At 62.5% G+C, this 93139-nt stretch carries 80 protein-coding genes and 1 pseudogene (1 of these 81 running past the window's edge); 50 read left to right on the top strand and 31 right to left on the bottom strand.

Going from position 1 to position 93139, the window contains the following annotated elements; all coding sequences use genetic code 11:
- Positions 1-229: 229 nt before the first annotated feature.
- The 3 genes from I6F38_RS01680 to I6F38_RS01670 are packed head-to-tail and all read right to left on the bottom strand — an operon-like array spanning position 230 to position 4041.
- Positions 230-2497, bottom strand: a complete 2268-nt coding sequence (locus I6F38_RS01680) for a xanthine dehydrogenase family protein molybdopterin-binding subunit (RefSeq protein WP_225158821.1) — start codon at positions 2495-2497, stop codon at positions 230-232.
- A 3-nt stretch (positions 2498-2500) separates the two neighbouring features.
- A complete protein-coding gene (locus I6F38_RS01675) occupies positions 2501-3547 on the bottom strand; it encodes a xanthine dehydrogenase family protein subunit M (protein WP_225158820.1) in 1047 nt (348 codons plus the stop codon).
- Positions 3544-4041 (bottom strand): (2Fe-2S)-binding protein, encoded by a 498-nt coding sequence (locus I6F38_RS01670; protein ID WP_225158819.1) that lies wholly within the window; start codon positions 4039-4041, stop codon positions 3544-3546. The genes I6F38_RS01675 and I6F38_RS01670 overlap by 4 nt, the downstream gene beginning before the upstream one ends.
- A 152-nt stretch (positions 4042-4193) precedes the next feature.
- Here I6F38_RS01670 and I6F38_RS01665 point away from each other — a divergent pair, with 152 nt between their 5' ends.
- On the top strand, positions 4194-4826 hold the full coding sequence (locus tag I6F38_RS01665) for a TetR/AcrR family transcriptional regulator (protein WP_225158818.1): 633 nt from the start codon (positions 4194-4196) through the stop codon (positions 4824-4826).
- Between the two features lie 228 nt (positions 4827-5054).
- On the opposite strand, the gene I6F38_RS01660 is transcribed toward I6F38_RS01665, so the two are convergent.
- From I6F38_RS01660 to I6F38_RS01620, 9 genes and pseudogenes are all read right to left on the bottom strand, one after another.
- Entirely contained in the window at positions 5055-5546 is a 492-nt protein-coding gene (locus I6F38_RS01660) for a hypothetical protein (protein ID WP_225158817.1), read from the bottom strand.
- Between the two features lie 52 nt (positions 5547-5598).
- A complete protein-coding gene (locus tag I6F38_RS01655; RefSeq protein ID WP_225158816.1) occupies positions 5599-5787 on the bottom strand; it encodes a hypothetical protein in 189 nt (62 codons plus the stop codon).
- A 35-nt stretch (positions 5788-5822) separates the two neighbouring features.
- Positions 5823-6266, bottom strand: coding sequence for a hypothetical protein (locus tag I6F38_RS01650; protein WP_225158815.1), 444 nt, complete (start codon positions 6264-6266; stop codon positions 5823-5825).
- Positions 6267-6639: 373 nt separating this feature from the next.
- Entirely contained in the window at positions 6640-6795 is a 156-nt protein-coding gene (locus I6F38_RS01645; RefSeq protein WP_225158814.1) for a hypothetical protein, read from the bottom strand.
- A 29-nt stretch (positions 6796-6824) separates the two neighbouring features.
- A pseudogene (locus I6F38_RS01640) lies at positions 6825-7373 on the bottom strand (type III glutamate--ammonia ligase); the annotation flags it as partial.
- 31 nt (positions 7374-7404) lie between these two features.
- Positions 7405-8730: an FMN-binding glutamate synthase family protein gene (locus I6F38_RS01635; protein ID WP_225158813.1), complete on the bottom strand. Its 1326-nt coding sequence runs from the start codon at positions 8728-8730 to the stop codon at positions 7405-7407.
- Positions 8731-8739: 9 nt separating this feature from the next.
- On the bottom strand, positions 8740-9426 hold the full coding sequence (locus tag I6F38_RS01630) for a protein glxC (RefSeq protein ID WP_225158812.1): 687 nt from the start codon (positions 9424-9426) through the stop codon (positions 8740-8742).
- Positions 9426-10322: a glutamine amidotransferase family protein gene (locus I6F38_RS01625; RefSeq protein WP_225158811.1), complete on the bottom strand. Its 897-nt coding sequence runs from the start codon at positions 10320-10322 to the stop codon at positions 9426-9428. Before I6F38_RS01625 ends, I6F38_RS01630 begins: the two co-directional genes overlap by 1 nt.
- 105 nt (positions 10323-10427) lie before the next feature.
- Positions 10428-11048 carry a cupin domain-containing protein gene (locus tag I6F38_RS01620; protein WP_225158810.1) on the bottom strand — a complete coding sequence of 207 codons (621 nt, stop codon included), beginning with the start codon at positions 11046-11048 and terminating at the stop codon, positions 10428-10430.
- Between the two features lie 320 nt (positions 11049-11368).
- Between I6F38_RS01620 and I6F38_RS01615 the strand changes: the two genes are divergently transcribed.
- From I6F38_RS01615 to I6F38_RS01565, 10 genes are all read left to right on the top strand, one after another.
- Positions 11369-12682 (top strand): transporter substrate-binding domain-containing protein, encoded by a 1314-nt coding sequence (locus I6F38_RS01615; protein WP_225158809.1) that lies wholly within the window; start codon positions 11369-11371, stop codon positions 12680-12682.
- An 83-nt stretch (positions 12683-12765) separates the two neighbouring features.
- Positions 12766-13668 carry an urea ABC transporter permease subunit UrtB gene (gene urtB, locus I6F38_RS01605; protein ID WP_225158808.1) on the top strand — a complete coding sequence of 301 codons (903 nt, stop codon included), beginning with the start codon at positions 12766-12768 and terminating at the stop codon, positions 13666-13668.
- A gap of 37 nt (positions 13669-13705) precedes the next feature.
- A complete protein-coding gene (urtC, locus tag I6F38_RS01600; RefSeq protein ID WP_225158807.1) occupies positions 13706-14821 on the top strand; it encodes an urea ABC transporter permease subunit UrtC in 1116 nt (371 codons plus the stop codon).
- Between the two features lie 10 nt (positions 14822-14831).
- Positions 14832-15575 carry an urea ABC transporter ATP-binding protein UrtD gene (gene urtD / locus I6F38_RS01595; RefSeq protein WP_139487316.1) on the top strand — a complete coding sequence of 248 codons (744 nt, stop codon included), beginning with the start codon at positions 14832-14834 and terminating at the stop codon, positions 15573-15575.
- Positions 15576-15577: 2 nt separating this feature from the next.
- A complete protein-coding gene (gene urtE, locus I6F38_RS01590) occupies positions 15578-16276 on the top strand; it encodes an urea ABC transporter ATP-binding subunit UrtE (protein WP_225158806.1) in 699 nt (232 codons plus the stop codon).
- 17 nt (positions 16277-16293) lie between these two features.
- Entirely contained in the window at positions 16294-16734 is a 441-nt protein-coding gene (locus I6F38_RS01585) for a N,N-dimethylformamidase, small subunit (RefSeq protein ID WP_225158805.1), read from the top strand.
- A 40-nt stretch (positions 16735-16774) separates the two neighbouring features.
- Entirely contained in the window at positions 16775-19174 is a 2400-nt protein-coding gene (locus tag I6F38_RS01580) for a LamG domain-containing protein (RefSeq protein WP_225158804.1), read from the top strand.
- A gap of 63 nt (positions 19175-19237) precedes the next feature.
- The gene (locus I6F38_RS01575) at positions 19238-20272 is read left to right on the top strand and encodes a ring-hydroxylating oxygenase subunit alpha (RefSeq protein ID WP_225158803.1); all 1035 of its coding nucleotides are present in this window, start codon (positions 19238-19240) and stop codon (positions 20270-20272) included.
- 12 nt (positions 20273-20284) lie between these two features.
- Positions 20285-20590 (top strand): hypothetical protein, encoded by a 306-nt coding sequence (locus I6F38_RS01570; RefSeq protein ID WP_225158802.1) that lies wholly within the window; start codon positions 20285-20287, stop codon positions 20588-20590.
- A gap of 10 nt (positions 20591-20600) precedes the next feature.
- A complete protein-coding gene (locus I6F38_RS01565; protein ID WP_225158801.1) occupies positions 20601-21245 on the top strand; it encodes a tetratricopeptide repeat protein in 645 nt (214 codons plus the stop codon).
- Between the two features lie 21 nt (positions 21246-21266).
- On the opposite strand, the gene folD is transcribed toward I6F38_RS01565, so the two are convergent.
- The 6 genes from folD to I6F38_RS01535 are packed head-to-tail and all read right to left on the bottom strand — an operon-like array spanning position 21267 to position 28146.
- On the bottom strand, positions 21267-22142 hold the full coding sequence (gene folD / locus I6F38_RS01560) for a bifunctional methylenetetrahydrofolate dehydrogenase/methenyltetrahydrofolate cyclohydrolase FolD (RefSeq protein ID WP_225158800.1): 876 nt from the start codon (positions 22140-22142) through the stop codon (positions 21267-21269).
- A gap of 2 nt (positions 22143-22144) precedes the next feature.
- On the bottom strand, positions 22145-23005 hold the full coding sequence (gene purU / locus I6F38_RS01555) for a formyltetrahydrofolate deformylase (protein WP_225158839.1): 861 nt from the start codon (positions 23003-23005) through the stop codon (positions 22145-22147).
- A 26-nt stretch (positions 23006-23031) separates the two neighbouring features.
- Entirely contained in the window at positions 23032-23640 is a 609-nt protein-coding gene (locus tag I6F38_RS01550; protein WP_225158799.1) for a sarcosine oxidase subunit gamma family protein, read from the bottom strand.
- Positions 23633-26617, bottom strand: a complete 2985-nt coding sequence (locus I6F38_RS01545; RefSeq protein ID WP_225158798.1) for a sarcosine oxidase subunit alpha family protein — start codon at positions 26615-26617, stop codon at positions 23633-23635. Before I6F38_RS01545 ends, I6F38_RS01550 begins: the two co-directional genes overlap by 8 nt.
- Before the next feature lie 2 nt (positions 26618-26619).
- A complete protein-coding gene (locus I6F38_RS01540; protein ID WP_225158797.1) occupies positions 26620-26874 on the bottom strand; it encodes a sarcosine oxidase subunit delta in 255 nt (84 codons plus the stop codon).
- A gap of 21 nt (positions 26875-26895) precedes the next feature.
- The gene (locus I6F38_RS01535) at positions 26896-28146 is read right to left on the bottom strand and encodes a sarcosine oxidase subunit beta family protein (RefSeq protein ID WP_225158796.1); all 1251 of its coding nucleotides are present in this window, start codon (positions 28144-28146) and stop codon (positions 26896-26898) included.
- 106 nt (positions 28147-28252) lie between these two features.
- Between I6F38_RS01535 and I6F38_RS01530 the strand changes: the two genes are divergently transcribed.
- The 7 genes from I6F38_RS01530 (at position 28253) to I6F38_RS01500 (ending at position 34666) form a co-directional block, all read left to right on the top strand.
- Positions 28253-29191 (top strand): GlxA family transcriptional regulator, encoded by a 939-nt coding sequence (locus tag I6F38_RS01530; RefSeq protein ID WP_225158795.1) that lies wholly within the window; start codon positions 28253-28255, stop codon positions 29189-29191.
- Positions 29192-29552: 361 nt separating this feature from the next.
- On the top strand, positions 29553-30071 hold the full coding sequence (ureE, locus tag I6F38_RS01525) for an urease accessory protein UreE (RefSeq protein ID WP_225158838.1): 519 nt from the start codon (positions 29553-29555) through the stop codon (positions 30069-30071).
- 2 nt (positions 30072-30073) lie between these two features.
- Positions 30074-30745, top strand: a complete 672-nt coding sequence (locus I6F38_RS01520) for an urease accessory UreF family protein (protein ID WP_225158794.1) — start codon at positions 30074-30076, stop codon at positions 30743-30745.
- 11 nt (positions 30746-30756) lie between these two features.
- Positions 30757-31452, top strand: coding sequence for an urease subunit gamma (locus tag I6F38_RS01515; RefSeq protein WP_225158793.1), 696 nt, complete (start codon positions 30757-30759; stop codon positions 31450-31452).
- Positions 31453-31484: 32 nt separating this feature from the next.
- Entirely contained in the window at positions 31485-33194 is a 1710-nt protein-coding gene (ureC, locus tag I6F38_RS01510; RefSeq protein WP_225158792.1) for an urease subunit alpha, read from the top strand.
- Between the two features lie 4 nt (positions 33195-33198).
- Positions 33199-33852: an urease accessory protein UreG gene (gene ureG / locus I6F38_RS01505; RefSeq protein WP_225158837.1), complete on the top strand. Its 654-nt coding sequence runs from the start codon at positions 33199-33201 to the stop codon at positions 33850-33852.
- Complete coding sequence (locus tag I6F38_RS01500) at positions 33782-34666, top strand: urease accessory protein UreD (protein ID WP_225158791.1); 885 nt, start codon at positions 33782-33784, stop codon at positions 34664-34666. Before ureG ends, I6F38_RS01500 begins: the two co-directional genes overlap by 71 nt.
- A 566-nt stretch (positions 34667-35232) precedes the next feature.
- On the opposite strand, the gene I6F38_RS01495 is transcribed toward I6F38_RS01500, so the two are convergent.
- From I6F38_RS01495 to I6F38_RS01485, 3 genes are read right to left on the bottom strand one after another with little or no spacing between them, the layout of a single operon-like run.
- The gene (locus tag I6F38_RS01495) at positions 35233-38292 is read right to left on the bottom strand and encodes an NAD(P)-binding protein (protein ID WP_225158790.1); all 3060 of its coding nucleotides are present in this window, start codon (positions 38290-38292) and stop codon (positions 35233-35235) included.
- A gap of 11 nt (positions 38293-38303) precedes the next feature.
- Positions 38304-40514 (bottom strand): FAD-dependent oxidoreductase, encoded by a 2211-nt coding sequence (locus I6F38_RS01490; protein ID WP_225158789.1) that lies wholly within the window; start codon positions 40512-40514, stop codon positions 38304-38306.
- Positions 40511-44398, bottom strand: coding sequence for an AAA family ATPase (locus tag I6F38_RS01485; protein ID WP_346657084.1), 3888 nt, complete (start codon positions 44396-44398; stop codon positions 40511-40513). Before I6F38_RS01485 ends, I6F38_RS01490 begins: the two co-directional genes overlap by 4 nt.
- 1672 nt (positions 44399-46070) lie before the next feature.
- On the opposite strand from I6F38_RS01485, the gene I6F38_RS01480 reads away from it, so the two are divergent.
- The 5 genes from I6F38_RS01480 (at position 46071) to I6F38_RS01460 (ending at position 51825) form a co-directional block, all read left to right on the top strand.
- The gene (locus I6F38_RS01480; RefSeq protein ID WP_310881525.1) at positions 46071-47057 is read left to right on the top strand and encodes a transporter substrate-binding domain-containing protein; all 987 of its coding nucleotides are present in this window, start codon (positions 46071-46073) and stop codon (positions 47055-47057) included.
- Between the two features lie 788 nt (positions 47058-47845).
- Entirely contained in the window at positions 47846-48784 is a 939-nt protein-coding gene (locus I6F38_RS01475) for a class I SAM-dependent methyltransferase (RefSeq protein ID WP_225158787.1), read from the top strand.
- A 123-nt stretch (positions 48785-48907) separates the two neighbouring features.
- Positions 48908-49735: an ATP-binding cassette domain-containing protein gene (locus I6F38_RS01470; RefSeq protein ID WP_225158786.1), complete on the top strand. Its 828-nt coding sequence runs from the start codon at positions 48908-48910 to the stop codon at positions 49733-49735.
- A 40-nt stretch (positions 49736-49775) separates the two neighbouring features.
- The gene (locus tag I6F38_RS01465; protein WP_225158835.1) at positions 49776-51320 is read left to right on the top strand and encodes an ABC transporter permease/substrate-binding protein; all 1545 of its coding nucleotides are present in this window, start codon (positions 49776-49778) and stop codon (positions 51318-51320) included.
- Between the two features lie 241 nt (positions 51321-51561).
- The gene (locus I6F38_RS01460) at positions 51562-51825 is read left to right on the top strand and encodes a hypothetical protein (RefSeq protein ID WP_225158785.1); all 264 of its coding nucleotides are present in this window, start codon (positions 51562-51564) and stop codon (positions 51823-51825) included.
- Between the two features lie 541 nt (positions 51826-52366).
- Here I6F38_RS01460 and I6F38_RS01455 read toward each other — a convergent pair.
- Positions 52367-52582 (bottom strand): hypothetical protein, encoded by a 216-nt coding sequence (locus tag I6F38_RS01455; protein WP_225158784.1) that lies wholly within the window; start codon positions 52580-52582, stop codon positions 52367-52369.
- A 480-nt stretch (positions 52583-53062) separates the two neighbouring features.
- On the opposite strand from I6F38_RS01455, the gene I6F38_RS01450 reads away from it, so the two are divergent.
- Entirely contained in the window at positions 53063-53278 is a 216-nt protein-coding gene (locus tag I6F38_RS01450) for a hypothetical protein (RefSeq protein ID WP_057017370.1), read from the top strand.
- Positions 53279-53593: 315 nt separating this feature from the next.
- On the opposite strand, the gene I6F38_RS01445 is transcribed toward I6F38_RS01450, so the two are convergent.
- The 5 genes from I6F38_RS01445 to dctP form a co-directional block, all read right to left on the bottom strand.
- The gene (locus tag I6F38_RS01445) at positions 53594-54262 is read right to left on the bottom strand and encodes an outer membrane beta-barrel protein (RefSeq protein WP_057017476.1); all 669 of its coding nucleotides are present in this window, start codon (positions 54260-54262) and stop codon (positions 53594-53596) included.
- A 748-nt stretch (positions 54263-55010) separates the two neighbouring features.
- On the bottom strand, positions 55011-56540 hold the full coding sequence (locus I6F38_RS01440; protein ID WP_225158783.1) for a class I adenylate-forming enzyme family protein: 1530 nt from the start codon (positions 56538-56540) through the stop codon (positions 55011-55013).
- A 32-nt stretch (positions 56541-56572) separates the two neighbouring features.
- A complete protein-coding gene (locus I6F38_RS01435; protein ID WP_225158782.1) occupies positions 56573-57856 on the bottom strand; it encodes a TRAP transporter large permease in 1284 nt (427 codons plus the stop codon).
- Between the two features lie 107 nt (positions 57857-57963).
- The gene (locus tag I6F38_RS01430; RefSeq protein WP_225158781.1) at positions 57964-58464 is read right to left on the bottom strand and encodes a TRAP transporter small permease; all 501 of its coding nucleotides are present in this window, start codon (positions 58462-58464) and stop codon (positions 57964-57966) included.
- A gap of 11 nt (positions 58465-58475) precedes the next feature.
- Positions 58476-59498, bottom strand: coding sequence for a TRAP transporter substrate-binding protein DctP (dctP, locus tag I6F38_RS01425; protein WP_225158780.1), 1023 nt, complete (start codon positions 59496-59498; stop codon positions 58476-58478).
- 377 nt (positions 59499-59875) lie between these two features.
- On the opposite strand from dctP, the gene I6F38_RS01420 reads away from it, so the two are divergent.
- The 18 genes from I6F38_RS01420 (at position 59876) to I6F38_RS01335 (ending at position 77305) form a co-directional block, all read left to right on the top strand.
- Positions 59876-61063: an ABC transporter substrate-binding protein gene (locus I6F38_RS01420; RefSeq protein WP_225158779.1), complete on the top strand. Its 1188-nt coding sequence runs from the start codon at positions 59876-59878 to the stop codon at positions 61061-61063.
- A 10-nt stretch (positions 61064-61073) separates the two neighbouring features.
- A complete protein-coding gene (locus I6F38_RS01415; RefSeq protein WP_225158778.1) occupies positions 61074-61940 on the top strand; it encodes a branched-chain amino acid ABC transporter permease in 867 nt (288 codons plus the stop codon).
- A gap of 4 nt (positions 61941-61944) precedes the next feature.
- Complete coding sequence (locus I6F38_RS01410; protein WP_225158777.1) at positions 61945-62982, top strand: branched-chain amino acid ABC transporter permease; 1038 nt, start codon at positions 61945-61947, stop codon at positions 62980-62982.
- The gene (locus I6F38_RS01405; protein WP_225158776.1) at positions 62979-63737 is read left to right on the top strand and encodes an ABC transporter ATP-binding protein; all 759 of its coding nucleotides are present in this window, start codon (positions 62979-62981) and stop codon (positions 63735-63737) included. Before I6F38_RS01410 ends, I6F38_RS01405 begins: the two co-directional genes overlap by 4 nt.
- Positions 63737-64429 (top strand): ABC transporter ATP-binding protein, encoded by a 693-nt coding sequence (locus I6F38_RS01400; protein ID WP_225158775.1) that lies wholly within the window; start codon positions 63737-63739, stop codon positions 64427-64429. Before I6F38_RS01405 ends, I6F38_RS01400 begins: the two co-directional genes overlap by 1 nt.
- Complete coding sequence (locus I6F38_RS01395; protein WP_225158774.1) at positions 64429-65823, top strand: MmgE/PrpD family protein; 1395 nt, start codon at positions 64429-64431, stop codon at positions 65821-65823. The genes I6F38_RS01400 and I6F38_RS01395 overlap by 1 nt, the downstream gene beginning before the upstream one ends.
- The gene (locus tag I6F38_RS01390; protein WP_225158773.1) at positions 65820-66629 is read left to right on the top strand and encodes an SDR family oxidoreductase; all 810 of its coding nucleotides are present in this window, start codon (positions 65820-65822) and stop codon (positions 66627-66629) included. Before I6F38_RS01395 ends, I6F38_RS01390 begins: the two co-directional genes overlap by 4 nt.
- A gap of 79 nt (positions 66630-66708) precedes the next feature.
- Positions 66709-67872 (top strand): CoA transferase, encoded by a 1164-nt coding sequence (locus I6F38_RS01385; protein WP_225158772.1) that lies wholly within the window; start codon positions 66709-66711, stop codon positions 67870-67872.
- Positions 67862-68656: an enoyl-CoA hydratase-related protein gene (locus tag I6F38_RS01380; protein ID WP_225158771.1), complete on the top strand. Its 795-nt coding sequence runs from the start codon at positions 67862-67864 to the stop codon at positions 68654-68656. The genes I6F38_RS01385 and I6F38_RS01380 overlap by 11 nt, the downstream gene beginning before the upstream one ends.
- Complete coding sequence (locus I6F38_RS01375) at positions 68622-69605, top strand: hydroxymethylglutaryl-CoA lyase (RefSeq protein ID WP_225158770.1); 984 nt, start codon at positions 68622-68624, stop codon at positions 69603-69605. Before I6F38_RS01380 ends, I6F38_RS01375 begins: the two co-directional genes overlap by 35 nt.
- Positions 69606-69616: 11 nt before the next feature.
- The gene (locus I6F38_RS01370; RefSeq protein WP_225158769.1) at positions 69617-70819 is read left to right on the top strand and encodes an acyl-CoA dehydrogenase family protein; all 1203 of its coding nucleotides are present in this window, start codon (positions 69617-69619) and stop codon (positions 70817-70819) included.
- An 11-nt stretch (positions 70820-70830) separates the two neighbouring features.
- Positions 70831-72204 (top strand): MmgE/PrpD family protein, encoded by a 1374-nt coding sequence (locus I6F38_RS01365; RefSeq protein WP_225158768.1) that lies wholly within the window; start codon positions 70831-70833, stop codon positions 72202-72204.
- Positions 72205-72212: 8 nt separating this feature from the next.
- The gene (locus I6F38_RS01360; protein ID WP_225158767.1) at positions 72213-73025 is read left to right on the top strand and encodes an aspartate/glutamate racemase family protein; all 813 of its coding nucleotides are present in this window, start codon (positions 72213-72215) and stop codon (positions 73023-73025) included.
- Complete coding sequence (locus tag I6F38_RS01355; RefSeq protein ID WP_225158766.1) at positions 73022-73909, top strand: MBL fold metallo-hydrolase; 888 nt, start codon at positions 73022-73024, stop codon at positions 73907-73909. Before I6F38_RS01360 ends, I6F38_RS01355 begins: the two co-directional genes overlap by 4 nt.
- A gap of 220 nt (positions 73910-74129) precedes the next feature.
- Positions 74130-75137: a substrate-binding domain-containing protein gene (locus tag I6F38_RS01350; RefSeq protein WP_225158765.1), complete on the top strand. Its 1008-nt coding sequence runs from the start codon at positions 74130-74132 to the stop codon at positions 75135-75137.
- A 55-nt stretch (positions 75138-75192) separates the two neighbouring features.
- Entirely contained in the window at positions 75193-76389 is a 1197-nt protein-coding gene (locus tag I6F38_RS01345; RefSeq protein ID WP_225158764.1) for an NADH:flavin oxidoreductase/NADH oxidase, read from the top strand.
- Between the two features lie 422 nt (positions 76390-76811).
- Positions 76812-77030 (top strand): hypothetical protein, encoded by a 219-nt coding sequence (locus I6F38_RS01340; protein ID WP_225158763.1) that lies wholly within the window; start codon positions 76812-76814, stop codon positions 77028-77030.
- Positions 77027-77305 (top strand): hypothetical protein, encoded by a 279-nt coding sequence (locus I6F38_RS01335; RefSeq protein ID WP_076826892.1) that lies wholly within the window; start codon positions 77027-77029, stop codon positions 77303-77305. Before I6F38_RS01340 ends, I6F38_RS01335 begins: the two co-directional genes overlap by 4 nt.
- 13 nt (positions 77306-77318) lie before the next feature.
- Here the strand turns inward: I6F38_RS01335 and asnB are convergent, their stop codons facing one another.
- Positions 77319-79259 carry an asparagine synthase (glutamine-hydrolyzing) gene (gene asnB, locus I6F38_RS01330; RefSeq protein ID WP_225158762.1) on the bottom strand — a complete coding sequence of 647 codons (1941 nt, stop codon included), beginning with the start codon at positions 79257-79259 and terminating at the stop codon, positions 77319-77321.
- A gap of 270 nt (positions 79260-79529) precedes the next feature.
- Between asnB and I6F38_RS01325 the strand changes: the two genes are divergently transcribed.
- Positions 79530-80825: a glycosyltransferase family 4 protein gene (locus tag I6F38_RS01325; protein ID WP_225158761.1), complete on the top strand. Its 1296-nt coding sequence runs from the start codon at positions 79530-79532 to the stop codon at positions 80823-80825.
- On the opposite strand, the gene I6F38_RS01320 is transcribed toward I6F38_RS01325, so the two are convergent.
- Positions 80761-82038 carry an acyltransferase gene (locus tag I6F38_RS01320; RefSeq protein ID WP_225158760.1) on the bottom strand — a complete coding sequence of 426 codons (1278 nt, stop codon included), beginning with the start codon at positions 82036-82038 and terminating at the stop codon, positions 80761-80763. The genes I6F38_RS01325 and I6F38_RS01320 overlap by 65 nt on opposite strands.
- Positions 82035-83183, bottom strand: coding sequence for a polysaccharide biosynthesis/export family protein (locus tag I6F38_RS01315; RefSeq protein ID WP_225158759.1), 1149 nt, complete (start codon positions 83181-83183; stop codon positions 82035-82037). The genes I6F38_RS01320 and I6F38_RS01315 overlap by 4 nt, the downstream gene beginning before the upstream one ends.
- 597 nt (positions 83184-83780) lie before the next feature.
- On the opposite strand from I6F38_RS01315, the gene I6F38_RS01310 reads away from it, so the two are divergent.
- The 5 genes from I6F38_RS01310 (at position 83781) to I6F38_RS01290 (ending at position 90922) form a co-directional block, all read left to right on the top strand.
- Positions 83781-85157, top strand: a complete 1377-nt coding sequence (locus I6F38_RS01310; protein ID WP_225158758.1) for an O-antigen ligase family protein — start codon at positions 83781-83783, stop codon at positions 85155-85157.
- Between the two features lie 44 nt (positions 85158-85201).
- Complete coding sequence (locus tag I6F38_RS01305) at positions 85202-87163, top strand: hypothetical protein (protein WP_225158757.1); 1962 nt, start codon at positions 85202-85204, stop codon at positions 87161-87163.
- Between the two features lie 247 nt (positions 87164-87410).
- Positions 87411-88394 carry a GNAT family N-acetyltransferase gene (locus I6F38_RS01300; RefSeq protein ID WP_225158756.1) on the top strand — a complete coding sequence of 328 codons (984 nt, stop codon included), beginning with the start codon at positions 87411-87413 and terminating at the stop codon, positions 88392-88394.
- A gap of 120 nt (positions 88395-88514) precedes the next feature.
- Positions 88515-89585: an NAD(P)-dependent oxidoreductase gene (locus tag I6F38_RS01295; RefSeq protein ID WP_225158755.1), complete on the top strand. Its 1071-nt coding sequence runs from the start codon at positions 88515-88517 to the stop codon at positions 89583-89585.
- A gap of 17 nt (positions 89586-89602) precedes the next feature.
- On the top strand, positions 89603-90922 hold the full coding sequence (locus tag I6F38_RS01290; RefSeq protein WP_225158754.1) for a DUF4910 domain-containing protein: 1320 nt from the start codon (positions 89603-89605) through the stop codon (positions 90920-90922).
- 4 nt (positions 90923-90926) lie between these two features.
- Here I6F38_RS01290 and rfbC read toward each other — a convergent pair whose 3' ends face one another.
- Positions 90927-91457 carry a dTDP-4-dehydrorhamnose 3,5-epimerase gene (rfbC, locus tag I6F38_RS01285; protein WP_225158753.1) on the bottom strand — a complete coding sequence of 177 codons (531 nt, stop codon included), beginning with the start codon at positions 91455-91457 and terminating at the stop codon, positions 90927-90929.
- A 208-nt stretch (positions 91458-91665) separates the two neighbouring features.
- On the opposite strand from rfbC, the gene I6F38_RS01280 reads away from it, so the two are divergent.
- Together I6F38_RS01280 and I6F38_RS01275 are read left to right on the top strand one after the other, a co-directional pair.
- Complete coding sequence (locus I6F38_RS01280; protein WP_225158752.1) at positions 91666-92955, top strand: class I SAM-dependent methyltransferase; 1290 nt, start codon at positions 91666-91668, stop codon at positions 92953-92955.
- On the top strand, positions 92952-93139 hold the 5' portion of the coding sequence (locus I6F38_RS01275; protein ID WP_225158751.1) for a glucose-1-phosphate cytidylyltransferase. Its footprint extends 607 nt past the window's final position; the window shows 188 of its 795 coding nt (coding positions 1-188); the start codon lies at positions 92952-92954; the stop codon falls past the right edge of the window. Before I6F38_RS01280 ends, I6F38_RS01275 begins: the two co-directional genes overlap by 4 nt.

Raw genomic sequence — 93139 nt, 5'->3', positions numbered from 1 at the left:
CCATCGGCAGGATGCGCCGCTTTATTCCCCGCAAGACGGATCTCGTAACCCTCTCGACCGCCAGATTCCGCCAGTTCATCGCCGCCTACAACAACACCCCGCGCAAATGCCTTGACTACCGCACGCCCGCCGAGTCCTTTGCTCAAGTGTTGCACTTCGAATGTGAATCCACCTCCCGGCTTTCGCCGGGACGACACCTGTTATTACGGAGCCCTCACGTCGAGCCGCATCACCTCAACCCCATCACCACCTCCTCGATCTTGATCGGGAAATTCCGCACGCGGATGCCGGTGGCGTGGAAGACGGCGTTGGCGACGGCGCCGGCGCTGCCGGTGATGCCGATCTCGCCGACGCCCTTGATGCCGAGCGGATTCACGTGGGGATCGTGCTCGTCGACCGTGATCACCTCCATCGGCCGCACGTCGGCATTCACGGGCACATGATACTCGGCAAGGTTCGCATTCAGGATGCGGCCGGACCGCTTGTCCATCACCGCCTCCTCGTGCAGCGCGAACGAGAGGCCCCAGATCATGCCGCCGCGCAGCTGGCTCTGCACCATCAACGGATTGATGATGCGCCCTGCGGCGAACGCGCCGACCAGCCGCGTGGCGCGGATCTGGCCGAGCTCCGGATCGACCTTCACCTCGGCAAAGACAGCGCCATGCGCGTGCATTGCATATTGCGATTGCGCCGCCGGATCGGCCGCACCCGTGCCAGAGGCCTCGACCTCGGCAACGCCGGCGCGCGCCAGGATCTCGGCGTAGCTTTCGCTGCGCGCATCATCGTCGCGGCGATGGAGCCGCCCGGCCCGCGCCACCACGCCGGCATTGCCGGCGCCGAACAGCGGCGAGCGCTCATCGGAGGTCGCAAGCTCGGCGAGTTTTGCGATCACTGCCGCACCGGCATTGTGGATCGCGGCACCGACCGTTGCGGTGTGCGCGGAGCCGCCGGCGATGCCGGCATCCGGCAGGTCCGACGTGCCCGACAGGAACGAGATCTGCTCGAGATCAAGCGCCAGCGCATCGGCCGAGATTTGCGTGAGCGCGGTCCAGGCGCCCTGCCCCATGTCATGCGCGCCGCTCTCCATCACGCCGCGTCCGTCGGCGCGGATCACGGCGCGCGCATTGCCCTGGAACATCAGCGCCGGGAACGTCGCGGTGCCCATGCCCCATCCGACCAGAAAGCCGTTCTCGTCGCGCATCTGCCTTGGCTGCAGCGGACGCCCCGCCCAGCCGAAACGCTCGGCGGCCCTGGCGTAGCACTGCCGCAGCGCCTTGGAGGAAAACGGCTTGCCGGTTGTTGGCTCGACCTCGGCGTAGTTCTTCAGCCGGAATTCCAGGGGATCGATGCCGCAGGCGAACGCCGCCTCGTCGATCGCGCTTTCCAGCACGATCGATCCGGTGGCCTCGCCCGGCGCGCGCATGAACAGCGGCGTGCCGGTGTCGACGCGCACGGCCTCATGCGCAGTGCGGATCGCCGGGCTCGCATAGAGCGTGTGCGAGGCGTCCGCCGCAGGCTCGTAGAAATCGTCGAAGCTCGACGTCGTGACGCGCGCCTCATGATCGAGTGCGGTCAGCAGGCCGTCGTCACCAGTGCCGATCCGGATGCGCTGGCGGGTCTGCGGACGATGGCCGACCGGGCCATACATCTGGCTCCGCCGCAGCACCAGCTTGACCGGACGCCCGACCAGCTTCGCCGCCATGATGCCAAGCACCTGCGGCCCGGAGACCAGGCCCTTGGAGCCGAAGCCGCCGCCGAGGAACGGGCTGTTGATGTGGATGTTGCCGGGCGGAACGCCGAACAGGCCGCCGATCCGCATCTGCGCCATCGCCATGCCCTGGCTCGGCGTGTCGAGGAACAGGCGGTCGCCGTCCCACACCGCGACGATCGCGTGCGGCTCCATCGCGTTGTGGTACTGCGCGGGCGTCTCGTAAGTTGCGTCGATCCGCTTCGATGCAGCGGCAAGGCCGGTATCGATATCGCCATGGCGGACTTCGGCGGGATTGCCGATGCCGACCACCGGCGGCGCATAGGCCTCGCCGGCGTCGAGGCCGACGCGCGCGATCTCGACCTGGTAGCGCGGCGACAGCAGCGCCGCGCCTTCGGTGGCGGCCTCCAGCGTCTCGGCGATCACGACCGCGATCGCCTGGTTGGCGTAGCGCACCTCGTCGCTCTGCAAGAGCTCCATGCGGAAGGCGAACGGATTGCCCTTGGCGTCCGGGTCCTCCGCGAGTTCCAGCTTGTGCGCCGGCGTCATCACGTCGATGACGCCGGGGTGGCGCTTGGCGGCAGCGACGTCGAGCGCGGTGACGCGGCCGCGCGCGATGCAGCTGGTCGCGATCACGGCATAGACCATGCCGGGCGGATGATTGTCGGCGGCATAGCGGGCCTTGCCGGTCACCTTCAGCGTGCCGTCGGTGCGGGTCAGCGGCTGGCCGATATTCGAGCCGTGCCTGAGATGGGCGGGGTCGCGGGTCAGATTGAGTTCAGCCGTCATGCGTTACGCTCCTGCAACGGATGAGAAGGGAGAGCCCGGCAGCGCGGGAATGCGGTCCGGCGTGCCTGCGGCAGCAAGGGTGAGCGCGCGCACGACGATGCGCTGCGCGAGCTCGATCTTGAAGGCGTTGTCGCCGGACGGTTTTGCGCCCGCGAGCGCGGCGCGCGCCGCCTCGCGATAGGTCGCCTCATCCGGTGCGGCGCCCGCGAGCACCTGCTCGGCCTCGCGCGCTCGCCACGGCTTTGCCGCGACGCCGCCGAGCGCCAGCCGCGCCTCGCGGATCTTTCCATCCTCGATGCGCAGGGCCGCCGCAGCCGAGACCACGGCGAACGCATAGGACGTGCGCTCGCGCACCTTGATGTAGCGGGTATGCCCGGAGAAGCCTTGCGCTTCGGCCGGCAGCCGCAGCGCGACGATCAGGTCGCCGCGCTCCAGCGCGGTCTCGCGCTCCGGCGTCTCGCCCGGCAGACGGTGCAGCGCTTCGAGCGGCAGCTCGCGCCGGCCGGTCTTGCCCTCGATCTCGACGACGGCGTCGAACGCGACGAGCGGCACGCAGAAATCCGACGGATGGGTGGCGATGCAGCCCTCGCTCCAGCCAAGCACCGCGTGCAGGCGGTTCTCGCCCTTCAGCGCGTCGCAGCCGGCGCCCGGCCAGCGCCGGTTGCAGGCGCTGCCGGCGTCGTAGAAATAGGCGCAGCGCGTTCGCTGCATCAGGTTGCCGCCGACGGTCGCGGCATTGCGCAGCTGGGCGGACGCGCCCGACAGCAACGCCTCGGCGACCGCCGGATGGTTGCGCGCGAACCCGGTGTCATGCGCGAGATCGGCATTGCGCACCAGCGCGCCGATCCGCAAGCCGCCGTCGGCCAGATGCTCGATGCGGTCGAGCCCCGGCAGACGCGTGACGTCGACGAGACGGCTCGGCCGGCTGACGCCGCCCTTCATCAGGTCGAGCAGATTGGTGCCGGAGGCGAGATAGCTCGCGCCCTTCTCGGATGCCGCCGCAATCGCGTCCGCGACGCTGGCCGGCCTGACATAATCGAAGTTCATCATGCGGAGCGCCTCTGCTTGGTCGCGTTGATGTCGGCCTGCGCCTCGAGCACGGCCTCGGTGATTCCTTGATAGGCCCCGCAGCGGCACAGATTGCCGCTCATGCATTCGCGCACGCGCTCCGGATCATCGCCGGCCTGGCCTTCCTGGATCAGGCCGATGCCGCTCATGATCTGGCCCGGCGTGCAGAAGCCGCACTGGAAGCCGTCATGGGCGATGAAGGCGGCCTGCACCGGATGCAGGTGGTCGCCGCGCGCGACGCCTTCGATGGTTGTGATCTCGGCGCCGTCATGGCTGACGGCAAGCGCGAGGCAGGAATTGATGCGGCGACCGTCGACCAGGACGGTGCACGCGCCGCACTGGCCGCGGTCGCATCCCTTCTTGGTACCGGTGAGGTCGAGGCGCTCGCGCAACAGGTCGAGCAGGGTAACGCGGGGGTCATCGAGGGCAATTTCCCGGCGGACACCGTTGATAGTGAGGCTGAGTGGGAGATTCATGCAGGGCTCCGATCCGTGTATGGTCGGGTTGAATCGAGGCAACGGAAGCCCGTGGCCGCCGATGCAGGATCGGCGCGCCTTGTCAGGCCCGGTGCTGGTCGCCATATACGGAGGCATCCTCCGTTTACAAGGGAGGGTGAAAAGAAAAAGCGATGGCCGGTCGATCACCAGAAATTGCACGCAAGCCCCGCGCCGACGCCGTGCGCAATCGCGAGCGCGTGCTGGAAGCGGCCAAGGCCGTGTTCTCGGCCGGCGGCAGCGAGGCGAGTCTCGAGGCGGTGGCGCGCCATGCCGGCGTCGGCATCGGCACGCTCTATCGCCACTTCCCAACCCGCGAAGCGCTCTATGAGGCGGTCTATCGCCGCGAGGTCGAGCAGCTCGGCGATCTGGCCGAGCAACTGCAATGCGCGCCCGAGCCGGTCGAGGCGCTGCGGCGCTGGCTGCGCGCCAATGTCGAATTCGTCGCCACCAAGAAGGGCATGGTCGCGGCACTGGCGCTGGTCGCGCACGGCTCGACCGAGCTGCACGCCTATTCGTTCGACCGCCTGACCAAGGCGATCGGCACCCTGCTCGCGCGCGCGGTCGCGGCCAGTGCGATCCGTGGCGACATCAGCGCCGAGGACGTGCTGCGGGCGCTGATCGGCATGTGCTACATGCACGACCAGCCCGGCTGGCAGACCACTGCGCTCCGGCTGTTGGACGTATTCGTGGACGGCCTGCGGGTGCAGCCGGTCGGCACAACGGCAAAGCCTGCGAAGAAAGCCAACCCAAAGCCGTCGCGCTGACCCTACCCATGGTAGCCCGCATGAGCGCAGCGACATGCGGGACCGACTGCCCCGGATATCGCGGAGCCTGTCATCGGCGGGCCATCGCGCGACCCGTTGGCTCAACGGGCTATGCTTGTTCAGGCCTCCATGTTGAAGAGGATGCCGAGCGGCAGCCGGGGTCCTGCCGGATTGACATGAAGCACCGCATCGATGGTGCGCGCGGCGGGGGATGACGGCTTCATCCAGTCAAGATGACCGGCGAGCCAGGATCGCGGCTCCGCAGCCAGCACGATCGCCGCCCCCCCAGTCATCCAGCGGATTGTCGCGGGCCAGCGCCTGCTCGCGGCCGGGAATGGTTGTGCCGGCGGCGCCCATCAGATGATGCAGCACCGCCTTGGCAAGCAGGTCGTCGAAACATCCGTCATCGACCCGTCCGCTTCCGACCGCATCGATCGCGAACAGCGCGTCGGCTTCGACGCGACTGACCGAATGTCCGGCGCGACCGGCGACACAGAGGATACGCGCACATAGCGCGGCGTCGGCGGCGTCGATCGTTCGCGAGAAATGCGCCCGGCCGGCCATCGTGGGTCCATCGCCCGCAATAATGTCGCAACACACCAGCGCGAGCGCCGCGGCGCTGCGCGCCGCAGCGTCGGACGTCGATCTCGCGATTTCAGCAACAAGATCGTCCGCGCCGCGAGGCGCATGCGGGGACAGCTCAAACTCATGGGCACGCATCGATTGCTCTGCTGTTGATTGCCGCCCGCCCCACGACGGCGGCGGCCACCGCTCAAGGACGTCCGGTGCGTGGCCGCAGCCACCGCATGATGATTTCGTGCGGTGTTCGCCGGCTGCTGCGCGGCATGTCGTGCCGCTGCAGCGCCGCCCTCGCAAATGCGGCCGCCTGCTCGCTGGATTGCCGTTTCTCGCGCGCCAGCAGCATCCATTCGCGGATCACGGCGCGTCGCACCTTGGACATGGCGATTTCCCTTCGCGATAGCCGCGTTCAGCGCGTCAGGCCGCAAGCTGCAGCGGATGGGCTTGCGACCTCCGCGCCGACAGCGCGCAGCCGTACTGATGCACGATGCCCTGCTCGACGACGAAGCCGCGCCGCTCCAGCGACGCCCGCAGGCTTTGGTTGGCCGAGGACTTCTGGGCATCGACCCACACCACCAGCACCGCACGGGCGCTAAGGACATTCGTCAACCAGTCCAGCGCCGGCTCGAGCGAGAGAAGCGTGCGCCGCCGCCAATCGACCAGCGCAACGTCGTACTGACCGGCGGGGCGGCCGCAATTGCCCGACGCCGCCGCGCGCGCGTAGCCGCGCCGCTGCAGCTCGAACATCAATTCCATGCTCCTCGTGCCGGCCACGACGATGCGCTGTTGCGTCGTGCAGCCGGCAAGCGCGATCATCGGCTCGATGATCCGGTCGCCGATAGCAATCTGAAGCGAAGACATGACATCACCTTTCGGTTCGCCGCCGCGCTCGCGGCCAAACCTCAACAGTCTGGCCTGCACGCGAGAGCGTCTGCGTCGGGCTCAATATCTTCAGGGCGGGATATGAATTCGAGAGCGCCGCGGGCTCTACGGCATATGAGCCGCATAGGCCCGCGCCGGATGCGATGGCTGCGGTCGCTGAGCACGGTGGCCGCGCAAGTGTGCTAAAGTGCACAGACGATCAGGTTGGCATCCGGTTAGATCGTCGCATTGCCAAGCAAGGTACATACATGTCTGTTCATATTCGCGATCCAGCCCGGCCATCGCGCCGGGCTCTTTCGTCGCCGAACGCGACCGTAATGAAAAACCCCGCGCTGAGGCGGGGCTTTCGCGATCATCGCGGATTGGTCCGCGTTCCGCTGTTGTTGCCGGGCAGGTTCGACGTCCCGGTCCCTGTCGCGGAGTTGTTGTTGGGGTCGGTCGAGTAATTCGGCGTCGAGGTGCCCGGGTTGTTCATGTTGCCGGTCGTGCTGCCGGGTGGATTGCTCATTCCCGAGCCCTGGCCCATGCCGGTGGTGCGTTCGCATCCTCATGGTCGTTCTGATAGGGCTTCCAGCCCAGAGCGAGCATGCTGTCGCAGATTTCGCTGATGACGTCATAGCGCCGCATCAAGGCCGATTGATCGTAGCACGGCTTGGCCTGACGATCGGATTCGTCGCCAACGCTCTCACCGTCCGGCGAGATCAGGAAGAACTCGCACTCGACGCCGCTCTTGAGCTGGAAGCCGCGCTCGGCCGCTTTGCCGATCAGGCGCTTCAGCACATTGCGCGGTCCCTGTTCGACCGGCTTGCCGCTCATCCACAGATCGGCTGCCAGCCAGCCCACTTCCGGCTTCCACGGCAACTGGATGAGACTGGCCGGATCGGGGATCGCGAGCATGTCGGGATCCGCCGGCGTCATATCGAGCCACGTAGCAAAACCGGCGAAGCCCGCCCCGTTCTTGGCCATTCCGCCGATCGCTTCGGCAGGGACCAGCTTGGCGCGCTGTGTTCCCACCAGATCCGTATAGGAAATCAGGAAGTACTTGATCTTCCGTTCTTTGGCGACTTCAGCAAGGTCGATTGACATGGTGCCTCTTTATTCAAGATAAGCGTCAGAATCAGTCCCGGCCAGGAATCCAGCTTGTGCCCACAAGCGGCACGCGCGTGATGGCGGCCGCCTCGACGGTGAGTGCGACGAGATCTTCGGGTTCGAGATTGTGAATGTGGCTCTTGCCGCAGGCGCGCGCGATGGTCTGCGCCTCGAGGGTGAGAACCGAGAGGTAGTTGGCGAGGCGTCGGCCCGCCACGACCGGGTCGAGCCGCTTGGCCAGTTCGGGATCCTGGGTCGTGATGCCCGCGGGATCGAGACCTTCGTGCCAGTCATCATAGGCGCCGGCCGTGCTTCCCAGTTTCTGGTATTCGCTCTCGAGCGCGGGACTGTTGTCGCCCATCGCGATCAGGGCCGCGGTACCGATCGCGACCGCATCGGCGCCAAGCGCAAGTGCCTTGGCGACGTCGGCGCCGTTGCGAATTCCGCCGGAGACGATGAGCTGCACCTTGCGATGCATGCCGAGCTCCTGGAGCGCTTGCACGGCAGGACGGATCGCCGCGAGCGTCGGAATGCCGACATTCTCGATGAAGACCTCTTGCGTCGCGGCCGTGCCACCCTGCATGCCGTCGATGACGACGACGTCGGCGCCGGATTTCACCGCCAGCGCCGTGTCGTAGTAGGGGCGGCTGGCGCCGATCTTTACGTAGATCGGTTTCTGCCAGTCCGTAATCTCGCGGATTTCCTCGATCTTGATCTCCAGATCATCCGGCCCTGTCCAGTCCGGATGCCGTGACGCGGAGCGCTGATCGATGCCCGCCGGCAAGGTCCGCATTTCGGCGACGCGTTTGGATATCTTCTGGCCCAGCAACATGCCGCCGCCGCCCGGCTTGGCGCCCTGTCCGACCACGATCTCGATCGCGTCGGCACGGCGCAGATCGTCCGGGTTCATGCCGTAGCGAGAGGGAAGCAGTTGGTAGACCAGAATCGAGGAGTGCTCGCGCTCCTCGTTCGTCATGCCGCCGTCGCCGGTCGTCGTGCTGGTGCCGACCGCCGTCGCGCCGCGGCCCAACGCCTCCTTGGCAGGAGCCGATAGGGCGCCGAAACTCATCCCGGCGATCGTCACGGGGGTCTTGAGGTGAATCGGCTTCTTGGCAAATCGCGAGCCGAGCACGACGTCCGTCCCGCATTTCTCGCGATAACCCTCCAGAGGGTAGCGCGACACGGAGGCGCCGAGAAACAGCAGGTCGTCGAAATGCGGCACGCGCCGTTTTGCGCCACCGCCGCGGATGTCGTAGATGCCGGTCGCCGCTGCGCGTTGGATTTCCGAGATGGTATATCGATCGAAAGTCGCCGAAAAACGCGGTTCGGTGCGGATTGGCTTTGCAGATGACATCGTCGGCCTTCAGTAGGAAGAAAGATTGTCGATGTGGAAATTGTAGAGACGGCGGGCCGACGCATACATGCGGAAGTCCTCCGGACCGACACCGTCCACGCCGGCGCCGGCGAGGATACCGGAGAGCCGGGACTTGTCGTCCGCTGACATGGGCTTCTCGATGCAGTCGGCTCCGAGGCTCTTGACCTTGCCGCGGACGAAGATCGTGGCTTCATAGATCGAATCTCCGAGAGCCTCGCCGGCATCACCAAGCACGACGAGATTGCCGGCCTGGGCCATGAACGCGCTCATGGCGCCGATCGAGCCCTTGACGATGATATCGATGCCTTTCATCGAGATTCCGCAGCGCGCGGCGGCATCGCCTTCCACGATCAGAAGCCCACCCCGGCCGGTCGCGCCTGCGGATTGGCTTGCGTCTCCCATGACGTGGACCCTGCCCGACATCATGTTCTCGGCGATGCCCTGTCCGGCATTGCCATGAATCGTGATCGAGGCCTGCTTGTTCATCCCCGCGCAGTAATATCCGACGTTACCCTTGATAACGATTTCGATGGGAGCATCGACGCCGGCGCCGATAGCGTGCTTGCCGCCCGAATTCGTCACCTGCCAAAGGGACTCGTTGGTGTCGGGCGTCAGGCGATGGAGCGCGGCGTTCAGGTCCCGGACGGTTTGCTGTTCAAGGTCGACCACGTGCATCACCGACGTTCCCAAGCGTAAACGGTGGCGGGCTCGGGCTCGAAAACGCGCGCCTTTTCAATTCCCGGCAGCACGGCGAGCGCGCGGAATTCCGAGCCGAAGGCGACATAGTCGTCGGACTCCGCCAGTACAGCCGGTTTGCACGCGATCGGATCACGCAGCACGGCGAAGCCGTCGCGGGTGCCGACCACAAAGGTGAAAAAGCCGTCGAGCGCATCGAGGCTGGAGGTCAGCGCCTCCTTGAGGCTGTCGCCTTCGCGCATCCGCCAGGTCAAATACCCCGCGGCAACCTCCGAATCGTTCTCGGTCTCGAACACGAGACCCTCGCGTCGAAGATTGCGCCGTACGGCATTGTGGTTCGAGAGTGAGCCGTTGTGGACCAGACATTGGTCGTCTCCCGTCGAGAACGGGTGAGCGCCTTCCGTGGTCACCGCAGACTCCGTCGCCATGCGGGTGTGGCCGATGCCGTGCGTGCCACGCATCGCGGACACATAGAAGCGGCTTGCGACGCGTTCGGGAAGCCCAACCTCCTTGTATATCTCCATGCGCGATCCGGCGCTGACGACGTAGATGTCGGGGGTGTGCTCGGCCAGCCAGGCGAGGGCCTGTGTGCGCCGTTGCTTCGGGATCGTCACGACGACATGGTTGGACCGTCGGACAAAGTCTACGCTTGCCTCTATCGCGGCGCCAAGCCTTGTCGCGAGATCACCGTCAGCTGCGGGATCAGCCGCGCGGAGCGTCAGCTTGATGAGATCGTCGGTGCCGGGTCCATAAACGGCAATGCCGGCGCTGTCGGGTCCGCGCGCCGACATGGTCGCGAGCATGCGCGACAGGTGCCCCCCAAGCTCGGGTTGAAGCCGCTCGTTCTTGAGAAACAATCCAACGATGCCGCACATGCACTGCTCCTTGGCTGAGGAGCAATGTATCAGCCCGAACGGGTGGGTCAACTGTCAGGAATAAAAATTTCCTGATAAGAAATTGAGCAAGACTCTGCAACGAGATTAGGCGGGGCGCCGCGGATACACGATGATCGACAGGTAGGTCATGGGTCGCTTTACCAGGACCTCGGGGCCGTGCAGCGCGCCGGAATCGAACATAAGGGAATCGCCTGGGCGCAACCGATAGCTCTTGCTGCCGTGCCGATAGAGGACCTCGCCGCTCAGCATATAGATGAACTCCGTTCCGGCATGCTGGAATTCGGTGTAGGCCTCGGCTCCTTCCTTCAGCGTGATGAGATACGGCTCAACGACGACGTCATCGTCGTTGACGTGTCCGAGCAGTTGATAAACGTGTCCGACCTTGCTGCCGCGGCGTTCGATCACGACGCCCTGCTTGGCGCGAACGAACGAGCAGTCGCGACGCTCCTCGGATGCTGCAAACAATCGGCTGAGCGGTACCGTAAGCGCCTGCGCAATCGACTGCAGCGTGGAAAGTGACGGGGAAATCTGGCCATTTTCGATCTTCGAGAGCATGCCGCCGGAGATGTTGGCCGCATTTGCAAGATCATTGACGGAGAGATCCTGCTCGCGGCGCGTATCCCTGATCTTGGCGCCGAGCGCGCGCTCGAGACTCCGGTCGCTGGCGACCGGAGCGCTCGACCCGGTATGGTAGGTGGAGCTCATGTCGGTTGCGTCCGTCGATCGCACTGCAGTCTTTCGTCTCATGTGATGGTCCCTCTCGCGTCACCCCTCGTAACATGTCGGCGGGGCGGGTCGATAATGATTTCTGCAACCGGAGCGCGTCGACGGCCTTCCACCCCCGGCGAATCGCTCGGTGTGGAGGAGGATCATTTTCCCGATGTTGCCCGTCCACATTTCTGGAAATCCGCCGCTGCCAACGGTCGTAACTGACAGTGCACAAAATTTATTCTTGAGAAAGTCTCGACCATTTGTATCGTCTAGAAAATAGATTTCGCAGCAAGAAAGCCAGCGGAGAAGTCGATATGCGGACGGATCGTCGGAATTTCATGAAGGTCACGTTGGGCGCCGCCGCTGCGGCTGCTGCGCCCTACGGATTCGTCAAAAACATCAACCAGGCATGGGGCGCGCAGTCCTGGATCAAGAAAGGCGAGCCGATCAAGGTCGGTCTCCTGTTCTCGCTCACCGGCGGCCTCGCGGTGCCGGAAGAAGATTCCACCCTCGTCATGCAGTATGCGATCGACGAGATCAACAAGAGCGGCGGTATCGCCGGCCAGCCGATCGAGCCGGTGATCGTCGACGCGAAGTCGGACTTTAACGTCTACTCCGAAAAGACCAAGGAACTGATCCTTCGCAATCGCGTCGTTGCGATCTTCGGCTGCTACACCTCGGCGAGCCGCAAGGCCATCCTGCCCACCGTCATGGCGCAGAACCACCTGCTGTATTATCCGACCTGCTATGAAGGCGCGGAGTGCACGCAGAATACGATCTGCACCGGTCCGCTCGCGAACCAGCATTCCAAGGACCTGATCCCGTTCATGGTTCAGCAGTTCGGCAAGAAGGTCTTCTTCGTCGGCTCGAATTATGTGTGGCCGAAGGAGTCCAACAAGAACGCCAAGGTCTGGCTGCAGCAGGCCGGCGGCGAACTGCTCGGCGAGGAGTACATTCCGCTCGGCAGCTCCGAGTTCGGCCCGGTGCTCAACAAGATCCGTGAAGCCAAGCCGAACTTCATCTTCTCGACCGTGGTCGGGGCATCCGATATCGCCTTCCACAAGCAATTCAAGCAAGAGGGCTTCAAGGTCGATTCGATGCCGATCGCCTCGCTCACGACGGGCGAAATCGAGACCCGCGCCATGGGCAACGAATACGGCGCGGGTCACTTCCTGTCGGCCCCGTACTTCCAGGGCCTGGATAATCCGACCAACCACAAGTTTGTCGAAAGCTTCCTCAAGAGCAAGTACGGCAAGAACGGCGTCACGCACTACAACATGGAGGAGACCTATCTCTCCGCCTATGTCTTCAAATACGGGCTGGAGAAGGCGATCGCCAAAGTTGGCGTCGAGGAAGTGACGCCGCGCGCGATCCGCGACAACACCGGCGGGATCAAGGTCGAAGACGCCGTGTCGCCGGAAGGGTTGATCTGGATTGACGACCAGAATTTCAACACATGGCTCAAGCCGAAAATCGGACAGTGCCAGGCCGACGGCAGCTTCAAGATCGTGAAGTCGTCCGCAGAGCATGTCGCGCCCGATCCGTACTCGATCTATCCGGATCTCGGCAAGTGCATGGCGGACGGCCTCAAGGCCGCTGACGGCAAGGTCCGCAAAGGCGTGATCTGACGCATCCTCGCACGACGGGCCGTCCCATGGCGCCAAGCGAATGGCGCCACGGGCCAGCCATCGAACTCACGGTGGAGTTAGGCATGACGGTCGGATCCTTTTTTACGTCGTTCGATCTGAGTGCGTTCATCAACGCGTTGATACTGGGTATTAGCATCGCCAGCATCTGGCTGATCGCCGCACTCGGATTGACGATCATCTATGGTGCCGCGGGCGTGATCAACATGGCGCATGGCGAGTTCATCATGCTCGGCGCCTACAGCTCCTACATGCTGCAGAGCTTCCTGGGGTTTCCGTTCGTCCTGTGCGTGCCCGCTTCCTTCCTGATCGTCGCCTTGATCGGGTTGGTGCTGGAGCGAGGATTGATCCGCTATCTCTACAAGCGTCCTCTCGACACCCTGCTGGCCACCTTCGGTGTATCGCTGGTGCTGATGCAAGGTGTCCGTCTGATCTTCGGTAGTGATCCGAAGTACCTCGCAGTGCCTCCGATCTTTTCCAGCAACATCCAGTTTGCCTTCATCAATATCTCGGTATTCCGCCTCGTCGTGTTACTAGTGACGCTGGGGATCGTCGCCGCGCTCTGGGCGCTGTTCTACCGGACGCGTTTCGGCGTTCAGGTTCGCGCGGTGATGCAGGACAAGGAGATGGCCGCCTCCTTCGGCGTCAATGCCGACCGCGTCTACATGTTGACGTTCGCGCTCGGAGCCGGGCTGGCCGGCGTCGCGGGCTCGCTATTCGGTGTTCTCAACATCGTTCTTCCCACCATGGGCGCATCCTATGTGGTGCAGGCATTCCTGGTGGTGGTGGTCGGGGGCGGCACACTGGCCGGCAGCGTGGCCGCCGGTGGTGCAACCGGCGAGTTGCAGTCGATTTTCGCCTATTTCACCAACGACACGTTCGCCCGCTTCCTGTTGTTCGTGCTGATCGTGGTGTTCCTGCGGATTCGTCCGCAAGGGCTGTTCGCCCCCTCTGCGAAGCGACGCTGAGGAGATCGACGGTGCGCTCGGGAAGAGGAACGCGGAAATGAATCTTTATCACAGGCCGGGCGCGCAATGGCTGGCTTATCTCGTCTTCTACATTGTGCTTGCGGCCGTGCCGTTCCTGGTTAGCGACAACTTCCTGCTGAATCAGCTGTCAACCTATGGCGTGTTTGCCATGCTCGCGCTGTCGATCAGCCTCTGCTGGGGTTTCGGCGGCATTTTGAACCTCGGCCAGGGCATTCCGTTCGGTCTCGGCGCCTATGGCATGGCGATGACCATGCAGATGCAGTCGCAGGACGCGTCCAACCCGATGCCGCCCTTCATGCTGAACAACAGCCTTGATCATCTGCCGCTGTTCTGGGTGCCGTTCTGGAACACCAGTGTCGGGATCACCCTGGCCTTGGTCGTGCCGACGCTGTTTTGCGCCATCTTCGGCTGGTTGATGTTTCGCGCCCGCGTCTCGGGTCCGTTCTTCGCGATCATGACGCTTGCCATGCTCAGCGCTTGGGGCACGCTGATCCTTGACATTCAGCCCTACACCAACGGGGTCAACGGCATCACTCCGCCGGCCCCGTTGAAACTTGGGGAGATCGTCGTCGATCCCTACAGCCCGGCCGCCTACTGGACGGTGCTTGCGCTGCTCGTGCTGGCGACGGTGATCGCGAAGCTGATGACGCTGAGCCGGTTCGGCCTGGTCGTGCAGTCCGTACGAAACGACGCCGAGCGCGTCCGCTTCCTCGGCTACAATGTCGCGGGCTACAAGACCGCGATCTACACCATCTCGGGCTTCTTTGCCGCGGTGGCGGGCTGCTGCTGGGTGATGCTGACGCAGTACGTCTCGCCCGCCCAGTTCGACACCACGTTCAGCCTGTCGATGGTGATCTGGGCCGGCATCGGCGGCCGCATGTCCCTGATGGGGGCGATTCTCGGCGCGTTCCTGATCCAGGGCGCGCAGAGCTATCTCGGAGACGCCTTCCTCAACACCTGGCTGCTGATCCTCGGCGGCTTCTTCATCCTCGTCGTGCGTTTCCTGCCCAAGGGGCTGATCGGCCTGGTCGAAAGCGCGCTGGGAAGACTGTCCTCGTCGACGGGCGGCAAGACGGACGGCAATGGCGTGTCCTCCGTCCGCAGCCGCCTTTTGCCGCAGCCGGGCGAGTGAGGAGACGGCCATGAGTTTTCTCGAGATCCGCAATCTCTGCAAAAGCTTCGATACCGTCTCGGTCATCAATGATTTCAGCATTGAGCTGGTCGAGCAGACTTTGTGTTGCCTGGTCGGACCGAACGGGGCGGGCAAGACCACGACGATGGACCTCGTCACCGGGCGGCAGAAGCCGACCTCAGGTCAGATCATCTTCTGCGACGACGACATCACAGGTCTTGACGAGCACGAAATCGCCCGCCGCGGCATCGGTCGCAAATTTCAGGTGCCGGCCGTGTTTCGCGACCTGACGGTGCGGCAGAACCTCGAGGTCGCCTATAGCCGCAGCACGCATCCGCTGAAGAACCTGTTCCGCTTCCGGGCGCCGGGCTTCGCGGATAAGCTGGACGAGGTGTTGTCGGTCACCGGGCTTGGTGGCCGGCTCAACATCGAGGCCGGCATTCTCTCGCACGGAGAGACCCAGTGGCTCGAGATCGGCATGGTGCTGATGCAGAACCCGCGTCTGCTTCTACTCGACGAGCCGGTTGCCGGCATGACCGAGTCGGAGATCGATAAGACCGCGGAGATCTTCAACAATCTCAAGCGCACCAATTCCCTTGTGGTGGTCGAGCACGACATGGCCTTCGTGCGCCAGATCGCCGACGTGGTCACCGTGATGCACATGGGAAGTCTGCTCGCGCAAGGGCCGATTAGCGAAATCGAAGCCAACGAGCGCGTTCGCGAGGTCTATCTCGGCGAAACGGGGGAAGCCTAGCCATGCTGCTCGCGATGGACCGAGTTACTTCCTACTACGGCAAGACGGCGATCCTGAAGGACTTCTCGTTCGGCATCGAGGAAGGCAAGTGTCTGTGCGTGCTTGGCCGCAACGGCGTGGGCAAGACGACGCTGATGCGCACCATCATGGGGCTGACCGACCGATCGATTGGCGACATCACGATCAAGGGTACGGAGATCGGCTCGTCGCCCACTCACGTTCGGGCCAAGCTCGGTATCGGCTACGTCCCCCAGGGGCGTGGAATTCTCTCGGAGTTCACCGTCCGGGAGAACATCCTGCTGGGCACCTTCGCACGCCATGACGGTCGTCCGGATATCCCCGAGGTTTGCCTTCAGATGTTCCCCTATCTGAAAGCGAACCTGGACCGCCGGGCAGGGCTGCTGTCCGGCGGTCAAAAACAGCAGCTCGCGATTGCGCGCGCGTTGGCCGTCGACCCGAAGATCCTGCTGCTCGACGAACCCACCGAAGGCATTCAGCCGAACATCGTGCACGAGATCGGCGAGACACTCATGACCCTCAATCGCAAGCTCGGAATCACGCTTCTCCTCACCGAACAGCACATCCGGGTCGCCCGGCGGCTGGGAGACGCGTTCCTGATGGTCGACAACGGCCGCGTGGTCGCAAGCGGAGCCATGGCCGAACTGACCGACGATGTCATTCATCATTACCTCACCATCTAGCCAACCGGAGCAGACCGATGATTCCGATACCGCGACCATCAACGCCCGATGCGCAGCGCATGATCAAGGAGCACAAGGACTGTATCGACTCGATGAAGGGCGTGGCCGGCAATAGCGTGCTCAAATGCGCGACGCCCGGCGACACCACGACGGTCACCGGCGGAATCCACGAAGACTTCCAGCTCAACCGCGTCTTGCTGCGGATGCGCGCCGCGCCGGCCAAGGGCAAGCTCGTCGTCGTCTGCACCAGGGTCGAGAAGGAATGGCGTATCGCGCGGCTGTCGGGCATCCGCGGCGTTCCGCCCGAGTTCGTCAATGACAAGGTCTACGACAACGAGCAGGACCCGCAACACGACATCTTCCTGATGCGACTCGAAGAATATCCCGAACAGGACGGATTTCCGGAACATTTCCGCGAAGGATGGAAGCGCCGCGACGACATGTGGACTGTGACCTGATTGCTATCGAAGCGAAACGTCTACGATTGAGGGCACGAATATGAGTTGGATGAAGATCACGGGGTACGCGGACAAATTCAGCGTGCACCCGGGAGACACGATCAAGTTCTATGTGAACTGCGACGGTCCGGCCGAATACAAGGCCGAGATCGTCAAGATGATCCATGCGGACACCAATCCACGCGGGCCCGGATTCATCGAGGAGAAGATCGAGGCCGCCTGCAACGGCACCTACAAGGGCCTGAAACAGGAGATCTACAGCGGCTCCTACGGCTTCGTCGTGGACAAGCCGCAGTTCTGCCTGGAGAGCGTGACGCTGCAATGCTGGATCTGGCCGACCACGCCGAAGACCCATCCGAAGTACTGGAAGCACGGTGCCCAAGGCCTCGTCACGAAATGGCTTGGCGGCAAGGGCTACGGTCTCTTCATCAACGAGGAGGGCTGCGTCGAATTCCGCGTCAATGACCAGGTCATCACGACCGGTGCTCCGCTGCGCGATCACGCCTGGCACTTCATCGCCGCGACGTTCGACGGCAAGACCGGCGAAGCGGTGCTCTACCACGAGCCGCAGATCGTGTACGCGCTCGATCCGGAGATCCCGCCTGTCAACAAGAAGCTGTCGACCAAGCTCGCCTACACGCCGGGCACGCCGACCGTGATCGCCGGCTATTGTGGTGCACTCAGCGACGCGCCGCAGGCCAGGGCGTCGGTTCCGTCCGGCATTCTCATCAAGGGGCACTACAACGGCAAGATCGACAGCCCGCGAGTCTGCAACCGCGCCCTCAGCCGGCTCGAGATCGAGACCATGAAGCTCGGTGCGCAGCCGGGTCTCACGGAACGGAGGAACTCGGGTCCGACCGGCAAGCTCTCCGAGGCGATCGTCGCGTCCTGGGATTTCTCCGACGGCATCAACACGCTGGTCGGCAAGGACAAGGGGCCGTATCTGTTCGATGCGACCATCGTGAATTGCCCGACACGTGCGATGACCGGCTACAATTGGGAAGGCCAGGTGTTCGACTGGAAGACCGCGCCGGAACAGTACGGCGCCATCCATTTCCACGACGACGACATCGACAACGCCCGCTGGCAGGTCAGCTTCGAATGGTCGGTGCCAAAGGATACCAGCAGCAAGTTCTATGCGGCGAAGCTGACCTCGCAGGACGGAGGTGAGGACTACATCCCGTTCTGGGTCGTGCCGCGTGTCGGCGAGGAGACCGCCAAGATCGCCTTCATGGTGCCCAGCATCAGCTACATGGCCTATGCGAACGAGCACCTTGCGAACAATGCCGGCGGCGCCGAGTTGCTGGTCTATCGCGTGCCGATCATGCAGCAGCAGAACATGTTCCTCTCGGAGCACCGCGAATATGGCGGATCGATCTACGACACCCATACTGACGGCAGCGGCCTTTGCCTGTCGTCGCGGCTGCGCCCGATCCTGAGCATCCGGCCGAAATACGATCATTTCCTCGCGCAGGCGCCATGGCAGTATCCGGCCGATCTCCACATGATCTACTGGTTGGAGAAGAAGGGTTACGAGTACGACGTGATCACCGACGAGGACGTAACCTATGACGGCCTTGCGCGGCTCGAGAACTACAATGTGATCATCACCGGCTCGCATCCCGAGCACAACAGCGGCCCGCAGCTCGACGCGCTGCACAACTACATGCAGCGCGGTGGACGCTTCATGTATATGGGCGCTGACGGGTGGTATTGGGTGCACTCATACCATCCAGCCTATGATGGCCTCGGCCGCGGCGTCATGACGGAGATGCGGCGCTGCGAGAGCGGTATCCGCACTTGGCGCGCCGATCCTGGCGAATACTACCATCAGGGCACCGGCGAGCTCGGAGGCATGTGGCGCTTCCGCGGCCGCTACCTGCACACTGTGGCCGGCACTGGCATGTCGTCGGAAGGGTTCGACATCTCCTCGTACTATTCACGAACGCCGGAGAGCAACGATGCGCGGGTGGCCTGGGCGTTCGAGGGCATCGACTACGACGACAAACTCGGCAATTTCGGCCTGGTCGGCGGCGGTGCCGCCGGCACCGAGCTGGACATCGTCGACACCATGCTCGGCAGCCCACCGCATACACTGGTCGTCGCGACGTCGGCCGGTCGGCATACCGAAGGGTACCTGCTGGTCATGGAAGACTACGGTTTCAATCAGCAGGGGCTTGACGGCACCCAGCATCCGCGCGTGCGCTCGGACATCGCCTATCACGAGACTCCGAATGGCGGCGCGTCGTTCGCTTTCTCGTCGATCGCGTTCTGCGGAGCACTGCCCTGGAACAACGGCGACAACAATATCTCGACGCTGGTCGGCAACGTCCTCAACCGCTTCATGGCGGACGGTCCGCTGCCGATGCCGGATCCGGCCGCCATCGCTCATCGCGGTCGCGCGGACTACGACCCGCCGATGAACAAGGCGCGCAAATAGCACTCATCGCCAGCAGAACGGGGCGGGCCGTTGCGGCGCCGCCCCCGCTCAACGGGGCGTCGCATGCTTACTCATCCCGAAACCATCTATATCGACGAAGGCGTCGATTTTCTCGACGCCCGGCTCTATTCTGCCTGTCGTGCGCCATTCGGTCTCGCGACGATGTTGCCCCGCCGGGCCTATACCTCGGAGGTTTTTCAGCGGCTCGAGAATGAGAAAATCTGGACCCGCGACTGGATCTGTGTCGGCTCCGCGCCGGAGATCGGTGAGCCCCACGATCTCCTGCCTTATACTATCGGGCAGCATGCCATTCACGTGCAGAGGCAGGAGGACGGCTCGCTGATCGGACGCTTCAACAAGGCGCAGCACGGCGGATGTCGCACCATTCCGGCGCAGTGCCGGACAGGGAAGAAGACCAAATGCTCGTACACGTCCTGCGGCTACAGCCGTGACCGCGGCGTCATTCAAGGTGGCGTCCTGACGGAGCTGGCGCCGCAGATGGGGCAGTATCTCGGCGCAGTGCCGGAGCGGCTGATTCCGGCGAAGGTGAAAACTTCCGGTCCGCTCATATTTGCCAATATCGATCCGACTCTCGACGTCGAGCGTCAATGCGACCAGCCTGTCTGGCCGCAGAATCTGGTGAGGCTCAGCGGGCATTGGCAGGAGCACCGCTCCAACTGGAAGCTGGCGGGCGCAGCCCTGGTGGATGTCGCGCGCTCCTACGAGGCGGGAGGCGGAGCCGTCAACCACGTTGCGGCGGAGTGGTGCTTTCCGAATCTGGTGCTGATCAGGGCGCGGCACGCCACGCTCGCGATCGTCCTTCAGCCCACGGCGATGGACCAGACGTTATGGCGGCTTTCCTTCTTCAGTTGCCCCGATCTGTCGTACGCCGAACATGATGCTGCCTGCGGCGCACTCCTGCGGCTCCTCGAGAAAGCCGCCGCGGAGGCGATGTCGCGACAGGGCGATATCGAATTGTGCTTGTCGGGGGAGACGACGGAGCGTAGCCGCGCCGGCTGGCAGTTCAATCAGTTGCTGATGCAGCGGATCGCTGAGCGCCACGTCTCCTACTGGAATGCCCCATTGATGCATGCGTGACGGAGCCCACACATGGTCTTCAGCATCCAACAGGTCAAGTACGAGTTTCTTGCCTACATCAAGGAGTTCGACCAGTCTTTCCCGCATTGGTGTGTGGGCATCTCCGACGCTCCCAAGGTGACGCTGTTCGACAAGCACGGTGTCCGCACCGGTGAGGATCCCTGGCTATACAAGCAACTGCTCTCGCACAGGGCCGCGCGGACGGTCTACGATTACTTCGTCCAACATCTGAAGACGGCCGGTGTCCCGCCCGAAGGCGAGACGAACGAGTTTGACTGCGTCTATCTGTTCAAGATGGCCCCCCATACCCGCCAGTAAGGAGAGTCCCATGCCGACCGCGAGCGATGGTGAAGCCGCTTTTCTGGAACGCGACTACGGGAAGGCCCGACAAATCTGGGAACCGTTGGCGCAAGCGGGAGACGGCGAGGCCGAGGCATGGCTTGGGTCTCTCTATGCCAACGGGTTGGGTGTCGAGCGTGACGCTTCGCATGCCTTTGGGCTGTACCTGCGTGCCGCCGAGAAGGGCAATCCGCTCGCCGCCAACAATGTCGGAGCGATGTATGCGAAGGGAGAGGGGATCGTCGCGGACTTGGCGCTGGCCGCCTTCTGGTTTCGCCAGGCTGCCGAGCAGGGCGATGTCCTCGGGCAGTTCAACTACGCCGCGTTGCTGACCAAGGGACAGGGTGTTGCGATCGACATGCCGCAGGCCGTCGAGTGGTATCGGCGCGCAGCGATGGCCGGGCATTATCCATCGCAGGCCCGACTTGGTTATTGCTGTGCCAGGGGACGAGGCACCACGGTCGACCGTATCGAGGCTTTTGTCTGGCTCAGCGCAGCCGCGAGGCACGGTGTCGGCCTCGCCATGGCGGAGCTTGAAGAACTCGTGCGGAGCATGAGCGAGGACGAAAAGCGCGAAGGCCGTCGCCGTCTGGGTGAGCTCGTCGGGCCGCGGGCGGCTGCGCTGCCGGCCTGACCGCCGCGGCGGGCCCGCTGTTCAGCCGATCCGCGGGCGAGCCTGCGCTGCCTGGAGGGTGTTGCGCAACAGGCAGGCGATCGTCATCGGGCCGACCCCGCCCGGCACGGGCGTAATGGCCCGCGCGACAGCCACGGCTTCGGCGAACGCGACGTCTCCAACCAGCCGTCCCTTTGCCACGTCCGCTGCGGACAGCCGGTTGATGCCGACGTCGATGACGATCGCGCCGGGCTTGATCCAGTCGCCGCGCACCATCTCGGGCCGGCCGACCGCCGCGATCAGAATATCGGCCATCCCGCACAGGCCCGGCAGGTCGTTGCTTCGGGAATGCGCTGTCGTCACCGTGCAGTCGGCCTGGAGAAGCAGTTGTGCGATCGGCTTGCCGACGATATTCGAACGGCCGACCACCACGGCGTGCAATCCGCCCGGCTTGGGCTCCACCGATCGCAGCAGCAGCATGCAGCCGAGTGGCGTGCAGGGAACCAGGCCGGTCAATCCGCTCGTCAGCCGACCGACATTCTCGGGATGGAAGCCGTCGACATCCTTGGTGGGGTCGATGGCGCGGATCACAAGGTCTGATTGAATATGGACCGGGAGCGGAAGCTGCACCAAGATCCCGTCGACGGTATCGTCGGCATTCAGTCGCGCGATCAGCGCAAGCAGATCGGCCTGCGATGTCTCGGCCGGCAGCCGGTGCTCAAAGGATCGCATACCGACTGCGACGGTCTGGTGCGCTTTGGATCCGACATAGACCTCGCTCGCCGGATCGTTGCCGACCAGCACGACGGCCAGGCCTGGCCGGCGGCCGGCCTGCGCAGCCCATTGCGCGACCTCGATGGAGAGCTGCGCCCGGAGCTTGTCCGCGATCGCCTTGCCGTCGATGATGCCTGCCCGCATGCTCAATCCCTGAAGACCACCGTCTTTCGCCCGTTGAGAAGCACGCGACCGTCGATGTGCCAGAACACGGCGCGCGACAGCACGCGACGCTCGATATCGCGGCCCTTGCGAACGAGATCGTCCGGCCGGTCCTGATGGGAGATGCGCTCGACGTCCTGCTCGATGATCGGGCCCTCGTCGAGGTCGGCGGTGACATAGTGCGCCGTGGCGCCGATCAGCTTGACCCCGCGACCATGCGCCTGGTGATAGGGCTTGGCACCCTTGAAGCCCGGCAGGAATGAATGGTGGATATTGATGCATCGCCCGGCGAGCCGGGTCGAGAGATCGTCGGACAGGATCTGCATGTAGCGCGCGAGTACGACGAGGTCGACCTGCCGGTCCTCGACGATTCGCCAGATCCTCGCTTCCTGCTGCTCCTTGGTCTGCGGTGTAACCGGGAGATGATCGAAGGCGATACCGCTCAGATCGTGGTGGACGTAGGTTTCGCGGGGATGATTGGAGACTATGCCGGAGATGTCGATCGCGAGTTCGCCGATGCGCCAGCGGTAGAGCAGGTCGGCGAGGCAGTGGTCGAAACGTGACACCAGGATCAGCACCCGCGCCTTGTCCGACGTCGCGCGCAGCTTCCATTGCATGGTCAGGCCCTCGGCCAGTTCCGACAGCGCGACCCGGCAAGCAGTCAAGTTGTCGTCCGCGACGAAGTTGAAGCGGATGCGCGCGAAGAAGAGATTGGTCTCGACGTCATCATACTGATGGGCTTCCTGAATATTACCGCCCACGTCGAACAGCGTTCGCGCCACCGCGGCGACAATGCCGGGCCGGTTCGGACAGGAGAACGTCAAGATATAGCTGCTGGCGGTCATGGCGCGGATCGACGGCGTTGAAGGATTCATGGACCGGCCGGCAGATCCTGCCAGGTCAAACCGTATTCGGCGGCGCTTTCGGAGAACCAGTGCCAAAAGCTGTGCGCGAGGCTCCGGAACAGGCTGATCTCGAAGCAGGCGGTGCCGTCAGGCGCGTCCTCGCGTCGCCAGATCGTGGCGCCGATGTGGGACACGATCGTGGTGGCGGCGTCGCCGCTGTTGAATGCGCGTCCGTCGAGATCGATCGGGACTCCTTTGGCGAGGGTGTCCCGGATAGCCGAGCCACCGACCCGGAATACCGTATAGCCGCCGCTCTGATCGGATACCGACGCCGTCCCGCCTACCAGCGACCTGAAGGAGGCATGGAAAGCCGGCGTGTCGGCCTCGCCCATGACGAGCCAGATTTGCGGGCCGAGGCCGACGAATGCGATGTCGCGTCCTGTCACGAAGGCAGGGCGCTCGGGCAGATCCGTCTGGCAGGACTGTGCGATGCGCGAGCGCAGCGCTTGCTCCTGTCGCCGGCGGGCCTGCATGGTCATGAGCGCAAGACCGCGACGCTCCATGATCGTCACCCCGCCGCCTGGCGCGCCGCGCGGGACTGAAGACAAAGCGGATGTCCGCGACAGCTCAGCCATGGAGATTTTTTCCTTCGGGATCGAAGAAGACCGGCGGCACCACCTCGACCAGGGTGTCGCCGTTCCGGACCGGATCATAGGCGCGCACGTGCTGGCCGTGGCGGGACGGGCCGTGCTTGAGCAAACCGAGTCCGATCCAGTGTCCGAGCATCGGCGAGAAGGCGACGGAGGTGACGTATCCTTCGTCGTGCTTCATGGTCGCCGCAGCACCCGGCGCGAGGAAGTGCGCGCCGGCGCGGAGCCGTTCGCCGCGATCGACGGGTCTGATGCCGATCAGGGCCGGCCGGTCGGCGGCGGTCAGGCCGGGACGCTGCGCCAGAACCCGTCCAATGAAGTCCTTCTTCTGCGACATCATGCGGCCGAGGCCGAGGTCCGCTGCGGTCGTTGTGCCGTTGAGCTCGTTGCCGGCGACATGTCCCTTCTCGATGCGCATGACGCCGAGTGCTTCGGTGCCGTAGGGGACCACGCCGTATCCGGCTCCGGCATCCATAATTGCCCGGATCACCGCGTCACCGAACGTCGCCGGCACGGCGAGCTCGTAGGCGAGCTCTCCGGAAAACGAGACGCGATAAATGCGTGCCGATACGCCGCGCCAGGTGAACTCGGCGCAGCCCAGATAGGGCAGCGCCGCGTCCGATACGTCGTAGGCGCCGCAGAGCAGGCGTGCCAGGAGATTGCGTGAGCGGGGACCGGCGATCGAATATTGCGACCACTGCTCCGTGACCGACGTGAGCTGAACGTCGAGCTCCGGCCACAGCACCTGGCGGGCGTGCTCGAGATGCTGCATGACCTTGCCGGCGTTCGCCGTCGTGGTGGACATCATGTAGTGATCGGGCGCAAATCGTGCGCTGGTGCCGTCGTCCATCACGATGCCGTCTTCGCGCAACATCAGGCCGTAGCGCACTTTGCCGACCGGCAGCGTCGAGAAGGTGTTGGCATAGACGCGGTCGAGAAATACCCCGGCATCGCTGCCCTGGACGTCGATCTTGCCGAGCGTGGAGACGTCGCAGACACCGACCCGCTCGCGTGTCTCGCGCACCTCACGGTTCACCGTCGCCAGCCAGTCCGTCTCGCCGGGTTGCGCGAACCATTGCGCACGCAGCCATTGTCCGGCCTCGACGAAGGTGGCGCCGCTTTCGCCAGCCCAGCCGTGTCCGGCCGTCAGGCGGGTGGGCCGAAACGCTTTGCCGCGATGGTGGCCGGCAAACGCCGCGATTGCGACCGGTGTATAAGGCGGACGCAACATGGTGGTGCCGACATCGCTGATGGCTTTGCCGGTCAGCTCGGCCATCATGGCGTAGCCGTTCAGGTTCGAGGTTTTGCCCTGGTCGGTTGCCATGCCGAGCGTGGTGTAGCGCTTGAGCAGTTCGACGGACCTGAAGCCTTCGCGCGCCGCGAGCGCGACGTCGTTGCTGGTGACGTCGTTCTGGAAATCGACGAACGACTTCGAACGCGAGGCGCCGACGTGCCAGAGCGGCGTGACGCCGTCGAACTCGTCACCGGCTCGAGGAACAGCTATCGCCTTGGCGGCGAAGCCCATGGTCTCCGCCGCTTGCGCTCCGGCCGCCATGCCATCACGCAGGGCGTTCGACAGTGTGAAACGGCCGGCGGCGGCGCCGACCACCGCCATGCCAGGCGGCGCCTTGCCGGGAATGAAAGTTGCGACCTTATCGGACCATTCCGGACGGTTCCCCATTTGGGTCGCCAGCGCCAGATTCGCATTCCAGCCGCCGGAGACGGCCAGCAAGTCCACCTCCAGTTCGCTGACGCGCTTGCTGGCGTCCCGGAATACGATGGTCTTCAGCCGGTGGCGGCCGCGCGTATCGATCACCTGCGCGCCTGCGATTGCCGAAATTCCCAACTCTTTCGCACGGTCGGCGAGGGCCGGATCGACCTGCGGCCGTGCGTCGAGGATGGCTGCGACCTCGATCCGGTGCCGCGCAAGGTCGAAGGCGGTGGACCACGCATCGTCGCAGCTCGCGAACACGGCCGCGCGACGGCCGGGCGCAACCGCGAACCGGTTCAGATAGGTCCGTACGGCCGATGCCATCATGACACCGGGACGGTCGTTGCCGCCGAACACGATCGGCCGCTCGATCGCGCCGGCGGCGAGCACGCTGCGCCTGGCGACGATCTTCCAGAGCCGTTGGCGCGGCTGCTGCGGTGCAGGTACCAGCAGATGATCGGACACCCGCTCGACCACGCCGTAGGTGCCGCCATCGTAGACACCAAACACGGTGGTCCGGCGCAGCATGCGAACGTTTGACAAGGCCTGCAGCTCGGCGACGGCCTGCCCGGCCCAGGTCGCGCCGGCAAGGGAACCGACCTCGCACGTATCGGCATTGAGCCGTCCGCCAAACACGAAGTCTTCCTCACATAGAATGACGCGCGCGCCTGCCCGGCCGGCCGCCAGAGCTGCGGCGAGACCCGCGGCTCCACTGCCGACGATGAGAAGGTCGCAGAAGGCGTGTGTCTTCTCGTATCCGTCAGGGTCGGCCTCGCCGCTGGCGCGTCCGAGGCCTGCCGCACGGCGGATCGCCGGCTCATAGACCTTCTCCCAGAAGGAGGCCGGCCACATGAAGGTCTTGTAGTAGAAGCCTGCGACAAACAGAGGTGAGAGCAGGGAGCCGAGTGCGCCGACATCCAGCTTCAGCGACGGCCAGCGGTTCTGGCTGCGCGCCTCGAGCCCATCGAACAGTTCGATTGTGGTGGCGCGCGTGTTCGGCTCGCGTCGCGCATCGCGCCGCAGTTCGACGAGGGCGTTGGGCTCTTCCGAGCCGGCGGTCAGGATGCCGCGCGGCCGGTGATATTTGAACGAGCGGCCGACCAGCCTGGCCCCGTTCGCAAGCAGCGCCGCGGCAAGGGTATCGCCCGAGAAGCCTGAATAGGACGCCCCATCGAAGAAGAATCGCAGGCGGGTTGTGCGATCGATCTGTCCGCCTGTTGCAAGCCTGTGTGGCCCAGCGGGATTGACCATGATCAGGAGCCCGCGAATGCCGTGCCGAGAACGTCGTGCGTCCGCGTGTCGCGCCGCACGCGCAGCCAGCCCCGGCAGCCATTGGCGTGGTACCAGAGTTCCTCATGCGGGCCGGCGGGATTGTCCCGGAGGTACACCGCCTCATAGAATCGCCGCTGCGCGTCGGGCGCCGCGGGATCGGGGCGCGCCGCCGTGTCGCCGTGATAGATATATTCGCTGAGGTCGCGCTCACCGCAATAGGGACATCGGATACGCATTTCGGGACACTCGTCGCAATCTCAATGGAGGTTGGGTTGGGCACCCTGGCCCTTTTCGTCGATGAGATGGCCAGTTTCGAAACGGTCCAACCGGTAGTCGGACGCGACCTCATGATGTTCGTCGCGCGCGAGCAGGTGTGCGAAGCACCAGCCCGAAGCCGGCGTCGCCTTGAAGCCGCCATAGCACCAGCCCGAATTCAGATAGAGCCCGTCGAGCGGCGTGCGGTCGATGATCGGCGAGCCGTCCATCGACATGTCGAGCAGGCCGGCCCAATTACGCAGGATGCGGACGCGTCCGATGATCGGCATCAACGCCATGCCGCCTTCGCAGACGTCCTCGACAACGGGCAGGTTGCCGCGCTGGGCATAGGAGTTGTAGCCGTCGATGTCTCCGCCGAACACGAGGCCGCCCTTGTCGGACTGGCTGATGTAGAAGTGACCGGCGCCGAAGGTGACCACACAGGGGATCAGCGGCTTGATTGCTTCGGACACGAAGGCCTGGATCAGATGGCTCTCGATCGGCAGCTTGAGCCCAAGCATCTTCGCGACCCGCGAGCTGCTGCCGGCTACCGCCAGTCCGACCTTTCCGGCATGAATGGTGCCACGCGTGGTCTCGACGGCGACCACACGATCGCCCTCACGCACGAAGCCGGTAACCTCGCAATTCTGAACGATGTCGACACCGAGATCGCTCGCACCGCGTGCGTAGCCCCACACCACGGCGTCGTGACGGGCGGTGCCGCCGCGACGCTGCAGCAAGCCGCCCTTGATCGGAAAGCGGGCATTGTCGAAATCGGCAAATGGCAGAATGCGGCGAACCGCGTCCGCGCCGAGCAACTCGGCGTCGGCTCCTGCCAGCCGCATGGCGTTGCCTCGGCGCGCGAAGGCATCGCGTTGTCCGTCGGAGTGAAACACGTTGAGCACGCCGCGCTGGCTCACCATGGCGTTGTAGTTCAGTTCCTGCTCAAGCCCTTCCCATAGTTTCATCGACCATTCGTAGAACGGCTCGTTGCCGGGAAGCAGGTAGTTGGAGCGGATGATGGTGGTGTTGCGTCCGGCGTTGCCGGAGCCGATCCAGCCCTTTTCCAGCACCGCGACGTTCCGCATGCCGTGCTTTTTTGCAAGATAATAGGCCGTTGCGAGACCGTGGCCGCCGCCGCCGACGATGACGATGTCGTAGCTTGGCCGCGGCTCGGCATCGCGCCATGCCGGCTGCCAGTCGCGATGGCCGCGCAGCGCCTGGCGGGCGAGGGTGAGGAAAGAGTATCGCATGGGCCGCAACACCGAAGGCAAGCTTGTGAGCCGAAGCATGTCCTGATAAGCACGGACCTGCATGGCAAGAAACGACGGAAAATTATCCCACAGCGACAAACCTCGGATGAGCCGCGTCGGCTTCCTGCTCATCCCGGGGTTCGCGCTGATGTCCTATGCGTCGGCGATCGAGCCGCTTCGTGCCGCCAATGTTCTGACCGGACGCGTTCTGTATCGTTGGCGCCATATTTCGATTGAGGGACACGAGGTCGTCGCTTCCAACGGCGTGCGCATTCAGGCGGACGCGAGTATCGTCGACATCGGGCGGTTGGATACGATCATCGTCTGCGCCGGAGGCAATCCGCAGAGCTTCCGTCATCCAGGGACGATGGCGTTCCTGCGCAAGGTTGCCCGGCATGGTGTGCGATTGGGAGGAGTGTCGGCGGGTCCGTTCCTGCTTGCCCAGGCAGGCGTGCTGGAGGGCTACCGATGCACGCTACACTGGGAGCACATTCCGGCGTTCACAGAGAAATTCCCTTTCCTGCATCTCAGCCAGGCGCTGTTCGAGATCGATCGCGACCGGTTTACCTGCGCGGGTGGTATAGCGGCATTGGACATGATGCACGCGCTGATCCGTATTGATCACGGAGCGCGAGTGGCGGCCGACGTTAGCGACTGGTTTCTGCAGACGGAAGTCCGTCGCGGCGAAGTGGCGCAACGCCTTTCACCTACCGATCGCTTCGGGGTGCATCATCCAAAGCTGATCATTGCGCTGTCCCGAATGGAAGGCAATGTCGAGGCCCCGCTGACTTCCCGTCAGTTGGCTCGGCACGCTGGAGTTTCGGTGCGACAGCTCGAGCGGCTGTTCGCCAAATATCTGCGCACGACGATCACGCGGCGTTATGCGCAAATGCGGCTCGAGCGCGCCCGGCTGTTGCTGAGACAGACGTCGATGCCGATCGGTGAAATCGCGGCGGCCACCGGCTATGGAACACCGGCAAATTTTTCACGGGCGTACCGGGGGCAATTCGGACTTTCTCCGCGCCAGGAGCGTCTCGTCGAATGATGGCGTGGCGTTCATTCTGAGCCGAGATTGCATGTGCTGCCGTTCGCGCCCATGCTGCCGCCGAAATATCTGGCAGGGCTGCCGCTCCATTGTGCAGATGTCGCGGAGCCGCACGGCTTCTCAACGTCACCACTGAACCCACTAGGCTCGGCGCATCGAGAGAGACCCTGGGCCAAGTACAAGAATATGGCTGGCTCGGATGACGATTCGGGCTGCTGGCGTGTTGGCGTGAACGGCGAGGAGTGCGTTGGCACGATCTTGGCACAAGGAGAGGCGTTCGATGCTTTTCCCGCATCCGATCACGGTTGCCTCTTCCACCACGGCGAAACGGGTAGGCGGACAATTTTCGGAGAATAAGTCGATGCTGCGTATCGAGTGCGTGTTGGGGAGCCGGGTGGAGCCCAAACTCTCCGAGCAGCTGCACAGGCTGGACCATCGTGGTGCGGTCGATGTCGTGCATGTCCCGGTGGTCGATCTGGCGCGACGCAGGCTGCTGATCACCACGCGCGGCGGCGAAGAGCTCGCGATCGCGCTGCCACGGCATCAAAGGCTGTTCGATGGTGCGGTTCTCCTGCTGGAGGAGGAGCGGGCCATCGTGGTGCGGGCGGCCACCGAGCGCTGGCTGCGACTGGAACCGCGCTGTCTGAGCGACGCGATCGAGCTCGGCTATCAGGTCGGCAATCTGCACTGGCGCGTTCGCTTCGAGGGTCAGGTCCTGCTGGTAGCCCTCGAAGGCCGGCCGGAAGACTACCTCGCAAGGCTCGAGGGGCTGATCGAGTCGCGTCGGGTCGGCGTCAGCGTGATCGAGGAAGCGGCCGACCATGAAGCAGCACATGTCGCGGAACATGGGCATTCCCACTCTAATCACCACGGCCACTAGTCATGCTGTCGACGCTTCGCGCGCTGTGGCAGGCTGACGGCACCTTTCCCAGCGGATCCTTTGCATTCTCCTATGGGCTGGAGGGGGCGATCGCGTTGCGGCAGGGAATGCAACCGGCAGAGTTCGCGCAACTGGTGGACGCAATTATTCGGCATCGTTGGGCGACGTTTGACCGTATCGCGCTGCTGCGCAGCTTTCGCGCCGGCCCGGATCTGACGGCAATCGCCGCCATCGATCGCGAGGTCGAGGCGTCCACATTGTTCGGCGCCTTGCGTCGGGGTTCGCGGCGCAACGGCGTCTCGTTTCTCGCCGCGCATGCTCGCCTCGGCAATGAACTTGCGGCGAGCCTGCGTGACGCCGTGCGTCGCGGCGAATGTCTCGGCCACATCGCCGTCATGCAGGGTGGGGTCTGGTCCGCGGTCGGGCTCGACGAGCAACTTGCCCAGCTGACCAGCGGCTATGCGGCGGCCTCCGGCCTGATCACGGCCGCCATACGTCTCGGCGCAATCGGCGTGCTGCAGGGACAGGTCATCCTGCGCGACTGCCTGCCGCTGATTGAGCGGTTCGTGGCCGAGCCGGTCGCGGCCGATGCTGCGCTGGAGAGCTTCCTCCCGTTTCTCGACGTCGCGTCCGCGCGGCACGAGCAGGCCGATCTCAGACTGTTTGCCAATTGAGGTGATGCGGCATGTTGTTGACCCCAACCGAGCTTGAACGACTGACGATCTTCAGTGCCGCCGGGCTGGCGCGGCGCCGCCGCGCGCGTGGGCTCAAGCTCAACTATCCGGAGGCGGTGGCCATCATCACCGACGAGATACTCGAGGGCGCGCGCGATGGCCGTTCGGTCGCCGACCTGATCGGCTTCGGCTCGACGATCCTGACCACGGCCGACGTGCTGCCCGGCATCGCCTCGATGATGGACATCATTCAGGTCGAGTGCGTCTTTCCGGACGGAACCAAGCTGGTCACCGTCCACGAGCCGATCCGCCCTGGTCCGGGCGCCGAAGCCGATCCCGAGCATCCCGGCAAGGTGCAGGCACTGGACGGCTCGATCGAGCTCAATGCCGGCCGGCGCAAAGTCACGTTGACCGCGGTCAACACCGGAGACCGGCCGATCCAGATCGGCTCGCATTTCCATTTCTTCGAGGTCAACAAGGCGCTCGAATTTGACCGCTCCGCCGCGTTCAACATGCGCCTCGATATTCCGGCCGGGACGGCGGTGCGGTTCGAGCCGGGCGGATCCAAGGAAATCTCGCTGGTGGAGTTCGGCGGGCAGAAGGAGCTCACTGGCCTCAACAACCTAACCAACGGCCAGGGCAGCGATCCGGCCGTGCGCGATGCAGCCTTGGCGCGCGCCAGGTCGCGCGATTTTCGCGGGGCGTAGTTGGCAGGCACCATTGAACTGAGGGGACTCACGTGACCAGGATCGATCGGCGGGACTACGCCGCTCTCTATGGACCGACTACCGGCGATTCCGTGCGTCTTGGCGACACCTCGCTTCTCGCCGTGGTCGAGAAGGATCATGCGGTGTATGGCGACGAATGCCTGCATGGCGGCGGCAAGACGCTGCGTGACGGGATCGGCATGGCCGGCATCACCAGCGCCGAGGGGGCGCTCGATTTCCTGCTGTGCAACGTCACCGTCATCGATCCCGTCATCGGCATCGTGAAGGGAGACCTCGGTATCCGCAACGGACGGATCGTGGGTATCGGCAAGGCCGGCAATCCGGCGATCATGGACGGCGTCGATCCGCATCTGATCGTCTCGACCGGCACAACCGTCCGCGATTGCGAGGGGCTGTTGGCGACTCCCGGTGCAATCGACGTTCACGTCCATTTCGACAGCGCCGGCCTCGTCGAGCACGCGCTTGCCAGCGGCATCACGACGATGATCGGGGGATCACTTGGCCCCATTACCGTCGGCATCGACTCTTCGGGGCCGTTCAATACCGGGAAGATGCTGCAAGCCGCTGAGGCCTGGCCGATGAATTTCGGCTTCCTCGGCCGCGGCAATTCGCATCGCGTCCCACCGATGGTCGAGCAGCTCGAGACCGGCGTCATGGGCCTCAAGCTGCACGAGGACTGGGGCTCGATGCCGGCCGCGATCGATACCTGCCTGCGCGTCGCGGACGACTATGATTTCCAGGTGCAGATCCACACCGACACGCTCAACGAATCCGGTTTTGTCGAGAACACGCTCGAAGCGATCGGCGGCCGCACCATTCACATGTATCACACGGAAGGTGCGGGCGGTGGCCACGCACCCGATATCATTCGCGTTGCCGGCGAGATGCACTGTCTGCCGTCGTCGACCAATCCGACCAACCCCTACACGGTCAATACGTTCGACGAACATCTCGACATGACCATGGTGTGTCATCACCTCAATCCGGCCATTCCCGAGGATGTCGCCTTCGCCGAGAGCAGGATCAGGGCCCAGACCATCGCTGCGGAAGACGTGCTGCATGACATCGGTGCGATCTCCATGCTGGGTTCCGATAGTCAGGGTATGGGCCGCATCCATGAGGTGATTTGCCGGACATGGCAACTTGCTTCCAAGATGAAGGATCAGCGAGGCCCGTTGCCCGAGGAACGGCCGGGCTTTGGCGACAATGCCCGGATCCGCCGCTATATCGCCAAATACACCATCAATGCTGCAAGGACCTTCGGCATTTCCGACCACGTGGGCTCGCTGGAGGCCGGCAAGCTCGCCGACATTGTGGTGTGGCGTCCTGCATTCTTCGGCATCAAGCCGGAGCTGGTCATCAAGGGCGGCTTCATCGCATGGGGCGCCATGGGCGACAGCGCGGCGTCGCTGATGACCTGCGAGCCCATGCTGATGCGGCCGCAGTGGGGCGCATTCGGTCGTGCGCCGGCCGCCCTGTCCGCCTGCTTCGTGCACCCGCTGGCGCTGGAGCGCGATCTCGGAGGCGCACTTGGACTTTCGAAGACGCTGCTGCCGGTCGGCAACACGCGCAAGCTCAGCAAGCGCGACATGCTCTGGAACGACGCCTGTCCCAAGGTGTCGGTCGATCCTGAAACCTTCGAGGTCTTCGTTGATGGCGTGCTGGCGACCTGCGAGCCGGCGCGTGAACTGCCGTTGGCGCGGCGCTACATGTTGAGGTGAGATGATGCGCGACCAGGTCGGCTTAAATGTGCAGGCAGGCCGTTCCGGCCCGGGTGCCGCGCGCGTCGGCATCGGTGGTCCGGTCGGCTCCGGCAAGACCGCGCTGATCGAGGCGTTGATCCCCGTGCTGCAACAGCGCGGCATCGATTTCGCGGTCGTAACCAACGATCTCGTCACTAAGGAAGACGCCGAGCGGCTGCGGCGCTCCGGCCTGATCGATCCGGCCCGCGTCACCGCGGTCGAGGCGGGGGCCTGCCCGCACACCGTGATCCGTGAGGATCCGACCCTGAACATCGCTGCCGGCGACGATCTTGAAGACCGCTTTCCGGGTATCGAGCTGATTCTATTCGAGTCGGGCGGCGACAATCTCGCCTCGACCTTCTCGCTCGATCTGGTCGACTGGTGGATTTTCGTCATCGACGTGGCGGGCGGAGACGACATCCCGCGGAAGAAGGGGCCGGGCCTGTTGCGCTGCGACCTTCTCATCGTCAACAAGGTCGATCTGGCGCCCTATGTGGGCGTCAATATCGACCGCATGCTGGAAGAGGCAAGAGCGGTGCGCGGCGGTCGCGCCGTGATTCCGACCAATGTGCGTGGCGGGCTGGGCGTCGAGGAGGTCGCGGATGCAATCTCTGCCTCTGTCCTCTTCCGCATTTGATACCGGCCGCGTCGCGGAGGCTCATGTGGCGGCGGAGCGGGCCGGCGGTCGGACCATCCTGCGCCGTCAGCATGTTGGTTATCCGTTGCACGTGACGCGAGGCTTCTATCTCGACGCCGCGCGGCCCGATCTTTTGACGCTCTACATCCAGTCAGCATCCGGCGGGCTCTATGCGGGCGATCGTCTGGCGCTGGATGTTGATGTCGGCACGGAAGCTGCATTCCATCTCACGACACAGGCGGCTACCGTCGTACATCACGGACGAGGGGACCGGTCGATGCAGCAGTTGCGCATCCGTGTGGGCCCGCGGGCGTTCTGCGCCATATCAAGCGACCCCTATGTGCTGTTTCCCGGCGCAAACCTTGCGCTCGACGCCACCGCCGTGGTCGGGGAGGATGCCGTGCTGCTGCTGGTCGATGGCCTCGCGGTGCACGATCCGCGATGCTCCGGACATGGCTTTGCCGAATATGTCACCCAGCAGCGCGTGATGCGGCCGGACGGCAGACTCCTGCTGCTGGATCGCGGGCGTCTCGCCGGCGGGCAGCTGCGAAACGGCGCGTTGGGGACCATGGCGGCAGCCGCAAGCGCCTTGCTCGTGGCACCACGAGACAAACTGCCCGGCATCTTGGCGTTGACCCAGGCTGCGGACGAATGCGGCTGTCTTGCGGGCGCATCGGAGGCACCGAACCAGGCCGGGCTTGTGGTGCGCATGCTTGCGCCCGATGGCGGAGTCCTGACGCGCGGAATCGAAGCTTTGTTTCAAGTCGCCGCCCGCGCGGCGCTGGGCGTAGAAGCCGCGCGACGGAGGAAATGACAAGGATCGCAGTGGCCCTGAAAATTGATCGAGGTCAAGCCTCATGTTCGCGCTTCAGCCGATCGTTGCAGCCGCGGGTCCACAGGACGCGAATGCAGATACCGGTGGTTGGGCCTTCGCGAGTCGAATCTGCTCGTCAACCGTTCAGCCGGCGACAGATCGCGCACGAACGGCGGCCTCTGGCGGGCTGTCTAGAACCGACGTTCCGAGTTAGGATGTCCTCCGATAATAAAACAGCGCTTCACACATAGTGGGTCTCGCGATGTAGCGGACCCCCGCTACCATGCGGCATTCGTCATACCGTCGCGGTCCACCGCCTTATCCTCCAGCCTCCAAAGGGATGGTGCTTTTCACGCGGTCCGCCAGCTCGGGGGCCGGCGCGCTCCGCGGCCAAGGCACGAGTAACGAGTGAAAGACTGCCTGGCGTTGAGCTGTCGGGTCGGGGGCGCTGCATCCTCATGCTCGACTCTCGCCGTTTTGATGGCGGTCGTCATTCTAAGAGCTTCGTACGAGTGCGGTGCCTTGGCGACCATTGAGCGAATTAGTGGCGCCAAGCTTCCCGGCCGTCAGCGTCGTACCAAGATACGGCCCAGCAATGCCGTGCTGTACTCGCCGGTGGCCCTCGCCAGATTTCTTGCGCTCGAACTCGGCTGCCCGGCCGGAAAGTTGAAGGGCAGGCTGAGCGTCCAAGGCGCGATGAACCGGAATCCCCAGGAGTCGTCCTTTTGCGGCGGCTTTGAGATCGGTGCTAGTTCGATCTCCTCTGCCTTATGGGCGAAAGGCGAGGATAGCGCGACCTTGCCCTTGATGGGTTGAACGACCGCACCGCCAAGACCGTATTTCAGCATCGAGTAGATGAAATTGCCATCCGGCTGGACGCCGACCAGAGGCTGATCCAGTTTGTCGCGAAGTTGCTTGATGGCGAGATAGCTGTCGATGCCACCGGGCACGCCGTCGCGCTCGAACCAGGTTCTTATGGTGCCGGATGAGCTTCGCATGGAGAAGGAGTCATTATCATCCTGGATTCGTGCGACCTGTTTGTTGAAGCCGTAAAAATTCTGGCCGATCAACGTGGCTGCCAGCGAGCTCACGAACAATTGCGGCATGTAGCTGAACAGGACGTTCTGCAATGAAGGTGCGTTCTTATGGATAACGTCGGGAATCAGCTGGGCGATTTCGAGATAATGCGCGCCGCCGAAGGGTAGTGGTCCCGGACGCACGTTGCGTTGCCGGGCAAAGATCAGGACGACATGATGCGGTGGCTCGGGAATAATCTCCGGTGTCTTTTCCGTCTTGCCCTCTGCATCGGACGACGCGCCGCGATGCGCTGTCTTGATCGTGCTGTGGGGCGCTGGAGGTTCGAGGAGTGTCAGCCCATCGGGTAGCATTTTCTCGAGTTCACAGCGCGGCCGTTGTTGGACGACGCAAAACGCCTCGATTTCGCCGGTACCGGCGACGGCGTTAGTGGCAAGCTTGCGCAACAGGTCCAATGCCGGCAACAAGGCGGTTGGCAGCGAAACGTCGTTGAAGTCGTTGGCGTTTGGCATGGCAATATCTACTCCTGCAATTGCGGCTGCCGCGGCGCGGCCCGCCATGACCGATGCTTCAATACAACCCGCATTAATACCGGTACGAACCCAGTCGCCGGCGAGAAAGAGATTGTCGACCCCCGACTTGCCGGCCTCCATGCGTTTGAACACGCTGCCGGGAACCGATAGCACATATCGGTCCGAGGGATTGATGTTCACCCTCGGATATTGCGCGAAGAACCGCCTTCGAGTCGGGGGGGAATAAGCACGATAGTCGAAGAATCGCTCCCAACGAATGGCATGGCCGGGGCCTTCAATTCCGGGCCATAGGAAGTGAAGGTTGCTCTCGACCCAGTGCAGCATCCGTCGCCTTTGCCGCGCGAGCATCCTGGCCGGATAGCTGTGTTTGCAGAACGGGGGCGGCGGATTCAGGGGATCGTCGACCAGGGAGCCGACGAAATATGCCAACCCCTTGGGAGGCGGTTGAGGCCATTTTTCCAGTGGCAACATCAGGCTGAGGTCGGCCCAGGTATCGAGCGGCAATACGAATCCCGAAAGAGCCGTTCGATCCTGCTTGCAACCGAGCTCTCGCATGCCGACGTTTGTCCATGCCTGAAAGGCTACCGTCGCCGTCGTCTTGATGGCATCGACCATCTCTCGCCAGCCGGGCGTGTGGCAGATCAGGTCGCTGCATATCGTGCAAAATGCGCCGATGCCGATGCCGAGCACGACATCGTCGAAATCCCTCCCTCGCAGCAGCTTTCGGGGAGGGTCGACGCCGGGCCACTTCGTCCACGCCGATTCCAGGTCTATTCTTTGGTCCCGCAGAGCCTGTCCTTGGACCAGCTGACAGTAGTCTGGATGGGAAGGCCAGCTCGGGATTGTGCCATCTGCGCCGATCCAGATCAGCGGATCGTAAGAATTGCCGGAGTGGGTGGTCGCCTGCACGGTGGTGTCGATGAACTCGATCGAAGCTTTGTCTTGAGCCAGTCCGATGTGCTCGACCTTGGTAAAGAATTCGAATTTGACATGGCGTTTCGTGAGGACCTGGTAGAGCGGAGCGAACAGCAGCTCGCCCATGGTCGCCTTGAGAAGGTAGAAGAACGACCCGCGATATGTGAAGAGCAGCTTCAACAGGATGCGGGTGCCGGTGCCTGCCGCCACATTCCTGCAGGGAATGACATTCCCGTATTCATGCGTGTGGCGGCTACCGAAGAACCCGAACACATAATCATAGCAGCCACGGATAATGGCGGAATCCAGCGTCGAATCCGAGCAACCGTTCGACCTCATCCAATCGGTCCACTCCTGATGGTCGATGCAGTCGAAGCCCTGCCACAGCACGCCGTCGCTCAACATGCCGATCGCGATCGTCAGCGCGACCTCCGCCACGATCTCGCGCGGGTCGCGAGGCATGGCGGCTGACGCCGGCTTGTCGCAGAGCTGAGTCCGCGCATGCCTTAGTATCGTCTGTAGTTCGGCGGCGTCACTCGGGCTGACCGCCCTGGGATCCTGCGGCAGGATATCGATCTTCGCCCGCGCCGTTCTGAACGGACCGTCGGTTGTTCCGGCCGCCACGGCGGAGTGCTGGGTCCCCGCCGGCCATTGGTCGGTGAAACCAGCGATCGACTGGCTCTGCTGCACCGAGCATTCGAGCAGGGAGCGCAGAAAATCGACGAGCGAGACTGCGGGACGCGGTGTGCCGGGAATTCCTTCATGGGGTGGAATGTCGATAGTCCATGAAGTCCAACCGGAATTGAACGGCTCCATGAGCACGGATCGATCGAGGCCCTCGAAGGCGTTCTCGCGTGATCCGAACGGCGGGCTGAGATCGAGATCGTTCATCGCGGCATAAAGCCGGTCGACCAGTTCGAATGCGTTATCGTAGAAACCGGTCCAGACATGAAGTCCGTGTTCTTCGGCGCGATATCCTTTTTCCTTGTCGCGGCCGACCGCTCCCTTGCCGCCAAGCCGCCAGCCGATCGTGTAGACGGTGATGTCGAACAGTTGATGCTGCGGATCTTGCTCCGTCAGCTCGAACGCCGCGCTGAGCGCCGCGACACCGCCTCCCAGGATTGCAATCTTTCTGAGCGCCATGCGGCCGATCCTCATTCAGCGGGAGCGGGCGCGCAGCTGCGCATAACATCACAGAGAGACACAAATTGTCGGGTAGCGTGAAGGAAACGCTCGCCGGGAATTTCGAGCTCTGCGCCGGTGATCGCGCGCGCCGCCTGCATTCCCGAGATCACGGCTGTTTCAACGCATTCGGTGTTGAAGCCGGTGTCGATCCAGGTTCCGGCGAGGTACAGGTGCTTGAAGCCGGACTCGTCGGTCTTCAGGCGCCAGGCGCTGGTGCCGGCCGCCGTCGCGACACAGCAGTCCCAGGGACTGATATTGGCTTTGACGTGCTGCGCCCTGATCCGGCGATAGTCGTCGCGATCCTGATCGTCGTAGAGCACGGTCCAGTCAAACGCACCATTCTTCATCACCTTCGGCCAGATGAACTTGGCCTTGTGTTCGAGCCAATCCAACGTCTTGAGATAGGCGAGCAGATTTGCCATCTCCTGGGCATGCCGGCTTGTCCGCGGCGCTGCGTACAATTTCGAAGGGAAGACGTCACAGAGGTAGTGAAGCGAGTAGGGAGGGTCGCGGCGCTCATACCGCAGGAGCTGGGACATGTCCGCCCAGATATCGAGAGGATTGGGGCCTGACACCAGCGCGGGCTTTTGTCCGGACCAGCCGAGGCCGGCAAGCGAGCGCGTGCTCCAGAGCTGAACTGCGATGCTGGGCACCAGGCGAAGCTTTGCCGCCATATTCCAGAAGCCGGTGCTGTGGTTGTAAAGGTCGTCGAACGGCTCGTGCTTTGCTTCAATGCCAGATAGGCCCGGTCCGGGCGGTCGCTCGACACTTTTGTTGCCCGTGAACTTCTTGAAAGCGCCGAGCGGTATCGCCAGGACGACATCGTCGAAATCGTCGACGCGTGTCTTTACGTCGGTGCCGACCCGCTCGTTGCACCAGAACGATTCAAAATCAACGCAGCCGTTCGGGGGCACGTCGAGGTGAAGCCAGTCGGGTTGGCTGCTCCAGCCGGACAGTCCATCGCCAATCGGCACGGTCCATTCATAGCCGGGCTTCGGTATCGCCTGCACGTCAAAGTGCAGTGAATCGACAGATCGCCCGTCCGACGAGACCCTGATGTCGGTCAGTTTGTGAAAGAACCGAAACTCGACGTCTCGCTGCTTGAGTATCTCGAACAGGGGAGCGACGATCACATCGCCTGCACCGGCCTGCAGCTCCCACGCCACGGCTCCCTGATAGGTTCCGAGTGCTCGAAGCAGGACCTGGACCGCGGTTCCTGCGCCGTAGCTCGCGTTGGCGATGTCTCCGTCCGGATACTGAAACATCGTGTCGTAGAGCGCTCTCACCATTGGCGACTGCTTGACCAGTAAGGGCTCGGCGCCATGACGAACCAACCAGCGGCGAAAGTCCTCGCCGTCCATCTGCTGGATGGATCGTTGCTCAATCACGATGTCGTCGAAAATGCCGTCCACCAGCGGCCACGCTAGTCGCAAGGCCTGGTCGAACAAGTGACCGGCTGCGGTATTCGCAAAGGTCATATGACAGCTGGCGCCAGCAGCGCCCTGAAGCACCCGGCGGACTAATTCCATGTCCGCGGGGCCAAACGAGATCATGTCTTCGTCGAGATGCAACAGCCATGCCGAGGCAATCTCCAGACAGGTCCTTGCCGTCACCACACCGAGCAGTCTTGAGGGGGGAAACCGCGGGTCGTCGCGCATTTTTATCGTTTCGATCGAAACTTCGTCGAGCTTTACGATCGGCGAGTCTGACCCGAGCGCATAGTCGTGGAAGTCGATCAACAGCCGTATCGCGTGCGACAGACAATTGGCGATGCTGAGGTCAGCCGGTTCTCTGCCGGGTATACCGACTTTCTTCGATGTCGGGAAGTTGACGTCATACACGGTCGGCTTGGCCCCATCGGGATCGCCGATCGGCGTGTAACCCTGTGGGAGAATCAAGGTGTTCAAATCGACTTTCGCTCCCTTCCGCGACAAGTCTCGGTAAACCTCGGCCAACATCTGGAAAGCGTTCAGGTAGTGGCCGAACCAGATATGCAGGCCATGCTCGATGTTGCGGCCCTGCGCATCGCGCCCGCTGGCGCACTTGCCTCCGAGCCGCCATCCCAGCTGATAGACCGTGACGTGATATTGCTTGCGCAATTCCGATGTAAGGCTGAGCTGATAGGCGGCGGAAAGTCCCGCCATTCCGCCGCCTACGATGATGATGCGGCGCTGGCTCAAGCCTGTCTCCATTGCGACGACGGCGATGGATGGATACGTTTCAGTTCGGCGAGCTCCTTGGCGGCGCCGAGGCGTTCAAAGATGTCGGCCGCCTGCCGCAGGCGAGACTCACGCTCAGGATCGCTCGCGCTGGTCGCAAGGCCGGTTCGATAGATCGCCTGCGCCTGCTCGCGGGGGGTTTGCAGCAGCTCGGCCACTTCGGCGGCGCGCTTCCAATTCTCGAGCGCCCGCGCCGATTGACCGGTCAGGAAGCACAATCGGCCGTTCATTAACAGACTGTAGAGACGGCAGATCGGCGATGTTCGAGCGAGCCGGGAAAGCTCCCGGCACGCCAGCTTCGCCTGGCTTTGAATGTTCGAAGAGACCGCGCCGGAAGCTTGCTCCCAATGGCTCAGTAAGACATCGGCGATTCCTGCCGGCCCGAAGGCATATCCGCCCCACACAACGCCGCATTCGCGCAAGATCGGAAGTCCCCGTTCCGCAAGCTCAAGGGCGACCGCGGCCTCGCCGCGCTCGAGATAGCCGGCCGCGGCCACGCCCGTGCAAAGCAATTGTTCGGTGCGGATCAACCGCTGGCCCGCCAGCGCTTTCAGTTTGTCGAGGCATCCGGTATCGGCCCCGCCCCGGGTGATGTCGATCAATGCCCGTAAGGAAAGACTCCAAGCGCGGATCTGCGGCGGGGAATCGTCGGAGAGTTCCGCGAACAGCCTGGCAAGCCGCTCGTCGGCGAGTGAAATAGACCCCCGCAACAGCGCGATGAAGATCAACATCGTCTCGCTGTTCTGCGCACGCTTTCGGTCTCCCAGGCGCTCGTAGCAACGTCTTGCATGTTCGCCATGCGCCTCGGCATTGTCCCATTCGGCGAGGCCATAAGAAAGAACGCCGAGCACGAGTCGGACCCGCGCGATCTCGGGCAGCGAGCCGTAATCTTCCGCAAGTTGGATCGCGCGCGCTGCGTAGCTGCGGCCGATCCCCACCATGCCGGACATCCCCATTCCGAGCGCCAGCGCGCTGTATCCTCGAATCGTCTCCGGGGTCGCGCCGCATTTTTCGGCCAGGTTCAACGAGGCCAGGGTTCCGTTGAGCACGGCCAGCGAGTCATTCTGGTAGAAATACTGCTCCGACAGAAATTCGTGCATATGAGCGACGCGCTGCATGTCGGACCTGTCCTGCTCAGCCAGGGCCACTTGTTTCGACGAAGTATACCGTAACCTCAACTGGGTTGCGGCGTTGCGAACAAGCGCGCCGATTCGTTCGGTCTTGCTCGCCGGGAGACGATGACCAAGCAACTCCATTGCGCGGTGGTAGTGGTTGGCGGAGCTCTCGTAGTCCGACAATTCGTGACAAGCGTCACCGAGGATGACCTCCCAAGCCGCCTTGCGGCTGCGTCCGATCTGGATTGCTTCGCGCTGCGTGAGATCGAATAGCTTCTCCACGTAACGGATCGCCTCGCGATTTGCCGAGTTGTTGCGCGACTGTTGCGCCGCAAGCTCGAGGTAAGTGATCGCCCGCAACGGCTCGCCGCCAAGCTCGAGATGCCTTGCCAGGCGCGCATAATTCGGTTGCAGCTCCTCGGCGTGATGCTGCTCGATGAAGCCGGCAATCCGCCGATGGAGGGTTTTTCGCTGCGCAAAAGACAAGACATGATAGGCAACCTCCATCGTTATGGAGTGCCTGAACACAAAGGAAAGTGGCCGCGTCTCGCGATCGAGTTGCAGGAAGTCGAAGTCGATCAATCGGCGGATGCATTCCGCCTTGGTGGCAGCGGACAACTCCGGGACGATTTGATCCAGCAACTCGGAGGAGAAGGCGTCGCCGACCGCGCTGGCGGCCTTGAGCACCAGCTGGTCGTCGAGCGATAGCAGGTCGATCCGGCTGACGATTGCGCGTTCAACGCTGGTCGAGAGCGAGATACTGGAGTCGGCGAGGCTCTGTTCATCGAACGAACATATCCCCCGCGTAACCTGAATCTTTCCGGTGTCCCTGAGCGCGAGCGCGAGCTCCTCGCTGAAGAACGGATTTCCGCTGGCATGACCGTAGACATATCGCACCAGTTCCGGCGGAACCTCGGACGATCTCAGGCGCCGCTTCACCAGCAGCCGCACGTCGTCGCGCGACAGCCGGTCGAGCCGCAACTGCAGCGATGAGGCGAGTTCGACGACAAGACGCTGCTCTGCGATCGCTGTCGTCTGGGTCCGCTGAGTAACCACGATCAGGAAGTCCGAAAGCCGGCGCGCGACGGCGCCAAGCAGTTCGATCGAGGGGCCGTCGAACCAGTGGACGTCCTCCATCAGGAGGATGCGAACGCTCGATCGGCGCAAGATGAAGATCACGAGTTCTTCGATCGCGCTCGCGCGAGCCGAGCCGACGATCTGTTCGGTGAAGGCGAATTCGGAAAATCCCAGTGGAATGACTTCTTCGAGCAGCGGAAGCCAATTCAGCAGCGACTCGTTTTCGAGCAGCGCTTCCGACAATTCGCGTCGAACCCGCGGTCCGTCGCCCGGTCCTTCAAACTGCAAGATCTGCCGCAATACGGCGCGCCACACGAAATAGGGCGTTGATCTTTCGATCGCCGTGGCATTTGCAACCAGGACGGCGTGATTGTCGGCCTGCGCCGATCCGATGAAGTCTTCGAGTAGGCGCGATTTTCCGATGCCGGCTTCGCCTGCAATGAGGACGAGCTTACCGGTTCCCGTCTTCAGACCGTCGAGACAGCTCCTGAGCATCGCGGTTTCGCTGATGCGGTCGATGATGGTGCGCCGGGGTGGAGCATGGAAATCGTCGGTCACTGCCGCCGGACTGAACGCCAGCATCGATGCGCCCGTCCCCTTGACCTGGAGATGTGGCAGCAGATTGAACACGATCCTGCGCCCGACGGCCTGGGCCGTCGTGGCGTCGCAGACGATGTCGCCCTGTGCGGCCTCGGCGAAATGCGCGGCCACATTGATCGCCTGCCCAAAAATCCCGAATGTCCTTTGATGGAGGCCGCCATAATTGCTGCAGAACAGGCGACCGGTCGCCAGGCCGACGGAAATCGGAATGGCCTTCGCTTCCAGCTGGCGACGGAGGCGCAGACACGCCTCGACTGCCCTGAAGGGATCGTCTTCGTGGGCAAGCGGAGCCAATCCGAAGACGAGCGTGAGAGTCAGGCCCTTGTCGTCCATCAGGACCTGATGAACGGTTCCCTCGAGCCGTTCGGCGATTTGCTGGACGTCAACGACGAAGGCCTGCAGTCTCGTCAAGAAATCATCATCGAAATTGAAATCGGGGAGGCCGACCCGCGCCACTGTGAGCGTGCGAAACTCGCCGACCCAGTCGCTGGCATCGGCCTTGCCCGTGTGGCTTCCGAAGATGGTGCGGTCTATCGGTGCGACGGCATCAGGCGAGTTCATTCCAAGGAGCCGTGCTCCATAGGGCATGGGCTCGAGTTCGCACGAGCCCGTCAACAGCCGCGCGGCGTTTGCACACAACGCGATGTCGCCGATCGCGGCTTTCTGATAAGCGAGGCCGATGCTGTAAAAGGGTTCTCCGGCTGCAACATAGTGCCATTTGTCCTGCCAGCCGCCGAGCCTGCAGAAGAACACTTCGCCGGTTTCCACCGCCGTGCGCGCACTGATCGCTTCTCGGCCCGGCCCGGCGGTCATGGCCTGTCGCAGCGCAAGGCCGCAGCGCACGGCCTGCGCGGTAGCGACGGCAGCGTCCGGATCGACCCAAATCGCGAGAATGGCGTCGCCGGCGAAAGCGACGATGTCGCCTCCCTCTGAATCAATCACGTCGGCCAGTATCGCAAAGCAATCGTTGATGAAGTAGGTAAGGCTTTCAGCGCCGTCGCCGGCAGCGCGGTCGGTCTTCGCTGTGAAGCCGGCAATGTCGATAAGCAGCACCGCCGCGGTCCGGGCGTCCGCGCGAGGGTTGTTTGACCACTCCTGAGACCGGAGGCGTGCATTCACCCATTTTGGCGTGTGGGCGGCTTGCTCCCTCGCGACAGCTCCGGCAGGCATTGCACGACCTCGGCTCAATGGAGCCGGAATGGAACCCTGTCTTGGAGAGAAAATCAACAAACCTGCGGTTCTCGGACCGCCGGAGACCGTCAGCGGTCTTGTCCAATGTCTAAAATGCCTTTTATCACTTCGGCGGTATGCGGGCTGTGGGGTGGCTCACAATGATCGTCAAATTTCGGGTCCGCTCGTGATCCGGAAAGAACGCGACCACAGGCGATGACCTTGTCACTCACACGCATGTCGACGTGCACATGACCGGCCGGCCGAGCCGTGCGCATGACGCAGCGCGAACGCGCGCCAAAGGACCGTCACTGGCTCTCTTGGCTTTCGACGCTTTGCTTTCGTTCCAGTCTTCATGAGGCTGCGCCTTCTGAACAAGCTCGACTTCCAAATTGAGGCTCAACCTATTGAAAACACTGGGCCGGGAAATGACGGGGCGATCCCGGTAGTAGGGATATCCCAAGCAAATTCAATGACATGGACTGGATAACCCCGCCAATGCCGCCATTGCCTAGCGTTTTCGTTGCGGTGGCTACCGTGTTCGTCGCTGAAAGGGATATCAGCGCGAACAAAACGGACTAGCCGTTCTGTCCGTCACGGGGTGCTGCCGGACTGCAGGGATTGGATGGTTTTCAGTGCTGTGGGTTGACCAGGATCGGCTTACTGGTCGGGACGGCTAGCCCGTGTCCGTGGGCCGTTCGAACGTCTCGATACTTGCCGAGATTTGCGGAAATCTCCCTTGCGACGGGCGACCGTGAAGGTCACCGACGCTCCCCGACCTCTCCCGACTGGCGGGTCGCAGGCGATACATTCTCGAACCGGTGCGCTTGCCAGCCTATGCTCAAGCCGAGCTGTGCTGCCGCCATCACCGCAGCCCGGGCCGAGATCCCTCTGTAGGTGGGGTAGGCTCAACCGCGACGTTCAGCCGCTTCGTGTCTGCGACCCAACCCACTGCCAAAACCGCAAGCGAGGCTTCAGCATCCAACCGGGCTCCATTCTTCGTAAAGACCATGCGCACGCCATCAGGTGTCTTCGCGAACGCCTCGATGGTGCCGAAACTCTCGTATCCTGAGCGTTATGGTGTCATTTGTCGCTGCCTCGCAGCTCATGCCGATGCTTGCGATTTTGTTGAATCGAGAGAAGCGATGCCGTCACCCGCAACGTCGACAATCGAGCGTCTGCGTTGTGAAATTCAACCTGAGGTTAGTTAGCCCTCCGGACATGGCCGAAGACTCCTTCGCCTTTGTTTTGACGGACAGGCGTGTGACGAATGCTGCCAAGAGAGTAGCGAAGCTCCGGCCGGCAATCCCGGTATGCATCGAGGTGAGCAATGAGTTCATTCGAGGCTTTCCCGTCAGCTCTGCACGACCGCCACTTGGGAGAAGTGTCGCGTGAGATGGCTGCCCACAGCGCCAGGCGGGGAGATCCAATCTCGCAACGCAAGCGGACTTCGATTCGACCGGTCCTGTTATGCATCCTGGCGCTGGCGGTGCCCGCGTTCGGCTGCGGCGCCCTTCACGCCCAAGCTGCCGCGGCCCCTGACAGGGAATTAGTCGTGGCGACCAAGCAGGCCCCTCCATTTGCCATCAAGCAGCCGGATGGGAGTTGGAGCGGTATGAGCATCGCGCTCTGGAAAAGGATCGCCGATCAGGCACACCTACGTTTTCGCCTGGTCGAAACCCAGAGCGTGCCGGATTTGCTGGACGGCGTCGCAAACGGCAGATTCGATGTTGGCGTCGCGGCGGTTACAGTAACTGCCGAGCGTGCGCGCAAAGTCGATTTTACGCAGCCGTTCTACAACACCGGGCTCGGCGTTGCGGTACCGGTCAACGAAAACCCCTGGGTCGCGATCGGACGGGCGCTTCTCTCTTTCGGATTCTTCCAGGCCGTCGCGGTGCTGCTTGGTTTCGCAATGGCGGTCGGATTTCTGATCTGGATGCTGGAACGGCGCAAAACGGAGCACTTCGGTGGCGGCGCCAAGGGACTCGGCTCCAGCTTCTGGTGGTCGACCATCGCCATGACGCAAGCCGGGGCCGCTCAGAATGCGCCGACAACACTCCCCGGCAGGATCGTGGCAATGGGATGGATGATCGCTTCCGTGATCGCGATTGCGGTGTTCACCGCCGGTATCACCTCCACCCTGACGCGCAGAGGGCTCGAGGGCGCCGTTCACGGCTTCAACGACCTGCGGTCCGTGCGCGTCGGCGCGGTCGCGAACTCCGCGACGACCGACTACCTCGCTCGTCAGCGGCTTTCGTTTAGAACGTTTCCGGACATCCAAGGCGGCCTCTCCGCGCTGGGGCGTGGGACAATTGATGCCTTTGTTCATGACAAGCCGTTGCTGACCTGGATGGTTCGCAGCGACTTCTCGGCCTCGGCTCGCGTCGTCGATACCAGCTTCAGCAGCGAGAGCTATGCGATCGTACTGCCCAAAGACAGCGCCTTGCGGCCGATGCTCGATCTCGCCGTACTCGATCAAATCGAAGGTGATTGGTGGCAGCAGACGGTGTTCGAGACGCTTGGAAACGCTCAATCTCGCTGACGATACCGTGCGAGGAGCCCGGTCCGTTCAGTGCTGTCAGGGCCTCATCGTTGCAGCGGAACCGACGAAGTTCCGAACATCGGACTCGCGAGCGATGCAAACCGTCAATAGCCCTGTGCGTATGCGCGAGTTGCTGTTCCACCAAATCAGCTTCAAGCTTGGTTCATCCTCGGCGTGGCGGCTTGGCGCATTTTCTAACATGGCCCCCAAACCACGTGCGTGAGTTGCCGTTGCCGAGGAACTGCTCCAGCGCGCCTTGTCCGTAGGCCGAGTTCGATCCATCGGCCAACTACGCGGGCCAATCATTCCCATCTGAGCGGCCTTCCTATTGGCGCGGTCTCAACCTGTTGTCGGCAACTGTGCTGGCGCGAGTGCGTTCCATGCTTCTGCGAGATGTTCTTCGGTGCCGCGACTGGCGCCACCGGGCACGCAACGTGAGCGTGATTTCCCAACCCTCGCGTCCGTGCCTGACCAGCATTGTCGACGATCGGGGCCGGCTGCCCGCACGCTTTGATTCGTGCAGCACCAGAGTTGATCCTTTTCTCTGCCGGAGCGACTGGCATTTTCGACATCATCCTGACCGCACATCAAGCCGCCCCAACAGGCGATGGTCTCGAAAAGGAGGCCGCGTTACACGCGCGCGCATATCAGTGCGCAGCGCAGTTCCACGAAGCGAGGTTGAAAAAAAGCGCAATGGGTTTGTGCGTCGATCAATCTCTGCAATAGGGCATCAAGCACTTGAACGCAGCAGCCGTCGAGTGGCTTGCAAGTTGAAATAGGAGACCGGGTTGCAAACACATTTTTCGCGCATCAATCAGTCCAAGGCCGTCTTCGATGATATTTATGCCCTGGATGATCCCAGGGCGTATTTCTCTGTCCTGGGAGATTTGGATTACATGATCCCGGACGTGGCCGAGCCGGTTGTGCGCCAAATTCTGGCAGCGAAGGTTTCAGAAACCGGCGCTAAGCCGACCGTGCTTGATGTTGGCTGTTCATACGGAATCAACGCAGCGGTGCATCGGTTTCCACTGACTTTCGGGGGCTTGCGCCATCGCTACGCCCGGCGCGAGATGAGGGCGATCGGTTCTGAGACATTGGTGCGTCTCGATCGCAATTTTTATGCGGCTTGGCCGGATGTCGGTCTCGCGCGATTTATCGGTCTCGATGTATCGGCGCCGGCGATAAGGTATGCAACGGGCGTTGGTCTGCTTGAGCAGGGCATTGTCGCAGATCTTGAAACGGAGGCGCTCTCGACCGACAGCGCGCATCTTATCCGATCCGCGGATGTCATCATGTCGACGGGGTGCATCGGCTACGTCACCGAGAAGACGTTCAGCAAGATTCTCGATGCGACGGAGAAGCGTCCATGGATCATTTCGTTCGTGCTACGAATGTTCCCGTTCGAATCTCTAGCCGCGACGTTCGCGAAGCGTGGCCTTGTGACGGAGCGTCTTGCCGGCGCGACTTTCATCCAGCGTCGTTTTCGCGATGCTGAAGAGTTTGAAAGTTGCTTGGCCAGCCTGGCGGCTCTTGGCATCGATGCCACCGGTCTTGAGTCGGAAGGGCTGTTTCACGCCGATCTGATGTTGTCCCGCCCTGAGGCGGATGCGCGCGCCGCTCCCCTGGAAGACATCGTCACTGTTGCCAGCGGCAGGGGGCGTCCGATCGGACCCCGTTATGTCCATGTTGATGGCGACGACGGCCTGCAGGTCGCGCTGGAGCCGTGACGGGCTCGCCTTCCGAAGGTGGCGTCGGTGTGACCCAGGGACCTGTGCATCCAAGTGGATCATGCCCTGACTCCTGCTTGGTCATTTTCTGCCAGTTCTGCAGTCTACAGGGAGGCCCTGTTCATGACAGCTTCGCCGATTTCGAATCCGTCCAATTCCGTGCCGTATATCGAGATCGATGCTGTATCGAAATCCTACGATGGGGGGCGGAGTGTTGCTGTTTCCAACGTATCGCTCGACGTACAGCAGGGTTCACTGGTCGCGCTCGTGGGCGGCTCGGGATCCGGCAAGACCACGCTGCTGAAGACCATCAATCGGCTCGTCGATCCTGACGTTGGAGAAGTCAGGATCGACGGAGTGCCTGTCAGCGAAGCCGAACCGCCGATGCTGCGGCGGAGCATCGGCTATGTCTTTCAGGGGATCGGTTTGTTTCCGCACATGCGCGTTGCCGACAACATTGCCGTAACACTCAAATTGCGTGGCTGGCAGGCGAGCGAGATCAAAGCGCGGGTGGCCGAAATGCTGGATATGGTGGACTTGCCGCAGGATTACGCCGGCCGCTTTCCGCACATGTTGTCCGGAGGTCAGCGCCAACGGGTCGGCGTCGCGCGTGCAATCGCCGCCCGACCGCGCATTGTTCTGATGGACGAGCCGCTGGGTGCGCTCGATCCTGTCACCCGCGACAGCCTGGGTTCTTCCTACCGCGAGCTGCACGACCGGTTCGGCATGACGACCCTGATGGTCACCCATGACATCCAGGAAGCTGCGCTGATGGCTGATCGAATCGTCGTCATGAAGAACGGCCGCGTACTCGCCGACGATACGCCGCACACGTTGATGATGGGCTCTGGTTCTGACGATCCGGACGTGACCGCCTTGATGGAAGTCCCGCGACGTCAAGCGGAACGCATCGCCGCGCTTGCGACCAGGAACGGACCTGCTCGTGCCTGATGCCGGCGCAGAGCTGCTTTCCAGTGCCCGATTAGACGCGTTGTTCGACGCCTGGCGCCTGCTTCCCACCTATCTCACACCACATATTGTACTTTGCGCCACGGCGCTGGCCCTTGGACTGCTCGTCAGCCTGCCGCTGGCTGCCCTCGCGGCGGAACGACCATGGCTGCGCAGGCTGGTGCTTGCCATCGCGAGCTTGATCCAGACCATACCGGGACTTGCGTTGCTCGCACTGTTTTATCCGTTGCTCCTTGCGCTCTCGACATTGACGGCACGGCTTTTCGGCTTCGGCATCCCCGCGCTGGGATTCTTGCCGACGCTGATCGCATTGACGCTCTATGCGATGCTTCCGATTTTGCGCAACAGTGTGGTTGGCTTGAACGGCGTCAGTCCAGCTATCGTCGAAGCGGCAGAAGGCGTTGGCATGACGCCTCAGCAGATTCTGACACGCGTCAAGGCGCCGCTCGCCACGCCTGTCATCATGGCCGGGGTGCGGACTGCAGCCGTATGGACGATTGGAGCAGCCACGCTTTCCACGCCCGTCGGCCAAACCAGCCTTGGCAATTACATTTTTACGGGGTTGCAAACCGAGAACTGGGTTTCCGTGCTGTTCGGCTGCATCGCCGCGGCCGGGCTTGCTCTGATCACCGACTTCTGTCTCGGTCTTGTGGAGACAGGGGCGTCTGAACGCAGCAGGAAGCGTGTGGTGTTCGGCATCGCCGGGCTTGCTCTCGGCACGCTCGCCGGTTTCGCGCCGCTGCTCTCGAACGAAACAGCAACCTATGTCATCGGCGCGAAGAGCTTCTCCGAACAGTTCATTCTGGCGGATCTGATGGGTGATCGGCTGAAGGCCGAAGGGGTCGGCGTAACGCGCAAGGACGGGCTCGGTTCGGCTATCGCCTTTCGCGCGCTGGCTCACAATGACATTGATGCTTACGTCGATTACTCAGGCACGCTCTGGCGCAACGTTATCGGTCGCACCGATATGCCACGGCGCGAGGAGATGCAGGCGGAGATCGTCCGCTGGATGAAAGCGGAGCAGGGTGTCACGGTACTCGGTGCGCTTGGTTTCGAAAATGCCTACGTTCTCGCGATGAAACGGGAGAGAGCGCAGGAATTAAACGTCACCTCGATTGCCGATCTTGCTCGTGTTGCACCTCAACTCACCATCGGCGATGACCTTGAGTTTTTGGGCCGACCGGAATGGCGCTCGCTCAGGAATGCCTATGGTCTGTCGTTCAGAACGCGACGCTCGTACAATCCAACGATCATGTATCATGCTCTCGAGGCCGGCGAGGCCGATGTCATCTCCGCGTTCTCCAGCGACGGGCGTATCGCGTCGCTTGATCTGCTCGTGCTGGCTGACCCGAAGCACGCGATACCTTCCTATGATGCGCTGATCCTCATCGCGCCAAAGCGCGCCGCCGATGCGCGGCTGAAGCGAGCACTTGTTCCGCTTGTCGGCTCGGTGCCTGTTGAGGCTATGCGCGCCGCTAACCTCATGGTCGACGGCGATACGGACAAGGCTTCTCCGGAAGAGGCGGCGCGAGCCTTGGCAAAGGCCGTGCATTTGCAGTCGCGATAAATACGAGAACACGATCAGGGGCGTTCTCGTTCGAGGTTCGACCATCGCCGATGAGTCGTGCTCAAGGTCGCGAACGAAATTGCGCGTCGCGCAATGAACGATCAGCTCGGCAGCGTGGCCGGGGCGCCGTTGGCAACGTTTTTGCGGTGACGCGAGGCCCCAGTCCAAGCTGGGGGAATTCGGATTCATAATGACGCCACGAATCGTTGTCACGAACGTACAACCGTATTTGGGGATGACAATGCGGGCAAAAAAAGTGGAAAGGGCGGTTGATTCCAACCAATCGTTGCTTGAGCTGCTCCAGGCAGAACTTGCTGCCCTCAATTCGCAAATCGAAGCGATCGAAAAGACACGGGCAGAAACGCAATCGATCGATGAGTTGAGAGAGTGTGCGATCCGCGCGTGTCGACGGATCGACGAGATTCGTTCCGTCGTTGCCGCCGAACAGTCGAATGACGCGCCCAACAGCGCAACTCCTGAATCTCCGTCTACGGTTGCTCGTTGAAGCATGTTCGAGACGCTGTTTTAAGTCCCGGGGTCATGGGCGGTAGACGCGATCAAGGCGCTCGCGCCAAACGGGGGCGGCGATGCTCCGCTCGCTCGTCTGCGGCGGTCGTCCCGAAGGCGACGACGAATCTCGACTTGCGTCATGCGCTTGGGCACCAGCCCTAACCAAAATCGTCCCTTCGATCCCGACAGCCGCGCGTATCGCAATCAGCCAACTTCCGGGTGTAGCGCGATCAGCAAGATCGCCACCGCGACCACTGCGAGCCAGCATTCAGCGGCGATGATGGCCCATTCGGTGCCGGTTCGATTTTTCATTGGCGCCACCTTTTTCGACGGCGCCGACATGAGTCTGAGGGGTTTCAACGTCGGAGCCATCTTCGCCGGTGCTTCGGACTATCCGAGTTTGATGCGCTGTGGGGCTCGGCTGATCCGAGCGACGATCAGATCACACTCGGCCTTAGATGGAAGTGCACTTTGTGCCAACGCAACTGGTTCCGCTGCCCTGCTTGTATCATGGTTCATGCACAACGCAGGTCGTCCTATCGTGCGGCACCCAATTGTGTTGCCGCCAGTGCATTCCAAGCCAGGCCGAAGCTCAGTCCGATGGACGACACTTGATCCGCGTTGAGCGCAAGCCTGATTTCCCATCCGCGTCCATGCTGGCGTGAAATCAAAACCTCGGACGACCCAAATCCGCGCACGTCGCGTTTCCATTCGCGCAGCATTAGAATCAATTCCTTCTCTTCCGCGCTCACTTCTATTCTCGACATCGCCATCACCGCGCATCAAGCCACCCCAACCGGCAAAGCTATTGAGCGCCGCAACGCCGCGTCAACACGCGCGCGTGCATATCCGACAATGGCACTTCATGGCTGTCGCCCATCTCGCAAGCTCCGCTGACACAAGCGACGGCCCCGACGTGCTGTCTGAGGGCCGCGCCGGAGCCGTCTTTGCCAGTATTTTCGGATTGGCCGAGCCGATGCGCCTGCTCGGTCGATCCGATGTACGCAATGAGATCACAACCGCCTCGTGATGGGATGTGCAGTCCGTGCCAACAGCACCGGTTCCATGGTCACGATTGCATCATAATCAATCAACAACCAAAACACCCACGTGTGTTGCTGTTCCATCGAATGCGTTTCACTTTGCATTCTCCTCGGCGGTGGTGGGCGACTCATGATCCAGCACTGGACTCGCAAAGTGTGTCGGCTAGCACTCGCCGGGGAACGGAGGCCATGATGAAACGCTGCGACCGCAAGCGCTCCGACATGACGCCGTGCGTGATTACCGACGGCGCGGATGCCTATAGCTTCGAGAGCGATCAGGACACTCAGCCGATCTGCGTTGGCTGCGGTCGCAGCCCGCAAGTTACAGGCGTGGCGCCACCCGCCGATTGGGCTGAGCAGGTTGCCGACTATCTGAAGGCCGTGCAGATCAGGCATCGGCGCTGAAGCTTCGCAGCGCGCGGCGCCCACGCGGCAAATCCGACCGGCCTGTCCAATTAACCAGCCCGGCCGAACCGCTCGCAACGGGCCTCCTGTTCGCGCTCCATCAGCCCGATGAGCGTTAGCTGCCATCGTCCCTTGGAGGTCAGTTCCATGACGCATTGATCGTCGTGCGTCATGTCGTCACGGATCAGTCCGTCAACGTGCGTCAATCGACCGCGCTAGAGGCTTCCAATCCAGGAGGAACCACCGTTCCAACGAAAAAGCTCCGGGCCTTTGTTTGGCCCGGAGCTCTCATGTCGCTTGGAGTTAAGCGAGCGATCAGTACCTGGCGACGGCCGGGCCGCCCAGGTTGAACCTGTAGTTCAAGCCCGCCTTGATGGTGTGCTGGTCGTTGCGGAAGCTGCCGATAAAGCCGAGAGAATCGGACACGTTGACGGTGCCGAAGTCATAGTACTGGTATTCGAGCTTGCCCGACCAGTTCTGGGTAAACATGTATTCGAGACCGGCACCGACGGTGTAGCCGTCACGGCCGCCGTCGCCGCCGAAGCCGTTCGAGAAGCGCGTGTCAGCCCAGGCATAGCCGCCCTTGACGTAAAGCAGCGCCGGACCCCAAGTGTAGCCGAGGCGGCCGGTTACCGAACCGAGGCCACGATTAGCGAAGCTCGAACTGGTATCCAGAAAACTATAGTTGGCTTCAAGACCCAGCACCCAGCTCGGCGCGAACTGGTAATCATAGCCAGCCTGCACGCCGCCCATGAACACACCGTCGTTGCCACCGCCGAAGCCGGGGGCGAGGACGTTGTCGTTGCCACCGAACGCACCACCGACGTGACCACCGATGTAGAACCCGGTCCAGTTGTAGATCGGGGTCGGAGCAACATAGGGCGGAGCCTTGGTGTAGGGCTGAGGCGCGAGATCAGCCGCGGAAGCGGGCGCGACCGCGCCGAGCGCGATCATGCTGGCGGTGACAAGCAGAATTTTCTTCATCTTTTTCATTCCAACTTTCTTGTACTAGCCCAGCCCCAGGTTCATCGCCTATCAGACACGTGCGGAATTGCTGTAACTTGGCTGCAACAGGCGGCGCCAAACGCGGGCTGCTCACGGCAAGGGCGAGAGACGCTTGGCGTTAGGCGAGTTTGGAACTTTCGTGACGCGCATTATGCATTGCAGATCACGTCCCGGCGCAACGCGTCGGTGGATAGATGACTATCTTCGCATGGAACTGGGGCGAGCTCGAAGACGACCGAGAGCGAAGCGCGGGCCTGCAGCGCTTGTCGAGCCAAAAGGAAGAGTCACTATCGGGCTTCTGTCCCGTAGCGGAACGAAGTGGGAGGCCCCGACGCATACCAGCCCCGCGCCGCGGTCCGTTTGCGTGCGCGCAACACCCCGCCCGATATCTCTGACAGATTGATCCAGCGATAATGCAGGGCTGCGTCCCGATGATGGGAGTCCTGAACCAGGCTGTGTCAATCACCGGAGAGGATGTCGCCGCAGACTCGTCCGATGAGCCACGAAATAAGGCCAAGGGCGGCGATCACGACTCCAACTATTGGGGCAAACGCCACGTAATGGCGACAGGTCGTCGATTGGGGCGCCACGTAAGCCTTCTCGTTCGCTGGACGGTGCCGTTCTCGTGAAAACGGCGTGCTGTGCGTTCGGCCGGAGTAAAGTGCCCGTAATGCGGCCACATTCTCTGCGCTTGCAACGCGAACTCGGCTTCGTCGCTCGCGCTGAACTAGGAGCGCTTTTCGAGCCGCGGCCGCGGCCCTTCGGTGATGCGGAACCGGGACAGCACGTCGGTGCGAATGGCGCCGCGGAGGACCTTGCCGATTCCGTTGCGCGGCAATTCGTCGATGGCAATCAGCAGGCGCGGACGCTTGTAGTCGGTCATGTTCGGCATCACGCGATTGATGCGCTCCTCCCAGCCTGGTGCGGGATTTTCCACCGCTGCCAGAATGACCTCGCCCCAATAGTCCGAGGGAATGCCGACCACCGCGACTTCCGATGGCTGCAGCGCCGGCGCAAGCAATCGTTCGACCTCTTCCGGCGCTACTTTGTAGCCGCCGGATTTGATGACGTCGGCGCTACGGCCGGTGAGGTGCAGCCGGCCGCGTGCATCGACGTAGCCGAGATCGCCGGTTTCGTGGAATTCATTCGGTGCGAGCGCGCTAAAACCCTCGGTGGTGAGATACCCGGTCATCAGGTGTTGTGCACGGATCAGAACCTCGCCGTCGCCGCCCGCCGCGGCGGGCCGGCCGTCCTCGCCGCGGATAACGATCTCAACACCGGGAGCGGGCCAGCCGACGCAGGCGTCCTCGCCTCCGGATGCATACCAGGACTCGGTCTCCTCGGCTTCGAGCACCGTGATCGGATTGAACACCTCGCTCTTGCCATAGGTGACCCGCACCACGGGGCCGAACATCTCCTTGACGCGCGCATAGAGCGTGGGCTTCAGCACCGCCGTGCCGCAGAAGATCGTGCGCAGCGACGAGAACTGGCGCGTGCCCGCGGCAGCCACGATCTTTGCCAGCACGGTCGGCGGCGCAAACATCGCATCGCATGCGGCGCGTGCGAGGATATCAAGTACGCGCGGCGGGTCGACGCCGTCGAGCAGTGTCACGGCCGCACCCGACGACAGATAGGCATGCGTCATTAACGAGGAGCCGTGCGAGAATGGCGTCATCAGCAGGACATTGCTGCCGGCATCCGGGCGGAACGGCAGGTTCGCCCGCAGCAATATGTTGGCCGTCCAGCGGCCGATCTGGCTGTGAACCGCGCCTTTCGGGCGTCCGGTGGTACCAGAGGTAAAGACGATACGCGCCGGCGCGTCGCCGTCGACCTGCGGAAAGGCGGCCGGATCCAACGCGGTCCGTTCGACGCTTTCGACCTCGATGATGTTCGGACCGCCGGCAGCCTTTTCGGTCGCGAGGGCCGCGCCGGTGATCAACAGGCGAGCGTTGGCGACCGCGAGGCAGTAAGCGCGCTCGTCGCTGCTCAGCGCAGGGTTGATCGGGACTTCGACGGCGCCCGCCAGCATGACGCCGAAAGTGGCCGCAACGGCGTCGGCGCTGTTGCGGAACAATGTAGCCACGGCATCTGCCGGGCCGATCCCGGCGTTGATCAGGGCATCCGCAACGCCGGCAGCTTTGGCGAACAACTCCGCATAGGACGTTGTGCCGGCGGCGTCGACGACAGCCGGCCTGTTGCCGTAGCGGAGCGCGAGCGCGGAGAATTCGCCGGCCCAATGGATCGATTTCGATGACATGCTCGAACTCTCCGTCGAGACGATCCGCGTTGCTAGCCCGCGCCGTAGACCAGATTGGGCAGCCAGAGCGAAAGCTGTGGGACATAGGTGATGATCGCAAGGCACAGCAGCAGCAGGCCGAGGAACGGCAGAACGCCGCGCACCACTTCGGTGACCGGCGCCGTGGAAATCGTGGCCAGCACGTAGAGGTTCAGTCCGACCGGGGGATGAACCAGCGCGATCTCCATGTTGTGGGTGAAGACGATCGCGAAATGGACGGGATCGATTCCGAGCGGCTTCAGCGCAGGCGCAAGGATCGGCATTACCACCAGCAGCGTGGCGGCGACCTCGAGAAAGCATCCGAGCACGAGCAGCAGCACGTTGATCGCGAGCAGGAATTGCCAGGGATGAAGCTGGTTGTCGAGCGTGAACTTCACCAGCGAGGCCGGGATGCCCGAGTCCGTCATCCAGTGGCCGAATGCCAAAGCGGTCGCCACGATGATCATGATCGTCGCGGCACTCTTGATTGCCTCGGCGATCACCTCGAGTGTCTGGCTGACCTTGAAGCCGCGATAGAAGAACAGGCTGACGAGAAGAGCCACCGTGGCCGAGACCGCGGCTGCTTCGGTGACCGTCATCAGGCCGCCGTAGATTCCGACCATCACGATGAAGGGTACGCAAAGCGCGGGCAGGGCATTGAGACTCATCCGCACCAGTTCGGCGCGCGGCACGGACGGTTCGCGCGGCAGCTCGTATTTGTGCGAGTAGTAGAACACCCAGCCGAAGAACATCGCTGCCTGCAGCAGCCCGGGCATGATGCCGGCCAGGAACAGGCGCGGTACCGATTGCTCCGCGATCAGGCCGTAAAGAATCAGCGACAGGCTGGGAGGAATCACGATGCCGATGGTGCCGGAAGCGCCGACCACGCCAAGCGCAAAATGACGCGGATAGCCGCGCTCGATCATCGCCGGCACCAGAATGGTGCCCATGGCGAGCGCGGTCGCAACTGAGGAGCCGCAGATCGCGGCAAACAAAGTACATGACACCACTGTCACGAGACCGAGTGCGCCCCGCAATCGTCCGAACCAGGCGATCGCGACATCGACCAGCGCTTTGGCGACGCCGCCGCGCCGCATGAATGCGGCGGCCATCACGAACAGGGGCAAGGCCATCAGTGTGCTGGAATTCATTTCATCGGCGATCTTCTGCGCGATCGCCACCAGAGGCTGGTTGCTGAAGCCGAACAGGACCGCCGCGCAGAGACCCAACACCAGAAAGATCGGCATTCCCGCGCAGAGCAGCCCGAAGAACATCAGCAGGAAAAGCATCGTCCACATCGTGTCGGTCTCGTTGTTGCTGGACCTGAAGCGTCCCGATGAGGGACCACGACGGTCAGTTTGCCGATGGCAGATCGGTCATCAAGACGGCTGACGTCGTCGATCGCTCAGTGATCGTGAACGGCGATGACCATGGTGGCGGGATCGAAGCGGAATACGAGCAAATAAAGCTTGATGACGTAGCGCAACAGCATCAGCACGGCGCCGGTCAGGATGGCCGAGTAGTAGATCCACATCGGGAATTCGAGGCCCGTGATGCTGCGCTCGTCGAGGCTGCGGGCGACATCCGCAACCTGGAAGCCGCAATAGGCCAGGCCGCCACAAAACAAGATCGCGACACAGCAGTTGAATGCCTCGACCCATCTTTGCCCTTGCGGCGGCAACAGTCGCAGCACGACGTCGGGCCTGACATGCCCATCGGTCCGGACCAACTGGCTCGACGCCAGAAACACCGCCCAGACCGTCAGATAGACCACTACCTCCTCGCCATTGATGAAGGCGAAATTCTTGTTCACGTAGCGACCGATGACCTGAGCGGTCCCGACCGTCAGCGCGGCGGCACCAAGAACTCCTATCAACAGGAGTTCAAGCCTGTTCCAGATCTTCATCAGGGTGGCAATCAATGGCCGACGGTCGTTACATCCGCCTGCACCTGCTGCAGCAAGGCGGGCGAAATCCGCAACTCCTTCGCGATGCTGTCCTGCAAAGGCAGCATCTTGGCGCGGACCTCAGCGAGCGCGCTCTCGGACGGCGAAACGAACACGATGCCGTTCTTCTCCAGCGTGTGGCGTGCCTCGGTCTGAGCCTCTTCCATGCTCTTGCGGTAGACCTGGATGTTCTCCTGCCAGAGATCGATGACCAGCTTCTGGAGATCCGGCGGCAGCTTCTTGTAGAAGCTCTCGCTGATCATCGGCACGTAGAACCCGACGAATTCGCGATCCGCAAAGCCATACTTCACGCCGGATTCCCAGAGCTTTGCGCTGGCAAGGCTTTCATCGGTCGAGCTCAGCCCGTCGAACGTGCCTTGTGAGAGCGCCAGCGGAACGTCCGGCCAAGCTGTGACGTTCGGTGTTGCATTGAAGAACTTGGCTCGCGCCGATTGTCCCGCTCCGCCGGAGTTGCGGATCTTCATGCCGGCCTGATCGGCGAAGTCGCGGATCGCCTTGTTGGTGCTGTAGGTGTTTTGATATCCGAGCTGCAGCCAGGGGCCGAGCAATTTGACATCGAGCTTGCTCTCGAATTGCTTGTTGATGATCTCGCCGATCTTGCCGTCGGCAGCAGCATAGACGACCGGATAGGGCTGCCCGAAAAATGCCGGCAGCTGGAAGACGTCTGCATCGGGGACGAAGCCGGTCAGCACCCAGGTGCCGGGGATGGCCATCTCGACGGCGCCCTGACGCAGCGCCTTCACCACGTCGCGGTCGCGAAACAACTGGCCGCTGTGGAACAGCTCGGTCGTGATCCGGCCGCCGGATTTTTCCTGCAGCTTCTTCAGGTAGTCGGCGGCAGACAATGTCCGTCCGTGTGTCGCCGAGGTGTCCACCGAAGCCCGCAGCTTGAACTGGGGTTCGGCTGCTAGCGCTCCCTGGCTGCACTGAATCGCAAGCACGGCAAGCACGGCCGTCACGGCGCCCCGCATCATCGAGTTTCTCCCCTTGGCCGTCGTCTTCTGTCCGCGACGGGTCACGGAAGCTAACGGGCAGGCCAGGTTGATTCAAGTGGAACGTTTCATTGCGTGGGTGTATCAGTAGCGGTGCGTCGTTTGGAGTTCTGACGGATCGTTCGATCGACAGAGTAAATTACTGTTATTATTCATATTTATTGCATGTCCGGAACGGTGGCTCATCTCAAGCATAGCTGATCTGCCCTATTTTTCATGAAACGTTTCATTGACAAGGCGGCCTCCGCGCGCCTAGCGTCCCGGCGCCGAGCGATACGCGCGGCCCCGGAGCGGAACGCTTCGGGTTTCCACGCAACAAGTGGACGGCGCATGAGCCGCAACAAATTACGGGGGGAGTGATGAGCACTACGCGGAGAAATCTGCTGTTGTCCGGCATCGCCATCGGCGCTGCGCTGGCCAGTTCGAATGTTTCGGTGATGGCGGCGGGACAGGAATTGACGCTCGGCGTCGTTGGCGTTCTGTCGGGTCCCGCTGCGCAATGGGGCCTCGCGCTGCGCGGCGCGGTCGAGCTCGTCGCTGCCGAGGCCAACCGGGACGGCCTGATCAAGGTCGACGGGACGCCATGCAAGGTCAACGTCGTTGCCATCGACAGCAAGTACACGGCCGAAGGCGCCGCCGCTGCAGCCAACACGCTGGCAGGGCAGGGCGTTAAATTCATCATCGGCCCGATCGGCTCGCCCGAGCTCACCGGCGTGAAGCCGATCGCCAAGCGCAATTCGATGCTGGTGATGGGCAACGGCTACGCCAAGGATGCGCTATCGCCGCAGTTGCCGCTGGTCTTTCACATGGGGCCGGGTCCTTCGGGCTGGGCCGAGCCGATCATCAAGATCGCCAAGCAGAAGTTCGGCATGAAGAGCGTGGTGCTGGTCGCGCCGAACGACCAGGGTGGCACGGATATCGCGAGCGTCGACGCCGACGCATACAAGAGAACCGGCATCACCGCTTCCGAAGAATATTATCAGCGTGGCACCACCAATTTCGCGCCGATCGTGACCCGGATCATGAACGCGAAGCCCGACGCCGTCGATCTCGCTTCATCGCCCCCTGGCGACGCCGGCATCATCGTGAAGCAATTGCGTCAGGCTGGCTTTGAGGGACCGATCGGACGTCTCGGCGGTCCGGGATACACCGAAATCTCCCGCGTCGCCGGTGGCGACGAGGTGCTGAAGGACTTCTATTGGTACGAGCCGGTTCTCATCGACGAGAAAGTGCAATTGATCGCCGACGAGTACAAGAAGCTGCTCGGTGCCGAGCGGCCGGAAAACAATCTGTTCTTTCAGTGGGTCTCCGCCGCCCGCATGGTAACCAAAGCCATCGCCAAGGCCGGTACCATCTCGGACACGGCCAAGGTTGCCGAGGCCCTGCGATCGTTGCCGGTTGAGGATCCCAATATCGGTCCCGGTCATTGGATCGGGCAGGATTTCTTCGGCATCAACCAGGAACTGTCGTTCCCGTTCGGTGTCGGACTCGTGGAAAAAGGCAAGCTGCAACCGACCATCAGGGTCGAAGCGGCCGGCGGCAAGTAGCGGGTACTCCGTGCAAGGTTTTGTCGCCACCTGCCTCATCGGCATCAGCCTGGGTGCGCAGTACGCGCTGCTCGCCCTCGGCTTCACCCTGATCTTCGGCATTCTGGGAGTCGTCAACTTCGCGCATGGCGGCTTCTACGTTCTCGGAGGATATCTCGCCTATTCCGCGGTGACCTATCTTGGCATGCCCTACGCGCTGGCGGTGATCTGCGCGGCGCTGGGCACCACGCTGCTCGGATTCCTGTTCGAACGCTTCGTGCTGGATCGCGTGATCGACGATCATCTGGCGACGCTGATGCTGACGCTCGGCCTCTATTTGATGATGTCGAGCGGCATATTGGTGGTGTTCGGACCGCAATCTCCGGAGTTCGCCTTTCCATTGACCGGTGTCATTCACGGCCATGGCTTCTTTGTGCCGATCGAGAATCTCGTGGTGCTGGGCGTCTGCATCGTCGGGATCCTGTCGATCTACGGCCTGATCTATTACACCGATTTCGGCCGCGCGCTGCGAGCGCTGGCCGATGACCGCGCGGTGGCGACAGCGCAGGGACTGCGTCCCGCGATTCTGTTCCCGGCTGCCTTCGCCCTGGCGACGGGGCTCGCCGGCCTCACCGGCGCGCTGGTCACACCGATCCTGTCGCTCGCGCCGCATATCGGCGATCCCGTGCTGGCGACGTCCTTCCTGATCGTCATTCTCGGCGGTCTCGGTAGCGTCGGTGGTGCGACAGTCGCGGCTTTCATCGTCGGCATGGCGGAGGCGTTCTCTGCGGTCTATCTCGGTGGCTCGAAGGGCGCACTCGCGCTGTTCGTGCTCGTCCTGGTCATGCTGGTCGTCAAGCCATCGGGTCTGTTCGGTCACCGGGTTCGGGGAGCTTGAGCACATGACAGCCCGCACCCTTTCCAAGCGCGGCGACCTGGCCGAGGTAGCAAGCGTCGTGGTTATCGCGGTCGCCTTCGTAGTCCCCTGGCTCAGCCAGAACCCGATGGTCTATTCGCTGGCCAACCAGATGCTGATCGCGATTACGGCCGCGTTCAGTGTCTACATCATGCTGCGCATGAATCTGATGACCTTCGCGGTGCCGACCTTCATGGCAATCGGCGGCTACACCGTCGCGATCCTGGGGCTTCGTCACGGCGTGACCGATGTGCTGCTGCTGGGGCTTGCGAGCTTCGTGGTGCCGGCGCTATTTGCGCTGCCGCTCGGTGCGCTGGTGCTACGTCTGACGGGCGTCTATTTCGTGCTGGTCACGTTCGTCCTCACCGAGATCACGCAACTGTTGCTGTTTGAAACGCCGGGATGGACCGGCGGATCCAATGGACTGGTCGGCATGCCGGCCGTGACGCTGTTCGGGCTGGAGCTCGCCGACAACCGCGCGGTGCTGCAGGTCACGATCGGGCTGGCGCTCGCCGGCGCTATCGTCACCGCTGCGGTGACCCGCACGCTGCGCCAGCATTTCGCGGCGATCGAGGAGAACGAACTGCTCGCCCAGAGTCTTGGTCTCGTCGTCTGGCACTACAAGGCGTTCGGCTTCGCCATCGCGGCGGGTGTCTCCGGGCTCGCCGGCTTCGCCCTCGTCAACATGCTGCTGACTGCCCATCCGAGCTCGTTCAGCGCGCTGTCATCGGTCAACTACATTGCCTATGCGATCATCGGTGGGAAGAGCAGCATGCTTGGCCCGGTTGTCGGTGGCGCTCTGCTGATCTGGGCGGGAGACGTCTTCGCATTGCGCGGGGAGTATTCCCAGTTCCTGTTCGGCTTCCTGATCGTGGTGGTGGTGCTGGTCGCGCGCGAGGGCGTCGTCGGGACGATCCATCGCCTCGGCGTCCGCGTGCTTTCGCCATCGTCGCCGTCGCGGTCCTCCACCGTCGCCTCGTCGCCGACGCTGAGCGTGCCCAATGCGATGGAGCCCCTGCAATGACGACTGAACGCACCGGACGGACCGACGGCGGCGCGCTGCTCGAGGTCGCAGCCATCTCCAAGCGTTTCGGCGGGCTGCATGTCTTCGACAATGTCAGCTTCGCCATCCCGCCAGGCGACGTCCTTGGCGTCATCGGGCCGAATGGCGCCGGCAAGACCACGCTCATCAACGTCATTTGCGGCATGCTGCCGCCGACCATCGGCCGGGTGCGGCTCGACGGCAAGGATATGACCGGCAAGCCGCTGCATGCCGTCAGTCGCATGGGAATTATCCGCAGCTTCCAACAGACCAACACCTTCCGTACGGCATCGGTCCGCGAGAACATTTCGCGGGCCCTTCGCTTCAGCGGCAGTGGGCCCGGATGGGACAGCGTCGCGCCGCTGATCGACGAGTTCGAGCTCGAACCGCAGCTCGACGAGCAGAGCGACAAGCTGCCCTACGGGCTCCAGAAAATGCTGGGCCTCATTCTGGCTTGCGCCGCCCGGCCGAAAGTTCTCCTGCTCGACGAGCCGGCAGCCGGTCTCGAGCGGCGGGAGCGCCTGCGGGTCGATGCTTTCGTGCGCCACGTGAGGACGGAGCTCGGTTGCGGCGTCCTGATCGTCGAGCATGACATGGATCTCGTGCGCCGCCTCTGTCCGAGAATACTGGTGCTCGATTCCGGCCGTGTCCTGGCCGAAGGCGCTCCGGCCGACGTCCTGGCACGCAAGGATGTCATCGACGCCTATCTCGGGACGGTGGACGAGGAGGCGGCCTGATGCTGGCGGTGAAAGACCTCGAAGTCCGCTATGGTGGCATCACGGCAATCAGCGGCGTCTCGATCGACGTCGCCGAGGGCGAGACGGTCCTGCTGATCGGCGCCAATGGCGCCGGCAAGTCGAGCCTGATCAACGCCATCATCGGTCTGGTCCAGGCCTCGCACGGCAGCGTGCGCTTCGCAGGCCGTGATCTCAGTGCCGTATCCTGCGATCGGCGCGCGCGGGCCGGAATTGGGTATTCGCCCGAAGGGCGCCGCGTGTTCCCGACCATGTCGGTCGCTGACAATGTCCTGAGCGGCGCCTGCTGGCACGGCGGAGCGAGCCAGCGCCAAGCCTGGGCCTGGCTCTGTGGCATCTTTCCGATCCTGAAGGAGCGCGCCAGCCAGCCGGCCGGACAATTGTCGGGGGGACAACAGCAGATCGTCGCCCTGGCGCGCGCCATGAGTTCATTTCCCAAGCTGCTGCTGCTGGATGAACCCTTTCTCGGGCTCGCGCCGGTGTGGATCGCGCAGATCAGCGAGGCGATCCGCCATATGCAACAGCGCGGCACGACCATTCTCATGACCGAGCAGATGGCGCGTCCGGCGCTCAAGCTTGCCACACGCGGCTACGTGATGCGCGGCGGCGAGGTCAAGCGGAGCGGCACCGTTGCCGAAATTCGCGACGTTGCGCTTGCCGAGGAGTATTTGTGATGTCCGCTACCTTGAACGCCACTGCGCTGCTCGGGACCTTCGCCGCAACGACGTCGGCGAGCGAACTGTCGCCGGATGTCGCCACGAAGGCAGCCATTTGCCTGCTCGACTCGCTGGGGCTGGCGCTCGCGGCGCGGCACGAGCCGACGGCCGCGGCCGCGCGCGCGATGGCCGCGGAGGTGCTGCCTGGACCGCGCACCGCGCGCATCTGGGCGAGCGGCAAACATGCCGCGCTGTCCGAGGCGGTTCTCGCCAACGGCATTGCCGTTCACGCCCATTTTCAGGACGACACCGACCACGATTCATGGACGCACCCGGGATCCCTGATTGCGCCGGTCGCGGTGTCGCTTGGCGAAACGCTGGATGCGCCGCTGCGCACCGTATTGACCGCTCTCACGGTCGGCTATTCCGCGCTCAAATGGCTTGGTGCGGGTGAAGTCGTTGCCCGCGGCCTGATCGGCCGGGGCGTGCGGACCAGCCCGACCTTCGGCACGATCGGCGCCGCTGCGGCGGCCGCCGCCGCACTTGCACTCGATCCACCGAGGTCCACCAGCGCGGTTGCGATCGCGGCCTGCACGACCGGCGGCACGCTGGAGCCGGTGCGCTGCGGCTCCGACGAATGGCGCGTACAGAACGGGCGCGCCGCCCAAGGTGGGCTGGTGGCCGCGGAGCTTGCGGCGCGCGGCATCCAGGGGGCGCCCGATGCGCTGGAAGGACCGAAGGGGTTGTTGCGCTCGCTTGCCGGCCTCGATCGCGCGCCAGAACAATGGCAGCGGGGCCCCGATGTCGCGACGATGATCGGCATCATGGCAAAGCCGTTCGCAACCCTGGGCGATAACATGTCGGCGGTGCTGGCGGCGCATGTGCTCTACCGCGACGGCATCGATCTGTCGCAGGTGAAGCGGATCACCGTGACGATCTGGGAGCCCTATACGCAATATCCGGGAACGTCCTTCAAGGGACCGTTCACGCGGACGGTACAGACCCAGGCCAGCACCGCCTTTGCGGTCGCCGCCATGCTGCGCTACGGCCGCCTCGACTACGAGATGGGCGTCGAGCACCGCCAGGACCGGGAGATCATGGCACTCGTCGAAAAGACGATCGTCGAGCCGGATGCGATCGGTACCCATCTCGACGCGACCGTCGAGCTGGAGATGGAAAATGGTGGGCGTCTTCGCCGGACCGCGCGCGAGGCGCCCAAGGTTCTGGTGTTCCAGGACGAAGCCCGCGCCACCGAGGTTTTCGATAGCCGACTGGCCGGCACCGGAATTCCGGCCGACGAAGGCGCCAGCCTTGCGGCCGAGGTTTTCGCCTCGGCACGTAGCGGCGGATCGATGCCTGTGCGCAGGCTGCTCGACCGCCTGACCCGATCTCAAAGGGATGCGATCCAATGAAACTTGGACTTGAAGGCAAGACTGCGATCGTCACCGGCGGCAGCAAGGGCATTGGTCTCGAGACCGTACGCTTGCTGGCGGAGGAGGGTGTCAAGGTTCTGGTCTGCGCGCGCCGCGAGGACGCGCTGGCCGAATGTCGTTCTGACGTCGAGCGGAGCACCGGCGTCAAGGTCGAAACGCTGTCGCTTGATGTGACCGATCTGAAGCAGATCGAGCGGCTGCCGGCGGTCGCCCGCGACCGTCTCGGCCGCGTCGACATCCTGGTCAACAATGCCGGCACCGGTACCTACAAGCCGTTCCTCGAAGTCACCGACGAGGAATTGCAATACGGCATGGCGATCAATTTCTTCGCTCAGTTCCGTATCTGTCAGCGCATCATCCCGATTATGATCGAGCAGAACGGCGGCAGCATCGTCAACGTGTCGGGCGAGACCGGGATCATGGTGACGATGCCGCCGTTCCTGTCGTCATGCACCGGTCCGGCCAAGTCGGCCGAAATCCGCTTCTCCAAGATTCTCGCCAACGAATTCGGGCCGCACAACATTCGCGTCAACTGCGTCGTTCCCGGTTTCGTCAATACTCCGGAACGTTTTGCAAAATGGGAGCGCGAACTCGCCAAGCGCAATCTGGGCGAAGAGGAGGCGGAAGCCGAACGCAAGCGCTGGTCGGAAAACAATTCGATGCGCAACACGCGCTGGGGCACGCCGGAGGAACTCGCCAATTTGATCGTCTTCGCGCTGTCCGACCGCGCGAGCTTCGTCAACGGCGCGGTGCTGGTTGCCGACAATGCGCAGGATAAGTCGTGAAAGCGACGCCGCTCGACATGATGAATCGATTGATGACAACAGGAACGGCGGCGGCCCTTGCGGCAGCCGGGAGGATTTGATGGACGTTGACAAGCCGCTCGCTGGTATCACCGTGGTTGAACTCGGACACAGCGTGGCCGCCCCCTATGCCGGACTGATTCTGGCCGATCTCGGCGCCCGTGTGATCAAGGTCGAAAATCCCAAGAGCGGCGATTATGCGCGTGGCTGGGGGCCGCCGTTCTGGAACGGAACGGCAAGTGTGTTCCATAGTCTCAATCGCGGCAAGGAAGGCATCACCGTCGATTTCGGCGCGGCGGAGGATTGCGAGAGGCTGAAGTCGCTGATCCTGAACGAGGCCGATGCCGTCATCCAGAATCTGCGACCCGGCATTCTGGACAGGTTTGGTCTCACCGCGGATGCACTCAGCGCCGCGAAGCCATCGCTGATCTGGTGCGACATCGGCGCGTTCGGCGCCAAGGGGCCGCTCGCCAGCAAGCCCGGCTACGATCCGCTCGCCCAGGCCAGCACCGGCATCATGAGCGTCACCGGCGAGGGCGGCCGGCCGCCGGTGCGTGTCGGCGTCTCGCTGGTCGACATGGGGTCCGGCATGTGGGCAGTGATCGGCATGCTCGCCGCGTTGGTGGCGCGCAACAAGGGCGGTCAGGGCCGCAGCGTTGCGACCTCGCTTTACGAGACCGGGCTCGCGTGGATGACGGTTCCGCTGGCCGGCTATGCGGCGTCAGGTGAGGTGCGCAAGCCCTATGGATCGGGCACCGCGGAAATCGCGCCCTATCAGGCATTTGAGGCGTCCGACGGATGGCTGATGATTGCCGCCGGCAACGACAATCTGTTCCGCAAGCTGTGCGTGGCGTTGAGTCTCGAGGCGCTTGCGCATGATCCTGACTTCGCGACCAACGCGGCAAGGGTCGTCAACCGCGAACGACTGATCCCGCAAATCGCGGCCGCGGTGCGTAAGTATACGGTCGATGCGCTTGGCGGCATTCTCGACGGAGCCGGGGTTCCCAATGCACCGCTGCTGACCACCGATCAGGTTGCGGAGCATCCGCAAACCCGCGCCCTCGACATGATGGTGCGATGTGCTGGCGACGATATCGATCTTGTCGGCGTTCCGCTTGCCTTCGACGGTATGCGACCGCGCGCACGCACCGCTGCGCCGGCGCTCGGCCAGCACAATGCCATTCTTCGAAAGCCTGCGAGCAAGGGAGCCATCAATGCGAACTGACTTCCAGACCATCAAGGTCGAACGGCGTGATGGCGATATCCTGCTGGTGACGTTGCACCGGCCGGATGCGTCCAATGCGATGAACACCCAGATGGGCCTCGATCTGGTGGAACTGTTCGAGGGCTTCTCGACCGACATCGAGGGGTTGCGCGCGGTGATCCTGACCGGACACGGCGACAAGGCGTTCTGCGCCGGGGGCGATCTGAAGCAGCGCAACGGCATGACGGACGAGGCTTGGCAGGCGCAGCATCTGGTTTTCGAGCGCATGCTGCGCGCTCTGCTGGGCTGTCCGATTCCCCTGATCGGCGCGATCAATGGTGCGGCCTATGGCGGCGGCTGCGAGATCGCCGCGGCGCTCGACTTCGTCTACGCCTCGACCAATGCACGCTTCGCGCTGACCGAAGTGACGCTCGGCATCATGCCGGGTGGCGGCGGCACGCAGAATCTGCCGCGCGCCGTCGGCGAGCGCCGCGCCAAGGAATTGATCCTGTCCGGGCAGCCGTTCTCGGCTGCCGAGGCCGAGCAGTGGGGGCTGGTCAATCGGGTGCTGCCGCCAGGGGAGCTGCTGGAGGCGACCTTCGCCATCGCCCATCGCATCGCTGCCAATGGCCCGATCTCGGTGCGCCAGGCCAAGCAGGCGATCCATCGCGGTTTGCAGATGTCGCTCGCCGATGGCCTCGCCTTCGAGATCGAGGCCTACAACCGTCTGGTCCCGACCGCGGACCGGCGCGAAGGGGTGCTGGCGTTCAATGAGCGCCGCAAACCCAACTTTCAAGGCAAGTAGGAGGAGGCGCGAAATGCGTGAGAAAGCTCATGTTCGCGAGGTCGGACCCCGCGACGGCATTCAGATGGTCAAAACCATCCTCCCGAGCGCGCGCAAGCTGGCCTGGTGTCGTGGCGCGGTGGAGGCCGGAATCCGCGAGATCGAGGTGACCTCGTTCGTGCCGGCCAAGGTGATCCCGCAATTTGCCGATGCGGAGGAGGTGGCCCGCGGCGCGTTGGCGATGCCTGGCTTGCGGCCGTCGGTTCTGGTTCCGAATCTGAAGGGGGCCGAGCGTGCCTTCGCGCTCGGTGTGCCAATCGTCAACTACGTGCTGTCGGCGAGCGAGGAGCACAACCAGGCCAATGTTCGCCGCAGCACAGAGGAGTCGCTGCAGGACTTCGCGCGCATCGCCGCGGCGCGCGATCAGCGCCCCGGAGCACGAATCGGACTTGGCGCGGGCATCGCGACCGCATTCGGCTGCACCATCTCGGGGGCGGTATCGGAGGCACGAGTGGTTGAGATCGCGGTGCGGCTCGCCGGGATGGGCGCCGACGAGATCATCGTCGCCGATACGGTCGGCTATGGCGATCCGGGTCAGGTTCGCCGCCTGATGGGCGCGGTGATCGCAGCGGTGCGTCCACTACCGGTCGCCTGCCACTTCCACGACACGCGCGGTCTCGGTCTCGCCAATGTGACGGCGGCACTGGATGCGGGTGTACGCGCGTTCGATGCATCCCTCGCCGGACTCGGCGGCTGCCCGTTCGCACCCGGCGCCACCGGCAACATCGACACCGAGGACACCGTCTTCCTGCTCGAGCAACTCGGTTTCGATACCGGCGCCGATGTCGAGCGGCTGGTTGCCTTGCGACGCGAGGTCGAGAGCTGGCTGCCCGACGAACGGTTCTCCGGCGCGATCGCCCGCGCCGGCCTGCCCAAAACGTTCCGCGTGTCGGCCAGCGCCGCCGCCTGAAAGGATATGACATGAACTATCACGACGCCGCCCAAACCGCCGACATGGAGGTCACCGTCGCGTTGGGCGAAGATTTCTCCGACTTGCGCAACACGGTGCGGCAGATCTGCAAGGGCTTTCCGGGCGAATACTGGCGCAAGCTCGACGATCAAAGCGCCTATCCGACCGAATTCGTCGCGGCTTTGACGGAAGCGGGATTCCTCGGCGCGCTGATTCCGGAGGAATATGGCGGTTCGGGCCTGCCGCTGCGGGCGGCCGCGGTGATCCTCGAAGAGATCAATGCGAACGGCTGCAGCGCCAGTCCCGCGCATGCCCAGATGTACATCATGGGTACGTTGCTCCGTCACGGCAATGAAACCCAGAAGCGGACCTACCTGCCGGAAATCGCGGCGGGACGGCTGCGGCTGCAGGCCTTTGGCGTAACCGAGCCCAATACCGGCTCCGATACCACCCAGCTCAAGACTCGCGCCGAGCGTCAGGGGGATGTCTATGTCGTCAACGGCCAGAAGGTCTGGACGTCGCGCGCGCTGCACTCCGACCTGATGCTGCTGCTGGCGCGCACCAGTCCGGTCGATCAGGTGAAGCGGCGCACCGACGGACTTTCGGTGTTCCTCGTCGACTTGCGTGAGGCCAAGGGCAACGGCGTCGAAATCCGCCCGATCAAGGCGATGGTCAATCACAATACGACAGAGGTGTTCATCGAGAACCTGAAAGTGCCGGCCGCCAATCTCATCGGGGAGGAAGGCAAGGGCTTTCGCTACATCCTCGACGGCATGAACGCCGAACGGATCCTGGTCGCCTCTGAATGCGTCGGCGACGGGCGCTGGCTGCTCGGCAAGGGCGTCGCCTATGCCAATGAGCGGCGCGTCTTCGGACGATCGATCGGCCAGAATCAGGGCATCCAGTTTCCACTGGCGCGTGCCTACGCCGAACTCGAAGCCGCCGACATGATGTGCCGCCGCGCCGCCGCGCTGTTCCAGGCCGGGCAGCCCTGCGGAGCAGACGCCAACATCGCCAAGCTGCTGGCGTCGGAGGCCACCTGGAAAGCGGCCGATACGACATTCCAGACCCATGGCGGCTTCGCCTTTGCGCAGGAATACGACGTCGAGCGCAAATGGCGTGAGGTCCGTCTTTACCAGACAGCCCCGATCTCGACCAACATGGTGCTGGCCTATGTGGCGCAGCACGTGCTCGGTCTTCCGCGTTCCTACTGAGGAGACGACCCATGCTGGATATCACGCGTCAGACGGCGAATTTTGTAGCCGGCCTCAAGCTGTCCGATCTGTCCGGCCGCTGCCGCGAGGCGGCGCGGACCGGCATCATCGACTGCGTCGGCGTCATGATCGCTGGTGCCGCCGAGCAGCCGGTGCGGATCGTGTCGGCGATGGTGGCCGCGTCCACCCAGAACGACGGCGCACCCGAGGTTCCGTCGGGTCGCAATCTCGCGGCGCCGGATGCCGCGCTCGTCAACGGCGTCGCGGCGCATGTGCTCGACTATGACGACGTGGCGCTGGCCGGACATCCGAGCACTGTGCTGGTGCCGGCCATCCTGGCCGAAGGCTGGTCGCTCGACTCCAGCGGCGCCGACGCGCTAGCCGCCTATGCCGCGGGCTACGAAGTCTGGGCGCAGGTCATTGCGTTGGAGCCCGGTCACCTCCATGAACGCGGCTTTCACCCGACGGCCGTGATGGGCGCGCTCGCCACCGCGGCCGCCTGTGCTCGGCTGCGCAAGCTTGACTCCACGAAGACCGCGCATGCGATCGCGATCGCCGCCTCGCTCGCCTCCGGACTGGTCGCCAATTTCGGCACCATGACCAAATCGCTGCATGCCGGCCGCACCGCCCAATCCGGCGTGCTTGCCGCGCGCCTTGCCGATCAGGGATTTACCGCATCGCTGGACGTGCTCGAGCACCAAACCGGCTTCCTGCGTGCCCATTCGCCATCGGGCACGCCGGATATTGAAAACGGCACGATCGATATCGGCCGCAACTGGCGGCTGGCCGATCTCGGCATCAATGTGAAGCGCTATCCGACCTGCTATGCGACCCATCGTTCGATCGACGCGATGATTGGCCTGGTGAATGCGCACAAGCTCAAACTCGACGACGTGAAGGAAATTCGGGTCCACACCGGCGTCACCCAAAGGCTGATGTTGCGCAACACCAATCCGCAGACCGGTCTCGAGGCCAAGTTCAGCATGGAATTCGCGATGACCGCCGCGCTGATCGCCGGCCGCGTCGGGCTGTCCGAGCTCACTGATGAGTTCGTCTCGCGGCCGGATGTCGGCGCTACCTTCGCCAAGGTCCGCTGCACGACGACCGACGAGATCATGCCGGGCGACCAGCCGTTCGCGCCGGCCGACCGCGTCAGCGTTGTATTGACGTCGGGCGAGGTGCTTGAGCACGCGCCGGTGGTTCATGCCAAGGGCAGCTGGCAGCGCCCGCTTTCACGCGACGAACTGCAGGATAAGTTCATGGACTGCGCGACCCGGGTGTTCAAGCAAGGACAGGCCGCAGCACTGTTCGAGCAGCTCTGGAATATCGAGGACCTCGGGTCGATCCGCTCGCTTCGCCTGACCAACGACCGGGGCGACGCATGAGCGCGGCAATGCCTGGGAAGGGATCGACGCCGCGCATCTGGCACCAGTCGGTCAACGAGCTCGATCATCTCGAAGTCTACAAGCGCGCGCTCGAGGCCCATGCGGCGGAAATCCTTGGCGACGACGCCGAGGTCGTCGTCCACGGGCTTCCGTCCGGATCATACGCCGGCGCTTCGGCCACTGCGGTGCTAGGCAATGCATTCGCCTATCACCGCATTCTCAGCCGGGTGATCGACAATGCGATCACCGCCGAGCGGCAGGGTTATGATGCCTTCGTGATCGGTTCGTTCAGCGAGCCGTTTCTGCGCGAGATCCGCTCCGCGGTGGATATTCCCGTCGCCTCGCTGACCGAGAGTGGTCTTCTGGTCGGCTGCTCGCTCGGCAGCTATGTGGCGTTGATCTCCAATGCGCCGGCGGTGCAGTGGATGACGAAGGTTGCTGTCGATAAGCACAAGCTCGCCGCCCGTGTGCTGGAGGTTGCGGCGATGGATCCGCCGCTCGACGAGCCGCAACTGGCGCGCGCTTACGTCGATCCGGCTCCGGTCATCGCAAATTTCACCGCCGCGGCCGAGCGCCTGGTGGCGCGCGGCGCTGACGTCATCATTCCGGCGGAAGGTGTGCTGGCGGAACTCCTGGTTCGTCACGGCGTCCACCGCATCGCCGGTGCTCCCGTGATGGACGTGTTTGCCGTCACCTGGGCCTACGCGCTGATGCAGATCAGGCTCTGGTCGAAGGCGCAACTTGGCGTGGGCCGGAGCTGGCACCACAGGCGCGACGATCCAGCGATCGTTGCAAGATTTTGGCAAGGGGACGCACAATGAGCACTTCACCCTCAACGCAAGTCGCAGGAGTCTATCACCGCAGGCTTGGCGATGCGCTGGTCACCGGCCTCAGCGACGGTTACGTCGACATGGGATACACGATCTTTCGCAATATCCCCGAGGAGGAAACCAAAGCCATCCTGGCGCGCGATCATCGCACCTCGCCGCCGCGCATCTCGGTCAACGCCTTTGCCGTGCGCATGGACAACCGGACCTACCTGATCGACTGCGGATCTGCGGATCTGATGGGGCCGACCTGCGGCCGTCTGCCGGCAAATCTCGCTGCCGCCGGCATCGATCCGGCCTCAGTCGACGCGGTGCTGCTGACTCACGTCCATCCCGACCATTCCAACGGGCTGACAGATGCCGCAACCGGAACGCGGCTGTTTCCCAACGCGGAAGTCATCGTCCATGAGAACGAGATCAATCACTGGTTCAACGACGAGGCGATGGCCAAGGCGGCAGAGCGGCCCCGGCGCCGCTATTTCGAGGCCGGCCGCACCCAGCTGAAGCCCTATATGGCTGCCGATCGCGTCAAGACTTTCCGGAAGGGCGAGGTGCTCCCGGGCGTCACGGCGATCCCGATCCACGGTCATACCCCCGGCCACGCCGCCTATGTCGTATCGCGCGGCGGCGAATCAATGGTGGTTTGGGGGGACACGGTCCATGTGCCGGAGATCCAGGTTGCACGTCCGGAAGTGACGATGGAATTCGACACCGACCCCGAGGCCGCCGCAGCCGCTCGTCAGATGATGTTCGACATGGTGGTCACAGACGACATGCTGGTCGGCGGCATGCATCTGCATTTCCCCGGGTTCGGACATATGCGGCGCGAGGCAGGGCGATACAGCCTGGTGGCGGAGCAGTGGGCGTTCGAAGTATGAGCCGCAGTATCGTCGAAGCCGACGCCATCTGATCGTTTCCGGAACAAGGACGGGAGGCCAGGCCGTTTGGATCACGTTGGAGAAATGCACAAATCATTTGCCTTCGGCCGGCGGATAGCACCTGCGGCCGAATTGGCTTCCGCGTATTGTACAGGGGATTGAGGTCTCAGCCCCGGTGATGGTGATGGCAGAACAGCAAACGGCAGGTCGCGGAAGCAAATTGACGATCCGCGACGTGGCGACCGCAGCGGGCGTTTCGACCGGCACGGTGTCGCGGGTGCTCAATGCCAATGCCACCGTCCATCCCGACATCCGCCGGAAGGTCCAGCGCGCAATCGATGATCTGGGCTATACGCCGAACGCGGTGGCGCAGAGCATGCGCATCCGGTCGACCCACACGATCGGCTGCATCTTGCGTGAGATCAACATTCCGCAACTCGCCGGCTTCGTCAAAGCCGCGCACGACGTGCTGGACGAGGTCGGCTTCTCGCTGCTCATCTCCAACTCGGAAGGCCGCAAGGAGCGTGAGCGGGAGCTGCTCAGCCGGCTGTCGAGGCGGCAGGCCGACGGCGTGATGATGGGGCCGTACACGCCGGTCGCCGGTGAGTTCGAGGCCTTCCTGCGCGATCTCGATATTCCGATCGTGCTGATCGATCGTGATCAGCCGGATTGGACTGATGCCGTTATGGCCGATCACGCCGAAGGGATGCGCGTCGCGGTCAGTCATTTGCTCGATCTTGGTCATCGGCGGGTGGCGCTGATCACCGGCGACGCCGGGCTCTATCCGGCGCGCGAACGCGTTCGCGGCTATCAGGAGGCTTTTGCCGCGCGAAATCTCGAGCCTGATCCTTCGCTCGTTCACGCCGGGAGCTTCCTGCCCGGCGCGGGATTTCGTATCACCTCGGCATTGCTCGGCCAGCGCAACCCTCCGACCGCGATCATTTCCGGCGGCATCGACATGTTGTCGGGCGTGCTGCGCGCGGTGCGCGGGCGAGGCCTGCGGATACCGGAGGACGTGTCGCTGATCGCGTCAGGCCATTCCGAGCTCGCCGAGCTCGTCTCACCGGCCGTCGCCATCATCGGCTGGGATCAGGCGGAGGTCGGCCGGATTGCGGCCGGCATGCTGCTCGATCGCATCCGAAACGACGGTCCGCACGAGCCGCGGCGCGTGCTCGTGCCCAACGAGTTCATCCCGCGCGCGTCGCTGGGGCCCCCAAGACGTACCTGAAGACTTGCCGTCCATGGCACGACCGGACGGCCATAGCATGCAAGGAGACAGTTCCATGAGTGGCGAAATGATCAACGGCAAAGAAGACGAGCGGCCGATGCTGTTCCAGCCACTCACGATTCGAGGCCTTACGCTGAAGAACCGCCTCGTCGTGCCGCCGATGGTCCATTACAGCTGCGAACCGGGAAATACCTGCGGAGCGTTTCATCTCGTACATCTTGGTCGCTATGCGCTCGGTGGATTCGGGCTCGTCTTCGTCGAAGTGACGGCGGTGGAGGAAGTCGGACTCACCAACGAAAACGATCTCGGCATCTGGAATGACGAGCAGGCCGAGAGCTTCAAGCCGCTGGTCGCCTTCATGAAGCGTCAGGGGACGGCGATCGGCATTCAGATCGGCCATGGCGGCCGCAAGTCGTCGGCACAGTCCGCCATGCAAGGCATGGGGCCGCTGACCGAAGAGAATCTGAAAGCCGGCGCCAGGATCTGGCAGCCGGTCGGCCCGACCGCCGAACCGGTCGCCAAGGGCTGGCTGACGCCACGGCAATTGACCACCGCCGAGTGCAAGGCCATGGTCGGCACCTGGGCAGCCGCTGCAAGGCGGGCGGTAGCCGCCGGGTTCGACACCATCGAGATCCACACCGCGCACGGCTATCTGCTGGCCTCGTTCCTGTCGCCGGTCTCCAACACACGTAATGACGAGTATGGCGGCGACCGCGCCGGGCGCATGCGTCTGCCGCTCGAGATCGTCGAGGCGGTGCGCCGCGAAATGCCGGCGGATATGCCGCTGTTCGTGCGCGTCTCGTCCGTCGACGGCACCGTCGAGGGCTGGAACATGGATGATACGGTCGCCTTCGCGCGCGAGCTGAAGGCGCGCGGCGTCGACGTCGTCGACTGTTCCTCCGGCGGAATCTCCGGCGCAGCTACGGCAGCGCAAGTGCCGCGCAGCCTCGGCTTCCAGGTTCCTTTCGCCGAGCGCGTGCGTAAGGAGGCGGATGTCACCACCATGGCCGTCGGCATCATTCTCGAGGCGCAGCAGGCCGAGGCCATCCTTCAGAAAGGCCAAGCCGACCTCATTGCCGTCGGGCGGCAATCGCAGTTCAATCCCAACATCGCCCACCACTGGGCGCACGATCTCGGCATCAACAGCCGTTTCGAAGATTGGTCGCCCGAGTTCGGCTGGTGGCTCGAGAAGCGGATCAAGACTCTCCAGGGCTTTGCCACGCCGACGGGCGTCGTTACGCGTCACTCCTGACCGGCGTCACACACATCGCTCGCAGCCGGTGAACGGAACGCCGTCCACGGCATCGCTGCTATCCTTGAGGATCCGCGGTGCCGCGCGACGGGTATCGCAGCGCGGGTCCAGCAGCGCGTTTCAGGTTCGCTGCTGAACCTGCGCCGAGTAGATATCGGCGAAGCGGTCGCACAACAGGTTCTTCTGCACCTTCCCCATCGTGTTGCGTGGAAGTAACTCGACAAGGACAATCGAACCGGCTTCTTCGCTTTCAGCCGGATTCCGACAAGCGGCGGAATCATTTCGTGGAAGGTCCGGGTTTTTACGGACTGAGCGTTAACGCTGCCGCACGAGCACAAAGGTGGGGGTCTTGTCAGGAAGCGATTTGGCCATTTTAATCGAGAGATTGCAGTACGTTATTCTTATTGTAGAGCGCATTTCCGATGAAAGCCATCGAGCAGATTGTTGCCGGCTACGTTTCGTTGAAGGATCGCCAAGCCCTGGAAAAGCTGAGGCACCATCGTCAGCAATTGCTGGATGATGTTCAGATGCACACCACTCCAGGGTTCAAGCCGTCGATCGTGAGCGATATCCTCCGCGAGGAGATCGAGGTCATCGAAGGCGCGCTAGCGCGCGTAGATGAGGATCGATCATTGCCATGAGCAAAAACTTCGACGAGATCGAGACACTGAAACCAATGGCCTGCAGTGCCATCACCGATCCCAGTCTGAGGATGATATACGAAGCTATCCGCGGCGCGCTCGAGGCCGACGATGAATTCGAGGCAAGCGGCAAAGATCCCAAATTCCGAGTCCGATCGACGGCCGAATGGAAGCGGCATGCCCGCGATCTTGAGGCGGAGATGTTGAAGCGAGGGCTCGAGTTCGACGTTATCGATTGGACGAATGGTCAGAGTGAGCGGCGAGGAAGCCGGTGAAGGCACTCGCTGATCATGCGTAAACGCCGTTGCGATGGCACCAACGGACAAACGTGTAGATGGACCAGACCCGCGACCAGTACATGCCGGGCGCTCCGTCGAGAAAGGCTCGCCAGAGTCGCTCAACCGCGTCGGGATTCAGGCCGGTAGGTGCGATCGCTTGCGGATCGCGCATGGTTCGATCCATGGCGTCCTTCAATCCGCGGCGAATCCACCGGTCAAAGGGCATGACGAAGCCGGTCTTTGGGCGCTCGAAGAGCGCAGGATCGAGACCGCGCAATCCGATCCGCCGAAGCATATCTTTGCGCCCCAAGGGCTGATATCGCGCTTGGTCCGACAGAGCGTCGACGCTTTCAAACAATACGTGGTCGACCAGCGGAACGCGCTGCTCGAGCGAACTGGCCATGCTTGCTGCATCATTGTCGCGCAGGAGGCGTTCACCCAAAAAGAGACGTTGTTCCATCACGCTAATAGCGGAAACAGGGGTGCGGCCTGCCGTTTCGGCCGTCAGCCGCCGGCGCATCGCGTCGGGAAGGCCTTCTACGAGCGCGCCCGCGAAATCCGGTGCAAGCAATTCACCCTGAAATCCAGGCAGGAAGAGCGCGTAGGCCATCTGGTATAACGCCAGCAGATCCTCGCTACGATCGACCATATCCGGAAGCTTCGCCCAGCGCGTTTGAGGCGGCACGGGATGCGAGGATCGTCGTAGGGGCCAAGTCAACAAAGCCGCAGCCCTGGCTTGCCATTTTCTGGGAAATGCGCGGCCCCGATGACACCACTGCTGCAAGATCGGAAGATCGCGGTACGTCGGATACCCGCCGAACAGCTCGTCACCCCCGGTTCCTGACAACGCGACGGTAAAGCCTGCTTCGCGGATGGCCCGGGAGATGAAATAGGCGTTCAGTCCATCGAAGGTTGGCTGGTCGAGACTATCGAGGGCGTCGTCCAGACTGTCGACGAACCGCTGCTCGGACAACACCACCTCATGATGCTGAGTGCCGATTGCCGCAGCGGTCTGCCTTGCGAACGGCGCTTCGTTGAACTGCTGGTCCTCGAACGCGAGCGTGAAAGTATGAACCGGGGCGTCAGCGGTCAGTTGCGCGAGATTTGCCATCGCGGACGAATCGATGCCGCCCGACAGGAAGACCGCGAGCGGCACATCACTAGCGAGGTGAAGCTTCATCCCTTCGTCGAGGATCGAGGCAAGCGTCGATTCGTCCATTGTCGGTTTTGGCGACTCTCCGGGAATGCGCCAGAAATCGTGCTCGCTTATTTTACGGCCTGTCCCGTCAAACTCGGCGTAATGACCCGGTGCAAGAAGTTCAACGCCCTGGACGGCGGTGCAAGGGCCGACAACAAACCCGTTCCATACGTTGCTCGCAACCGCCTGCGGATCAAGACGCGGCGTTCCGAGCAGGCCTGAGGCCAGCAATGCGCGCAATTCGGATGCAAATATCAGCGACCACGTCGTGTTCGGATTGCTGGACTGCGCGATATAGAGCGGCTTGATGCCGAGCTGGTCGCGCGCAAGCAGAAGTCGTCGCTGTTGCGGATCCCAGCTTGCAAATGCGAACATGCCGCGCAGCCATCCGACTGCCTCCAGGCCATGCAGGCCGAGTGCCCGCAGCATGACGGCGGTGTCGCCGCTAGACCGAAAAGATTGTCCTTCGCTCTCGAGGCGTTTGCGCAGGGCGACATAGTTGTAGATTTCGCCGTTGAACGAAATCACGTACCCGGTTGTATCGTCCACCATCGGTTGAGCGCCGGCGGACGACAGATCAAGGATCGAGAGGCGGCGGTGATCAAGCATGACGCCCCAGCCGCGGGCATCCGGCGTTGAAGCCCACGAGCCATGGCCGTCCGGCCCGCGATGGATCATGGCCTCGCTCATCCGAGCGAGCGCGGCCCGGTTGTTTTCGTCAAGCCGGCCGATGATACCCGAGATACCGCACATTCAATCGTCGCCTTCGCGGCTTGAGCTTGAGCTGGCCCGCACGAGGTAACGTTGCGGAGAACCTACCAAGACTGCTTCGGCAATGCTTCTACGTCGAAAATCCAAGCGGATAAATGGACACGCCGCCTTTCTATCATTGTTTCGTTAAGAGGAACGAGGCAACTATTAACGCAAGGCTTCGGCTTAAGCATTGAGTAAGCCGAGCTATGTGAATGTGGGCCCCAGCGAGCATCTCAGTACCTGTCGACGTCGGCAGGCAGGTTTGGATCGATGCACTCAGACCGCCTAAACATTCTGTTCGTGTCACAGATGCCTGCGAGCCCGCCGCGGATCGGCGCGCAGGCACGTATGCACGGTTTGATGACGGAATTGGCTCAGCGCCATGACCTGACGGCAGTCATGCTCGTGGATGACGAGCACGACATCGAGGAATGCCGAACTGCCATGCAGGCCTATTGCCGCAAGGTGGTGCTCGTGCGTAACCCGTTCGGTCGCGATGGGATGCCGAAGCGCTTGCTTCAACTGCGCTCCCTGGTATCGCCCCTCAGCTTCGAGCGTTTGCGAATCACGGCAGACGTCGTGCGTCAGACGCTGGATGACTTGCTTGGGTCCACGCGCTTCGACGTGGTTAATCTCGAGTTCACATTCCTTGGTCACTACGAGCTGCGCAAGGCGCCGGCAGGAGAGAAGCTTCCGGTATTGGTCGTGGATTCTCACAACATCGACTACGACCTTGCCCGCCAGTACGCCCAAAGCGGCGACAGCCTGTTTCGTCGCCTTTATTCTGAAGTCAATTGGCGCAAGCTTCGGAAGGAGGAGCTCGGGACCTATCGTGACGCAGATGGCGTCTATCTGTGCAGCGCTGCTGACGAACGACGGCTGCTTGAAGAAGTGCCGGAAGCCAGGACTACTGTCATTCCCAATGCCGCGGACATCGAGTTCTATCGCCCGCGTGCCGACGATCCGAAGCCCGACGGGCGCACTGTCGTGTTCTTTGGCCTCTTGTCGTATGCACCGAATGTCGATGGTGTCATCCACTTCATCAACGATATATGGCCGCGCATCGCGGCCAGCCATCCGGATGCGCGTTGCAAGATCATTGGCGGTTCGCCGCCCTCCGCCCTGTTAGCGCTGGCAGGTCCCCGAATCGAGTTCACCGGCTTCGTGCCGGATCTGAGACCGCATCTTGCCGAGGCGGCGGTCGTCGTCGTCCCTCTGCGATTGGGAGGCGGCACACGGCTCAAGATTGTCGAGGCTATGGCGATGGGCAAGGCAATCGTCTCGACAACCCTGGGCGCCGAGGGGATCGAGGCCGTGCCGGATCGTGACATCATGATCGCGGACGATGTCGAGAGCTTTGCCGCCCGTGTCAGCGGCTTACTGGGCGATGCCGATCGCGCTGCGGATCTCGGACGTTCCGCGAGGCATTTGGCCGAAAGCAAGTATGCCTGGAGTTCAGCAGCTCGCGCTCTCGAGGGTTTTTACTGTACGAAGCTCGCCATCAGTTGCGGTACGGATGGGAAGGCGCCAACGCTTCGCCAGCAGCAACGGCGCGCCGAGCGTTGAAGAACCGCTTCAGGTCCAGGAAACGCTTTTCGACGAATTCATAGCTCAGATAAGCGATTAGCAGCGAGACGAGCGCGCCCGCTGTCGCCTGTATTGCCACGGCTGCGCTGTGAGAGCCGAGCCATTCGCCGAGTGCCAGTTCGGTTCGGTGAGTCACGAGATAGTACGATATAAAGTGATGGTAGACGTACAGGCCGTAGCTATAGGTCCCGAGAAACATCAGCGGTCGGCTGCAGAAAAGGCGCGATACCAAGGAACGCCTTGGCGCAACGAGCACCCAGATGAGGAGACAAGCCAACAGCACGGTGATGATGGAAGACCGAACCGGAAGGACGAAAGCGTTGCCTTGGTCGGTCACCAGGCGCGTCCAGATGAAAGTCAGGGACAGCAAGCCAAATGCAGTGGTCGCAACGTATGGAAGGGCGCCCACAAGTCGCTGAAGTCCGCCCGGTTGTCGGACGACCACGGCGAGAAAGGCGCCAAGGGCCAGACCGTCCAGGCGAAACGGTGTCAACACATAGGTTGTCCACCAGCTAAGTCCGGCCAAGGAGCCGCCCAGGCGAGCGAGCATCGCAGCAACCGATAGGCCAAGGCTGACCGCAATCAACTTTCTCGGTTGCTTCGCGACCAGATATACGACGAGCGGCCAGAAGAAATAGAAATGCTCTTCGATGCAAAGCGACCAGAGATGCTCCAGATACGAGAATGACCAGTCACCGTTCCATGCGATGTAGACATTGACCCCGTACAGCCAGGCCCAGGCCTGACGATCTATCAGATAGTCGAGGGTCGGACCGCGCAGCGGGCTCACAAGCGGAGCGACGAAGAAGACAAGTGCGAGCACGCCATAGTAGAGCGGAAAAATGCGCAGCACTCGCCGTATATAGAAATTGCGGAAGAAGTTCGGTTCCTCCCGTGAATCATAGAGGATTCCGGTGATGAGAAAGCCGGACAGGACGAAGAACAACTCGACGCCATAGGAGCCGTAGTTGGTGATTCCGACGACGATCTTCTCGACAGCGTTGGTCGGCAACGTATTGCCGACGAAGTGCAGTAGCATCACCATTGCGATGGCAAGTCCCCGCACGCCGTCGAGCGCAGGAATGTGTCCGTGAGGGCGGGGCCACCGGTCGCGGACTGTTGCCTCGGCGGATTCGGTTGCCGGCAGCATACCTGCCGCGCGAGCCGATTCCGCCAGGCCAATTGTCGTCATCGGGACGACGTAACGATGGTTGTCGCGCCGGAGATGCTGCCGTTGGCGAGTCCCTTCAGCGTGTAGGCATCGATCCCGGCGACGATTGGATCGCTCACTGTGCCGATAATCAACCGAAGGTAAGTCATGAACTTTGTCGCTTCGACAGATGTTGCATTGGATGCGAAGATGACATCCTTATTCCGCATCTCGAATTCTGTCGCGATGAAGTAGCCGCCGGGATCTCTCAAATCGAGAATATAGATAACGGGGACAAGGGGCCCGCTATAGCGAGTGCAGTCGACGCCGAGCTGCTTGGCGACTTCGCGTGGTTCTCCTCGGTAGATAAACACCGACCCAGGGTCGGCGTGATCATCCTTGAGGCCGCCCGCCTTCGCCATGGCCTCGGCCAGTGTCAGGCGCCAGGCTCCAAACGAGAACTGCCCCTGTTGCCCGGAAGCGCCCATCGCGAGGAAGGTTTGCGGCTGCGTGAATACGTAGACCGTATCTTGGGGGCGAACGAAGATGTTGTTTGCCGGTTGGCTGAGCAGCGATCCGAACGGTGCGGTACCCTGCCGGCCGTCGCGTTCGAGGGTCACCCAGGTATCGAAGCCGGGATTCTTGGGGCCGCCCGCGCGTGTGATGATGTCGAGCAGCCGCTCGCCGCTGGCGCTTGCAGGCAAGCGTGCAGGCGTTCCGACCTCGCCCAATACGCTGATCGACGTTGCCTTCTGATCCACCAGCGCAACCACTGCCTGTGGTTCGATCGCACGGTCCTGCAGGGACTTCACGATCGCATTCTGGACTTCCTCCGGCGTCCGGCCCGCAGCGCGGATCGAGCCACCATACGGAACTGTGATGTTGCCTTTGTAATTCACGGCCTGATTGGGCAACGTGACATAGTTTCCCTGACGCGTGCCGGCTTCGGTCGGAGTAAACAGGCCACCGGCCATCGATTCAAACAGCGTCACGCTGACCGTGTCGCCGATGCCAAAGCGAATCTCGGGCGGGCCGCGGCGATCCGTGAAAACACGGTCGATCCGCCTGGAGTTGCGCACCAGGACCCTCTCGGTGTCAGCCGTCAGGCGCACCAAAGCATAGTGCACGCTTTCAGGGTCGGTTTGCCCCGCGCGGACATAGGAGCTCGCCGGTCCCGAGGTCGGCATGGTCGAGCAGCCAGCGAGCCCGATTGTCGCTGTGATGGCCAGGGCGCCCAACAGGCGGCCACTGAGACGCGAGGAATTGCCAGCCGACCGCGCCGGCGCCACTTCACGAGTGGTCAGGCGCGGCGTTCGTTGACTACTCTTGCCTGCACTTCTCGGCACGACATTGGATCCTGGTTAACGAAGATTAACGAACGGAGTCTTGGTAAACGCCGGTCTCTTCTTCGCGCTTGCTTGCGCGCCGCTTACGGTCGTCGCCGTCCGGCATCGGCCGCCGTACTGTCGGACACAGGCTCGGAAGAAATTTGCGCGAGTAAACATGTACTTACGCGGCATCCACAATTTCCCGGAATATCAATCGACCAAGCGAAACAGCCCGCCCTGTGCGCCACGCTAGGGGACAAGCGTTAACGAAGCGTTCACTATAAAAATTCAGGAAAGATTGACTTATCGTTGGTGTTCGGAGCCGTGTCTGAGTACGTGTTGGCGCCAGTGCCATTGAGAAGCTGATCGTATCGCTGCGCGGCCCCACGATCGGGCAAGGCTGGTGATTAACGATCAGCGTGCTGCCTTGGCGACGGGAGTTGACGGGCACGGAGCATGCACGAAGCCGTATTGCGTTCTCAGCGACCAGGCCTGGCGGCCCCGTCCGGTCGGGTAATCGATAGATACGCGATCATCCCGCTGCTGGCTTGTGTCTACGCCACGATTGCTTTTCCCCTGATCCTCGTGACCTGTAGTCCGACGGACTCGGCTTGTCTTTTGGAAGCTCGACCAGAGAGCAAAATCTTTTGGCCGATCCTGTCCGCTGTCGCGCTCGTCGTAGCGCTGCGCAATCGGTCGCGACTCCGCTTTCCGCCGATCCTGATCATACTGTTTACCTATCTTGTGCTGGCGGGGGCGAGCGTTGCCTGGGCATTCAAGCCGGAGGCTTCGGGGATCAGGTTTGCGCAGCAGGCCATGATCATTGCCTCGGTCGCGCTTCCGGCGATCGTTGCAACTCGATCGACCGACCTGCTGCGCGGCTTGTTCTGGTGCTTCTTTATCGCTGCCGTGCTGAACATGCTGTTCGTCATGGGCAGGCCGCCGATCGACGTGAAGTTCGCCACATGGGGCTACCCGGGCTATTTCTCGGGCAAGAACTATCTAGGCGAATGCGCTGCCGTTGCATTCCTGCTTGCGCTCCATGAACTGCTTCATCCCGGCCGGCGACGGGTTCTCGGCATCGTTACCGCGCTCATGTCTGTTGCGCTGCTGCTGCTGAGCAATTCAAAGACGGCGCTTGGTCTTGCGGTGCTTGTCCCGGCGTTCGCCTGGACCTTGCTCAAGCTTTCCAAGGCTATCCGCGTTCCGGTGTGGGTGATTGTCGTATCGATACCGATTTGCTGGATGGTCTTTTCGTTCGTCACCGGCTTCAGCATGAATCGCGTATCGTACATGCTGTACGGCGATTCGACTTTCACGGGCCGTACCATCATTTGGGATTTTGCAAACATGCAAATCGCAAAGAAGCCGCTGCTGGGCTGGGGTTATCAATCGTTCTGGCTGGTTGGGCCCGACGCGCCGAGCATCGTGGAAGCGCCGGGCTGGGTCAAGGAGATGCCCAACGCCCACAATGGGTATGAAGACACGTTGCTTGAACTAGGCTATGCGGGATTTTTCCTGCTTGTCGCGTTCATCCTTGCGACGATACACGGCATCGGTCGCCTGGCGCGGTTTGATCTTTCGCGGGCATGGATCCTGCTGTCGATCGTTCTCTACGTTGCCATTACCAACGGTCTCGAGAGCACGTGGATGCGCGGCTTCGAAATGCTGTGGGTCGTGTTCGTTATAGCCGCGGTTGAAGCTGCCAGATATTGGGGGCAGGCGCGTCCCGCGGCCAGCTTGCGGATAGCCAGGCGTCCAGCAATGCGGCGCACCCACGGACCGCGGTTCAGGCCGCCGTCCACTCCCGTCAACGTCGTGAGGTCACGCTAGCAGGCGCGAAGCCGGTCGGTTCGGCGCTGCAAGTCAGAGGATGCATGTTCAACCGGAAGGTCATCGCGACGCGGCGCAACCCTGGTCACCGGACGCTGCGAACGGCCCTGCGACGGCCTTGGCAGTGCTTGGCTGCAACGATGATCTTCGTTGCATGCTCAAGCCATTCGTCCGCATTTGCTCTCGATTCGATGGAAATACTGCCTTCAGATCGCGCGACGACCTGGCAACCCGGCCTGATGGCCGAGGGTGGGATACCCTCTCGAAAAACCATCTGCGCGACGCTGTCGCCTCGTGGCGGCGCACTCGATGACGCTGCAGCAATCCAGGGCGCAATCAACGCATGTCCGGTAGGGCAGGTCGTGCAACTGGCGGCGGGGCGGTTTCTGATAAATGGCGGCAATTTCCTGCTGCTCAACAAGGCAATCACGCTGCGCGGCTCCGGTCCGGGCCGGACGATGCTCGAAAAGCAGGATGGCGCGAAACCTTTTAATGACGCAGTCGGTGCCAAGCCGTCTCCGCTGGTCGTGGTGGGACCGTCGCTTTTCTCCAGCACGAGCGATACGGTCAATGCCGTGCGATCGGCGAACCTTCGGAATGATGCAATAAAGGGCGAAAGAACGGTCGAGGTCGACGACGCTGCGGGCTTTGTGCCTGGACAGATCGTGCTGCTCGACGAGGCGTCGGCCGCTGATTGGCGTGTCGACCCGCAGGGGCGAGGGGAGATCTGGGCGTCGGAAGATTTCAGGGTTGTCTGGCAAAAGCACAAACCTGCAATTCAGTTTGTCGATGACTTTGCACCCGATGCGTTCCCATCGACGCCACAGAGCGCCGGATCGTGGTTCGGGAGACCTGATCGGCCTGTTGCCGAGGTCAAGGAGATCAGCACCGTCTCCGGTTCCAGGATCACCTTCACGACTCCAGTTCACATCAGCTATCGGAAAGCAAACGCAGCTCAACTGTCACGCTTCGCGCAGCCGCATGTGAAGCACGCGGGCGTCGAAGATCTGGCGCTCAAGGGGGGCGACGCGGGCAATCTTCGCTTCAATTGGGCTGCTTCTTCGTGGGCGAAAAACGTCGACAATTCGGTTTGGCACGGCGAAGGCTTTGCAATCCACAGCTCCTTTCGGGTCGAACTGCGCGAGTTCTATGTGCACGACGCGGCCTGGGCTCAACCCGGCGGAGGGGGATATGCCATTAGTCTTTCCGCCGGATCGTCGGAAGTTCTGATCGAGAATGGAATTGCCGTGAGGGCCAACAAGCTGGTGGTGGCGCGTTCCGCCGGGGCGGGCTCCGTGGTCGGCTATAACTACATGGACATGGGCTACATCAATACGAATGGAGCCTGGATCGAGACCGGGCTCAACGCCAGCCACATGGTGGGCGCCCATCACGTCTTGTTCGAGGGCAACTACGCTCAGAACGCCGACAGCGACGACACTCACGGCAACAGCATCTATCACACGTTTTTCCGCAACTATCTGCGCGGCGTCCGGGCAGCGTTCGACAATCAGGCCGGCGGGACGATCGACGATGTGTCGCAGCCCCGCAATGGGCCGCGCCGCGCCGCTGGTCTGATGGCGTATTCCTACTGGATGTCTTTCATAGGAAACGTGCTCGGGGTTCCCGGTCAGATGGACGGCTGGTCGTATGAAACCCGTTTTACCGACGCAAAGCCCGGCGTCTGGATGCTCGGCTGGGACGCCGTGAAACCATATCCGACGGACGCAAAGGTTGCGACGTCCACGATTCGATATGGCAATTTTGATTACCTCACCAACAAAACGCACTGGGATTCCGGAAGCGAGGATTGCGCCTTGCCTGCTTCCATGTACCTCACAAGCCGCCCCCCGTTCTTCGACGCCGGGCGCGGATACGAGTGGCCTTGGGTGGACCCGGTCGGGAAAACGAAGCTTCATGTGCTTCCGGCCAAAGCGCGCTATGACGCCGGCACGCCGTTCGTGCAGCCGAATTTGGATGGATCGGCACGCAAAAGTTCGCAGTGAGCACACGCCTCGCGGGCAATGATTAAATATGTTTTGAACAGGCGCGGTATTGCGTCAATGCGTCACCTGACCGACGCCGAGCTCAGAGGCTAACTAGGCGAGCGCCCCGATTTAAATGCTGCAGACGTCGTTAACTACAATAGAAGCTAAGGCCTTCTGATCCGCGCGGACCTTGGGCATTTCTGCACGTTTTGGTTTAATCAGATTGCCGATTCGCTATCCGGTTAGTCTCCGGAAGAGGAATTTGATGCGCAAATCGGTCTTTCACGAGGATTGGTGGCTGGATGCGCTGGCTCCCGGTGGCTGGCGTGAAGTCACTTGTTCGCGTGGCGGGCGCGTCGTGGGTTCTCTCCGGTTCGTCACGCGTACTGAAGGCGGGATGAACATATGTGAGATGCCTCAAATCACGCGCTTTCTCGGACCGACGGTCACGCTGCAGTCCGGCAAGACGGAAGCGCGCATGCGGTTGGCGCATGCGGTCATCACTGACCTGCTCAAACAGGTCGCGGATTTCGATCACGTCGAGATGACGCTCGATACCGGGTTCAGCGATGTGGCCGCGTTCCTCGCGTGCGGCTACGAGGTGCGCGCGCATCCGACTTTCATGCTGAAATGCACGATCCCCCGAGACGAGCTCTGGTCGGGATTGCGCGACAAGACGAAGAACGTGATACGACGCGCGCGGGAACGGCTCGCCATTCGCGAAGTCACGTCCCCAAAATACTTCGTGAAGTATTACCAGGCCAACCTGGAGGGCGCGAAGTCGTATTTCGACCTCTCGCGATTGGAAGCTGTCTATGCCGCCGCGAGCGAGCGACAGCAATGCAAGATCCTCGCGGCGGTGGACTCGAACAACAACGTCCACGCCCAGGTCTTCTTCGTCTGGGACCACAAGTTCGTGCACTATTTCCTGTCATCGCGGGACAGGAGCATTGCGCATCCAGGCGCAGTAAGTCTGCTCCTCTGGAGTGGCATCGAACTGGCGCACGAGCGGGGCCTTCATTTCGATTTCGATGGCGGAATCGAAAACGAGGCGCGATACAAATTCGTTGTGGCGTTCGGCGGAGAACTGGCCAATCGCTTCGACGTCAGCCGCTCCACCACACGTTACCGGCTTCACCGGCAACTACGCAGAGTTCCCCAGGCGCTGCTGCGGCGTCTTTCGCCTGGCGCCGCTACCGGCGACGTCAACGATCATGGGGTACGGCTCAACCATTTTCCGTCGTCCTGAGCGGATCGTTCCCGCAATTTCGGGCGCGCCATTAACTAAGGTTTTACAAACACGTGCATCAGCGGGCGATTTTGAAATAAGTAGGCGAGATAGAAACAGAATAAATTTGGAGGCGTTTAGATGCGCGTTCTCGTGAGCGGACATCTCGGCTACATCGGAACAGTGCTCACCCCGATGCTACGGCGTGCCGGGCACGAAGTCGTGGGCCTCGACAGCGATCTGTACTCTCGCTGCACATTTGCAGAGGGCGGGTCGATCGTGGATGTGCCGGCCATTTGCAAGGATACGCGAGACGCCGAACTTGCGGACCTGAAGGCTTTTGACGCGGTTCTGCATCTTGCCGCGCTGTCGAACGATCCGCTCGGCAATCTGAGACCCGGCCTTACCGACCAGATCAATCATGTAGCCAGCGTGCGCCTCGCGCAACTGGCCAAGCAAGCCGGTGTGCGACGGTTCGTGTTCGCGTCCTCCTGCAGCAACTACGGCAAGGCGGGCGAGGGCATGATCGACGAAACCGGAGCGCTCAACCCGGTGACTGCCTATGGCGAATCCAAGGTGCAGTCGGAGCGCGATATTGCCGGCCTCGCCGGTGACGGATTTTGCCCGGTCTACCTGCGACCCGCAACGGCTTACGGCGTATCTCCCCGGCTCCGATTCGATGTCGTGCTGAACAATCTCGTTGCCTGGGCGGTGACAACGCGAAAGATCCTCTTGAAGTCGGACGGCACGCCCTGGCGGCCCATCGTTCACATCGAGGACATCTCCCGCGCCTTTATCGCGGCGATGGAGGCTCCCGAGGCGGCGGTGTTCAATGAAGCCTTCAACGTCGGCCAGACGGCGCACAACTACCAGATCCGCGATCTCGCGAAGATCGTCGCCGATGTTGTCCCTGGCTGTCAGATCGAATTTGCCGATGGCGCCGGTCCCGACACGCGGTCCTACCGCGTGAGCTTCGAAAAGATCCGAACCCGGCTGCCGGAGTTCAAGCCGCAATGGGATGCGAGGATGGGCGCGGAACAGCTCTATAAGGCCTACCGGGCCTCGGGCATCACGCTCGAAGAGTTCGAAGGTCCCCGGTATCAGCGCATCAGCCACGTCAACAAGCTGCTGGCGGACGGCGTGCTCGATGCGGATCTCCGCCATGTAAAGTCGAGGCAGAGCGTCGGGCAATCGGCTCTCGCCGCGAACTAATACACGCGCCGATCGATTTGACACACCAGGAGGACGGCGTGTCGGCGGCAGACGATGTCACAAGTTCAGGCGCAAAGATCTTTGCGCTTGCGGAAAGGATCTACCCGATCTGCCGCAGCATTACCGGTAACGGTGTGCGGCAGACCCTTCGGGAGATCGGTGCGCACATCTCCCTTGATGTCCACGAGGTGCCGACCGGTACACCCGTTCTCGACTGGGTCGTGCCACGTGAGTGGAACATTCGGGACGCGTACATCAAGGACCCGCGGGGCCGAAAGGTCGTAGATTTCAACGAATCGAACCTGCACGTCATGAGCTACAGCGTGCCGGTGCGCCGCACCATGTCGCTGGACGAGCTTGAGTCCCACATCTTCACATTGCCCGATCAGCCGGACCTGGTCCCCTACCGAACGTCTTACTACCAGGAAAACTGGGCTTTCTGCATGGCCCACCGACAGCTGGAGCAACTGCGGGACGATAGCTACGAGGTCGTGATCGACTCGACCCTCGCCGACGGGCATTTGACCTATGGTGAGTATTTTCACCGGGGAGAGTCAGACGACGAGGTGCTTCTGTCGGCGCATGTTTGCCATCCCTCGCTTGCCAATGACAATTGTTCCGGTCTGGCCCTGCTTGCGGAGCTCGCAAGCCGCATCTCCCAGATGCGAACGCGATACAGCTATCGGTTTCTCTTTGCGCCGGGAACGATTGGCGCGATCACCTGGCTCGCCCGCAATGAGCATCGTGTGTCTCATATCAAGCACGGCCTCGTGGTATCAATGGTCGGAGACGGCGCCGGTCCGACATACAAGAAGAGCAGGCAGGGCGATGCCGAAATCGACCGTGCAATGATACACACGCTGCAGCATTCCAAGCTGGCGCCGACGATATTGGCGTTTTCGCCCTACGGCTATGATGAGCGGCAATACTGCTCGCCCGGGTTCAACCTGCCGGTGGGATTGTTTCAGCGCAGCCGTTTCGGTGCCATCCCTCAGTATCATACCTCGGCCGACGACCTGAGCTTCATTCGGCCGGAGCACCTCGGGGAATCCTTCCGCATCATTTCCGAAGTCATCGACCTGCTCGAAGGCAACCGCAGCTACTACAACACGTCGCCGAAAGGCGAACCGCAGCTGGGCAGACGCGGACTCTATGGTGCGATCGGCGGCGACAAGGACGCCGCTGCAGCCAACATGGCGATGCTGTGGATTCTAAATCTGTCCGACGGACATCATTCTCTGCTTGATATCGCCAGGCGTGCCGACCTGCCGTTCCCGGTCATTCTGAAGACAGCAAAGGTGCTCGAGCGCCACGGGCTCCTCGCGCCTGTGCGGTAGGCGCTCACGCACCCCGAAGCGGCCAGTTCAGGTCCTTATCGGAGATCGTGCTTACGGCCAGAGGCCAGCTGATGCCGAACATCGGGTCGTCGTATCGGACGCCGTTAGCAGCCGAAGGCTCGTAGAACTCCGAAATCAGGTAATTGACCTGAACGTTGTCGCTCAAGGTTTGAAAGCCGTGCGCGAACCCCTTGGGGATGTAGAGCTGCGAACCGTTCTCCGCTGAAAGCTCGAAGCCGCGCCATTGACGAAAGGTAGGCGAGTTCGCACGCAGATCGATGATGACGTCCCAAATCGATCCGTTCAAGCAGCGCACGAGCTTAACCTCGGCGTGCGGCTCATTCTGAAAGTGCATTCCACGCAATGTCGCCTTGCGCGAGGAGCTCGAGATGCTGTGCTGGGGAAATCTGGTCACGAGCCCGTATGCGCGAAACTCGTCTTCGCAGAACGTGCGCGCAAAAAAGCCGCGCTCATCGTGTGCAGGCTCGATTTTGACGAGCCACGCTCCGTCAAGTCCTGTTGCTTCAAAGCGCATGGGACGTATCCACTCCCGACCGAGAGGCCAATTGTCGACGACCAGTTCTATACAATTTTACTAAAATTTTCAGCAACTGCGTGGTTTACCTTGTTGTTCGATATCGCTTCATATTGTTCGCTTTCATACGATAAAATTCAATCTAACGAGCCCGATTTAAGCGCCGGCAATCTCATATTCGGCAATCCTATATTCATGGTACGGCCCAATGAACGCTCACTCGAGATTCAAATCGATTCGGTCGAAATCCTCTCACGGTAACTGCCGTCTGTGCGGCGCGACGTTGAAATCGACGTTTGTCGACCTGGGAATGTCGCCCCTCTGCGAAAGTTTTCTCACAGCCGACCAGACCGACGCCATGGAGCCGTACTATCCGCTGCACACCGTGGTTTGCGGGGTCTGCTTCCTGGTGCAACTCCAGGAATACGTCAAACCGGAGCATATCTTCACCGAGTACGCCTACTTCTCGTCTTACTCGACGTCGTGGGTGGAACATGCGCGGCGCTACTGTGAGATGATCAAGGCCAGGCTGAGCCTTGGTGCCGAGAGCCGCGTCTACGAGATCGCGAGCAACGACGGCTACCTGTTGCAGCACTTCCTGCCGCTCGGGGTGCCGGTCACGGGAATCGAGCCGGCGGCCAACGTGGCCGAAGTTGCTAGGCAGAAGAACGTCCCGACAATGGTCGAGTTCTTCGGCCTGGAGCTGGCGCGGAAGCTGGTGTCAGATGGCAAGCGCGCCGATCTGATTATCGGCAACAACGTGCTGGCACAGGTTCCGGATCTAAACGATTTCACCGCCGGAATGGCGTGCCTGCTCACGCCGCAAGGCGTGATTACGCTCGAATTCCCGCATCTTGAGCGGCTCATCGACGAAAATCAGTTCGATACCATTTATCACGAGCATTTCTCCTATTTCTCGCTGGTCACGATCGATCGTCTGGCGCGGCGGCATGATCTGAAGGTTTTCGACGTCGAGCAGATCTCAACGCATGGCGGCTCGCTTCGCGTCTATCTCTGCCGCGCCGATGCGACTCACGCCGTCTCCGCCGCGGTGTCCGCACTGCTGGCCCATGAGCGTCGGATCGGCCTGGAAGACATAGGTCAGTACGAGCAGTTTACATCGCGGGTTCATCGCACCAAGCGCGAACTGCTGTCGTTCTTGATCGCGAGCAAGAACAAGGGCGCGCGGATCTGCGGCTATGGCGCTCCCGGCAAGGGCAACACGCTGCTGAACTACTGCGGCATCGGTACGGACTTCCTCGACTTCACCGTGGACCGCAACCCCTACAAGCACGGCCGCTATACACCGGGAATGCACATTCCGATCCTCCCGGTCGAAGCCATCGACGAGGCTCGTCCCGACTACCTGTTCATCCTGCCCTGGAATTTGAAGAGGGAAATCGTCGCGCAAATGCGGCATGTCGCGGACTGGGGCTGCAAGTTCATCGTTCCGATTCCTAACGTCGAAATCATTGATCCGCGTGAGGTTGCGCCATGAAGGTTGTCCTTTTTTGCGGCGGTCTCGGTACGCGGATCCGCGAGTATTCGGAGAGCATACCGAAGCCGATGGTCCCGATCGGCCATCAGCCGATCCTCTGGCATGTGATGCAGTACTACAGCCAATACAACCACAATGATTTCATATTGTGCCTTGGCTACAAGGCGAACGTGATCAAGGATTA

The sequence above is a fragment of the Bradyrhizobium sp. BRP56 genome (assembly GCF_020194035.1).
Taxonomy (GTDB): domain Bacteria; phylum Pseudomonadota; class Alphaproteobacteria; order Rhizobiales; family Xanthobacteraceae; genus Bradyrhizobium; species Bradyrhizobium australafricanum.
Note: the sequence above shows the minus strand (reverse complement) of the source record. Positions and strands in the feature narration are given on the sequence as shown.

Bases quoted from the DNA above. Each gene is read 5' to 3' on its own strand.
- I6F38_RS01680 (WP_225158821.1), bottom strand. From the start codon at position 2,497: ATGACGGCTGAACTCAATCTGACCCGCGACCCCGCCCATCTCAGGCAC.
- I6F38_RS01675 (WP_225158820.1), bottom strand. From the start codon at position 3,547: ATGATGAACTTCGATTATGTCAGGCCGGCCAGCGTCGCGGACGCGATT.
- I6F38_RS01670 (WP_225158819.1), bottom strand. From the start codon at position 4,041: ATGAATCTCCCACTCAGCCTCACTATCAACGGTGTCCGCCGGGAAATT.
- I6F38_RS01665 (WP_225158818.1), top strand. From the start codon at position 4,194: ATGGCCGGTCGATCACCAGAAATTGCACGCAAGCCCCGCGCCGACGCC.
- I6F38_RS01660 (WP_225158817.1), bottom strand. From the start codon at position 5,546: ATGCGTGCCCATGAGTTTGAGCTGTCCCCGCATGCGCCTCGCGGCGCG.
- I6F38_RS01655 (WP_225158816.1), bottom strand. From the start codon at position 5,787: ATGTCCAAGGTGCGACGCGCCGTGATCCGCGAATGGATGCTGCTGGCG.
- I6F38_RS01650 (WP_225158815.1), bottom strand. From the start codon at position 6,266: ATGTCTTCGCTTCAGATTGCTATCGGCGACCGGATCATCGAGCCGATG.
- I6F38_RS01645 (WP_225158814.1), bottom strand. From the start codon at position 6,795: ATGAGCAATCCACCCGGCAGCACGACCGGCAACATGAACAACCCGGGC.
- I6F38_RS01635 (WP_225158813.1), bottom strand. From the start codon at position 8,730: ATGTCATCTGCAAAGCCAATCCGCACCGAACCGCGTTTTTCGGCGACT.
- I6F38_RS01630 (WP_225158812.1), bottom strand. From the start codon at position 9,426: ATGCACGTGGTCGACCTTGAACAGCAAACCGTCCGGGACCTGAACGCC.
- I6F38_RS01625 (WP_225158811.1), bottom strand. From the start codon at position 10,322: ATGTGCGGCATCGTTGGATTGTTTCTCAAGAACGAGCGGCTTCAACCC.
- I6F38_RS01620 (WP_225158810.1), bottom strand. From the start codon at position 11,048: ATGAGCTCCACCTACCATACCGGGTCGAGCGCTCCGGTCGCCAGCGAC.
- I6F38_RS01615 (WP_225158809.1), top strand. From the start codon at position 11,369: ATGCGGACGGATCGTCGGAATTTCATGAAGGTCACGTTGGGCGCCGCC.
- urtB (WP_225158808.1), top strand. From the start codon at position 12,766: ATGACGGTCGGATCCTTTTTTACGTCGTTCGATCTGAGTGCGTTCATC.
- urtC (WP_225158807.1), top strand. From the start codon at position 13,706: ATGAATCTTTATCACAGGCCGGGCGCGCAATGGCTGGCTTATCTCGTC.
- urtD (WP_139487316.1), top strand. From the start codon at position 14,832: ATGAGTTTTCTCGAGATCCGCAATCTCTGCAAAAGCTTCGATACCGTC.
- urtE (WP_225158806.1), top strand. From the start codon at position 15,578: ATGCTGCTCGCGATGGACCGAGTTACTTCCTACTACGGCAAGACGGCG.
- I6F38_RS01585 (WP_225158805.1), top strand. From the start codon at position 16,294: ATGATTCCGATACCGCGACCATCAACGCCCGATGCGCAGCGCATGATC.
- I6F38_RS01580 (WP_225158804.1), top strand. From the start codon at position 16,775: ATGAGTTGGATGAAGATCACGGGGTACGCGGACAAATTCAGCGTGCAC.
- I6F38_RS01575 (WP_225158803.1), top strand. From the start codon at position 19,238: ATGCTTACTCATCCCGAAACCATCTATATCGACGAAGGCGTCGATTTT.
- I6F38_RS01570 (WP_225158802.1), top strand. From the start codon at position 20,285: ATGGTCTTCAGCATCCAACAGGTCAAGTACGAGTTTCTTGCCTACATC.
- I6F38_RS01565 (WP_225158801.1), top strand. From the start codon at position 20,601: ATGCCGACCGCGAGCGATGGTGAAGCCGCTTTTCTGGAACGCGACTAC.
- folD (WP_225158800.1), bottom strand. From the start codon at position 22,142: ATGCGGGCAGGCATCATCGACGGCAAGGCGATCGCGGACAAGCTCCGG.
- purU (WP_225158839.1), bottom strand. From the start codon at position 23,005: ATGACCGCCAGCAGCTATATCTTGACGTTCTCCTGTCCGAACCGGCCC.
- I6F38_RS01550 (WP_225158799.1), bottom strand. From the start codon at position 23,640: ATGGCTGAGCTGTCGCGGACATCCGCTTTGTCTTCAGTCCCGCGCGGC.
- I6F38_RS01545 (WP_225158798.1), bottom strand. From the start codon at position 26,617: ATGGTCAATCCCGCTGGGCCACACAGGCTTGCAACAGGCGGACAGATC.
- I6F38_RS01540 (WP_225158797.1), bottom strand. From the start codon at position 26,874: ATGCGTATCCGATGTCCCTATTGCGGTGAGCGCGACCTCAGCGAATAT.
- I6F38_RS01535 (WP_225158796.1), bottom strand. From the start codon at position 28,146: ATGCGATACTCTTTCCTCACCCTCGCCCGCCAGGCGCTGCGCGGCCAT.
- I6F38_RS01530 (WP_225158795.1), top strand. From the start codon at position 28,253: ATGAGCCGCGTCGGCTTCCTGCTCATCCCGGGGTTCGCGCTGATGTCC.
- ureE (WP_225158838.1), top strand. From the start codon at position 29,553: ATGCTGCGTATCGAGTGCGTGTTGGGGAGCCGGGTGGAGCCCAAACTC.
- I6F38_RS01520 (WP_225158794.1), top strand. From the start codon at position 30,074: ATGCTGTCGACGCTTCGCGCGCTGTGGCAGGCTGACGGCACCTTTCCC.
- I6F38_RS01515 (WP_225158793.1), top strand. From the start codon at position 30,757: ATGTTGTTGACCCCAACCGAGCTTGAACGACTGACGATCTTCAGTGCC.
- ureG (WP_225158837.1), top strand. From the start codon at position 33,199: ATGCGCGACCAGGTCGGCTTAAATGTGCAGGCAGGCCGTTCCGGCCCG.
- I6F38_RS01500 (WP_225158791.1), top strand. From the start codon at position 33,782: ATGTGCGTGGCGGGCTGGGCGTCGAGGAGGTCGCGGATGCAATCTCTG.
- I6F38_RS01495 (WP_225158790.1), bottom strand. From the start codon at position 38,292: ATGGCGCTCAGAAAGATTGCAATCCTGGGAGGCGGTGTCGCGGCGCTC.
- I6F38_RS01470 (WP_225158786.1), top strand. From the start codon at position 48,908: ATGACAGCTTCGCCGATTTCGAATCCGTCCAATTCCGTGCCGTATATC.
- I6F38_RS01460 (WP_225158785.1), top strand. From the start codon at position 51,562: ATGCGGGCAAAAAAAGTGGAAAGGGCGGTTGATTCCAACCAATCGTTG.
- I6F38_RS01450 (WP_057017370.1), top strand. From the start codon at position 53,063: ATGATGAAACGCTGCGACCGCAAGCGCTCCGACATGACGCCGTGCGTG.
- I6F38_RS01445 (WP_057017476.1), bottom strand. From the start codon at position 54,262: ATGAAGAAAATTCTGCTTGTCACCGCCAGCATGATCGCGCTCGGCGCG.
- I6F38_RS01440 (WP_225158783.1), bottom strand. From the start codon at position 56,540: ATGTCATCGAAATCGATCCATTGGGCCGGCGAATTCTCCGCGCTCGCG.
- I6F38_RS01435 (WP_225158782.1), bottom strand. From the start codon at position 57,856: ATGTGGACGATGCTTTTCCTGCTGATGTTCTTCGGGCTGCTCTGCGCG.
- I6F38_RS01430 (WP_225158781.1), bottom strand. From the start codon at position 58,464: ATGAAGATCTGGAACAGGCTTGAACTCCTGTTGATAGGAGTTCTTGGT.
- dctP (WP_225158780.1), bottom strand. From the start codon at position 59,498: ATGATGCGGGGCGCCGTGACGGCCGTGCTTGCCGTGCTTGCGATTCAG.
- I6F38_RS01420 (WP_225158779.1), top strand. From the start codon at position 59,876: ATGAGCACTACGCGGAGAAATCTGCTGTTGTCCGGCATCGCCATCGGC.
- I6F38_RS01410 (WP_225158777.1), top strand. From the start codon at position 61,945: ATGACAGCCCGCACCCTTTCCAAGCGCGGCGACCTGGCCGAGGTAGCA.
- I6F38_RS01405 (WP_225158776.1), top strand. From the start codon at position 62,979: ATGACGACTGAACGCACCGGACGGACCGACGGCGGCGCGCTGCTCGAG.
- I6F38_RS01400 (WP_225158775.1), top strand. From the start codon at position 63,737: ATGCTGGCGGTGAAAGACCTCGAAGTCCGCTATGGTGGCATCACGGCA.
- I6F38_RS01395 (WP_225158774.1), top strand. From the start codon at position 64,429: ATGTCCGCTACCTTGAACGCCACTGCGCTGCTCGGGACCTTCGCCGCA.
- I6F38_RS01390 (WP_225158773.1), top strand. From the start codon at position 65,820: ATGAAACTTGGACTTGAAGGCAAGACTGCGATCGTCACCGGCGGCAGC.
- I6F38_RS01385 (WP_225158772.1), top strand. From the start codon at position 66,709: ATGGACGTTGACAAGCCGCTCGCTGGTATCACCGTGGTTGAACTCGGA.
- I6F38_RS01380 (WP_225158771.1), top strand. From the start codon at position 67,862: ATGCGAACTGACTTCCAGACCATCAAGGTCGAACGGCGTGATGGCGAT.
- I6F38_RS01375 (WP_225158770.1), top strand. From the start codon at position 68,622: ATGAGCGCCGCAAACCCAACTTTCAAGGCAAGTAGGAGGAGGCGCGAA.
- I6F38_RS01370 (WP_225158769.1), top strand. From the start codon at position 69,617: ATGAACTATCACGACGCCGCCCAAACCGCCGACATGGAGGTCACCGTC.
- I6F38_RS01365 (WP_225158768.1), top strand. From the start codon at position 70,831: ATGCTGGATATCACGCGTCAGACGGCGAATTTTGTAGCCGGCCTCAAG.
- I6F38_RS01360 (WP_225158767.1), top strand. From the start codon at position 72,213: ATGCCTGGGAAGGGATCGACGCCGCGCATCTGGCACCAGTCGGTCAAC.
- I6F38_RS01355 (WP_225158766.1), top strand. From the start codon at position 73,022: ATGAGCACTTCACCCTCAACGCAAGTCGCAGGAGTCTATCACCGCAGG.
- I6F38_RS01345 (WP_225158764.1), top strand. From the start codon at position 75,193: ATGAGTGGCGAAATGATCAACGGCAAAGAAGACGAGCGGCCGATGCTG.
- I6F38_RS01340 (WP_225158763.1), top strand. From the start codon at position 76,812: ATGAAAGCCATCGAGCAGATTGTTGCCGGCTACGTTTCGTTGAAGGAT.
- I6F38_RS01335 (WP_076826892.1), top strand. From the start codon at position 77,027: ATGAGCAAAAACTTCGACGAGATCGAGACACTGAAACCAATGGCCTGC.
- asnB (WP_225158762.1), bottom strand. From the start codon at position 79,259: ATGTGCGGTATCTCGGGTATCATCGGCCGGCTTGACGAAAACAACCGG.
- I6F38_RS01325 (WP_225158761.1), top strand. From the start codon at position 79,530: ATGCACTCAGACCGCCTAAACATTCTGTTCGTGTCACAGATGCCTGCG.
- I6F38_RS01320 (WP_225158760.1), bottom strand. From the start codon at position 82,038: ATGACGACAATTGGCCTGGCGGAATCGGCTCGCGCGGCAGGTATGCTG.
- I6F38_RS01315 (WP_225158759.1), bottom strand. From the start codon at position 83,183: ATGCCGACCTCGGGACCGGCGAGCTCCTATGTCCGCGCGGGGCAAACC.
- I6F38_RS01310 (WP_225158758.1), top strand. From the start codon at position 83,781: ATGCACGAAGCCGTATTGCGTTCTCAGCGACCAGGCCTGGCGGCCCCG.
- I6F38_RS01305 (WP_225158757.1), top strand. From the start codon at position 85,202: ATGTTCAACCGGAAGGTCATCGCGACGCGGCGCAACCCTGGTCACCGG.
- I6F38_RS01300 (WP_225158756.1), top strand. From the start codon at position 87,411: ATGCGCAAATCGGTCTTTCACGAGGATTGGTGGCTGGATGCGCTGGCT.
- I6F38_RS01295 (WP_225158755.1), top strand. From the start codon at position 88,515: ATGCGCGTTCTCGTGAGCGGACATCTCGGCTACATCGGAACAGTGCTC.
- rfbC (WP_225158753.1), bottom strand. From the start codon at position 91,457: ATGCGCTTTGAAGCAACAGGACTTGACGGAGCGTGGCTCGTCAAAATC.
- I6F38_RS01280 (WP_225158752.1), top strand. From the start codon at position 91,666: ATGAACGCTCACTCGAGATTCAAATCGATTCGGTCGAAATCCTCTCAC.